Source organism: Brevibacterium sp. S111 (assembly GCF_004745075.1).
Classification (GTDB): domain Bacteria; phylum Actinomycetota; class Actinomycetes; order Actinomycetales; family Brevibacteriaceae; genus Brevibacterium.
Window position 1 is genome coordinate 57,672 of sequence record NZ_RHFH01000010.1, and the last position, 114,262, is coordinate 171,933.

Sequence of the window (114,262 nt, forward strand, 5' to 3'; positions counted from 1 at the left end):
GAAGTAGGTCTTGCTGGTCCTCTCCTCACCGGTGCGATCGGCCAGCGAATTCGCCACCGCCTTGGCGATGAGGGTCTTGCCGCAGCCCGGGGGCCCGTAGAGCAGAATGCCCTTGGGCGGTTTGAGACCGTGCTCGGTGTAGAGCTCGGGATGTTCGAAGGGCAGTTCGACGGCGTCCTTGATCTGTCCGATCTGGTCGGCCAGTCCCCCGATGTCCGAATAGGTGATGTCGGGGACCTCTTCGAGCAGCAGCGAGGACACCTCGGGCTTCTCGACGACCTGCAGCGCGTAGTGGGTGCGGGTGTCGACGACGACGGCATCGCCGACGCGCAGCCCCGAATCGATGAGGTCGGCGGCGAGGGTGAAGACCTGTTCGTCATCACCGGGAGCTCCGACGAGGATGCGCCGGTCATCGATGAATTCGCGGACGTTGACGACCGAACCCACCGGGGGGAACTCGCCGACGCCGATGACGACGAGGCCCTCGGACAGGAGGACATCGGCGCCGGGGCGCAGCCCGGCCGGATTCACTTCGGGGGCGACGGCCACGCGCATGCGGCGGCCGCTGACGATGACGTCGGCAGCCACACCCTTGTCGTCGAGGCCGATGAGGGTGCCCCAGTTGTTCGGCGGCTCGGTCAGACGACGAGCCTCCTCCTTGATCCGGTTGAGCTCGTCGCGGGCAGTGCGCAGGGTCTTCGACAAGGCCTCATTGCGTTTGCCCGCGGTGTAGAGCTGCTGGCGCAGGGACACGGTGTCCTCACGCAGCTTCTTCACCTCGGTCGTGGTCTCTGTCATCGATCCTCCTTCGGCCCAGTGGTCTCAGTGTTCGGCGGCTGTGTCGCGTCCGCGGCAGCCGCGTTCTCTTCGTCGCTGCGCAGGCGCTTACCGGCTTCGCGCATGACTCGGCGCAGCTTCTTCCCGTGTGCGGTGCGGGTGCCGATGGCCGCCTCGGTGACCTCGGGCTCCGTCCACGCGGCGACGTCCTCGGGGGCCGCAGCGGCTCCCTGCGGGCGTTTCTTCTTCTCCAGCGGAGCCACTCCGGCGGCCATCCTTCGGGCCATGATGAGGAAGCCGGTGTGGGCGATCATCCGGTGGTCGGGGCGCACGGCGAGGCCGTCGGCGTGCCAGCCGCGGACCATGGCTTCCATGGCTTCGGGTTCGGCGAAGTTCCCCGTGGCCCGCAGCGCTTCGGTGAAGCGGGAGAGCTGCGGGACCGTGGCCACATACGCGATGACGATTCCGCCGGGCGTCAGGGCTTCGCTGACGGCGTCGAGCGTGTTCCAGGGAGTGAGCATGTCGAGGACCACGCGGTCGACGCTGCCGGGCGCGAAGGTCTGCGGCAGCGCCTCGGAGAGGTCGCCGACGGTGACCGACCAGTTCTCGGGTGCCCCGTCGAAGAAGTCTGCGATATTGCCCGAGGCGATCGTGGCGAACTCCTCGCGCAGTTCGAAGGAGTGCACGCAACCGCGCGGTCCGACGGCACGCAGCAGGGCCATCGACAGTGCCCCGGAGCCGACCCCCGCCTCGACGACGGTGGCGCCGGGGAAGATGTCGCCGAGGGTGACGATGAGTCCCGAATCCTTCGGGTAGACGACCGCAGCGCCGCGGGGCATCGAGAGCACGAAGTCCTCATAGCGGGGACGGAAGACCTGGAACTCCACTCCCCCGGAATTCGACACGATGATGCCTTCGGTGCGCCCGATGATGTCGTCGTGGCTGATGAGTCCCTTGTTCGTGTGGAAGAGCTCGCCCGGGGCGAGCACGAAGGTGTGCATGCGCCCCTTGGGGTCGGTGAGCTGGACCTTTTCGCCGCGGCTGAGGGCACGCGGAGGTCGGGAACGGAGTGGCTGAGTCATGATGAGTCCACTCTACGCTGGTGAGGATTGCCTCACACAACCGGCTCAGGCTGCGAGAAGTTCGTCGAAGAATTCCTGCAGATCGATGACTCCGACCAGCGTGTTACCGTCCATGACGAGGCTGAACTGCGCCTTGGGGCGGTGGGTGAGCGATTCGAGCAGATGCGGGGCGGTGATGTCCTTGGGCACACCGATCCAGCCGACGAGGGGCCGGGCGACCTCACCGGCGGGCACGGCGTCGAGGGTCTCGGCGAGGCGGCCGGCTGCGGCGTGCCGATCGACGAGACCGTACGGCAGCCCGTTCTGGTCGAGGACGACGATGAGGGTGCGCTCCTTCGCGTTGCCGAGCGTGTTCGCGTAGTCGAGGGTGTCGGCGAGGTCGGCATCCCAGGTGGCCGCGATGGCCGGTTGGATGACCTGGGAGAGATCGTAGGTCTCCATCTTCCTGGCGCGTTTGGCGTGGGTCGCAGCATCCCCGGCGGAGAACCACAGCATGATCGCGATGAGCGACATCCAGGCCACGGTGAGCGGGTCGGGTCGATCGCCGGCCAGCAGCGGAGTGATGACCGACCAGCCGATGAATCCGACGGCGATGATGCGCCCGACCCAGCTGGCCACGATCGTGCCCAGGTACTGGGACCCGGTGATGCGCCACATGATCGCCTGCAGCGCCCAGCCGCCGTCGAGCGGAATGCCCGGCAGCAGGTTGATCGCTCCCAAGGCGACATTGGCGAAGGTGACCGCGATGAGCAGCAGCCACGGCACCGAGGTGGGACTCACGGCGCTCAGGCACCACCATCCCAGCAGCGCGAGGACGATGTTGACGATGGGGCCGACGATGGAGATGACGAAGCTCGTCATCGCGGCCTTGTCGCGCGGATTGTCCATCTGGGGTTCGAAGCGGGTGAAGCCGCCCCAGATGTTCAGCTCGATGGCGGCGACCTTCTGCCCGTAGAACTGACCGGCCACACCGTGGGCGAGTTCGTGGAGGAACACCGAGGCGAAGAGGAGCACCGCGTAGGCGAAGGCCACAAACCATGCGCCGATGCCCAGATCCGGCCGCACCTGGTTGAGCCAGGGGGTGAAGAGTATCGTGATGACGATGGCGGCGAGGAACCACGACCACGCCAGGATCACCGGTGCGCCGAGGACCGTGCCCAGACGCAGACCCGATGACGCACCGGGCTGGTGGTTTTTCGCGGCCATTGAAGGGATTCCTCCGGTCGATGTCGTGGTCAGCGGACCACTGAGGGTCGGTAACTCAGCCTAACAGCGACTCAGCGCTCACCGCTGGTCGCCACGTCGTGTCCGCCCAGGTCGTTACAGTGGTGATATGGCCGAGCTCACCAGTCTGTCGCCCTCCCGGGCCAACGACTTCATCCAGTGTCCCCTGAAGTTCCGCTTCCGCAGCATCGACAGGCTGCCGGAGCCGCCGTCTCAGGCGGCATTCCGCGGCACCGTTGTCCATTCGGTGCTCGAGAAGCTGTTCACCGCTCCCGCCGCAGAACGCACGGCCGAACTCGCCCAGTCGATGCTCATGCCCGCCTGGAGCGAACTCGTGGAGAAGGACCCGACCGTGCTCGAGATCTTCACCGCCGAAGCGGAGAAGGAGACGTTCTTCACATCTGCACGTCGCCTCATCGACTCCTATTTCGTCCTCGAGTATCCCGAGCACCTCGAACCCGAGGAGACGGAGAAGTTCGTCCGCACGAAGCTCGACAACGGACTCGAACTGCGCGGGTTCATCGACCGGGTCGATGTCGCCCCCGGCGGTGAGACCAGGTTGGTCGACTATAAGACCGGCAAGCAGCCGAAGCCGCAGTACGGACGGGAGGCGCGGTTCCAGATGGGCTTCTACGCCCTCGTCGTCTACCGACTCTCCGGAGATCTCGTCCACACTCTGCAGCTGATGTATCTCGGTTCGCGCAGCGTGCTGAAGTCGCATCCGACGATGAACGAGATCGAACAGACCGAATTCGAGATCGACGCCATCTGGAAGGACATCATCGCTTCGGCGGAGTCGGACCGGTGGCGGCCGAAGAAGTCTCCCCTGTGCAACTGGTGCTCCTTCAAACCGCTGTGCCCGGCCTGGGGCAACACCGCCCCGCCGACGCCGGAGATCACGAACATCGTCGGGGCCTAGGACGATTGGGGGAGTTCAGACCCGACTGTGGTGGCGCAGCCGACGCAGATCCTCGACGGTGCGGCCTTCGAGGCCGTCCCACAGGATCCGGCCCGGCCGCGCTTCCAGATCGATGAAATGCGGGATGCCCACGGCGATGGTTCCAGCCGCCTCCGCGCTGGCCAGACCGGGCTTCGAATCCTCGAGAGCGACACACTCTGCCGGGTCGAGGCCCAGCAGGGCCGCCCCGCGGAGGTAGGGCTCCGGGTCGGGTTTGCCCGCGGAGACTTCGTCACCGGAGATGAGTCCGGCGAAGCTGTCGGGCGGGCAGCTGGCGATGACCGCCTCGGCGAGCCGACGGTAGGACATTGTGACCATGACGCTGGGGATCCGCTCGGCCCTGAGCTCGGCGAGCAGCTCCAGTGCGCCGGGCCGGAACGGGACGGAGGTGCGGATCTGGTCGATCACCGCGCCCATGAGGGTGTCGACGATCTCGTTCACCGGTAGATCGAGACCGGCCTCCTGCATCATCGACGCCGAGGTGGTCAGTTCGTTGCCGACGAATTCGAGCCCCTGCTCTTCTGACCAGGGAAGCCCATGAGCGTTCATCAGTTCTGTTTCGGCTCGGATCCAGTACGGTTCCGTATCGACAAGGGTTCCGTCCATATCCCACAGGACAGCGGCGGGCTCGGCGGCGGCAGAATTCGTCATACGCCCAGCGTAGTCTTGAACCATGAGCTTTCTTCCATCCGGGTCCGGGGCACTCGTCTTCATCGCCTTCGAAGGTCAGGATGCCGATGCCTCCGAAGCCGCGAGTTCCCTGGCCAAGGATCTCGTCGAGGTCTGGCAGCTGAACGACTCGCAGATCCTCGACACCGACGGGTTCTACGAATTCCGCTTCTCCGAGCCGGAGATCCTCCGCGACGAGGAGGGAACCGCATCGATCGCCTGGCCGGGGATCGCGGTGCATCGCGGCCGCCTCGGCGAACTGCCGATCACCGTCATCCACGGTCACGAACCGGGACTGAAGTGGCGGGAGTTCCTCTCCCTCATCCTCGGTCAGATCGGTCGGGACGATTCGGTCGTCCTCCTCGGCGGGCTCCATGCGGAGGTGCCGCACACCCGACCGCTGCCGGTCGTGGCGAACACCGAGGACCGAACGCTGGCGGCCGAGATCGGCATCGATGCCAACGGCTATGAAGGTCCCATCGGCATCCTCGGCCTCCTCGCCGTGGCCTGCCGGTGGCGGAGTCTGCGCGCGATCAATCTGTGGGTCGGGGTGCCGGACTACCTTGCCGATTCTCCGTCGCCGAAGGCGGAACTGGCGCTGGCCAAGGCCGTCGAACACTATGCGGGCGTGGAGATCGATATCCATGTGCTCGAGGAGGAGAGCCGCGCATGGGAGCTGGGCGCCGATGAGCTCGTGTCGCTGAATCCGCAACTGGCCGAACTCGTCCGCGCTCTCGAGGAGGCTATCGACTCCGCCGATCTGCCTGAGGCCAGCGGAGACGCCATCGCGGCCGAGTTCGAACGCTATCTGCGCAAACGCGGCCGCGAGAAGTAGGGCGCAGAGTCAGTCGAGCAGACGGATGCCCAGCAGCGCATCGACGGCGTCGGCGACCCGGTCACCGCTGAGCGCAGCGGTGATCGAGGGCTCGGTGTCTGCGTAGTGTTCGGCCCATTCGTCGAGGATCCCGAGGGCACGGGGGCTGTCGAGGTCGTCGGTGAGCGCTTCGCGGAGCAGACCGATGATGTGTCCGCGCAGTCCTTCCCGGCATTCGGATTCGCACTTCGCCGCATGCCGCCACGCCTCCAGCCGTGCCGCTGCGGTCTCGAGCTGCTCTTCGGTGAAGCTCCAATCGCTGCGGTAGTGGTTGGACAGGATCACGGTGCGGATGACCATCGGGTCGACTCCGCGTTCGCGCAGCTGTGAGACGAGCACGAGGTTGCCCTTCGATTTGCTCATCTTCTCGCCGTCGAGTCCGACCATGCCGGTGTGCATGTAGGTCTTGGCCATCGGGGTGTCGCGCCAGGCTGCGGCGTGGGCCGCGCTCATCTCGTGGTGCGGGAAGATGAGGTCGTTCCCGCCGCCCTGCACGTCGACGGGCAGGCCCGCGTACTTGTCGACGATGACGGTGCATTCGACGTGCCAGCCGGGCCGGCCGCGGCCCAGTGCCCCGCCGTCCCACGACGGTTCGCCTTCACGCTCGGCGCGCCACAGCAGCGGGTCGATCGGGTTCTCTTTGCCCACGGTGTCCGGGTCACCGCCGCGTTCGGCCGAGAGCACGGCCATCGTCTTCTCGTCGTCATGGCTGACGGTGCCGAAAGGCGGGGTGATCGGGGTCGACACCCGGTAGTAGACGTCACCGTTGTCGAGCGTGTAGGCCGCGCCCTTGGCGACGAGGTCCTCCACGGCCGCGGTGATCTCGGGGACGGTTTCGACGACGCCGATGAAGCTCCGCGGCGGGATCACCCGCAGGGCCTCCATGTCCTCACGGTAGAGCTGGATCTGGGAGGAGGCGAGTTCGCGCCAGTCGACCCCGGTGGCGTCGGCCCTCTCCAGCAGCGGATCGTCGACGTCGGTGGTGTTCTGGACGTAGACGACGTCGAGTCCGGCATCACGCCAGATGCGGTTGAGCAGGTCGAAGGCCACATAGGTGGCCGCGTGACCGAGATGCGTCGCATCGTAGGGGGTGATGCCGCAGACGTAGAGACGAGCGGTCTGCTCGCGACCGCGCAGGCGGCGCGGGCTGCGGGAGCTCGTGTCGAAGACCGTGGGCACCTTCCCGGTGCTGGTCAGACGGGGCAGTTGTGGTTCGGGCCATGACTTCACGCAGACCAGCCTAACCGAGACGCAGGCGTTCGGCACTCCGATTCCCAGTGATGCTCGCAACCGGATGCCGGACTCAGATCGGCGGCCAGGGGATGACGGTGCGGTCCTCGGGGGCTTCGGGGAAGAACTCACCTGTGAGGAGAGTCTCGGCCCGCTCGCGCAGAGCCTGCACCTCCTGGGGCGAAAGACAGTCGCAGAGCGCGTCGTTGAGGACCGGGTCCATGTCGACGATCTCCTCGAGGGCGTCGATCTCCTCGGCTCGGAACGATGTGCGGGAGAAGCCCCACAGCACGGTGCGCAGCTTCTCATCGGCATGGAACGTCAGCCCGTTGTCGATGCCGAAGACGCCGATGTCGTGCGCATCGGTGCTCGGCAGGGTCGAACCGGTGATGACATGGCCGGCCTTTCGGTCAGCGTTGTTGGCGAGCAGGTCGAAGAAGGCGACGGCGCGCAGGCCCTCGTTGACCGCATGGGAGAGGACGAGGTCGCGGCCGTCCTCGGTGCGCAGCGCGAAGATCGGAGTGTGGTCGGCCGGGATCGCCTGCACCGCTGACAGGCTCACGGCCTCGTCATCATCGGTGGCTTCGACGTAGGCCTGCAGAGAGCCGCGACCGGCGGGCAGGTCCTCGCGCAGCACCGTCGGCGGGACGACGTCGAGTCCGAGGGCTGAGCTGAGCCGATAGGACGCGACTTCCCGCAGCGCCAGTGTCCCCGAGGGGAAGTCGAGCAGCGGGCGTTCCCCGGAGATCGGTTTGTACACGGCCTTGACCGCCCGGTCCGAGTGTTCGATCACGAGCAGGCGGGTGTCATTGCTGGCCCGCGGAATCGAGCCCATCTCCGTCCACTCCCCCGCGCTCAGAGCCTCGAGGAGAAAGCTGTTGTCCATCACTTCAGGCGCGCGGGATCCCGTTGGCGCGTGGGCACAGGTGGCCTTCGGGCTCGAGCGGGAGGGAGCAGAACGGGCAGTCGCCGCGTCCTGCGCCGACGACCTGTTCGCCGCGGCGGGAGAACTCCCGAGCGGCCGCCGCGTCGAGGACGACGCGCAGGACCTCGCGGTCGACTTCGTCGTCATCGGGGTCGGCGGACGTTCCGGCCTGGGCGTCCGCCTCGGTGAGTTCGAAGCATTCGACGACGAGTTCGTGTTTGACCGTGTCCCAGCCGAGGCTCATGGTGCCGACACGGAACTCCGGTTCGATGGGCACATTCAGTCCGGCGTTGTCGATGCGGTCGTCGAGGGCCGTCTGCGGCACTCGCGCGGCCGGGTCCTTGGTCATGACCATGTCGAGCAGCTCGGTGATCCGGTCGGCGAGGATCTCCACCTGTTCCTTCTCCACGACGACGGTCGTCAGCACGGTCCCGGACTTCGCCTGGAGGAGGAAGGTCCTCTCCCCCGGCAGTCCGATCGTGCCGACGACGAAACGGTCCGGTGTGGGGTGGTCGTAGAGAGCTGCCATGTCTTCAGCCTAGTTCAAACACTTACATGTGACTCCGGCCTGGGATACATTTGAGTCATGAGCACTGATCCTCGTGAGGCCCTGGACGCATTCCTCGAAGCAGTGAGAGAGCACTACGCTGCATCCGCACACCGAAACGGTGACCAAGACCCCCGAGTCGAAGCCGCTTATATGGCTTTGGCCGACGCCTTCGAAATCTACGAAGATGCGATCTACACCGCGTTCGACGAGGTGACCCCCTTCGAACTCTTCGATGACGTCGAAGATGCGAAGGACGATGAGGGATTCATCCTCGACGAAGAAGACGACGAGGACGACTGAGCTCCGTTCTCAGCGCTGTCAGCCGTCAGGAGATCTGGTCGAGCACCTCGGCGATCTCTTCGGCCAGCTCGACCTCGCCGCCGGTGACCTCGGCCAGCTGTGCCGGAGTCCTCGGTGAGACCAGCGAGCAGGCGATCCCGCGGTGCCGGTTGAAGGCCAGAGCGATATCGGTCGTCGACACGCCCAAGGCGGTCGCGGCTTTCCGCACTCCGGCGAGCACCCGATTCGATCGGTCATCGAGATAGGCACCCACATAGTCGCTGAGCTCACCGGCCAGCCGCGAATCCTGCGGTGTCGCCGAGCGATATTTGTCGGTGAGCACTCCGCGTCCCAGCCCGGCACCGGCGATGAGTGAGACTCCGGCATAGTCCGCGGCAGGGATGAGGTCGTCCTCGGCATCGCGATTGAGCAGAGAGTATTCGGCGACGGCGCAGGCGATGGGGATCCCTGCCCCGCGCATCTCCGCCAGCTGCCACCCGCTGTGGTGGGAGACGCCGACATAGCGGATCTTGCCCAGTGTGAGCAGCGTATCGATCGCCGAGGCGGTCTCGGCCCGATCGACGTCGGCATCGAAGACGTCGAGGACGAGGACGTCGAGATGACTGCGACCCGTCGTGTGCAGCAGGGCATCGACCTGGGACAGGATCCGGGCCCGCCCGAGTCCCACCTCGATATGGTCGGGCTCGCTCAGGGACACGCCCACCCGGGCCATGAGCAGCATCTCTTCGGGAAGTCTCAGCTGCCCGAGCACCGAGGCCGCGATTGTGGCAGAGCTGGGCAGCTCGAGGAGGTTCCCACCAGCATCCCTGTAGTCGTCGACGAGACGCTGAGCGGTCCGGTCATCGACCCGGTGGCCCCATTCGAAGGTCCCGAGACCCACATCGCTGACGTCCAGACCGGTGGTGCCGAGGCGTTGGTGCTTCATGCTTCTTGAGGTTACCCGATCCGGCGACTACCGTGGTTTCGTTCCCACCCCATATTCTCAAGGAGTCGTATGTACGACTGGCTGGTCGCTGCCGTGCTCGGAATCGTGCAGGCACTCACCGAGTTCCTCCCGATCTCGTCCTCGGCGCATGTGCGCATCGTCGGCGAACTCATGCTGCCGGGCGACGATCCCGGCGCCTTCTTCACCGCCATCATCCAGATCGGCACCGAGGCGGCCGTCGTCGTCTATTTCTGGCGCGACATCGTCACGATCATCTCGAAATGGTGCAAAGCTCTCGTCGGCAGGCACGATCGCAAGGACCCCGAGGTGCGGCTGGGCTGGCTCATCATCGTCGGTTCGATCCCCATCGTCGTCATCGGCCTGCTGTTCCAGGACCACATCGAAGGCGCGCTGCGCAGCCTGTGGATCACCGCGACGATGCTCATCGTCTTCGGCATCATCATCGGCATCACCGACTGGGCCGGGAAGCGGGAGCGCACGCTCGAAGACATGACCTGGGGTCAGGGCATCCTCTTCGGCTTCGCTCAGGCCCTGGCCGTCATCCCCGGCGTGTCGCGTTCGGGCGGCACGATCATGGCGGGTCGGTTCATGGGCTTCGACCGTCCCGCCGCCGCTCGGTATTCGTTCCTGCTCGCGATCCCCGCGGTTCTCGGCTCGGGATTCTATGGAGTCGCACAGACGCTCGGACGCGCCGATGACATGGTGCTCGGCTGGGGTCCGACGATGTTGGCGACCCTCATCTCCTTCGTCCTCGGCCTCTTCGTCATCCACTGGTTCCTCGGCTATGTGAAGACGAAGTCCTTCGCGATCTTCGTCTGGTACCGCGTGGCGTTGGGCATCGTGCTCTACGTTCTGCTCGGCACCGGCGTCCTCGCCGCTGTCTGAGCCGCCTGCCGGCTCCGGTCGCGGGCGGACCTCAGCCCCGACCTGAGCTTTCCGCTCCGCACGTTCCTGATCCCGGTATTCGAGTGAGAATGCCGGGATCAGCGCATTCCGCCCCCACCGACGGCCCCCGACTGCCCGAGACCGGCAGCGGTCACCGACATCGCGGCCAGCACCGGTCTCGTCCCCGAATAGTCGATGACGGTGAATGAGCCCGGCGCCACGCTCAGACGTTGGAAGTCATCGAGCGGCATGCCCAAGGCATCGGCGATGATCGATTTGATGATGTCTCCGTGGGAGACGATCATCCCCCACAGGGGCTTTTCCTTCGTCTCCGCGTCTCTGTCCGCCTCGGCGTCTCTGAGCTCGGCGACGAGCGCGTGGACACGGGCGACGGACCGGTCGGCCGCCTCGGCGATGGATTCCCCTCCCGGAAACCGGGCCAGCGAGGCGCGGTCGAGCACCGTCGCCCACAGTGGTTCGGATGCGAGCTCCTTGAGCCTGCGTCCCGTCCAGTCGCCGTAGTCGAGTTCGATGACGGCTTCGTCCTCGGCGGAGTGTTCGATCTCGGCCGCCTGCCGGGCGATCTCGGCGGTCTGCACGCAGCGGCGCAGGGGAGAATGGATGAGACGGGCGAAGCGACGGTTCGGCAGCAGTCGCAGGTTCGCTTCGAGCGCGCCCACGCCCTCGTCGGTCAGGGACACACCGGCGGCTCGTCCGGCCAGGATTCCGGAGACGTTGGCGCTGGAGAGGCCGTGCCGCAGAAGAACGATGACGGGCATGGCATCCACATTAGCCCAGATCGTCTAGGGTGGGCCTATGAAACGTCAGCGTCCACGTATGACTTACGAATTCCGCAAGGTTTCGTTCTCCAAGGATGTGCCGCGGTCGGTCAGCCTGCAGGAGCTCAACGACGAGGCGGAATACGGCAAATGGGAGCTCGCTCGGACTCGGATCTCCGTCGGCGGCGTCCGCACCGTCTGGCTGCGCCGCAAGATCATGCCGCTGACTCTGAGCAGCTGATCGTTTGCGGTCGTCTTCCCTCGTTCCCGTCCTCACCGCGGGACTCGTCACGATCGGCGCGGGTGCGGCCATGGCCCTGCAGGGTCGTGCGAACGGTCTGCTCGGTGAAGTGCTCGGGCATGCGGTCTTCGCCGCTCTCATCTCGTTCGTCGTCGGACTCCTCGTCGTCGGGACCACCCTGGCCGTCTCCGCGCGGTCCCGAACCGCGGCGGTGCGGCTGCTGGACATGCTGCGCGATCGCTCCCTGCCCGGCTGGGTGGTGCTGGGCGGGCTGAGCGGCGGGCTCGTCGTCATCGCTCAGGCCACGACGGTGCCGCTGATGGGCGTGGCGATGTTCACGATGGCCTTCGTCTCCGGGCAGGTCACCGGCGGGCTCATCGTCGACTCCACCGATCTTCCGCCGGCAGGTCGCCAACGGCTCAATGTGCTGCGCGTGCTCGGGGTGCTCATCGTCCTCGGCTCTCTGGTCGTCGGTGCCGGTGAGCGGCTGCAGACGGGCATCCCCCTGTGGGCGCCGCTGCTGCCGTTCGTCTCCGGCGCGCTGACGAGCGTGCAGCAGGCCTTCAACGGCCGCATCCGCGCCGCCACCGAATCCGCGGTCGTGGCCACCACGGTGAATTTCACCGTCGGCCTCGCGGCGCTCCTCCTCGGCACGGCGGCGCTCTTGGTCGCGGGCGTGCCGTGGGCCGGGTTCCCGACTGCACCGAGTCAGTGGTGGATCCTCCTCGGCGGGGCCTTCGGAGTCGTGTTCATCGCATTGACCACGGTGACCGTGGCTCGTCTGGGCGTGCTGCTGAGCCTGTTCGCGCTCTTCGGCAACCTTGTCGGTGCCCTGCTGCTCGATGTGCTGCTGCCGATCCCCGGTTCGGTGGTCAACGCGACGACGGTGCTCAGCGCCGCCGGTGTGCTCGCCGGGATCGCCGTCACCGTCATGCCTTCATCAGGAAGTCCCCGAGCACCCGGGTCCCGAACTTGAGCGCGGAGATCGGCACTCGCTCATCGACACCGTGGAACATCGCGGGGAAATCGAGGTCACCGCTCAGCTGCAGCGGGGCGAAACCGTAGCCGGTGATGCCGAGTTCGGCCATGGACTTGTTGTCCGTGCCTCCGGAGAGCGTGTACGGCAGCACCTTCGCCGTCGGGTCATCGGCGAGCAGGCTCGCCTCCATCTGCGCCACGAGCGGGGTGTCGAAGGGGGACTCGAGTGCTTCGCCTTCGTCCTCAGCGGAGATGTCGATCCCCTCCCCCGCCAGCTCCTTGATGGTCAGCATGACGTCTTCGTGCTGACCGGGCAGCGTGCGGCAGTCGACATAGCCCGTCGCCGTGCCGGGAATGACGTTGTGCTTGTAGCCGGCTTCGAGGAACGAGGGATTCGAGGTGTTCTGCAGGGTCGGGGCGACGAACTTCTCGACCGAACCGAGTTCGGCCAGCAGCTGCGGAATCGTCTCGGACCGGAATTCGATCCCGGTCAGGTCCGAGACCCCTTCGAGGAGCTTGCGGGTGGCCAGGGGGATCTCCTGCGGCCAGGGATGGCTGCCGATGCGCGAGATCGCCGCAGCCAGCCGGGTGACCGGGTTGTCGTCGTTGCGCTGGGAGCCGTGCCCGGCAGTGCCGTGGGCGATGAGGTTGAGCCAGGCCAGGCCCTTCTCTGCGGTCTGGATGAGGTACACGCGCTGCCCGCGGATGTCGACGGAGTAGCCGCCGACCTCGGAGATCGCCTCGGTCGCGCCGGAGAAGAGCTCGGGACGGTTGCGCACCATGTGGCGGGCACCGTAGTTCCCGCCGGCTTCCTCATCAGCGAAGAAGGCGATGATGAGATCTCGGCGGGGGCGCAGACCCTGAGTGAGCATGGCTCGAACGGAGGCGATGATCATCGCATCCATGTCCTTCATGTCGACCGCACCCCTGCCCCACAGCAGTCCGTCCTTGATGATGCCTTCGAAGGGGTCCACGCTCCAATCCTCGGCAGCAGCAGGCACGACATCGGTGTGGCCGTGCACGACGAGCGCCGGTGCGTTCGGGTCAGAGCCCGAGACCCGGGCGACGAGATTGGCCCGACCCGGTGAGGCTTCGACGATTTCGGACTTCAGGTCGACCTCGGCGAACCAGGAGGCGATGAGTTCGGCGGCAGGAAGCTCCGGGTTGGCTCTGTTGCCGCCCCAATTCTGGGTGTCGATGCGGATGAGCTGGCGGCACAGTTCGGTGACCTCCGCCTCGGCGGCGCTGAAATCAAACACGAGGGCTCCCGTCGGTGAAGGGCGGATCACGCGTCGGTGCTGTGATCCCGCGGACATCTTCCACCGTATCCCACCTGCGGCAGCTCGGACGGTCGATTCCTGGCCAGTTTCGGCGTGTCCGGACGGGAAGACGAAAATGGCCTCCGGATCGAAATCCGGAGGCCATCTCCTCGTTGTGCGCGAAGGGGGACTTGAACCCCCACGCCCGATAAGTTGGGCACTAGCACCTCAAGCTAGCGCGTCTACCAATTCCGCCACTCGCGCTGGCAACAGAGATAACTCTACATGCGCGAAACGGTGTCGCAAAATCGAAATCGGCATTTGTGACGCACTCCACTTCTTGGTTCATCCTTCGAGGTGTGCCACCTGCGTGAGCACGTGAGGTTTGCCCGATTTCGGGTCGAAGACCGCCGACCTCGAGGCCCCGTGACGCCGTCCGTCGGTGAGCGCATACCCGGCGGTTCCCGGCAACAGGATCGGCTTCGCGAAGGACACGTCCCAGCGGTAGGACTCCAGTCGCGGGTCCATCGCCGACAGTGCCCGGGAGGCCGTGTACATGCCGTGGGCGATCTGTCGCGAGAACCCGAAGCCCTTCGCCGCCAGACCATTGAGGTGGATGGGGTTGAAGTCGCCGGAGACCTGCGCGTAGCGCTGTCCGATGATCGGGTCCAGCCGCCACAGCGCGCTGGGCTGCGGGGCGGTGAACTCCGCATGCGGGACCTGGGCTCGCGCCCGGGCACCGGGCAGCTTCTTACCCTTGGCGAGATAGGTCGAGACCTCATCCATCACGGGACGGCCCTCGACCTGCGCGGTGACGTGGACCTCGATCGTCGTGCCCTTCGCGTGCTCGAACGGCCCGGCGAGTTCGACATGGAAGTCGACGACCTCGCCGAGGCGGGCCGGAGAGAGCACGTCCACCCGGTTGTGGATGTGGACCATCCCCAACATCGGCAGCGGCACTTCGGGATCGGACAGCAGCTGCATGCTCAGCGGGAAGCCGAGCACGTGCATGTAGCCGGGGTGGACGACGTCGTAGAGCCTCTGCTCCACGACATGGGCGAAACCGGCGTAGGCGACCGGTTCGAGCGGTACGCTGCGGTCGATCGACCGCTGCGGCAGCTCGGGGCTGGTCCGCGAGCCCACGGGCAGGGTCTTGAGCACTGCGCGGGCGTAGACGGGGAGCATCGAGTCCGCCATCATGCACCCACCATGTTCTGTCCGCACACGCGCAGGGTCTCACCGTTGATGCCGCGGGCGCCGGCCGAGGCGAGGAAGCTGATCGCCTCGGCGACGTCGACCGGCTGACCGCCCTGCTGAAGGCTGGAGAGCCGGCGGGCGACCTGACGGGTCAGCGTCGGCATCTTCGCGGTCATATCCGTTTCGATGAACCCGGGCGCGACCGCATTGATCGCCCCGCCACGGGAAGCGAAGTCCTGCGCCGAGGCGGCCGTGAGTCCGATGACACCGGCCTTCGAGGTCGCATAGTTCGTCTGTCCGCGGTTGCCGGCGATGCCCGAGGTCGAGGCCAGGGACACGACCTGGGCGCCCTCGGCGAAGAGGCCCTTCTCGGCGAGGTGGGCGTTGATCATCGTCTGCGCGGCGATGTTGACCGCGATGACCGAGTCCCATTTGCCGGCGTCCATGTTCGCGAGCATCTTGTCGCGGGTGATGCCCGCGTTGTGGACGAGGATGTCGACGGGAGCCGCGACCGCCTCGGCGATCTTCTCCGCCGCATCACCGGCGGTGATGTCGAGCTGGAGTGACTTGCCCCCGATCTCATTCGTCACCTGTGCCAGTGCCTGACCGGCCTGCGGCATGTCGACGCCGATGACATAGGCGCCGTCGCGGGCGAGATTGCGGGCGATCGCCGCACCGATGCCGCGAGCCGCCCCCGTGACCACGGCGGTGCGCCCGGCCAGCGGGCCCTTGGCCCCGGTGGACATGAACGTGGTGAAGTCGAGGCGCTCACCGCCCCCGGAGGACACGGTGAGGAACTGCCCGGACACATAGGCGGACTTGCCCGAGAGCAGGAACCACAGGGCCGCGGCCACCGAGGGTGCGGTGAGGTCGACGCCGTCGAGGAGGATGCCGTTGGCGGTGGCCCCGGCGCGCATCTCGTGGGCGACCGAACGGGTGAAGCCGGTGAGGCCCTGTGTGGTGGCGGCCTGTTCGGGTGTCTGGTTCGCTGGGTCCGAGGCAGTCGAGATCGTGATCACGCGACCGCAGGTCGTCAGCGATCGCAGGGCCGCACCGACCTCGAGGACGACAGGTGAGAGTTCGGCCGGAGACTGGGCATCGTCGAGCACGGCGATGATCGCCCGCAGCTTCTCACCGGTCTGCGCGTTCCGGCGCACCTCGAAGCCGTTCTCCAGCAGGAGATCGGCGAGGTTCTGTGCGCCGGCTCCGGTGCCGAGGACGAGGACCGGCTTGTTCGTGTAGCTGGCCGGGGTCGAGCCGAAGCGGTTGAGTTCGACCGGCTGCGGCAGTCCGAGGGTCTTCGCGACCTGCTTGAGCGGTCCGTTGACGAGGGAGAGATACGTGTCTTTCATACTGCCTCCACAATCGCGGTGAGTCCCTGACCGCCTGCGGCGCAGATCGACACCAGGGAACGCTTCTTTCCGGTGGTCTTCAGGTGCTTGGCGGTGCTGGCGATGATCCGTCCGCCGGTGGCAGCGAAGGGGTGACCGGCAGCCAGGCTCGAACCCAGCGGGTTGAGCTTGTCACGATCGATGGGGCCCAACGCCTTGTCGAGTCCGGCCTTCTCCGTGCAGAACTCCTCGGACTCCCAGGCCGCCAGGTGCGAAAGCACAGTCGAGGCGAAGGCTTCGTGGATCTCGAAGACATCGAAGTCATCGAACGTCAGTCCATTGCGAGCCAGCAGGCGCGGGACCGCATAGGCCGGAGCCATGAGCAGGCCCTCGGCGCCGTCGACGAAGTCGACTGCCGCGGCCTCGGCGTCGACGAGGCGTGCCAGCGGGGTGAAGCCGTGCTCGTCGGCCCAGTCCTCGCTGCCCAGCAGCACCGAGGAGGCGCCGTCGGTCAGCGGGGTCGAGTTGCCGGCGGTCATCGTCGCCTCGGTGGGCAGCTTCTTGCCGAAGACGGGGTTGAGCTTCGCCAGAGACTCCATGGTCGAGTCCGCGCGCATGTTCGTGTCGCGGCTGACCCCGAGATACGGAGTGGTGAGGTCGTCGAAGAACCCGTCGTTCCACGCGGCGGCGAGGTTCCGGTGCGAAGCCACGGCGAGTTCGTCCTGGGCCCGGCGCGTGATGGCCCATTCGGCGGTGGTCTTCGCCTGGTGCTCACCCATGCTCAGTCCGGTGCGCGGCTCGCCCGTACTCGGCGCCTGGGGCGCGAGATAGGCGGGGCGGATCTGCGAAGCGATCTTCGCCTTCTGCACCATCGTCTTCGCCCGGGTGAGCTCGAGCAGGATCTCGCGCATCGAATCGTTGATGACGATCGGGGCATCGGAGGCCGAGTCCACGCCCGAGGCGATGCCTGATTCGATCTGGCCGGCGTTGATCTTGTTGTTAAGGCTGACGACGGCTTCCAGGCCGGTGGCGCAGGCCTGGCCGAGGTCGAATGCCGGGGTCGTCGGGGCCAGCGCAGAACCGAGGACGGCCTCACGAGTGAGGTTGAAATCCTTCGAATGCTTGAGGACTGCGCCTCCGGCGACCTCTCCGATGTTCTCCCCGGCCAGCCCGAAGCGGGCGACGAGCCCGTCGATGGCCGAGGTGAGCATATCGAGGTTCGTGGCCTTCGCGTACTGCTTGTTCGAGCGCGCGAAGGGAATGCGATTGCCGCCGAGGATGACGGCGCGTTGAGTGGGAGCGGACATGTGCACCTCCGAATGGTTGATTTAGCTGTTACCGACAGTACCTGATACCGTCTGTTACATGAAATCGATCACAGACGGTCGCTCGACGAGGTGGCAGAAGCACCGCGATGAGCGCCGTCGCGAACTGCTGCGAGCGGTCCGTCTCGTCGTCGACGAGTACGGCGACGAACTGTCGATGGACCAGATCTCGGAACATTCGGGGACCACGAAATCCGTGCTCTACCGATACTTCACGGACCGGGCGGGCCTCCAGGCCGCGATGGGGGAATGGGCGATGGGTCTCATCGTCCGGTCTCTCGATGACGCGGCGGCCGCTTCGGTGCGGGTGGACGAATCCACCACCGGGTATGAGGCGTTGGCGGCGATGATCCGCGCCTTCGTCAACCTCGCCGGAGAATCGCCGAACATCTACCGGTTCTGCGACACCGCGGTGAATCGTTTCGCCCCGGAAGAGACCGGGGGCTTCTTCAATTCGATCGCCGCACTCTTGGCCGAACGCCTCGCCATCGACGGCGAACGAGCCCAGCTGTGGTCAGCGGGGGCGATCGGCTTCGTCCGTGCGGCGACCGAGACGTGGCTGTCCGACCCCGACCGGCCCGAAGAATTCACCACAACCATCACCGATTGGCTTTGGGCATCCCTGCCCGAACACCGAGGAGAAGAACTATGAAGCTGTCTCTTGACCCGCAGGCCATCAACACCGTGCTCGACGGGCAGTGGGCCGAGGCTCGCCAGCGCGGCCGCACCCTGGCCCAGGAGCCGACGATCTACGACGATCCGGCCGATGACCTCGAGACCGCTCGCGCGAAAACGCTCGACGGCGTCGCCATGATGGCCGAGACCGGACTGCCGATGACTGGCCTGCCCCCGGAGATGGGCGGAAAGAACGAACACGCCACCAACGTCTCCGGGTTCGAGGAGACGGTCACGGCGAATCCCAGCCTGCAGATCAAGGCCGGTGTCCAGTTCGGGCTCTTCGGCGGGGCGATCCTCCACCTCGGCGACGCCGAACAGCATGAGAAGTGGCTGCTCGATGCGCAGAGCGGTCGGCTGCTGGGCTCATTCGCCATGACCGAGATCGGACACGGCTCCGACGTCGCCAACGTCGCCACGACTGCCACCTACGATCCCGCGAGCGAAGAGTTCGTCATCGTCACTCCGTTCCGAGCCGCGACGAAGGAATACATCGGCAACGCCGCCCGCGATGCGCGCGCCGCCGTCGTCTTCGCCCAGCTCGTCACCCAGGGTGTCAACCATGGAGTGCACGCCTTCTTCGTGCCCGTGCGCGACGATGCCGGTGAACCGCTGCCGGGCATCTCACTCGAGGACGACGGCTACAAGGGCGGGCTCAAGGGAGTCGACAACGGCCGCATCGCCTTCGACTCCGTGCGGATCCCGCGGAAGAACCTCCTCAACCGCTACGGCGACGTCACCGCCGAGGGCACCTACTCCTCCCCCATCGAGTCGCCGGGGCGTCGTTTCTTCACGATGCTCGGCACCCTCGTCCAGGGTCGTGTCTCCCTCGACGGTGCCTCGATCGTCGCCTCCAAGCTCGCCCTCGACATCGCCGTGAGCTACGGACTCGAACGCAAGCAGTTCACCGCCGGCGACGACTTCGCCGAAACCACCCTCTTGGACTACGGAGAGCACCAGCGCCGTCTGATGCCGGCCCTGGCCGCCGTCTACGCCTCGTCGTTCGCCCACGACAAGCTGCTGACCTCGTTCGAAGAGGTCTTCTCCGGAGCCGATGACTCCGAGGAGAACCGCGCACTGCTCGAAACCCGCGCGGCCGCGTTCAAGGCGGACTCGACATGGATGGCACTCGACGTCATCCAGGAATGCCGCGAAGCCTGCGGCGGTGCCGGTTTCATGGCCGAGAACCGACTGGTGGGCCTACGGGCGGACCTCGACGTCTATGTCACCTTCGAAGGCGACAACACCGTGCTGCTGCAGCTGGTGGCCAAGCGCCTCCTCGGCGATTATGCGAAGGAATTCGCGCACCTCGACGTCGGCGGCGCTGCCCGCTACATCGGCACCCAGGCCGCCGAGCACACGCTCTACCGGACGGGCCTGGCCAATGCGGGACGAGCGATCTCCGATGCCTTCACCCCGAACCTCGGCGACAAGCGGATCCGTTCGGGACGCCTGCAGCGCACTCTGCTCGAGACCCGCCTCGAGGTCATGGTCGCCGGTGTCGCCCAGGCGCTGCGTCCGGCGACGAAGATGCCGGCAGACAAGGCCGCGGAGCTGTTCAACGTCCACCAGCACGAGCTCATCGAGATGGCGCGCGCCTATGTCGAGCTCGAGAAGTGGAAGGCCCTGGACGAGAAGATGAAGGAGCAGACCGATCCCGAGCAGGGGAAGGTCTTCCGTCGTCTGCGCGACACCTACGGTCTCGGACTCATCGAGAAGCACATGGCCTGGCATCTCATGTACGGTCGTCTGCCGATGTCGCGTGCCCGCCAGATCAACGAGACGATGGGGCGTCTGTGCGCGAAGCTCGCTGCCAATGCCCTCGATCTCGTCGAGGCATTCGGCTACGACGACATCCATCGTCGTGCGACGATCTCCACGGGAGTCGAAGCCGAACGCCAGGCCGAGGCCGCCGACTACTACCGTCGGGCCCGCGCTCGTGAGGACTTCCCCGTCGACGAGAAGCAGCTGCGCAAGGCCGCGAAGAAAGCCAAGCAGGCCGCGAAGTGATCACCGGTCTCTGATGCGCACGCTCATCGGAGTGTGCGCATCCGACCGGCAGCACAAAGCCCCCGCAGCGAACGGTCTGCGGGGGCTTTGTGCTGCCTGCTCTCAGCAGTGCTGCCTGCTTGCGGCGGTTCTGTCTGCTTGCGGAAGTTCCGTGAGCTTCAGGCAGCGAGGAACTCTGCGAGTGTCGCAGAGATCTGTTCGGTTTCGGTGAGGAACCCGTCGTGGCCGACGGCCGAGTCGATGACATCGTGTCTGACCCGGCCCGGCAGTGCCTCGGCGAGGATGCCCACCTGTTCGGGTGGGAACAGTCGGTCCGAGGACACGGAGACGACGAGGTTGTCCCGGCACGCATCGGCCAGTGCGGTGGCGAGGTCGGCCGAGCGGCCGTGGCGGACATCATGGTCGCGCAGCGCACGGGTGAGCACGATGTAGCTGTGCGGGTCGAACCGGGCGGTGAGCTTCTTCGCCTGATGGTCGAGGTACGAGGTGACCTCGTAGTAGTCCTCGGATCGTCTGCGACGGGAGAACCGTTCGTTGAGTTCGGCGTCGTTGCGGTAGGTCAGATGCGCGATCTGACGGGCCAGGCCGAGTCCCTGTCCCGGAAACCGACCGACGGCCGAATAGTCTCCGGAATAGTAGTCGGGGTCGAGTTCGATCGCCCGCTCCTGCATCATCGCCCAGGCGATCTGGTCGGCTTCGCAGAATGCGGGAGCGGCGAGGATCGCGCATTTGCGCACCTTCCGCTGGTCCAACAGCGCGAACTCCAGGGCTCGGGCGCCTCCCATGGATCCGCCGATCACGGCGGCCCAGGAGTCGATGCCGAGGATCTGTGCGAGGTTGTGCTCCAATCTGGCCATGTCCCGGATCGAAACCCGGGGGAACCGGGAGCCGTAGGCCAACCCGTCATCGAAGATCGACTGCGGACCGGTCGTGCCCGAACAGCCGCCGAGAGAATTCGCGCACACCACGAAGTAGTCGTTCGTGTCCACGGCCTCGCCGGGGCCGACGACACCCGCCCACCAGTCGGTGACGCGGGTGTCGCCGGTCAGAGCATGTTCGATGAGGATCGCATTGGACCGATCCGAGTTGAGAGTGCCGAAGGTCTCATAGGCGATCTCAACCGTACCGAACGTGTGTCCCGAATCCGTGCCGAAGCCCAGGATCCGTTCGACCGAAGTGCTCTGGGTGGTCATCTCAGGCCGCGGTCGACGCCTTCGCCGCTGCTGCTGCGAAGCCCTTGTCGAGGTCGCCGATGATGTCGTCGATGCCTTCGAGGCCCACGGACAGGCGCACCAGTGCGGGGTTGACTCCGGCCGCTTCCTGAGCCGCGTCGTCGAGCTGCGAGTGCGTGGTCGAGGCCGGGTGGATGACGAGGGAGCGGACGTCGCCGATGTTGGCCACGTGTGAGTGCAGTTCGAGGGCGTCGACGAAGGCCACAGCTGCGTCGTAGCCGCCGGCGATGTCGAAGGCCAACACGGATCCGACGCCGTTGGGCAGGTACTTCTTCGCCTTCTCGCTCCAGGGGCTCGAGGCGAGCCCGGCGTAGGCGACGCGGGTGACCTGGTCGTGACCTTCGAGGTAGGCGGCGACCTTCTCAGCGTTCTCGACGTGACGGGCGATGCGCAGGCTCAGCGTCTCCAGCCCCTGAGCGATGAGGAAGGCGTTGAACGGGCTGGCCGCCGGTCCGAGATCGCGCAGGCCCTGCACCCGGGCCTTGAGCCCGAAGGACACATTGGCGCCGAAGGGGCCGTCGGCTCCGAGGTCACGGGCGTAGACGAGACCGTTGTAGGACTCATCGGGTTCGTTGAAGCCGGGGAACTTCTCCGGCTGTGCGCCGTAGTCGAAGTTTCCGCTGTCGACGACGACACCGGCGATCGAGGTGCCGTGTCCGCCGAGGTACTTCGTGGCCGAATGGAGGACGACATCGGCGCCGTGTTCGATCGGACGCACGAGGTAGGGGCTGGCCAGCGTGTTGTCGGTGAACAGCGGCACACCGGCGGCGTGGGCGATATCGGCGACGGCGGTGATGTCGAGGACATCGGAGCGGGGGTTGGAGACGACCTCTGCAAAGAACAGCTTCGTGTTCTCCTGCACGGCGTTCTTCCACTCGTCGAGATCGTCGACGTCGACGAAGGTGGTGTCGATGCCGAGCTTGCGCAGGGTGACGTTGAAGAGGTTCTGCGTGCCGCCGTAGAGGCTGGAGCTGGCCACGATGTGATCACCGGCACCGGCGATGTTCGTGATCGCCAGCAGGGCTGCGGACTGTCCCGATGCGGTGAGCACGGCGTGCACCCCGCCTTCGAGGTCGGCGATGCGGTTCTCCACGACCTCGGTGGTCGGGTTCGTGATGCGGGTGTAGATCGGACCGAGCTCGGAGAGGGCGAAGCGGTTGGCCGCGGTCTCGTTGCTGTCGAAGACGAAGGAGGTCGTCTGGTGAATCGGCAGCGCACGCGATCCGGTGGCCGGGTCGGGTGTCTGTCCCGCGTGGATCTGACGGGTGTCGAATGACTGGCTCATGGTGTCTCTCCTCTGTGAGGGCGACGGCGGTGCCGGCGGTTGAGGTCGATGTGATGTTGTCTACTGTCATCGACTTTCTCGACGCACGTCCGCCTGTGTGTCATGTTGGTGTCATCACGTGTCATCTTTCGTCACAGATGACAGACTCCCGCCGGTCGCATTTCGACAGGCATTTGCTGTGCGCAGATCAGCCGGCCCCTGTCCTCAGCGGAAGTTCCGTGCCTTCGTCGGCAGCTGCACTTCGAGCGGGATGAGTTTGTGTGCGTAGAGGCTCACGACGTCTCCCCCGCGCTGGATGAGACCGGTGACGACGAGGACGTTGCGGGAGGTCGCGACCGCGCGGAAGCGTTTCATCAGTCCGGCCGTGGCGACGACATTGAGCATTCCGAATTCGTCTTCGAGGTTGATGAAGGTGATCCCCGAGGCGGTGGCAGGACGCTGCCGGTGGGTGACGATCGCGGCCACGGTCATCCGGGTCCCGTCCGCAGCGCGTGCGGCATCCGCGGTCGAGGAGTACCCGCGGGCGCGCAGCGTCTCCCGCAGGATCTGTGTGGGGTAGCCGTCGACGGTGATCCCGGTGGAGAAGAGCTCGGCCAAGGTCACATCGAAGGCGTCCATCGTCGGCAGCGCCGGTGCCGAGTCCACCGTCGCCGTCCCCGGCAGCAGCCCCGGGTGGGCACCGGCGACTCCCCCGGCCAGCCACAGCGCCTGCCTGCGGTCGAGGTCGAATCCGGCCAGGGCTCCGGCCGTGGCCAAGGACTCCAGGGCCTGCTTGCCGATTCCTGTGCGTTCGGCCAGGTCCGCCACCGAGGAGAAGGGAGCGGATTCGCGTTCGGCCACGATCACCTCGGCGAAGGTGCCGACATGTGCGACCGTGTCCAGTCCCAGACGGATCCCCAGCTCCCCCGCCGAGGCGGCCGCCTCGGTGCCGGTGCTCCCCGCGTCCCCGAGCCCGACCCGTTCGAGGTCGGTCGCCGCCTGCGAACAGCGGATGTCGACGGGCAGGATCGGCACCCCATGTCGGCGGGCATCGGCGATGAGCGACTGCGGTGAGTAGAAGCCCATCGGCTGGCTGCGCAGCAGTCCGGCAGTGAACGCCGCATGATGGTGATGCTTGAACCAGGCGGACTGGTAGACGAGGTTCGCGAAGCTGATCGCGTGCGATTCGGGGAACCCGTAGTTCGCGAAGGCGGCGATGGTCGCGAAGATCGCCTCGGCGGTATCTTCGTCGACCCCACGTTCCAGGGCGCCGAGGCGGAACTTCTCTGCGAGTTCGGCCATCCGCTTCTCCGACCGGCGTGAGCCCATGGCCTGCCGCAGGCGGTCGGCGTCGGCCCCGGTGAAGCCTCCGACATCGATGGCCATCTGCATGAGCTGCTCTTGGAACAGCGGCACTCCGCAGGTCTTGGCCAAGGACTTCTCGAGCAGCGGGTGGAGGTATTCGACCTCGTCGAGGCTCTGCCGCCTGCGGATGTATGGGTGAACGGAGCCGCCCTGGATCGGGCCCGGGCGGATGAGCGCGACCTGCACGGCCAGGTCGTAGAACGTCTTCGGTCGCAGCCGAGGCAGGGTCGCCAGCTGGGCCCGGGATTCGACCTGGAAGACCCCGACGGCATCGGCGCGGCACAGCATCTCGTAGACGGCGTCATCCGTGTCGTCGATCTCCGCCCGGTCGATGAGGACGCCGGTGTGGCGGTGGACGAGACCGACCATCTCGTGCAGGGCGGTGAGCATGCCCAGGCCGAGCAGATCGAACTTCACCAGTTCCATGGCCGCACAGTCGTCTTTGTCCCACTGCACCACGGTGCGGTGGCCCATCGTGGCCTTCTCGATCGGCACCACCTCGCCGATGGCACGGTCGGCGAGGATCATTCCGCCGGAGTGGATGCCCAGGTGCCGGGGTGAGCCGAGCAGGTCTCCGGCGACCCGGAGCACGGGCGCGGGCACCGACGAGTCTGCGGCATCGGGCAGGCTCGCCCACCGGTTGCTCGCCTTCGAGAACGCATCCTGCTGTCCGGGAGCGTAGCCGAGGCTGAAGGCCGCGTCCCGGATCGCCGATTTCGCTCGGTAGGTGATGACATTGGCGACCTGAGCGGCCCGATCTCGGCCGAAATGATCGTAGACGTATTGGATGACCTCCTCGCGGCGGCCCGATTCGATGTCGATGTCGATGTCCGGATACCCCTTGCGGTCCGGGGACAGGAACCGGTCGAAGAGCAGCTCGTGCTTGACCGCGTCGACGGCGGTGATGCCGAGGACGAAGCAGACCGCGGAGTTCGCCGCCGAGCCCCGCCCCTGGCAGAAGATCCCCATCTGACGGCAGAATTCGGTGATGTCGAAGACGATGAGGAAGTATCCGCAGAAACCCAGCTGTGCGATCATGTCCATCTCCCGATCCAGCTGCTCCCACGCTCTCGGGTTCTCGGCTCTGGTCCCGTAGCGGTGCCGGCCGCGGTCGGCGATGAGACCGCGCAGATAGGCCTCCCCGTCGCCCTCATCGGGCATCGGCGCCTTCGGCAGATCGGGACGGGCCGCAGACAGGACGAAGGAACATTCCCTCCCGATCCGCACCGCGTTCTCCAACGCCTGCCGGGGGAACCTCGCGGCCATCTCCTCTCCCGTGTGGATGCGGGCGCTCGCCGTCGCCGGCAGCCATCCGGTCAGTTCGTCCAAGGAGAGTCGTGCGCGCACCGAGGCTCTCACCTGCGCGGACTTCCAGCCGGCGCGGGTGGCGAAGTGGACGGCGTTGCTCGCCACGATCGGCAGATGCGTGCGCTTGGCCAGATCGCCGAGGTGGCGCAGCCTTTCGTCGTCATCCGGGGTTCCGTCCCGGCTGAGTTCGACGGCGACCCGATCGGGTCCGAAGAGCGCAGTGAGTTCGCGCAGAGCGCCGAGGCCCCCATCGTCATCGCCCAGGGCCTGTCGCAGCGGACCCTTGCGGCAGCCGGTGAGGATCATCCAGTCGCCGTCCATCGCCGCCAGCTCTTCGATGTCGAAGACGGGGCGGTTCTTCTCCCCGCGCAGATTCGCCTCGGTGATGGCCTGGGAGAGTCGGTGGTAGCCGTCGACGCTGCGAGCGAGGACGAGCAGGTGTTTCGCATCGGGATCGGTCTGGCCGGGGATCTTCTCTTCCAACCCGAGGGACAGTTCGGAGCCGAAGACAGTGTCCAGCCCCGCTTCGGCGGCGGCATGGGCGAAGCGGACCGCACCGTAGAGACCGTTGTGGTCGGTCAGCGCCAGAGAGGTCAGTCCGGCAGCGGCTCCGGCGGCGACGAGCTCTTCGGGTTCGGACGCCCCGTCGAGGAAGCTGAACTGGGAATGCACGTGCAGCTCCGCCCACTCCACGTTCGTCCGTCGCGGCGGCGGACCGCCGTTCGTCCCCCTCCCCATGCCGGCGCCTGTCGGTTCGTGGTAGCGGCCGCGCCCGTCCGAACCGCCTGGTCCGACGGAGACCTGGTAGCGGTCGGGGCGAGAGAACGCCGGCGCGTCGGAGCCGTCGGCATGTTTGTCAACACTGTGTTTGTCGGCACTGTGTTTGTCGGTTGCGCCGTCCGCTCCTCCCGTCCCCGGGGCGGCACGTGAGTCGGAGGCCTCGCGTACTCCGGGTGTGTCTTTGCCTTCGAGTCGGCGGGCGAGCTTCGACCAGGGGGTGCGCGGGTTCGAAAATCCCATCGCGGCCTCCTCTCATCCATGGTTTCTCATCAGTGACCGTGGTCCGGAACCTGATCAGCAGTAGCGTCCGGTCAGGTACCACTGGCCGTGTTCCTTGCTCAGCAGCAGAGCGCGCCCGGTATCGGTGACGACCTGCAGTCGGGTCCGGTACACGGCCCGTTCGGGATCCCACCACCCGGATTCGATGGGCCAGGAGCCCGAGTAGTCGGTGACGGCCTCGGTCTGCCCGGTGGGGAATCTGATCGTCGCCGGTGTGGCCTCCAGCCCCGAGGGGCGGGCTTCCACCGACGTCCCGTCGGCTGCGAGCACGTCGACGGCGAGGCGTTCGACGGTCGTCGGACGGGGCGCGTGCAGGGCACCGGGCCAGGGCGCAGAGGGGCTGCGCTCAGGGACGGCTGCCTGCTGCCACGGGGTCCACAGGTTCGTCTCGGCGGGGTCCCACCCGCCTTGGAGGCCGGGGACCAGGACGGCATCGGGCCCGAACAGTCCCTGCAGACGTTCGAGGGTATGGGTGATCTGCCCGGTGTTCTCGTCGAACAGGCTCCGCGTGGCACCGATCGGGGTGGTCAATTCGGCGGCGATGAGGCGCAACGCGATGATGCCGTCTTCGGAGAAGTCCTCGACGTCGGGGGCCGGATCGTCGACGGTGTCGGGCTCCTGCCGACTGTCGCCGCGCGGAGCTGCACCGCCGGCCAGCCAGCCTTCGGCCTGCCACCTCAGTCGGTCTGCGATCGAGTTCTCCTGCATGTCCTCAATCCGCCAGGTTCGGGATGAGGATCGACCGGCTGCGGCATCGAGTTCGATCGTGATCTGCGTGCAGACCAGCCCCTGCCTGCGCACCTTGGCCAGCAGATCTGCACCGAGCTGGCGGGCGAGGAATCCGAGGGTGTCGCTGCGGGTCGTCGGGGCATCGAGGTCGAGTTCGACTTCGAGCTGTTCGCCGCGGACGTGGTCGGCAAGCGGGACCGTTTCCCGACCGGAGGCCAGGTCGTGCACATGCCGGCCGAAGGCACCGAAGCGTGCGCTCACGTCTTCGGCCGCAAGGCGAGCGAAGTCGCCGAGGGTGCGCAGCCCCAACTGCAGGAAGACCTCGATCAGCCCGGTCGCCTCGGTGCCGGCGTATTCCAGGGTGGTGATCGGCTGGGCCGAGAGGAAGTCCACGGTCTGCCCGGGCTCGACCCGACGCGCTTGACCTGCGGCGAGGACGGCGGCGAAGACGGTGTCGGCGATTCCGGGGAAGAATTCCCATCCGGTGTCGTCGACGAGAGCGGAGACCAGGGTTTCGACAGCGCCGGCTTCGTCTGCGCAGCTGTGTCTGAGCGAATCGAGAGGGATCGCCAAGGTTCCCGGGCTGAGCAGAGTGAACCGGGCGACGAGGTCTTCGAGGGCGGCGACTCCGGCACTGAAGTGTCGGTTGTCTGCCTCTTCATCCCAGACGGCGACATGGGCTTCCGGGCAGCGGTATCCCACGGCACGCCTGTTGTTGCCGGCGGTGATTCCGGCCGCACGGGCGGGAGCATTGGCGGCGATGACCTTGCCTCCGTGGAGGACTGCGACCGGGCGGCCCGGTCCGATGCCGTGTTCGACCGCTGCGGCCACGGCCGGCCAGTCGGGCACCGTCAGGACGAGGGTGCGGCTGAACTCATCCGACATGGCTGATCACCTGCCGCAGCTGTGTGATCGTCGACCAGCGAGGATCGTCGGCGGTCTCCGCATCCCCTGTCCCTGTCTGGGTGGTGGACACTCCGGCAGCTGCATCGGAGGTTTCGGCGGGAACGTCGAGCGTCCCCGCGGGGACGCTCGTGGGAGTCCCGGACGGGCCGGGCAGCAAGAACCGATGGGCTCCCGTCTGTGAACGAGCACGGACGAGGCAGGACTGCAGACGCCCGCGACCGTGTTCGGCACCCGACCAGCGGGTATCGGTGATCTCGATCTGCTCCGTGCTGCCGGACAGGGGACGGAGACTGATGAGACTCATCCGTCGTTCACGGATCTTCGCCAGGAGCCGAGCCCGTTCCGAAGCACTCGGGGCGAAGCCGGGGTCGACGAGGATGATGTCGAAGGATTCGATGAGGATCGAAGCCACCCGCAGCCAGTCCTCACCGGGGGTCGCGAGGTTGACGAAATGGTCGAGGTCGACACCGAGGTCGGCAATCGAGGACACGGCCGGTTCGCCGAGTCCGATGCCGGCACACCACTTCTGTTCCCGGGTCGCCGCAGCGATCGTCGCCAAGCCGCAGCTCAACGACAGCTCACCGCTGACGGTGACGAGTTCACCACGCGGCAGACCACCGCGGCGAAACAGCGGAGAGAGCACAGGATCCACCGGATGGGGTGGGATCTGATCGAACAGAGCCGCAGCCGTGGAGATCCCCATCTCCCGGCTGAGCTGTTCGACGACCGGTGCTGCTGACATGACATCTATTATCGAACTGGTGTTCGAAATTGGCAAGATTCAGACACCAGCTCTGCGCTCCCGGGCGTGTCGCCATTCGGCTTCGAACATCCACGCGATGCAGAGGCCGAGGTCAAAGCCGTAGCCACCGCCGACAGTGCCGGGATCGGCCGCCTCAGTGGCCTTCCTGACCTCTGCAACGCGAACCGCTGTGTTGAACATCATCCGTCCCCTCTCCCGACTCTCCAGGGGAAGCAGCTGAGAGCCATCGGGCAGATAGAAGGCGAAGGCCGCGGGACCGCGCATCGCTCCGGCGAAGTCTGCTCCGGTGCGTTCGATGCGCAGCTGGTACTTGTGCACCACGGTGTGGTGTCTGCGGCAGAGCAGGATGAGGTTGTCCATATCGGTCGCCCCTCCCTGCGACCAGGGACGAATATGGTGGGCATCGCACCGTCTGCGGGCGCGGCAGCCGGGGAATTGACAGCAGACATCGCGCACGCTCAAGGCCATTCGCTGTCGCCTGCTCACCAGTCGCCGCGAGCGCCCGAGCATCAGAACATCGCCTCCGCCGTCCTTGACCACCCCGTTGATCAGCGCCTCACAGCTCAGGCGCTCCGCCGTCGCTGCGGTGATGCCGCCGAACCCTTCGATCCGACAGGTTGTGTCCGCTCGCCCTACAGGCGCCTCCGGTTCGGCCTGCGTCCCCGCGGGGACGCAGACTTCAGTTCCTGTCCTTGCCGGGATGCTGAGAAGAGGGGGCTCAAGTCCGGGGGCGGCTTCCACGGCAGCGCCGCTGCGGGTGATCACCTCGGCGGAGGCGTGGACGAGCAGCCGAGCACGATCGGCATCGACCGAACCCGCCGGCTCGGCGCGAGGGAAGGCATGGATGATCTCCATCAGGCACATCACTTGGGAGATCGGCTCATCAGGCGCCTCGTCCACCGCAGTGCCGTCCTCGGCCACAGATCGGAGCTCGTCGGAAGCGCCGTCGCGAACGGGACGCTCGAGAACCTGACGGGCGGCATCGAGCATCGTGGCGATCTCCGCGGCTTCGTCTTCCTCGAGGTCGATCGTGATCCGGGTCCGACCAGGCGCCACCTGACGCATGCTCACACTGTCTTGAGCCAGGAACAGCGGGAACGGTCCGTTGTCGATCTTGTCGGCCAGCTGCTGGTAGTTCTGGGAGATCCGGCTGATCTGGCTGCCCGTGGCAAGAGTGGCCAGGCGCAGCGCCTCATCGTCGCCGATCCGCTCGCCCAATCGGGTGACTTCCCGCACCTTGGAGAAGCTGATGTCCCCGTCTGCCAGGCTCCTCTTCACCTTCGGCATCTCTCGCAGCGCTGTCATCACACGGACGTATTCGCGTGCAGTGTGCATGCTCACCGATGCCACATGCATCACCCATTCGGCCAGAGTCCTCACTCCGACCCATTCCGCCCACAGCCCCCGCCGCTCAACCTCATCGATGAGGGCGATGACGCGAGCGTGACAGAAGGAGATGCACGAGATGTTGCGCCGGATATCGGTCACGATCTGTGCGCAGGTGAGGGTGCTGAGATCCACGTCGGCCGCGGCCCCTCCAAATTCCCCCGGGTCGACACTCAGCCCGTCGAGCTCTGCGGTCTCCACATCAATCGGCTTGTCGTCTCTCATGGTTCTGCCCTTCCGCGACCCTTCGGTCCTCCGGTTCGGCAATCCCCACGACCGCCAACCGTGCCATCACTCTAGAAGTCGGCACTGACACGAGAACTCAATCGAACGCAGACCGGCGACTTCGAACGCATTCCAGATTCGATTGAGTTTCGTTTCTGCAGGTGACCGCGCTGAATCACGCCGGCCCCGCGGATTGCCGAACTCTCAGCCCCGGTCATGTCAGCACCGACGGGTAGGGTGACTCCATGACCGAAGGCAGCAACGACAGCGCAGACGACGGCGGCCACGGCTCGGACACCGCACAGTCACAGACACCGACCCCGGTCGAAACGCGCACCCGTGAGGTGTCCACGCGTGACTCCTATGATGCGATCTCGCAGACCTACACGGACTGGATCGCTGATGAGCTCACTGCGAAACCGCATGATCGGGCCATCCTCGGGGCCTTCTCCGAGCTCGTCCTCGGTACCGGGTCGGCCGAAGTCCTCGACATCGGCTGCGGTCCCGGTCGCATCACCGCATTCCTCGCCGCGCTCGGGCTCACCCCACGCGGTCTCGACCTCTCCCCTGCCATGATCGGTCTCGCCCAGGGCCTCTATCCGACGCTCGGATTCGACATCGGGTCGGTGACCGCCCTGCCCTATGCCGATGAATCCTTCGCCGGCCTCGTCGCCTGGTACTCGACCATCCACGTCCCCGATGATGCGCTTGCGCTCGCCTTCGCCGAGGCGGCCCGTGTCCTCCGCCCGGGCGGTTGGTTCCAACTGGCGTTCCAGCTCGGTGACGGGGTCGATCACATCGCCGATCTCGCCGGTTTCCCTGTCGATCTCGATTTCCACCGCCGCTCGAACGATCAGGTCCTCGCCGCCCTCGAGCCGCACGGTTTCACTCCGGCCGTCCGTCTCGAACGCGAACCCGACCGAGTGGGCCGCTATCCGGAGGCGAGTCGGCAGGGATACCTGCTCGTCCGCAGGGCGGTGCGGTGACCATGGTCACCGCACCGGAAGAACGGCAGCGGCACACGTGCGATCGCGCTGTCGGACCAGCGGGCCACAGGGTGAGAAGATGAGAGGGATATGAATATCGACATCGTCTTCCACACTCCCGAGATCCCCGGCAACACCGGCAATGCCATCCGGCTCGCCGCGGTCACCGGGGCCCATCTTCATCTTGTCGAGCCCCTCGGCTTCGACCTCTCCGACGCAAAGCTGCGCCGAGCCGGTCTCGACTATCACGACCTCGCCCATGTCACCGTTCACCCATCGCTTGCCGACCTGTGGGGCCACCTCGGTGAGCGTCGAGTGATCGCGTTCAGCACGCACACGGACAATTCCTTCGCCGAGGTCGAGTACCGAGACGGTGATGTCCTCCTCTTCGGGCGGGAATCGACGGGCCTGCCCGACGAGGTCACCGACGACGAGCACGTCGACATGGCCGTCCGGATCCCGATGCTGCCGGCTCGCCGCTCGCTCAACCTGGCGAATTCGGCATCGATCGCCATCTACGAAGCCTGGCGCCAGCACGGCTACGCGGGGGCTTGAACCCGCGTAGACTTCTTCGCGGACGCTTTACCTGAAAGGACCACTATGACCGCCAAAGTGCTCACCGTCGCAGGATCCGACGTCTCCGGAGGAGCCGGACTCGAAGCCGACTTGAAGATGTTCGACGAATACGGTGCTTTCGGCACTGCCGTCGTCACCTGCATCGTCACTTTCGACCCCAACGACGCATTCGGCCACGTCCTCGAATTCATCGAACCCGAGGTCGTCAACCGCCAGCTCGAGTCGACGCTGGCCGTGCACGAATTCACCGCCATCAAGTCCGGAATGCTCGGCTCCGTCGACTCGGCTCTGGTCCTCGCCGAAGAGCTGAAGACCAACGAGCTGCCCTACGTCTTCGACCCTGTGCTCGTATGCAAGGGCGCGGGCACCATGGTCGATCTGAAGGATCTCTTCGTCGAGAACCTCGTGCCCTTGGCCACCGTCGTCACCCCGAACCTCGAGGAGGCCGCTACCCTGGCCGACGTCGACCCCATCGATTCTGTCGAGGGCATGATCGAGGCCGCGAAGATCATCCACGGCCAGGGTGCGAAGAACGTCGTCGTCAAAGGCGGAGCCCGCCTCGCCGGTGACGATGCCGTCGATATCCTCTTCGACGGTGAGTCCGTGACGACTCTGCGTTCGCGCAAGGTCAACAACAAGCTCGTCAACGGGGCAGGCTGCTCCTTCGCCTCCTCGATCGCGGCGGGCATCGCCACCGGTCTCGACATCAAGGACGCGGTTGTCTCCGCCAAGGAGAAGGTTGCTCACGGAATCGCGAACTGCCTCGACAACGCCACCGGCGTCGCTTCGCTCTACCACCCGGCGGCTCGAGTGAGCCCTTCGCCCGAAGTCTCCGTCGTCGTCGACTGAGCACTGCTCAGCCGGGTTGTGTCCCCGCGGGGACGCAACCTGCCTCGTCCCCGCGGGGACTTCATCCCTGACCCAGATGGTCTGCAGACAGCGAACTGCCCCGCACACCATGATCGGTGTGCGGGGCAGTTCGTATGAAGCTGAGCGGAACCGCTCGGGATCAGCGCTTGCCGAAGCCCTTGTAGCGGTCCTTGAACTTCTCCACGCGGCCGGCGGAGTCGAGGATGCGCTGCTTGCCCGTGTAGAACGGGTGCGATGCGCTCGAGATCTCGACGTCGATCACGGGGTAGGTGCTGCCGTCTTCCCACTCGATGGTCTTATCGCTCGTGGCGGTGGAGCGGGTGAGGAACTTGGTGCCGGAGGCCAGATCGTTGAACACGATCGGCGCGTATTCCGGGTGGATGTCCTTCTTCATATTCTTACCTCTGCTGAATTCTTTCAGGCGCCTGATATGGGTCCGACCCATCTGCCAGTGCCCGAATTCGTCTGCTGGACACGCCTCGAACCGTAGGAACCGGACACGAAGCGACAGCCCAGTCTAACCGATGGGTGAGAACAAAGCGATTCGACACTCATCTCCTACACTGTGGCCATGACCACGAAGGAACGACTCTCCACTCAGTTCACCCTCCGACCCGCGGCCACCGCGCCCGAGCTCATGGCCGGATCCACCTCCGAGGCGCTGCCGGCGATCACCGGTGACGTCGAGGTCTTCGCCATCGACCCGCAGATCGCAGACACCGCGGCGCTGCTTGACGCCACCGATCTGCCGCCGGCCACCTCCGCGAACTGCGTCCTCGTGGCGGGTTCACGGTCCGGGGAGGAGCGCATCGCGGCGTGCATGGTGCTCGCGAACACCCGAGCCGATGTCAACAAACGGGTGAAGAAACTCCTCGACGTGCGCAAAGCCTCGTTCCTCCCCTTGGAACGGGCGGTCGCCGAATCCGGGATGGAGTACGGCGGAATCGGCCCGATCGGCCTGCCGGAGAGCTACCGGGTGCTCATCGATTCCCGCGTCGCCGAAGCCGAGGAGCTCATCATCGGCTCCGGAATCCGCGGCTCGAAGCTGCTCCTGTCCGGTTCTGCGCTCGCGTCGCTGCCCGGCGCCGAGGTGGTCGAGGGGCTGGCCAACGACATCGACTGAGCGTGTCGCTCGGTCAGACCATCACCCCCGGGCCGGTTCCGCCGGATGAGCATCGGCAGTCGCCGGGTCAGTTGAGGCCCGCGCGGTCGATGACGAAGTCGATGAGCGGGGCATAGAGGTTCGGCACGACATCGTCATCGAGCGGGATGGTCGCCTCGATCTGCCCCTGTGCCTCGGCGACGAAGAGAGCCGGATCATTGCAGTCGGCGTAGCCGATGGTGCGCAGTCCCCGGCTCGAGGCGGCACCGGCCCAACCGTGGTCGGCGACGACGAGGTCAGGGGCCCCGGCACCGCGGGCGGCGAAGTCATCGAGGAGCGCGTGCATGGGTTCGGCCAGATGCGTGTGGGGACTGCCGCCGTGCTGGTGCCAGGTCCACACATCGTTGATCTGGCGGACGTCTCCGCCGATCTCCGGGACCGGGATGAAATGGTCACAGACATCGATGAGGGCACCGGCGGATTTCGCCGCCGCGGCGATCGCCATGTGCACGGGCAGCAGTCCTGCCGGATGGCCGGTGGCGAAGAGGATCCGGCCGCCCTCCCGACTGACGTGGCCGACCGCCTCGGCGAGCTTCTCCGTTGCGTCGATGCACGCCTGCGTGGAGATCGTATCCACGCCTTCGACGAAGGCGGGGTCGGGACGCAGCCCGGCACGTTCGACCATGAGCGCGAACACCGACTCATAGTCCCAGTCGCGGGTGAGTTCGACACCGAAGTCGAACTGCCTTTCCTGGTCAAGGAAACGGCGGATATGGGAGAGGTTGTTCTCCCTGGGGGTCGCGACTTCCCCGGTGATGCGACCGGTTTCAAGGGCTTGGGCCAGTCTGCTGCGGTCCACTGAAGATCCTTTCGGGTTCGGGTGCTGATGGGTCGGCCGTCGGTTCCTCTGGTCGCAGAGCTCAGTCGCTCTGCAGAGCGAAGCAGGTCACCGCCGAGGCGGCCGCGACGTTGAGCGAATCGACTCCCCCGCTCATGGGGATCATCACGGTCGAATCGCAGGCGGCGATCGTCGATCTCTTCAGACCCTCACCCTCGGTGCCGAAGACGACGGCGGTGCGTTCTGGGGCGGATGCGGCGAAGTCGCGCAGACCCACCGAATTCTCGTCGAGCGCCAGTGCCGCAACGTGGAAGCCCAGGTCCTGCAACGATCCGATTCCGGCGGGCCAGCGCTCGATGCGTGTCCACGGCACCTGGAACACCGTGCCCATGGACACGCGGATCGACCGACGGTAGAGCGGGTCGGCGCAGCGTGGAGTCACGAGTACGGCGTCGACGCCGAAGGCCGCAGCGGATCGGAAGATCGCGCCGACGTTCGTGTGGTCGACGATGTCCTCGATGACGACGAGGCGCCGGGCCCCGGCGACCACGGAGGCGACCTCGGGCAATGCGGGTCGGCCCATGGCGGACAGAGCGCCTCGGTGGAGGTGGAAGCCGGTGAGCGACTCCACGGCGGCGTCGGTGCCGATGAAGATCGGCACATCATCGGCGGCGATGAGATCCGCGAGGTCGAACAGCCACTTCGGACTCGTGAGGTAGGACCGGGCCCTCATGCCGGCGGCATGGGCCCGGCGGATGATCTTCGAGGACTCGGCGATGAAGAGACCCTCGGCAGGTTCCCGCACGCTGCGCAGCGCCACATCGGTCAGCTGCGTGTAGTCGTGCATCTCGGTAAGACCGCCCGCGGCCAGATCCGCCTCGTCGAAGAAACGCAGACGTGCGGCGGCGATGCCCAGCTCGGCGGCCCGGTCGATGACCTGCTGCCGGGTGAGAGGAGCCTTGGCCGGGGTGTTCACAGGGTGAGGATCCTCCAGATCGCAACGAGGCCGAGGGCGACGATGACCGTGCGCAGCAGCACCGGGGAGAAGCGACGGCCGACCCGAGCTCCGAAGTACCCGCCGATGAGCGAGCCGACGGCGATGCAGATGACGGCGATCCAGTTGATGCGGTCGTGGCCGACGATGATGTACGTGCTCGCCGAGACCGTGTTGACGACGAGGACGAGGACGTTCTTCAGACCGTTGAGGCGCTGCAGATCGTCGGGCAGCAGCAGACCGAGGAGCGCGATGAGGATGATGCCCTGCGCAGCGGCGAAGTACCCGCCGTAGATCGCGGTAAGGAAGACGACGAGGAGCACGGCCAGATACCGACCGGTCGAGAGCTGGTCCCCCGCCGAGGCGGCTCTGTGCTCGATCCCGGCTGCCTCGGCGCGGCGCAGCGACCGGCTCTTCAGGTACCGGGACAGGTACGGCTGTCCGACGACCATGATGAGTGCGACCACGAGGAGGACGGGCACGATCGTCTCGAACGCGTCCTCGGGCAGGTGCAGAAGCAGATACGCCCCGGTCAGTGAACCCAGCAGCGAGGCGGGAACGAAGCCGAGGATGCGTCTCCACTGACCGCGCAGCTCCTCACGGTAGCCGAAGGAGGAGGCGATGTTGCCGGGGATGAGGCCGACGGCGTTGCTCATCGTCGACACGACGGGCGCGACGCCGAAGGCCACGAGCGCGGGAAACGTGATCAGGGTGCCGGATCCGACGACGGCGTTGATGCCGCCGGCCGCGACTCCGGCCAGGACGATCAGGGCGATCTGCCACGGTTCGAGGCTGAGACTCTGCCACAGCTCCATGCTCAGCGGGCGGAACGAGCGTGGTAGCGCTGACCGTCGCGGGTGAGCTTGACGTCGATGCCGAAGGTCGCGGCGAGGTTATCGGCAGTCAGGGTCTCCTCGATCGGACCTGAGGCCAGATCGGTGCCTTCGGAGAGCAGCAGCACGTGGGTGATCCCCTCCGGGATCTCCTCGACGTGGTGAGTGACCATGATCGTGGCCGGCGCCCACTTCGACGACAGGATCTCCGAGAGCGCACCGAGCAGCTCTTCACGTCCGCCGAAGTCGAGCCCGGAGGCCGGTTCGTCGAGCAGCAGCAGCTCGGGATCGGTCATGAGCGCGCGAGCGATCTGCACCCGCTTGCGTTCGCCTTCGGACAGGGTGCCGAAGGTGCGTTCGGCCAGATGGGTGATGCGGAAGGCCGCAAGCAGGTCGTGGGCGCGATCGATGTCGTCGCGTTCGTACTCTTCGACCCAGCGTCCGGTGACGCCGTAGGCAGCGGTGAGCACGGTGTCGAGGACCGCTTCGGAGCCGGGGATGCGGTTGGCCAGCGCGGTCGAGGCATAGCCGATGCGCGGGCGCAGTTCGAACACGTCGACACGCCCGAGCTGCTCCTCGAGGATGCCGACCGTGCCCGTCGTCGGGTGCATACGTCCGGCGGCGAGTTCGAGCAGGGTCGTTTTGCCCGCGCCGTTGGGTCCGAGCACAGCCCAGTGCTCGCCCTCGGCGACGGTCAGCGAGAAATCGTCGAGGAGGAAATTCGACCCCCGGCGCACGGACACGGAATCCAAAGTCAGGACATCACTCATATCCTCAGACTCTATCGCAGGCGAGCCGTCTATTCTGGTTCGACATGGACCTGACGACCGACTCCCTGCTGCTGACCCTGGCGATCAATCACCGCCTGCGCTCGACCCTGCCCCCTGACGAGGTCACCTCCGCGTTTCTCGACGATGATCGTGATGTTCCTCTCATCGTCTCCGACGAGGTGTTCGGGACCTCCGCTCCGACGGGCCTGCTGCTCTTCATCGCCGAGGCGGCCGCCGCCGGAATCACGCACGCGCGGCTGGCGCTGCACCACCCATCGCTGCCGCACACGACTCCCCCGGTCGACCGGGATGCGCGCACGCAGGTCGGCCGCCACAGTGCCCCCGTCGTCCTCCACCGAGGTGATGAACAGGCGGCCATCGCGCTCATCGGGGCCGAGGCGAACGTCGAGATCATCGCCTGTCGGCCCACTCCCTTCCGACCGGTGACCGTCGGCACGTCCGCGGAGGCGCTGCGACGGCTGCGACTGCTCGTGATCGAGGGTCTCAACCTCATCGAGACCCTCGACGTCCCCGAGGAGTGGCGGCAGGGCCCGTGGCGGGATTGGCAGGAGGAACTGTCGACGATGCATCCGATCTCCCGGCTCATCCCCACCGAGGCCGATTCCCGGGCGATCTACGCAGCCCTCGACATCCATCACCGCTTAGCCGCTGTGCTCGCTCCGGCCACGGTGGCTCCGCCGCAGTTCGGGGCGCTGCTGTCTCAGCTGCATCCCGCGGCCGCCGACTACATCATGGCTGTGGCTACGATGAAGGGATGAACGAGACCGCAGAGGCCGCAGCCGCCCATCTCCCCGTCCGACTGCTCGTCATGGACGTCGACTCGACGTTCATCAACGAGGAGGTCATCGACCTCATCGCCGCTCACGCCGGGGTCGGCGACCAGGTCGCCGCAATCACCGAACGGGCGATGGCCGGTGAACTCGATTTCGCCGCGTCCCTGGCCGAGCGGGTCGCACTGCTGGCCGGACTGCCGGAGACCGTGCTCGACGAGGTGCGGGAGCAGATCACCCTCACCGAGGGGGCCCGTCAGCTCGTCGCCGCGGTCCATGACGCGGGAGGCCGGGTCGCCCTCGTGTCCGGAGGCTTCACCGCGATCATCGCACCTGTGGCCGCCGAGCTCGGCATCACCGATGTCTTCGCCAACGGGCTGGAGGTCGTCGAGGGCCATCTCACCGGTCGCACCAGCGGTCGCGTCATCGATCCGAGCGCGAAGGCAGAGATCTTCGAGGATCTGCTCGCCGCTGGTGAGTACGACCGTGCCGAGAGTGTGGCGATCGGCGACGGCGCCAATGACATCGGGATGATCGAGGCCGCGGGCGTCGGGGTGGCGTTCTGCGCGAAGCCGGCCCTCGTCGCCGCCGCCGATGTCTCGGTGTCGACCAGGAACCTGCGCGAGGTGCTCACGATCGTCAGCAGCCGCGCACACGACTGAAAACCGCCGACCGTCAGCTTCGGCATCAGACCCGGCAGAGACGGCCCCGTCGCAGGTGGCCCCGACACAGACGACTGAGGCCCTCCGAACGAATCGGAGGGCCTCAGGGATGTCACGATCAGATCATGCCGGAAACGTTTGCCGGCACGGATCACACGCCGTGGAAGACTCGGATCTGCGGTGCCGGGCAGGTCCCCGGCTCGACGTCCCAGCTTTCGAGGTCGAAGACCGCGATCGAGGAGGGACGGAACGGATCCGGGACTCCGCCGGCCGGGTTGAGGTAGCCGATCACCTCGGCGACGGTGGGCTGGTGTCCGACGATATAGGCGCACTGCGCGTCGGCGGGGATCGAATTGATCGCATCGATCCAATCCGCGACCTCACCGGCGTAGAGGGACTCGTCCTCACGCAGGCTCAGCACGCCCGGGGCGTCGAGCGAACCGCCGTGGGCCCGATTGACGGCTTCGACGACGGCTTGACCGGTCTGCACGGTGCGTCTGGCCGCCGAGGCGATGGCGACATCGGGTGACCATCGTTCGGCGATCTCTGCGCCGGCCTCGACCGCTTGGGCCAGACCTTTGGAGTCCAAGGACCGTTCGAAGTCCGTGGCACCTTGCGCCTCCGCCTTCGCATGGCGGGCGAGGATGAGCACTGGCATGAGCGGTCTCTCAGGCTCCGGTGGAGTGGAAGCCGCCGTCGACGTGGACCATTTCGCCGGTGGTGGCGGGGAACCAGTCCGAGAGCAGGGCGACGATGGCCTTGCCGGCGGGGGTGGTGTCCGTCTGATCCCAGCCCAGCGGTGCACGGTCGCCCCACATGTCTTCGAGGGTTCCGAAGCCGGGGATCGACGTGGCAGCGGTGGTCTTGAGCGGTCCGGCCGAGACGAGGTTGACGCGCACACCGTCGTCTCCAACGTACTTCGCGAGGTACCGGGCGGTGGATTCGAAGGCGGCCTTGGCCACGCCCATCCAGTCGTAGACGGGCCAGGAGATGGTCGCGTCGAAGGTGAGACCGACGACACCGGCGCCCTTGTTGAGCACGGGCTTGGCGGCCACGGTGATCGCCTTGAGCGAGTAGGCGGAGACGTGGATGGCAGCGGAGACCGACTCCCACGGGGTGTCGAGGAACACGCCGCCGAGAGCGTCCTTCGGTGCGAAGGCGATGGCGTGGACGATGCCGTCGATGTTGCCGCCGAGGCGCTCGGGCAGAGCCGCGAGGTCGTCGTCATTGGTGGCGTCGAGTTCGATGACCTTCGGGGTCTCGGGCAGACGCTCGGCGATGACCTGGGTGATCTTCATCTGCCGACCGAAGCTCGAGAGGATGACCTCGGCTCCCTGCTCCTGTGCGATGCGGGCGGCGGCGAAGGCGATCGAGGCCTCGGTGAGCACGCCGGTGACGAGGATGCGCTTTCCGTCAAGAATTCCCATGGTGGTCCTTTCTCAGAAGGGGTGATTGCGTGTGGGTGATGCCGCGTGGAGCGGGGTCTCTGTGCTGAAGTCTACGGGCTGTGAAGCGGCACGGCCGCATCGGAGGGAGTCCGGGATCAGTGGCCCATGCCGAGGCCGCCGTCGACGGGGATGACGGCACCGGAGATGTAGGCGGCCTCGTCGGAGGACACCCAGCGGACGACCTTCGCGACTTCGGCCGGTTCGGCGAAGCGCTTGGCCGGAATGGTCGAGAGGTACTCGGTGCGCTGCTTCTCGCTGAGCTCGTCGGTCATGTCCGTGCGGATGAAGCCGGGGGCGACGACGTTGGCGGTGATTCCGCGGGAGCCGAGCTCACGGGTGATGGAGCGGGCGAGGCCGACGAGTCCGGCCTTCGACGCCGAGTAGTTGGCCTGGCCGGGCACGCCGTAGAGGCCCGAGACCGAGGAGATGAGGACGATGCGGCCGCGCTTCGCGCGGATCATGCCGGTGATGGCGCGTTTGACGGTGCGGAACGCACCGGTGAGGTTCGTGTCGAGGACGGATTCGAATTCCTCGTCGTTCATCCGCATGAGCAGGTTGTCCGCGGTGATGCCGGCGTTGGCGACGACGACCTCGACGGGTCCGAGCTTGTCTTCGATCTCGGCGAACGCCCGGTCGATGGACTCGGTGTCGGTGACATCGGCGGACACGGCCAGGGCGCCTTCGGGGGCCTGTCCGTTCCGGGAGGTGACGGCCACATTGTCACCCTGAGCGATGAACTCCTCGGCGATGGTGCGGCCGATGCCGCGGTTGCCGCCGGTGACGAGGACTGTGCGTGGTTCTGACACGTTTGACTCCTGTTGATCGACTGTCTTCTTCAAACCTATCGTGGACAAACCTATCCTGTCCCCCGGCCCGTGGATACGTCTCTCACAAAGGACGAGTATCATCTTTAGCAGTCATCGATCGAAGAAGGATATGGTCAGGCACTCGCAGCAGATCACAACGGCAGATACCGCCCTTGATGACGATATGAGGTCTCGGATCATCAAGTATTCGATCACCATGGGCATCAGGACGGTCTGCTTCGTGGCCGCCTATTTCGCTTTCGTCGCCGACCTCCACGTCCTCATGTGGATCTGCGTGGCCGGTGCCGTGATTCTGCCCTATCCTGCCGTGATCTTCGCCAATGCCGGTCGCGAACGCACGAGTGACGACGCCTCGGCGCTGCTCGACCAGGCTCCGTTGGCGGAACTGCCTCCCGCGCGGGGAGAGACGATCAGCGAAGACGGCACGAACTCGGACTCCGAGGACACGGTGCCCGGTGAGACGGTCGATGACGCACACGAGACCATTCCGGGTGAGACCGTCGATGAGGGCAAGGACGAGGGTGAGCAGGCATGAGCGAGGAATTGCAGTGTTCGGCCAAGGGCTGCCGGGCGTCGGCGACGCGGGCGATCCTGTGGAACAATCCGCGTCTGCACGCTCCGGAGCGGAAGAAGACCTGGCTGGCCTGTGCCGACCATCTTGAGTACCTGCGCGACTTCCTCACCCTGCGCGACTTCTATCTCAGTGACGTATCCATCGACGACATTCCGGAGGACGCCGGTTGAGCCGCTATTCCTTCCTCTTCACCGCACGCTGGCTCAAATACATCGCCATGGCGATCATCGTCATCATCGCCTGCGTCTTCCTCGCCCTGTGGCAGAAGGACCGCCGCGACCAGCGGGAACAGGAGATCGCCACGATCACCGCGAACCACTCCGCCGACCCGGTGGCCCTCGAATCGGTGCTGCCGACCCCGGGGTCGACATTGGCGACCACCGAGGAGTGGACGCAGGTGGAGATGCGCGGGACGTTCTCCGACGACGGCACCGTCCTCGCCCGCAACCGCACCGTCGAGGACACTCCCGGCTTCTACGTCGTGACCCCGTTCGAACTCGATGATGGCACCAGGATCGCCGTGGTCAGGGGCTTCACCTCCGAGAAGGACTCCGTACCGGCGGCTCCACGCGGTGAGCAGACCGTCGTCGCGCACCTGCGGCCGGCACAGGACGGGGCCGATGACGACAACCCGCAGGGCATGATCAAAGCCATCGACCCGGCTCGCATCCCCGGAATGGACGACGCCTACTCCCATGTCTACGGCGAAGCCTCATCCGTCGGCACCGGCGGAGACGTGGAAGACGGGCTGACCCCGCTGCCGATGCCCGAACTCGATCCGGGCAACCACCTGTCCTATATGCTCCAGTGGTTCGCTTTCGGAATCATGATCATCATCGCTGTCGCGATCTCCGCTCGCAGGGAACGCAGAGCCGCCGCCGAGGCGGACGAACGTCGCGGTGACAGCAGCAGTGAATTCGTCGTCATCGACAAGGCCGCCCTCGACGCGGGGGCGAAGGTCAGCCAGCCGGGAAGCCGGTACGGACGCAACCGCTTCGCCTCCCCCGGAGTCCACGGTCAGGCAGAGGCCGAAGAGGACGCGATGTTCGAACAGCGGTTCCGTTCGGAGTGAACCGCCTCAGGCCAAGGTGACGAGGTCGAGGTAGGACTCGTTCCACAGGTCCTCGTCCCCGTCGGGCAGCAGAAGCACCCGGTCGGGATCGAGCGCGGAAACCGCTCCCTCATCGTGGGTCACGAGCACGATCGCGCCTTCGTAGCGGCGGATCGCCGAGAGGATCTCCTCCCTTGAAGCCGGATCGAGGTTGTTCGTCGGCTCATCGAGCAGCAGCACGTTCGCACTCGAGACGACGAGCGTGGCCAGAGCCAGACGCGTCTTCTCACCGCCGGAGAGCACACCGGCGGGCTTGTGGACATCGTCGCCGCTGAACAGGAACGACCCGAGCACATTGCGCACCGCGGTGTCATCGAGGTGCGGGGAGTTGCGCGCCATGTTCTCCAGCACGGTCCGGTCGAGATCGAGGGTCTCGTGCTCCTGCGCGTAGTAGCCGAGCTTGAGTCCGTGACCGGGCACGACCTCCCCCGAATCCGGCTCGTCGAGGCCGGCGAGCAGCCGCAGCAGAGTCGTCTTGCCGGCACCGTTGTAGCCGAGGACGACGACGCGGGTGCCCTTGTCGATGGCGAGGTCGACGCCGGTGAACACCTCGGTCGAACCGTAGATGCGCGACAGTCCTTCGGCGGTGAGCGGGACACGTCCGCAGTCGGCCGGAGCCGGGAAGCGCAGGTTCGCGACCTTCTCCGTGGCGCGTTCGTCCTCGAGCCCGGAGAGCAGACGTTCGGCGCGTTTGGCCATCTGCTGGGCGGCCACGGTCTTCGTCGCCTTGGCCATCATCTTGTTCGCCTGAGCGTTGAGCGCTGCTGCCTTCTTCTCCGCGTTCGCCCGCTCGCGCCGGCGGCGACGCTCATCGTCCTCACGCTGCTTGAGGTAGAGCCGGTAGCCCATCGCATAGATGTCGATGGTCTGCCGGGTCGCGTCGAGGAAGAACACCTTGTTGACGACTTCGTCGATGAGATCGAGATCGTGGCTGATGATGACGAGCCCACCGGAATAGGCCTTGAGGTGATCGCGCAGCCACAGCACGGACTCGGCGTCGAGGTGGTTCGTCGGTTCGTCGAGGATCATCGTGTCCGGAGCGGAGAACAGGATCCGGGCGAGTTCGACACGACGTCGCTGTCCGCCCGAGAGCGTACCGATCTCCTGGTTGATCAGCGTCTCGTCGAGACCGAGGTTCGCTGCGATTGCGAAGGCCTCGGATTCGGCGGCGTATCCGCCGGCGGCCATGAACTCGGCTTCGATGCGCGGATAGCGGTCGATGGCCTTCGTCGCCACCTTCTCATCGGGCGACGCCATCTGGCGTTCGGCCTTGCGCAGTCGCTTCACGAGAACGTCGAGCTCACGGGCCGAGAGGATGCGCTCCATCCCGGTGGCCGTGAGGTCACCGCTGCGCGGGTCCTGAGGCAGGTAGCCGACGGTGCCGGAGACCGACACGGACCCGGCGGAGGCCGGGTGTCTGCCCATGATCACCTTGGTCAGGGCCGTCTTGCCGGCGCCGTTGCGGCCGACGAGACCCACACGGTCTCCCTTGTCCACGCGGAACGAGACTTCGGACATGAGGGTGCGGGCGCCGACGGCGACTTCGAGGCCGGAGGCCTGAATCATTCTGTCTCCAAACTGCGGCCGATGAGTTCGGCCAGAAATTCCTGGGGGTGGATGTCGCGGGCCTGCGCCCGGGCGACGAGTTCGTCTGCAACGGAGGCGGGCACTCGGCAGGACACAACGGTCGTGGGCTCCTGTGACCCAGCGCCGGGTGCCGCTTCGGAGACCGGCGCCGAGGCGGATGCCGACCCCGAATCTGACCCCGGATCTGCCGCCGGTTCCGTCGTGAGCGCCGAATCTGTTGCGGGGGCCGTGCTTGACGACGGCGTCCCCGCGGGGACGTAACCGGGCCCCTCGGGGACCTTCGTGCCCTTCTGATAGGCCGTGGCCGCCGCCCTGGCACGGTCGTCGGCCGCCTCGTTCATCGCGTGGTTGTTGTGTCCCTTGACCCATTCGAATTCGACGTCGCGGCCCTTGAGCGCAGAGTCGAGGAGTTCGAGCAGGTCCCGGTTGAGGACCTCTTTGCCGTCGGCTTTCTTCCAGCCCTTGCGCTTCCAGCCCGGCATCCATTTGGTCAGGGCGTTGATGACGTACTGCGAGTCGCAGAAGATTTTGAGATCTTCGCCTGCCGCGGCGGTCGAGTTCAGCAGGTCAAGCACGGCCATGAGCTCACCGCGGTTGTTCGTCGCGTTCTTCCACCCGCCGGCATGCCAGGAGGTGTCGTCGATGTACCAGGCCCAGCCGGCAGGTCCGGGGTTGCCGAGTGCCGAGCCGTCGGCGGCAGCGATGATCGTCAAAGGTTCTCCTTGGAAAGTCAGGTTCCATTCTTTCACGCCGCGCCCGACCTCGACGTGCGCGGGTCGGTGATCTCCATGACCACGCCGGCGCCCGCGGTTCGGCAATCGGTGCGCTCACCGCCGGATCGGTTCGATCACACAGATCGCCGAGGTGGGGTTGCCCCTTTCGGGTGGCCCCACCTCGGCGATGTGATCGTCGGCGTCCCCGCGGGGACGCGTCCTTCGTCGACTCCGTCGACGGCGGCTTCAGATGTTGAAGCCGAGAGCGCGCATCTGTTCGCGACCGTCTTCGGTGATCTTCTCCGGACCCCATGGCGGCATCCAGACCCAGTTGATCCGGTAGGCCGGCACGATGCCCTCGAGCGACTGTGCGGTCTGATCCTCGATGACGTCGGTCAGCGGGCAGGCCGCCGAGGTCAGAGTCATCTCGATCACGGCGGTGCCGTCGTCTTCGACCGAGAGTCCGTAGACGAGGCCGAGGTCGACGATGTTGACACCGAGCTCGGGATCGACGACATCCATCATCGCTTCGCGCACTTCGTCGACGCTGGCATTCTGCGGAGCGTCTATGACTTCAGGCATGGTGATTCTCCTCACGAGCTGCTTGTGCTTGGTTGAGTGCGTCCTTGAACGCCATCCAGGCCAGGAGAGCGCATTTGATCCTGGCCGGGAACTTGGACACCCCCGTGAACGCCGCGGCGTCGCCGAGGATGGTCTCATCCGCTTCCATTGTCCCACGAGAATGCATGAGTTCGTGGAACGCCGATTCGATCTGCAGCATCTGATCGACCGAGGCGTCTGCGGCCAGTTCGGACAGCACCGAGGCCGATGCCATCGAGATCGAACAGCCGTCCCCGCTCCACCGCACGGCAATGCGACCGTCGTCGAGAAGCTCGATCTCGAGTTCGATCTCATCGCCGCAGGTCGGATTCACCTGGTGCGAACAGCCGTGGCGGCCGGTCGCCTCGTCGCGGAGCAGAGCGGTGTTGCCGGTCCGCGCCCGCGACTGGTCGAGGATGACCTGCTGGTAGAGCTGCTGCATCTGTGTGCTCATCGCGTCACTCCCCTTCTCACGCGACCCCGAAGAAGGGACGCACCTCGGCCAGAGCGGTCAGGAACCGCCGGCAGTCCTCGGCTGTGTTGTACAGGTAGGTGCTCGCCCGCGTCGAGGCGGTGACCCCGAACCGGCGGTGCAGCGGTTGCGCGCAGTGGTGTCCCACACGCACGGCCACACCTTGGGAGTCGAGGTACTGTCCGACGTCATGGGCGTGGACGCCGTCGACGTCGAATGCCACGGTCCCGATCCGTTCTGCGGCATCGCCGAGCACCCGGATTCCGGGGATCTCGGCGATTCCGTCAAGGAGGAGCCGGCCGAGTTCGCGCTCGTGGTCGAAGACGTCCTGCAGCCCCACCTCGGCGAGATAGCCGACGGCGGTGGCGAAGGCCGCAACCTCGGCCACCGGCTGGGTGCCGGCCTCGAAGCGCTGCGGGGCGGGCATGAACTCCGAATCCTCCATGGCCACCGTGGTGATCATCGAACCGCCGGTGAGCACCGGCGGCAGCGCGTCGAGCAGTTCGGACTTCCCCCACAGCACACCGAGCCCCGTGGGACCGAGAGCCTTATGAGCGGAGAAAGCCGCGAAGTCGACGTCGAGGACGGTGAAGTCCACGGGCATGTGCGGCACGGACTGGCAGGCGTCGAGCACAACATAGGCACCGACGGCGCGGGCCCGAGCCACGAGCATCTCGACCGGGTTGATCGTGCCGAGGACGTTGGAGACATGCGTGAACGCCAGCACCTTCGTCGTCTCGTCGACGATCGACTCGAGCTCGGAGAGGTCGAGCTCACCGGAGTCGGTCACCGGCAGCCACCGCAGCTGCGCCCCGGTCGATGCCGCCAGCTGCTGCCACGGCACGAGGTTCGCGTGGTGCTCCATCTCGGTGATGACGATCGAATCCTCGGGGCCGAGGGCGAATCGCTGCGCGGCCTCTCCCCCAAAGCCGCGGCTGGCCCGGTCGATGCCCATGGCCACGATGTTGAGCGCTTCGGTGGCGTTCTTCGTCCAGCACACCTGTTCCGGTGTGCCGCCGACGAGGCCGGCGACGGCGATGCGTCCGTTCTCGAAGGCGTCCGTGGCCTCGACGGCCAGAGAGTGTGCGCCCCGGTGGACCGCGGCGTTGCGCTGTGCGTAGTACTCGACGAAGGTGTCGATGACGCATTGCGGCTTCTGCGAGGTCGCCCCCGAGTCGAGATACGACAGCGGCGACTCCCCGACCCTCACATCGAGGATCGGGAAGTCGCCCCTCAGACGTGAGAACATCAGACGCCGGCGGTGAAGAAGCGGTCGTAGCCTTCGTTTTCGAGGCGTTCGGCCAGTTCCGGCCCGCCTTCCTCGGCCACCTTGCCCTCGATGATCACGTGGACGTGATCGGGCGTGATGTAGTTGAGGATGCGGGTGTAGTGGGTGATGAGCAGAACGCCGACATCGGTGACGCCCTTGACGCGGTTGACGCCTTCGGACACGATGCGCAGCGCGTCGACGTCGAGGCCGGAGTCGGTCTCGTCGAGGACGGCGAACTTCGGCTTGAGCATCTCCATCTGGAGGATCTCGTGACGCTTCTTCTCGCCGCCGGAGAAGCCTTCGTTGACATTGCGCGAGGCGAATGCGGGATCCACGCGCAGGTTCTCCATGGCCTGCTTGAGGTCCTTCGTCCAGTTGCGCAGCTTCGGCGCTTCACCGTCGATGGCGGTCTTGGCCGAGCGGAGGAAGTTCGTCACGGTCACACCGGGAACCTCGACGGGGTACTGCATGGCCAGGAACAGACCGGCCTTGGCACGCTCGTCCACGGCCATGTCGAGCACGTCTTCACCGTCGAGGGTGACCGAACCGGAGGTCACTTCGTACTTTGGGTGGCCGGCCAGAGCGTAGGCCAGCGTCGACTTCCCGGAGCCGTTGGGGCCCATGATGGCGTGGGTCTCGTTCGAGTTGATGACGAGGTTGATGCCATTGAGGATGGGCTTGAGCCCGGTCTCGGTGTTGACACCGACGTGGAGGTCTTCGATCTTGAGAGTGGACATAATGATCCTTTGTCTAGGTCGTGGTCAGTTGAGAATGGTGTTCGTGTCGACGAGGATGCGCCCGGCGATCTCCTTGCAGTCATAGACTGCGACGGGTTCGAAAGCCGGCGGATTCACCGGCTGACCCGTGTTGAGATCGAACTGGGATCCGTGCAGCCAGCACTCGATCGTGCAGTCCTCGACATCGCCCTCGGCCAGCGAGACCTCACCATGGGTGCACAGGTCGTCGATGGCGTGGATGGTGCCGTCGGAATCACGAGCGATGCAGACTTCGAACTCGCCGATCTCGATGCGCATGGTTTCGCCCGGCCCCACCTCGGCGGTGGAGGCCACGTCGATCATGGTCACAGAACGCTCCGGGACAGTTCTTCCTCGATGCGCTCGTTGAGCACATCCTCGATCTCGGGCACCTGGATCTTCTGGATGACTTCGTTGAAGAATCCGCGGACGACGAGTCGGCGGGCGACTTCCTCGGGGATGCCGCGGGACATGAGGTAGAACAGGTGCTCCTCATCGAAGCGTCCCGTCGACGAAGCGTGACCGGCACCGGCGATGTCACCGGTCTCGATCTCGAGGTTCGGCACGGAGTCGGCGCGGGCCCCATCGGAGAGGATGAGGTTCCGGTTGAGCTCGTAGGTGTCGATGTCGAGCGCCTCGGGGCGGATGAGCACATCGCCGATCCAGACGCTGCGTGCGTCCTTGCCCTGCAGGGCACCCTTGTAGTGGACGTTCGACGTCGCCTTCGGCGAGTTGTGGTCGATGTAGGTGCGGTGCTCGAGGTGCTGGCCGGCATCGGCGAAGTAGAGACCGAGCAGTTCGGCCTCTCCGCCGGGAGCCGAGTAGCGCACATTCGTGTTCAGACGCACGATATCGCCGCCGAGGGTGACGTGGATGTGCTTGAACTTCGCGTCCTTGCCCACGATCGCATCGTGCTGACCCATGTGCTGGGATCCGTCGTCCCACAGCTGCAGGGACACGAAGGTGACGTCTGCGCCGTCGCCGATCACGAGGGAGACGAGCTCCGAGTAGCGACTCAGGCCCTCGTGTTCGACGACGATGGTCGCCTTCGCGTTCGCGCCGATCGAGACGACGGTGTGCCCATGGGTGAGCTGGTCGCCCTGACCGTCGGCGTGGATGATCGCGGCGCCGTCGAGCTCCGTGTCCGCCGGCACCGAGTAGTGGGTGACGACGGGGGCGTGCTTGGCGGCGACGACGGAGGGGCGGTCCTCGGGTTCGAGGATGCCGAGCTCCTGGGCGGCCTCGAGCGAGATCTCCTCGACCGACAGGCCGGTCGGCAGATCCGCGTCGATGCGCAGACGCGCATCCGTGGCTTCATCGGTGAAGAAGTCGCTGAGCTTGCGCACCGGGGAGAAGCGCCATTCCTCTTCCCGCCCGGTCGGGACCGGGAAGTCGGCTGGGCTGAAGCTGCGGGTGCGATCGTCGCGCTTCGAGTCGGGGACGTGGACGTCGCCGCCGTGCGAATGCTCCGAGACTCCGAGTGGGTTGGTGGTATCTGTCACGTGAAAACTCCTTGTCAGGCAGGTCGGTGGTGGAAGCTGAAGGTCAGCCCACTGCACCTTCCATCTGCAGTTCGATGAGGCGGTTGAGCTCGAGGGCATACTCCATCGGCAGCTCACGTGCGATCGGCTCGACGAAGCCGCGCACGATCATCGCCATCGCTTCGGTCTCCTCCATGCCGCGGGACATGAGGTAGAAGAGCTGATCCTCACTGACCTTCGACACGGTCGCCTCGTGGCCGAGGGTGACGTCGTCTTCACGGATGTCGATGTAGGGGTACGTGTCCGAACGCGAGATGTTGTCGACGAGCAGGGCATCGCAGAGGACGTTGTTCGACGAACCTTCGGCGCCCGGGTGCACGTGGACGAGTCCGCGGTAGCCGGCACGTCCGCCGCTGCGGGCCACGGACTTCGACACGATCGACGAGTGCGTGTTCGGCGCGGCGTGGACCATCTTGGCACCGGTGTCCTGGTGCTGTCCCTCGCCCGCGAAGGCCACGGCCAGGGTCTCACCGCGAGCATGCTCGCCGGTCATCCACACACCGGGGTACTTCATGGTCACCTTCGAGCCGATATTGCCATCGACCCATTCCATCTGGGAGCCCTCTTCGGCGATCGCGCGCTGAGTGACGAGGTTGTAGACGTTGGTCGACCAGTTCTGGATCGTCGTGTAGCGGACGTGGGCGTCCTTCTTCACGATGATCTCGACGACAGCCGAGTGCAGGGAGTCCGTGTTGTAGATCGGGGCGGTGCAGCCCTCGACGTAGTGGACGTAGGAGCCCTCGTCGGCGATGATGAGCGTGCGCTCGAACTGGCCCATGTTCTCCGTGTTGATGCGGAAGTAGGCCTGCAGCGGGATCTCGACGTGGACGCCCTTGGGGACGTAGATGAAGGACCCGCCCGACCACACGGCGGTGTTCAGCGCGGCGAACTTGTTGTCGCCGGCCGGGATCACCGAACCGAAGTACTCTTCGAACAGTTCGGGGTGCTCACGCAGACCGGTGTCGGTGTCGAGGAAGATCACGCCCTGAGCTTCGAGCTCCTCGTTGATCTTGTGGTAGACGACCTCGGACTCGTACTGAGCGGCGACACCGGCGACGAGACGCTGCTTCTCCGCCTCGGGGATGCCCAGACGGTCGTAGGTGTTGCGGATGTCCTCGGGCAGGTCTTCCCAGGTCTGGGCCTGTCCCTCGGTCGAACGCACGAAGTACTTGATGTCGTCGAACGGCAGCGTCGACAGATCCGCACCCCAGTGGGGCAGCGGCTTCTTGTCGTAGAGGCGCAGAGCCTTGAGCCGACGCTTGAGCATCCACTCCGGTTCGTCCTTGAGCTTCGAGATGTTGCGGACGACGTCTTCGGAGAGCCCGCGCTCGGCGGTCAGTCCCTTATCGTCTTCGTCACGCCAACCGTATGCGTACTGCCCGAGGTCTTTGAGCTCGGGATTCGCATCGATGATCCGATTGCCTGTGTCAGTCATCGTGAACCTCCTTGAGGTCGATCATTGCTGTGGATGAGTGGTCTGGTCAGTTCCGAGGTCGGAATGTGGGTGGTGCACACGTGGTCGCCCTGAGCCAGCGAGGACAGCCGTCTGACGTCCACGCCGAGGTAGTCGGAGAACATCGCGAGCTCTGCTTCGCAGACTTCGGGGAACTCCGCGGCCACGGCCTGGATCGGGCAGTGCCCCTGGCACAGCTGCATCGCCTCGAGGGGGGTTCCGGCCGCAACCGGTGTCGCCGAGGCGGCGTACCCCTCCCGTGTCAGCGCAGCCGCCAACGCCCTGGAGCGTGAAGCCACCGTGGTCCCGCCGCGTTTGTCGAGTTCGGCACCGAGACGGTCCCGCAGCCGAGCCACGAGGTCTTCGGTGAAGTCCTCGACGGCCGACTTCCCGTGCCGGTCCTCCATGAACCGCAGGATGTTGACGGCCAACTCGTCATAGGAATGACTGACCGAGTCGTGCCCGGCCGTCGTGACCACGTAGTGTCGTGCCGGTCGTCCCCTGCCTGCCTGTTTGCCGGCGAGCTCGCGGACCTCGATGAGGCCCTCGCTCTCGAGCGCATCCAGGTGGCGACGGATCGCCGCCGGGGTCAGTTCCAGAGCTTTGGCCAAAGATGAAGCGGTGATCGGCCCTTCGTCGAGCACCGACTGGAAGACCTTCTGCCGGGTTCGGCGATCCTCCGTGTCGTTTGCAGCCATAATCCACCTCCTTGACTAACACAACAATATTGTTGCGTAATTTGTTTCGTAAAACTAGGTGAACCTAACCACCAGCCATTTCGACACCACTTTCGACACGTCGTAGAATGGTCTGGTGTCATCTTCGGCCCTGACCATTCGCGGTCTCCACTACTCCTACGGCGCGCACCGCGTCGTCGACGGCATCGACCTCACAGCAGAGACCGGGGCCGTCCTCGGAGTCCTCGGACCCAATGGCGCTGGCAAGTCGACGACCATCTCCCTGGCGGTGGGCACCCGACGCCCCGACGCCGGCACCGTCGAGATCTTCGGCCATGACCCGGTCCGCGACCACCTCACGACTTCTCAGCTGGCCGGTGTGATGCTCCAGGACGGCGGGTTGCCGATGAGTTCGAAACCGCTGCAGGTTCTTCGCCACCTCGCTTCTCTCTATGAGAACCCGCTGCCGGTGCAGGAACTGGCCGACCCCCTGGGTCTCAACGACTTCGCCGGGCGCACCATGCGCCGCCTCTCGGGCGGACAGAAGCAGCGAGTGGCCCTGGCCGCCGCCCTCATCGGCCGCCCGCAGCTGGTCTTCCTCGACGAACCCTGCGCGGGCCTCGATCCGCAGGCGCGGGAAGTCGTCCACACCTTCATCCGCGAGCTCGCCGACCGCGGCGTCGCGGTCGTCCTCACCACGCACGACCTCGTCGAGGCGGAGGAGCTCTCCGACGAAGTCGTCGTCATCGACCGCGGTCGCATCATCGCCCAAGGTGCCCCGGAGGAGCTGCGCAATGCCTCCGCCGCTGCCCGGTCGCTCACCATCGATCTCGACTCGCCCGTCTCGGACCGACTCATCGACCGGATCGCCGCCATCGCCCCCGCCTCGGCGCAGGGCTCGACCATCACCGTCGAGGGCGCGCCGGATTCGGCACGGATCGCAGCCGTCTGCACCGCCGTGGCCGAGGCGGATGTGCAGATCATCGACATCGGCATGCACTCTCAGTCGCTGGCCGATGTCTTCTTCGAGCTCACGGGGAGGCCGCTGCGATGAGGATGAAGCGCATCGTGTCGCAGACGAAGTTCGAGACCGTGTCCGTGCTGCGCAACGGCGAACAGCTGCTGCTGTCGCTGGTGTTCCCGCTCGGGCTGCTCATCTTCCTCTCCCAGACTCCCCTGCTGCGAGGCATCGGCATCATCGAGCCCACAGCCGATCCGCTGACGATCGCCCTGCCCGGTGCTCTGGGGCTGAGTCTGGCCTCGAGCGCCTTCACCGGACAGTCGATCGCGACCGCTTTCGACCGCCGATACGGAGTGCTCAGGCAGCTGGCCACGACCCCGCTGGGCACGAACGGGCTCGTCCTCGGCAAGCTCGGGGCAGTAATCGCCGTCGTGCTCATCCAATACGCGCTCGTCTTCGCCGTGGCATGCGCCCTCGGTTTCCGCGGGCCCGTCGACGTCTTCGCGCTCATCCTGGCCACGCTCTTCGGCACTGCAGCACTGCTCTCGCTCGGTCTGCTCATGGCCGGGACACTGCGGGCCGAGGCGACTCTGGCGGCGACGAACCTCATCTGGGTTCTCATGGCCGGCGTCGGTGGCCTCATCGTCGCGCATCCGGGAGAATGGGGCACGGTCGTGGGCTATCTGCCCTCCGGTGCACTCGGCGACGCCATGCGCGCGGCCATCGGCGACGGCGGCATCGACATCAAAGCAATCATCGTGCTCCTCGCTTGGGGGCTGGTGGGAACTCTTGCGGCACGCAGGTGGTTCCGATTCGAATGAGGAGTGAAGTGGTCACGAAGAAGATCCGCATCGCCGCTTGGGCCATGCTCATCGCCCAGGGCGGAATCATACTGAGCGGCGGCATCGTCCGCCTCACCGGTTCGGGGCTCGGCTGCTCGGACTGGCCGAAGTGCACCCCCGATTCGCTCGTGGCCACCAGCGAAATGGGCATTCACAGCTACATCGAATTCGGCAACCGACTCATCGCGGTTGCGCTGGCGATCCTCGGTGTGTGCATCGCGCTCCTGCTGTGGAAGCACCGCAAGAAGCGTCCCGATCTCTTCTGGCTCAACATCGGTCTGCTCGCCATCGTGCCGGTCCAGGCCGTCGTCGGCGGCATCACCGTGTGGACGAAGCTCAATCCCTGGGTGGTGGCCGGCCACTTCGTTCCCTCGGCGATCGCCGTCGGCGTCGCCGCGTACTTCGTCCGTCGCACCTACGACACCGGCGTGCGTCTGCCGACGCGGGCCGCTTCTCCCCTGCCGACGCTGAGCTGGATCATGCTCGGTCTCACCGCGATCATCGTCGTCTTCGGAGTGCTCACCACCGGCGCCGGACCGCACTCCGGATCGACGATGTCCACCCGCAACGGACTCGACAACATCTGGGTCACCCGGGCCCACGCGTTCCCCGTCTGGCTGCTCGTCATCACCACCGTCGTCGGGCTCGTCCTGGCGAAGCGGAAGGCTGAGACCGCAATGATCGCCCCGCTGAGCGTGCTCCTCATCGTCGAGCTCGCCCAGGGAGTCATCGGCTACGTGCAGTACTTCCTCGGCGTCCCCGAGCTGCTTGTGGCCCTGCACATGCTCGGACTCTCGGCGACGATTGCGGCGAGCGTCGCTGTCGTGGACAGCGCCCACCCGAGAAGCACCGAGGCCACCACCGACCGTTCCCTGTCTGCGATCCCCTGACCACGCCGGGACGGCGAAGGAGACCTCCTTCTCCAGGTCCCCGAACTCGCAGATCCCCTTCGCCGAGCGCTGACTCGGCTTCTTCGAACGCTGACCCGACGAATCCCTCGATGAGGTGTTCGGCCCCATCGTCAACGAGACCGCAGAACCGGTCTGAAACCACCTGGCTCGAGCAGGCCTCCGGCGGTGCAATCAGTGAGGTTTCGAAACCCGAGTGCTTGCCTTTCCTCTCGCGTCCTTCCTCTCGGACAGTTCAAGCCCTCCACCACATGCAGAAGGCTCGTCACCCGATCGGGTGACGAGCCTTCTGTGTATGTTCGGAGCGCCTTACCAGATGCCGGGGATGAGGGTGTCGACGAAGGGATCGATGGCCACTGCGAGGAACAGCAGCGAGAGGTAGGTGATCGAGCCGTGGAAGACCTTCATCGCCTTGAGCGAGGTTCCGTCCTTGCCCTTCTTGGCCCGCGAGACCAGCGAGTAGCACGACCACAGGAACCAGGCTCCGGCACCGACGGCGACGATCGTGTAGACCGGTCCCATCGGGGCCACGGGGATGAGCGCCAGCGAGCAGGCGATCATCGCCCACGTGTAGAGGATCATCTGGCGACCGACCGAGGTCGGCGGAACCTTCGACGGCAGCATCGGCACATCGACGGCATCGTAGTCGGCCTTGTACTTGATCGCCAGCGGCCAATAGTGCGGCGGCGTCCAGAAGAAGACGACGAAAAACAGCAGCACGGGCTCCCAGGCGAGGCTGCCCGTCACCGACGACCAGCCGATGAGCACGGGCATGCAGCCGGCCGCGCCTCCCCACACGATGTTCTGCGTGGTGCGGCGCTTGAGCACGAGGGTGTAGAAGACGGCATAGAGGAGGATCGCAGAGGCGGTCAGTCCCGCCGCAACCCAGTTCGTGAATCCGCCGAGCCAGAAGATCGAGCCGATGCCCAGCGCGAATGCGAAGATCAGCGCAGCGCGGGGACTGATCTCACCGGTGACGAGCGGACGGTCCTTCGTCCGCTCCATCTTCGCGTCGATATCACGATCGACGAAGCAGTTGAACACCGATGCCGAGGCGGCAGCCGCGGCTCCGCCGATGAGCGTGTTGATGACCAGCCAGACATTGGGCATTCCATGAGCGGCCAGGAACATCACAGGGGCGGTCGTGACGAGGAGCAGCTCGATGACACGCGGTTTGGTCAGCGCAATATAGGCGCTGATGATCGATCGCGGTCGGGTGGAGAGATTCTGCTCGTCGATGGCCCTCTGCAGAGGCCGTTCACTCTGCGCTTCCCGGTTCTGACGAAGTTTGCTCACGCCCACGATTCTACCTGCTGTCGAATATTTTGCCAGTCGCGACAGCGACCCGTGTCCGGCTGAATCAGAACCCCGTTGGGACCGTCCGCGGAGGGCCTCAGCGGCGGGTCGAGTCGCGGACGATGGAGACGAGGAAGGCAACCGCGGCGCAGACCGGCGCCAGCACGATGACCTCCACGACAAGAGCGGAGATGAGGTCGAGAGAAGCGGTCGCGGCCTCGGATCTCAGCACAGTGATCCCGACGCCAAGACCGAGCATCCCGCTCAGTCCCGAGTACACGAGCGCCGTGGTCCAGACCAGTCCGCCGTGTCGGGCGTTGAGCATGACGGTCAGGGCGGCGAGGAACGGTGTCAGCAGAAGCGCGGTCCCCAGCGCCCACAGTCCCAGCTCGCCGAGGTCGACGCGGCCGCGCAGCGGCTGACCGAGTGCCGAGGACACGGCGACGGTGGAGAGGATGAACAGGACCGGCAGTGCGAGTCCGATGCGCGAGATGAAACGGCGGGCGCTCACGGTGTGGGCGGCGACCTCGGCGAGGTCGGGCCGCAGACCCTGTGGCCACTTTCGAGAACGCTCCGAGTCGGCCGGAACCGCGACGTCGACCACCGGCTTCGCCCCTTCGCTCACCGTGCTCCCTCTTCTCTCGACCTTCACTCTTCGCCTACCGGCAGTGGTTGGATCGCCAACCACAGCTGTGCGCGAGACCACACTCTACCCGCCGGTAGCCGGAATGTCTCGCACCTCGGCGAAGACCTCGTGGAAGCCTGTGTGTGAACAGGGTCGGGCTATCCGAGGGCCGGCGCGGTAGAGTTTGAGTGCACGCTCTCAGACGAACGAAGGATCGCTCGAAGACATGACAACTCTGTCCTGGACTGAACTCGACAACCGCGCAGTCGACACTGCCCGCCTCCTCGCCGCCGATGCGGTCCAGAAGGCAGGGAACGGACACCCGGGCACCGCGATGAGCCTGGCTCCCATCGCCCACTACCTCTACCAGCAGGGGCTCACCCACGATCCGGCCGACCCGACGTGGGTCGGCCGTGACCGTTTCGTCCTCTCCTGCGGGCACAGTTCGCTGACTCAGTACATTCAGCTCTATCTGGCCGGTTTCGGTCTCGAACTCGACGACCTCAAGGCGCTGCGGACGTGGGGTTCGCTGACTCCGGGCCACCCGGAGGTCGGACACACCGCCGGCGTCGAGATCACCACCGGCCCGCTCGGTTCGGGGCTCGCCTCGGCGGTGGGTATGGCCATGGCGTCCCGTCGCGAACGCGGACTCTTCGACCCCGAAGCGGCACCCGGCACCTCACCGTTCGACCACTCGATCGTCGTGCTCGCCTCCGACGGTGACCTCGAAGAGGGCGTGTCCGGTGAAGCCTCGTCTCTGGCCGGCACGCAGGAGCTGTCGAACCTGCTGGTGATCTGGGATGACAACAGGATCTCCATCGAGGACGACACGGCCATCGCCTTCGGCGAGGACACCGCTGCCCGCTATGCCGCCTACGGCTGGCATGTCCAGCACGTCGACTTCACCTCCGGCGGGGACTACAACGAGGACATGGACGCCTTCCACGCCGCCGTCGAAGCCGCACGTGCCGACTCCCGCCCGTCATTCATCCGTCTCTCGACAATCATCGCCTGGCCGGCCCCGAACGCCCAGAACACCGGCGGTTCGCACGGAGCCGCTCTCGGTGAAGACGAGATTCGCGCGACCAAGGAGATCCTCGGCTTCGATCCGGAGGCGGAGTTCGCCGTCGCCGACGAGGTGCTGGCCCACACTCGTTCGGCTCTCGATCGCGGTCGGAAGGCACACCTGAAGTGGGATGAGTCCTTTGCTCAGTGGCGCAGCGCGAACCCGAAGCGCGCCGAACTCTTCGATCGCCTCTCCACACGTGAGCTTCCGGCCGGTCTCGATGCCGCCTTCCCGGTCTTCGAAGCCAGTGAGAAGGGCATCGCCACCCGTGCGGCCTCGGGTCAGGTCCTCAACGCGATCGCCGAGGTCATGCCTGAGCTGTGGGGCGGATCGGCGGATCTCGCCGGTTCGAACAACACGCTCATCAAGGGCGAGTCGAGCTTCCTGCCCGCCCACCGGTCGACCGGTGCCTTCAGCGGCAACGAATACGGACGCAACATCCACTTCGGCGTCCGTGAGTTCTCCGCCGGTCTCATCGGCAACGGCATCGCCCTGCACGGTGGAACCCGTCCTTACAACGGCACCTTCCTCGTCTTCAGCGACTACCAGCGTCCGGCCGTGCGTCTGGCCGCCCTCCAGCAGCTGCCGAACCTCTTCGTGTGGACCCATGATTCGATCGGTCTCGGCGAAGACGGGCCGACCCACCAGCCGATCGAGCACCTTTCGGCTCTGCGTGCCATTCCCGGCCTCGACGTCGTCCGGCCCGCGGATGCGAACGAGACCGCCGTCGTGTGGCGCAGGATCCTCGACCGCACCGATGGGCCCAGCGGCCTCGTCCTCACCCGTCAGGCCGTGCCGGTCCTCGACCGTGAGAAGTACGCCCCGGCCTCCGAGGCCGCCCGCGGCGGCTATGTGCTCACCGACACCGGAGACCAGCCCGAGGTCGCGATCCTCGCCAGCGGCTCCGAGGTCGCCATCGCCCTCGAAGCGGCTTCGGCCCTGGCCGAAGCCGGAACCGCGGCACGTGTGATCTCCATGCCCTGCCAGGAATGGTTCGATGCGCAGCCCGAGGACTACCGCAGCACGGTCCTGCCGCGCGGACTCAAGGCACGCGTGAGCATCGAAGCCGCTTCGGCGATGAGCTGGCACAAGTACCTCGGCGACGCCGGACGTGCCGTGTCGATCGAGCACTTCGGCGCCTCGGCGGACTACGCGACCCTGTACGAGAAGTTCGGCATCACTTCGGCGGCCGTCGTCGATGCCGCGAAGGAATCCATCAGCGCAGCGAAGGCGGAAGCATGAGTGAACGACTGCATGAGCTGAGCCAGGCGGGCGTGTCGATCTGGCTCGACGACCTGTCCCGCACACGGCTCGAGTCCGGCGATCTCGCCCGACTCATCGACGAGGCCTCGGTCACTGGGGTCACGACGAATCCGACGATCTTCGCGAACGCGATCTCCGCCTCGCAGGCCTATGATTCCGCGGTCGCCGAGCTCGGTGCGCAGGGGGCCGATGTCGATTCGGCCATCGAATCCCTGACCACAGCGGATGTCGCTGAGGCGGCCCGTCTGTTCCGGCCCGTCTTCGACTCCACCGACGGAGACGACGGTCGTGTGTCGATCGAGGTCGCTCCCCCGCTGGCCCACGATGCCGCGGGCACCGTCGAGTCCGCGAAGGCCCTGTGGCAGCGCGTGGGCGAACCGAACGCGATGATCAAGATCCCCGCCACCGAGGAGGGGCTGCGCGCGATCTCCGAGACGATCGCCGCGGGGATCAGCGTCAATGTCACCCTCGTGTTCTCTCTGTCGCGCTACCGCCACGTCGTCGAGGCCTTCCTCCAGGGCCTGGAGAAGGCGCGCGCGGCCGGACACGATCTGTCGACGATCCGGTCGGTCGCCTCGGTGTTCGTCTCCCGCGTCGACGCGGAGATCGATTCCCGCCTCGACGCCCTCGATGATCCGGCGGCGACGGAGCTCAAGGGCCGCGCCGGGATCGCGAACTGCGTGCTCGCCCACGAGATCCACTCGCAGCTGTTCACCTCCGAACGGTTCAAGGTCCTCGAACTCGCCGGAGCTCGTCCGCAGCGTCTGCTGTGGGCTTCGACGGGGGTGAAGAACCCCGACTATGCGGACACCATGTACGTCACCGGGCTCGTCGCCGCGAACACAGTGAACACGATGCCCGAACCGACGATGGAGGCCTTCGCCGACCATGGTGAAATCGCCGACGAGATCACGCCCGAGGACTACCGGGCCGCCGATGAGCTCTTCGACGCTCTGGCCCGCCTGGGGATCGACTATGCCGAGGTGATGACCGTGCTCGAAGAGCAGGGACTGGAGAAGTTCGACGTCAGTTGGGCCGAGCTGCAGGATACGATCCGTACGGCACTGGACCGGTCATGAGACTCGCACTCGAAGTTCCGGTCCAGGACGAGTTCGACGCCGAGTCGGCACGTCTCGTCGAAGCCGGCCTGGCTTCGGCTCTCAGCCGCCAGGACGCTTCGCACTTCGCCGGAGCGCAGGACGCCGCGGACCGTCTCGGCTGGGTCGATCTGCCCGACCGGGCCGAAGAGCTGCTCACCCGGGTCGAGACCCTGCACGCCGAACTCGTCGATCGGGGTCTGCGCACCATCAGCCTCGCCGGGATGGGCGGGTCCTCGCTCGCACCGGAGGTGATGACCGCGGTCGCGGGTGTCCGTCTCGAGGTCATCGATTCGACGGATCCGGATCAGGTCGCCGAGGCGATCGGCACCGATCTCGAACACACCGTCCTCATCGTCGCCTCCAAATCGGGGTCGACGGTGGAGACGGATTCCGTGCGCCGCAGCTTCGCCGCGGCTTTCGAGTCTGTGGGCATCGATCCGGCTTCCCGGATGATCGCGATCACCGATCCGGGCACCGAACTCGATCGACTCGCCAGCGACCTCGGGTTCCTCGCGACCTTCCACGCCGATCCGCAGGTCGGGGGCCGTTTCAGTGCGCTCTCGGCGTTCGGGCTCGTCCCCGCCGGTCTGGCCGGGGCAGATGTGCGATCCATCGTCGCCGAAGCGGCGGCCGCGGCCGCCGAATTGAGCACCGACGCGACCGACAATCCGGCTGTGGCCTTCGGCACGTGGCTGAGCATCGGCCATGCCCGGGCGACGGAGAAGCTCGTGCTTGCCGAGACCTCCCCGCGCCTGCGGGGACTGGCGGCCTGGGTCGAACAGCTCATCGCCGAATCGCTGGGCAAGGACGGACAGGGAATCCTGCCCGTCGTCGTCGATTCCCCCGACGACATCGGTTTCAGCGATGCTCGTGCGGATGCGCTGCTGTGCCTGCTCGGGCCCGCGGCGGATCCATCGGGCCTGGGTGCCCCCTCCGGTTTCGAAGCCACCGTCGACGGCAGCCTCGGCGAGCAGTTCCTGTTCTGGGAGTATGCGACGGCGATCGCAGGCTACAGCATCGGTGTCAATCCCTTCGACCAGCCCGATGTGGAGGCCGCGAAGGAACAGGCCCGACATCTGCTCGACGGACCGGACTCCGGCCGTGCCGAGGAGCCGGTCTTCCGTTCCGGGGACGTCGACGTGATCGAGGTCGTCGACGGCGCCACGGACCTTGTGGGTGCGTTGGAGGAGCTCTTCGCGCAGGTCGACGAATACGGTTACATCGGCATTCAGGCCTATCTCGATCGGATCGCCGACGCCGATGCGGCCACGCTGCGGTCGCTCGTCTCGACGCATGCCGGGGTGCAGACGACGTTCGGTTTCGGTCCCCGGTATCTCCATTCGACCGGTCAGTATCACAAGGGCGGACACCCCAACGGCGTGTTCCTTCAGATCACCGGCGAGGCACGCACCGACCTGCTGGTGCCCGGCCGCGCCTACGGCTTTGCACAGCTCCAGCGTGCACAGGCCGCAGGCGATGCGGCAGTGCTGCGGGACAGCGGCCGTCCGGTACTCAGGGTCCACCTGCTCGATCGTCGCCGTGGTCTGGCACAGCTGCGCGAGGCGATCGGCCGGATCAGCCCCCGCCACCACTTCGGCGTCGACTGACCATGTGACGGATGAGAAGGACCCCGACCGATGCGGTCGGGGTCCTTCTCTTTGTCATCTGCCCATCCGGGCGGAGTTCTCGGCTCGGGGCCGATCGTGCCTCAGGCGTTGAAGCGGGTGAGGATGCCCAGCAGGACGATGCAGGCGGCCCACACGATCGCCAAGAGCGTGGTGAAACGGTTGAGGTTGCGTTCGGCGACTCCCGACGAACCCAGCGAGGAGGACATTCCACCGCCGAACATGTCGGACATGCCACCGCCCTTGCCCTTGTGCATGAGGATCAGCAGGGTGAGGAAGATGCTCGTGAGGACGAGCAGCACGATGAGAATGATGTTGAGGATTTCCACGTCGGATTCAACCTATGTTTCGTTGAGAATGTCGTCGAGTGATGCGTTCGTCAGTCTACTTCGCGACCGCGGCCTTACACAAAGCGGCGAAGTCCGGGCCGCTGAGGCTGGCGCCTCCGACCAGGGCTCCGTCGACGTCTGCGTCGGCGACGATCTCGGCCACATTGTCGGCCTTGACCGATCCGCCGTAGAGGATGCGGGTCGACTCCGCCATGCCGTTGCCGTACTTCTCGGCCAATCGGGCCCGGATCGCCGCGGCCATCTCTGCCGCATCGGCGGCTGTGGCGGTCTCACCGGTGCCGATCGCCCACACGGGTTCGTAGGCGATGACGAGACCTTCGAGCGCGGAGGCGTCGAATCCGGCCAGCGACTCCTCGAGCTGGTCGAGGGTGAAGTCGACGTGGGTCTTCTCCTGCCGCTGCTGCAGCGACTCCCCCACGCACAGGATCGGCGTGAGTTCGGCCGACAGTGCCGCCCGGACCTTCGCGGCCACGACCTCATTGGTCTCATGGTTGTCCGCCCGACGTTCACTGTGCCCGATGACGACGTAGCTGCAGCCGAGCCGGGTGAGGAAGGTCGCCGCGATCTCACCGGTGTGAGCACCGGGAGCATGCTGGGACACATCTTGAGCACCGTACTTCAGCCACAGCTTGTCACCCTGGACGAGGGTCTGCACGGAGCGGATGTCGGTGAAGGGTGGGATCACGACGACTTCGCAGCGGCTCTCATCGAGCTTCGCGTCTTCGAGGGCCCAGGCGAGTTTCTGGACGCTGGAGATCGCTTCGAGGTGGTCGTGGTTCATCTTCCAGTTGCCTGCCAGCAGCAGGGTGCGGTCGCTCATGTTCGTCTTCTTCCTCATCCGAGTGCGTCGAGTCCGGGCAGGGTCTTGCCTTCGAGGTATTCGAGGCTGGCGCCGCCGCCGGTGGAGATGTGGCCGAAAGCGTCATCGGAGAATCCGAGGCTGCGTACGGCGGCTGCGGAGTCTCCGCCGCCGACGACGGTGAGTCTTTCGGCGGGATCGATGTCAGCGGATCGCGCCTCATCGGTCAGTGCAGTGGCCACGGCCTTGGTGCCGGCGGAGAACGCCTCGAATTCGAAGACTCCCATGGGACCGTTCCAGAACACGGTCGCCGAACTCGCGATGATCTGTGCATAGGTCCGTGCCGTCTTGGGACCGATATCGAGCCCGAGCGCCGAGGCGCCGGCCGGGGTGGATTCGAGTTCGGTGAACTCGCGCACCCAGTGCTCGGCGTCTGCGGAGAACTTCTCGGCCATGACGATGTCCTGGGGCAGGACGATCCGTGCCGCCCCGTCTCCGGCCGACGAACGCTCCAGGTAGGCCTTGACGTCGTCGATGCGGTCGGTCTCCACGAGGCTCGATCCGATGGGGTGGCCCATCGCGGCGAGGAAGGTGAAGACCATTCCCCCGCCGATGAGCAGATTGTCGGCACGGTCGAGGAGGTTGTCGATGACACCGAGTTTGTCCGAGACCTTCGAACCGCCGAGGACGACGGTGAAGGGCCGGGCCGGGTCGGTGAGCAGTCGGTCGCTGACTTCGACTTCCGCACGGACGAGAGACCCGGCGAAGTGCGGGAGCAGCTCGGCGACGTCGTACACGGAGGCCTGTTTGCGGTGGACGACCCCGAAGCCGTCGGAGACGAAGTCATCGGCCAGCCCGGCCAGCTGTGCGGCGAACTCGCGGCGTTCGGCTTCGTCCTTCGACGTCTCCCCCGGGTTGAAGCGCAGGTTCTCCAGCAGCAGGACCTCCCCGTCGCTCAGCGCGGCGGCCTTGGCCTTCGCCTCCTCACCGACGGTGTCAGCGGCGAAGGCGACGGGACGACCGATCGCCTCGGCGAGTTCGACCGCGATGGGAGCCAGCGAGTACTGCGGGTCCGGGGCGCCCTTCGGCCGGCCCAGGTGCGACATCACGATGACCTTGGCCCCCGCCTCGGCGAGGTCTGTGATCGTTGCCGCCGAGGCGGCGATGCGTCCGCGGTCGGTGATGGTGCCGTTGTCCATCGGCACGTTGAGATCGCTGCGGACGAGCACCGCGTGGCCGGCGAAGATGCCCGCATCGTCGAATGTCCTCATGAGTCCCTTTCGCTGAGAATGTAGCTGACCATGTCTTTGAGCCGGTTCGTGTAGCCCCACTCGTTGTCGTACCAGGCCACGACCTTGATCTGATCTCCCAGCACCATCGTGAGCTTGGAGTCCACGATCGCCGAGGCGGTGGTGCCGACGATATCGGTGGAGACGAGTTCGTCGGTGGAGTATTCGAGATAGGCGGAGTCCTCCGCCGCGGCGGCGAGGATTGCGTTGACCTCGTCGCGGTCGGCGCCGCGGGACGGAGTGAATGTGAAGTCGATGATCGATCCGGCAGGCACCGGCACACGCACGGCGAGTCCGTCGAGTCTGCCTTCGAGGTGGGGCATGACGCGGCCGACGGTGCGTGCCGCACCGGTCGTGGTGGGCACGATGTTGACCGCGGCGGCGCGGGCGCGGCGCAGGTCCCGGTGGGGCCCGTCGACGAGCATCTGGTCGCCGGTGTAGGCGTGGACGGTGTTGAGCAGCCCGGATTCGACGCCGAGCGCGTCGTCGAGGGCCTTGACGACGGTGGCCATGCAGTTCGTCGTGCATGAGGCGTTCGAGACCACGGAGTGCGTGTCCGGATCGAAGTCGGACTCGTTGACGCCCATGACGAAGGTTGCGTCGACATCTTTGCCGGGGGCGGAGAGCACGACCGTGGACACGGTTCCGCCGAGGTGGGCCTCGGCCTGATCCCGGCGAGTGAAGTGACCGGTGGATTCGACGACGAGTTCGACTCCGTGCCGCGGCCAGTCGATGGCGGCGGGGTCGGATTCGCTGAACACCGCAATCTCACGGCCGTCGACGGTCAGCGCATCAGCGCTGGCCTCGACAGCGTGGTCGAAGCGCGGCCACACGGAATCATGTGTCAGCAGGTGGGCCAGGGTGGCGGTGTCGGTGAGGTCGTTGACGGCGACGACTTCGAAGTCGGTGCCGGGTTCGAGGGACAGACGGAACAGGGCACGGCCGATACGGCCGAAGCCGTTGATGGCGATTCGTCTCATGCCTCGATCTTAGCGATCCTCGAGCATTTCCGGGGTCAGGCTGGCTTCGGTGCCGGGAATTCCCAGTTCTTCCGCATGCTTGTCCGCCGTCGACAGCAGTCGGCGGATGCGCCCGGCGACCGCGTCCTTCGTCATCGGCGGGTCGGCGAGCTGCCCGAGTTCCTCCAAGGAGGCCTGTTTGTGGGTGACACGCAGCTGCCCGGCATACCGGAGGTGTTCGGGGACCTCGTCTCCGAGGATCTCCAGGGCTCGTTCGACGCGGGCGCCGGCGGCAACCGCCGCGCGTGCCGAACGGCGCAGGTTCGCATCGTCGAAGTTCGCCAGACGATTCGCTGTGGCGCGGACCTCGCGACGCATCCGGCGCTCCTCCCACGCGAGCACCGCGCTGTGGGATCCCATCCGGGTGAGCAGGGCGGCGATATCGTCGCCGTCGCGGATGACGACCCGGTCGACTCCGCGGACTTCGCGGGCCTTCGCACTCAGGCCGAGTCGGCGGGCGGCTCCGACGAGCGCCAGTGCCGCTTCCGGGCCGGGACAGGTGACTTCGAGGGCGGAGGAACGTCCGGGTTCGGTCAGGGAGCCGTGGGCGAGGAAGGCACCGCGCCAGGCGGCCTCGGCATCGGCGACGGATCCGTTGACGATCGCCGAGGGCAGGCCGCGCACGGGTCGTCCCCGGTTGTCGACGAGACCGGTCTGGCGCGCCAGGGCTCCGCCGTCGCGGGTGACACGAAGCAGGTAGCGGTTGGAACGGCGGATTCCGGCGGCGTTGATGACGACGATATCGGCATGCTGGCCGTAGAGGTCCTTGACCTCGGCGCGCAGACGCTTCGCCGTTTGGGCGGTGTCGAGTTCGGCTTCGAGCACGATCGAGCCGTTGACGAGATGGAGGGCGGAGGAGAACCGGAAGATCGAGGACACCTCGGCTTTGCGGGCGGCGGTGCGGGTGATCCTCACTCGCGCCAATTCATCCTTGACCTGAGCGGTCAGTGCCATTGCTCGTCCTCCTGAACCAGATGTCCTACCACTGCTCGGCAACGCCGATCCCTGCGTCTACCAACATGTCACGGTAGCACGCTGCGAGTTTGAGACTGTCATGCTGTCCCTGCCTGCGTGAGCGCAGCGGACGTTGCCACAGTTTGGCGCCGAAGAGATCCTCTGCCTGCTGCGGCAGGTCGGGTTCGAGCTCGGTCGCCGCCTCGTCGACGAGGACATAGTCCAGCCTCAGCTCGGCTGCGTGCCGGTGCAGGGAGGCGAGGTGTTCGCCGAGGCTCAGGTCCTTCGTCTCCCCATCGGTCGAACTGAGATTGAGAGTGAGGGATTTCACCGCGTCGGAGGCCACGATCGCTTCGGCGAGCGAGGGGACGAGCAGATGCGGCATCACCGAGGTGTACCAGGATCCGGGGCCGAGGTTGAGCACATCGGCTTCGTGTACGACTTCGACGGTTTCGTATCGGGCCGGCGGTGCGGCGGGGTCGAGGCGCACGGTCTCGACATGGCCGAGGGTGGAGGCGAGCACGGATTGTCCGCGCACGACTTGGAACGATCCGGGGAACTTCACATCGGCTTCGATCGTCAGCGGTACCGAGGACATCGGCAGCACGCGACCGTGGGCGCGCAGCAGCCGGGCCATCCAGTCGAGTCCGGCGACATGGTCGCCGTGGATCTGCCACAGAGCGGCGATGAGCAGATTGCCCACGGCATGGCCCGAGAGTTCGCCGTCGGATTCGAAGCGGTGCTGGATGACGTCGCGCCAGGTCTGCCCCCAGGTGCCGTCATCGCACAGCGCGGCCAGCGCCATCCGCAGATCGCCGGGCGGCAGTCCCCCGAGCTCGTCGCGGAGGCGACCGGACGATCCCCCGTCATCGGCGACGGTGACCACAGCGGTGAGGTCCTCGGTGAGCAGGCGGAACGCCCGCAGGGCCGCATAGAGTCCGTGGCCGCCGCCGAAAGAGACGATGCTCGGACCGTCGTTCTGCGTCCCCGAGGTGATCACGGGCAGGTCTTCGGTCTCCATGTCATTCTCTTCCCAAGTCGCGGTGGCGCACGGTCACGGGAATGCCCGTCTGCGCGGACAGGAGCTTGCCGACGCGTTCGCTGATGGCCACGGACCGGTGTTTGCCTCCGGTGCAGCCGATGCCGATCATCGCGTAGCCGCGCCCTTCGCGGAGGTAGCCTTCGGCCACGGTCGACAGGGTTGCAGCATAGCGTTCGATGAACTCCTCGGCACCGTTCTGCTCGAGCACGAAGGACGCGACATCGGAGTCGAGCCCATTGTGTCCGCGCAGGTGGGGAATCCAATACGGGTTGGGCAGGAAGCGGACGTCGGCGATGTGGTCGGCGTCCTTGGGCAGCCCGTATTTGAAGCCGAAGCTCATCAAGGTCAGGCGCAGCGGCGGAGTGTCGTCGTCGCTGAAGCGTTTGCGCACCTCAGCGGAGAGCTGATGGACGTTGAGATCGGAGGTGTCGACGATGATGTCGGCACGGTGCTTGAGAGTCTCGAGTTGGGCACGCTCGGCTTCGATGCCGTCGAGGAGGGTCCCTTCGCCCTGCAGCGGGTGGGGACGCCTCGTCGATTCGAAACGGCGCACGAGGACTTCGTCCGAGGCTTCGAGGTAGAGGATGCGCAGTGACAGTCCCTGATCGACGAAGTCGCCGATCGTCTCCTGCAGCTCCGTGTACTTCGTCCGTCCCTTGGCGTCGATGACGATCGCGATCTTGGGCAGAGCACCGTCGGCGCGGGCGACGAGTTCGACCAGCGGACGCATCATCTGCGGCGGCAGATTGTCCACGACGTACCAGTCCATGTCTTCGAGCACATTGGCCACGGTCGTCCTGCCCGCCCCGGACATGCCGGTGACGAGAACGACCTCGATGGGATGGTCGGAACCGTTCGGTTCGGCCTGCGTACTCACACGTCCTCCTCTGTCGGTGCCCGATCGGTGCCCGGGCACGGGGTCTCTGGGCACTACTCTAGGGCAGTTTCGTCGTGCTCAGTCGGCCAGTGCCGCGACGATCTTGGCCGCGAGCGAGGGACCGATTCCCTTGACCTCGCAGATCTCCTCGGCGGTGGCGGCACGGACCTTCTTCACCGACCCGAAATGACGCAGCAGAGCGGTGCGTTTGGATTCTCCGAGTCCCGCGATGTCGTCGAGGACCGAGCTGGTCATCGCCTTCGCGCGCTTCGACCGGTGGTAGGAGATCGCGAAGCGGTGGGCTTCGTCGCGCAGCCGCTGCATGAGGAAGAGACCTTCGGAGTTGCGCGGGAGGATCACCGGGAACGGGTCCTCGGGCACCCAGATCTCTTCGAGTCGTTTGGCCAGACCGACCACGGAGATGTCGACGATCCCGAGGTCCGTCAGCGCCTTCGTGGCGGCAGCGACCTGTGGACCGGCACCGTCGACGACGAGGAGGCCCGGTCGGTAGCCGAAGCGTTCGTCGGGTTCGTCGGAGCCCATCTGTTCGAGGTAGCGGCTGAACCGGCGGGAGACGACATCGTACATCGAGGCCGTGTCGTCGGCGGCGGCTTCGCCGTGAATGGCGAAGTGTCGGTAATCGCGCTTCTTCGCCATTCCGTCTTCGAACACGACGAGGGAGGCCACGACGTTCGATCCCTGGGTGTGGGAGATGTCGATGCATTCGATCCGCAGCGGGGCTTCGGGCAGGCCGAGATGCTCTTGGATCTCTTTGAGCGCCTGACTGCGGGTGGTCAGGTCGGAGGAGCGTTTGAGTTTGTGCTGGACCAGCGCTTCCTTCGCGTTCTTGTCCACCGTCTCCAGCGCGGCCCTCTTCTCACCGCGTTCGGGCACACGGACCGTCACTCGCGCCCCCCGCTGCTGGCTCAGCCAGGCTTCGAGGGACTCCTGATCGGCCGGCAGGGTGTCGACGAGGATCTCCTTCGGGATCGCCTCGGCGTCGAGACCGGAATACGCCTGCCGCAGGTAGTCGGTGGTCAGTTCCGCCGGAGTGTGGTCATCGGAGCGTTCGATGATCCAGCCGCGTTGACCGCGGATCCGGCCCTGTCTCACATGGAATACCTGTACGGAGGCTTCGAGCTCCTCGGTGACGAGGGCGAAGATATCGCAGTCGGCGCTGACCGAGAGGACCACGGCGGACTTGTCGAGCACCTTCTGCAGGGCGGTGATCTCATCCCGCAGACGGGCGGCCCGTTCGTAATCGAGCTCCTCGGCGGCCTGTGCCATCTCCTTCTTGCGGTAGCTGATGAACCGCCCGGTGTTGCCGGACATGAAGTCGGTGATGCTGCGGGCGAGCTCCCGGTGCTCGTCCTTGCTGATGTGGTCGACGCAGGGGGCCGCGCATTTGTCGATGTAGCCGAGCAGGCAGGGACGGCCGCTGCGTTCTGCACGCCGGTAGACCCCGGGGGTGCAGGTGCGCATCGGGAAGGCCCTGAGCAGCAGGTCGAGGGTGTCCTTGATCGCCCACACCTGGGCGAAGGGACCGAAGTACTTCACGCCCTTGCGGCGTTTGCCGCGGGTGATGAAGGCTCGCGGCACCTCTTCGTTCATGGTGATCGCGAGGTAGGGGTAGGACTTGTCGTCGCGGAACATGACGTTGAACCGCGGATTGAACTCGTTGATCCACGTCCACTCGAGCTGCAGGGCTTCGACCTCGGTGTCGACGACGGTCCATTCCACGGAATTCGCGGTGTGGACCATCGTCGACGTCCGCGGATGCAGTGCGACGGGGTTCGCGAAGTACGAATTGAGGCGGTTGCGGAGGTTCTTCGCCTTCCCCACGTAGATCACTCGGCGGTCGGGGTCCCGGAATTTGTACACGCCGGCCGAGGTCGGGATCGACCCCGTGGCCGGACGGTAGCTGGATGGATCGGGCATTCGGATCAGGCGTCGAGCATCGGTTTGAGGAACCGTCCGGTGTGGGACGCGGCCACCTCGGCGACTTCCTCCGGAGTGCCGTCGGCGATGATCTGACCGCCGCCGCGACCGCCTTCGGGTCCGAGATCGATGACGTGGTCGGCGTTGCCGATCACATCGAGGTTGTGTTCGATGACGATGACCGTGTTGCCTTTGTCGACGAGCCCCTGGAGGACGAGCAGCAGCTTCGAGATGTCCTCGAAGTGCAGGCCCGTCGTCGGTTCGTCGAGCACGTAGACGGTCCGTCCGCGCGAGCGCTTCTGCAGTTCGGCGGCGAGTTTGACCCGCTGTGCCTCGCCACCGGACAGCGTCGTCGCCGGCTGACCGAGGCGGACATAGCCGAGCCCGACCTCGACGAGGGTCTTCAGGTGACGGGAGATCGCAGGGATCGCCGCGAAGAAGTCGTTGGCCTCTTCGATGGGCATGTCGAGGACTTCGGCGATGCTCTTGCCCTTGAACGTCACTTCGAGGGTCTCCCGGTTGTACCGGGCCCCTTGGCAGACTTCGCAGGGCACGTAGACGTCGGGCAGGAAGTTCATCTCGATCTTGATGGTGCCGTCGCCGCTGCAGTTCTCGCAGCGGCCGCCCTTGACGTTGAAGGAGAACCGTCCCGGCAGGTAGCCGCGGACCTTCGCCGACTCCGTTTCGGCGAACAGCCTGCGCACATGGTCGAACACGCCGGTGTAGGTGGCGGGGTTCGACCGTGGGGTCCGACCGATCGGCGACTGGTCGACGTGGACGACCTTGTCGAGGTTGTCCAGTCCGGTCACCCGTTTGTGGCGTCCGGGCACGCGAGAGGCGCCGTTGAGGACATTGGCCATCTGCGTGTAGAGGATCTCGTTGACCAGGGTCGACTTGCCCGAACCGGACACACCGGTGACGGCCGTGAGCACGCCGAGCGGGAAGGACACCGTGACATCGCGCAGGTTGTTCTCCACCGCCTTCTCGACGGTGACCATCCGCTCCCTGTCGACGGGGCGACGGGCTGCTGGGATCTGGATCTCGCGACGACCGGAGAGGTAGTCGCCGGTGATCGAGCCCGGGGCGTCCCTGAGCCCGGGCACGGGGCCCGAGTAGACGACCTCTCCCCCGTGCTCGCCGGCGCCGGGACCGATGTCGACGATCCAGTCGGCGGATTCGATGGTGTCCTCATCGTGTTCGACGACGATGAGGGTGTTGCCCAGCTCCTTGAGCTTGTTGAGCGTCTCGATGAGTCTGCGGTTGTCACGCTGGTGCAGACCGATCGAGGGCTCGTCGAGGACGTAGAGGACGCCGACGAGTCCCGAACCGATCTGCGTGGCCAAGCGGATGCGCTGGGCTTCGCCGCCGGACAGGGTGCCCGCGGCACGATTGAGGCTGAGGTAGTCGAGTCCGACGTCGAGAAGGAAGCCGAGTCGGGCGTTGATCTCCTTCATCACCTGAGCCGCCACCGCCGCATCCCGGTCGCTGAGTTCGAGTGAGCCGAGGAACTCCGCGGCTTCGTCGAGAGCGAGTTCGGAGACTTCGGCGATGGATCTGTCGCCGACCTTGACCGCGAGGATCTCGGGCTTGAGGCGGGTCCCCTGGCAGCTGGCGCAGGGGATCTCCCGCATATACGACTCGTAGCGCTCGCGCGACCAATCGGATTCGGTCTCTTCGTGTTTGCGCTGGATGTACTGGTAGACACCCTCGAAACCGGTCGAGTAGGTGCGTTCGCGGCCGAAGCGGTTCTTGTACTTGACGTGGACCTTGTAGTCCTTGCCGGTGAGGATCGCGGTCTTCGCGGTCTTCGGCAGCTTCTTCCACGGTGTCTTCATATCGAACCCGAGCTCGTCGCCGAGGCCCTTGAGCAGCCGGTTGAAGTACTTCGCGACCTGCTTGCCGCCGGACCAGGGGGCGATCGCTCCAGCACCGAGGCTGAGGTCCTCATCGGGCACGACGAGGTCCTCATCGACCTGCAGGCGCGTGCCGATGCCGTCACAGGTCGGGCAGGCGCCGAAGGGCGAGTTGAAGGAGAAGGACCGCGGCTCGATCTCGTCGACCGTCAGCGGGTGTTCGTTCGGGCACGACATGTGTTCGGAGAAGGTGCGGATCGTGCCTTCGTCGACGAGGTCGATGTCGATGCGGCCATCGGCCAGGCCGAGTGCGGTCTCAACCGAGTCGGTCAGACGCGGACGCATTCCGGGCTTCGCCACGAGGCGGTCGACGACGACGGAGATCGTGTGCTTGTACTGCTTCTCCAAGGCCGGAGGTTCACTCAGGGTGATCTGCTCGCCGTCGACGATGGCACGCGAGAAGCCCTTGGCCTGCAGTTCGGTGAAGAGGTCGACGAACTCGCCCTTGCGGGAGCGGACGACGGGGGCGAGGACGAGGAACTTCGTGCGCTCCTCGAGCTCGAGCAGCTGGTCGACGATCTGCTGCGGAGTCTGCTTCGTGATCACCTCACCGCAGACCGGACAGTGCGGGGTGCCGATGCGTGCCCACAGCAGGCGCAGGAAGTCGTAGACCTCCGTGATCGTGCCGACGGTCGAGCGCGGGTTGCGCGATGTCGACTTCTGGTCGATCGACACCGCCGGGGACAGCCCTTCGATGAAGTCGACATCGGGTTTGTCCATCTGACCGAGGAACATGCGGGCGTAGGAGGACAGGGATTCGACGTAGCGTCGCTGCCCCTCGGCGAAGATCGTGTCGAAGGCCAGGGACGACTTGCCGGATCCGGACAGTCCGGTGAAGACGACCATGGAGTCACGCGGCAGGGCGATCTCGACGTTCTTGAGATTGTGTGCCCGTGCGCCCTTGACCCACAGCGTGTCGAGATGGGAGACGCCGCTGACTTGCTCAACGTTATTGGTTTTCATCACCTGACCACTGTATTCCTCGGCACTGACATTGCTTCATTCTCGGCTCTTTGCACCGGCCGCGGCCGGGCCGTGGGGTTCATCTGACGGCGCCGATCTCGCCGACCGAGACGATGCGGAGAACGATGTCTCCGGCTTCGTCGCTGGCTTCCACGTCCACCTCGGCGTCGATGGCCCAGTCCCGGTTCCCTTCGGGGTCGGCCAGGATCTGGCGGACGTTCCAGGTGGAAGAACCGGGTTCGATGTCGATATATTCCCGACCGCGGGCCTTCTGGTCCGTGAGCAGGTCGCCGTAGACATCGTAGAAGTCCTCGATTGCGTCTTCCCAGGCACGGGCGTCGAAGCCGGATTCCGCGTCGAGGCGGCCGAGTTCGGTGTAGTCGGCACGTTCTGCGAGGAGCACCCGGTGGAACAGGGCGTTGCGGATCTCGGCGGTGAAGACCTTCGTGTTCTCGGAGAACCGACGATCCAACGCCGGCAGCTCATCGGCATGCTGAGTCGGATCGAGACCCTGCAGGGTCCGCCATTCGTCGAGCAGGGAGGAGTCCGTGCGGGCGATGGTCTCACCGAGCCATTCGATGATGTCGGCCAGCTCCTCGGTCCGGTTCTCCGCCGGCACGTTGTGCAGCAGCGCCCGGTAGACGTCGGTGAGGTACCGCAGCAGGCTGCCTTCGGCGCGGGCCAGGGAATAGTAGCCGACGAACTGTGTGAAGCCCATGGACTGTTCGATCATGTCGCGGACGACGGATTTCGGTTCGAAGCTGCCGCCGCGCAGCCACGGGTGGGTCTCGACGAAGTGGTCGAAGGCGGGTTCGAGCATCTCGGCCAGGGGTGCGGGTCCTTCGACCTCGTCGAGGATGGCCATCCGTTCGGCGTAGTCGACCCCTTCGGCTTTGAGTTCGGCCAGGGTGTCGCCCTTGATCCGGTCGAGTTGGCCCTTGAGGATCTGGAACGGCACCGAAGTGGTGGATTCGACGATGGAGACGATGTCGAGGGCGTAGGTGTCGTCGTCTTCGTCGAGGAGGTCGAGCGCGGCGAGGACGAACGGTGCCAGCGGCTGATTGAGCGCGAACTGGGGGCCGAGGTCCTGGGTGGCGGAGAGTTCGTTCCCTCTGATTTCGATGAGTCCGGCGTCGAGGAGGGAGCGTCCGATGCTGATCGCCGTGAGTTTGAGGTCGAGTCGGCGGTCCCGGGTCTCGTGCGTCTTGTCGATGAAGTCGCCGATCGTCGACACGTCGGAGCCGGGACGGGCCACGAGGTTGAGGATCGTCGAATGGTCGATCTTCATCCGCGGGCGCAGGGTCTCGGATTCGCCTTCGATGAGTTTGGTGAAGGTCTCCTCCGACCAGCCGACGAACCCGGCTGGGGCGGCCTTCTTCTTGATCTTCTTCTTTTTCTTCTTGTCGTCGTTCGCGGCCTTCGCTTCGGCTTTGAGATTGTCGATGACGTGTTCCGGGGCTTGGGCGACGACGTAGCCGCGGGTGTCGAATCCGGCGCGGCCGGCACGGCCGGCCAGCTGCTGGAATTCGCGGACGCTGAGTCTGCGCATCTTCCGGCCGTCGAATTTCGTCAGCCCAGTCAGCAGCACGGAGCGGATGGGCACATTGATGCCCACGCCAAGGGTGTCGGTGCCGGAGATGACGAGCAGCAGGCCTTTGAGCGCGAGCTGCTCGATGAGGCGCCGGTATTTCGGCAGCATGCCCGCGTGGTGGACGCCGACGCCGTGGAGGAGGAGTTTGCGCAGGCTCTGTCCGAAGCCCTTGCCGAAGGAGAAGCCTTTGATCGCCGCGGCGATCGCGGCTCTCTGGTCCTTCGTGGCGAGGTCGACCGAGAGGAGGTTCGTGGCGAGGTCGATCGCCCCGTTCTGGGAGTAGGAGACGACGTAGACCGGGGCTTTGTCGTTGCGGACGAGTCCGCGCAGGGTGTCCGAGAGCGTGTCCGTGGAGTATTCGTACTCAAGCGGCACGGGTCTCTCCGCCGAGGTTACCTCGGAGGAATCGCGTCCCGTCGTCTCCCGCATGGTTCTGCGGATGTCGGTGGTGTCGCCGAGGGTGGCGGACATGAGGACGAACTGGGCCTGCGGCATCTCGAGCAGCGGCACCTGCCAGGCCCAGCCGCGGGAGGGGTCGGCGACATAGTGGAATTCGTCCATGACGACCATGCCCGCGTCGAGCATCCCGCCTTCGCGCAGCGCCTGGTTGGCGAGGATCTCTGCCGTTGCGCAGATGACAGGGGCATCGCCGTTGACGGTCGAGTCCCCGGTGATCATGCCGACGTTCTCGGCTCCGAAAGCGGCGATGAGCGAGAAGAACTTCTCACTCACCAGGGCCTTGAGAGGAGCGGTGTAGTAGGCGCGGATCCCTCGGGTGTACGACTGGTAGAGGGCGAAGAGGGCCACGAGTGACTTGCCCGAACCGGTCGGGGTGGCCATGATCGTGTTGTCGCCGGCGAGGATGCTGAGGAACGCCTCATCCTGGGCCGGGTACGGTTCGACTCCGATCTCCGAGCAGTATTCGCCGAAGGACTCGTAGATCGTATCGTCGTCCGCGAATTCCGCGGGGATCTCCTGCAATCTGGCCACGCTGATGCACAGACCTTTCCGATTAGACTGGTTCCATCCTATTGCTCGACACCGAGGAGTCACACATGCCGGTCTTCGCCGTCACCTACAACTATGGTCCCGATACAGACACGCGGATGGAGCATCGCCCCGCGCACCGGCAATGGCAGGCGGAGTTGAATGAGGCCGGAACCATCCTCGCTTCGGGTCCTCTCGACGCTGATCCGCAGCCCGGCGGGCTGCTCGTCCTCAGCGCCGCCGACCGGGCGGAGGTCGAAACCCACCTCGCTCGGGACCCCTATGCGTCGCTCGGTGTGATCGAGTCGACACAGATTCGCGAGTGGACCCCGGTCTTCGGTCCTCTCGCTGCGGACTGAGCCGCGAAGCGCCCGCAGCCCGGCCGGCTGCGGACTCAGTTATGACACGGGCCGCAGCCGATCCTCGGGATCAGCTGCGGCCCGCGCTCTTCCCTGCCGCTCAGCGGCCTCCGAGTGCTGGGGCAGGCGTGGCGTGGATCATTCGGAGTTCGGTTCCTGAGCGGTGCCGGGCTTCTTCTGCGCCCGTCCCTCGCCGTCGCCGAGGCGGTCCGACCCGTCCCGCCCGGCAGAGTCCGGGGCCTGTGGGTCATCGACGTGGTGCTGTTCGTGTTCGACCTGACCGAAGTGGACTTCCTGGTGGCCGCGCTTCATCGCGATGAGGCTGGCGATGGTGGCCACGGCCATGCAGCCGATGATGACGGCCAGAGACACGCCGGTGGTGATGTCGGGAACCCATTCGAGTTTCTCTCCCCCATTGATGAACGGCAGGTTGTTCTCGTGTGCGGCGTGCAGGATGAGCTTGACGCCGATGAACGCGAGGATCGCGGCGATGCCGTACTTGAGGTAGATGAGTCGGTCGAGCAGCCCGCCGAGGAGGAAGTAGAGCTGGCGCAGACCCATGAGGGCGAAGAGGTTCGCCGTGAACACGATGAATGGACTCTGGGTGATGCCGAAGATCGCGGGGATCGAGTCGAGCGCGAACATGACATCGGTGGTGCCGATGGCGATGAAGACGAGCAGCATCGGGGTGAAGAACTTCTGCCCGTCGATCGTGGTCTTGAGTCTGTTGCCGTCGAAGTCGTCGGAGATGTTCACCCGACCCTTGAGCCATCTGACGAAGCGGTTGTCCTCATCGCTTTCGTCCTCGCTGCCGAACGCTTGGTTCCATGCCGTCCACAGCAGGAACACGCCGAAGAGGTAGAAGACGGAGATGAAGAGATTGATGACGACCGATCCGGCGAGGATGAACACGCCGCGGAAGACGAGCGCGATGATGATGCCGACCATCAGCACTTCCTGCTGATACTGCCTGGGCACCTTGAACCGGGTCATGATGATGACGAAGACGAAGAGGTTGTCGATACTCAGGCTGTATTCCGTGAGCCAGCCGGCCAGGAACTGTCCCGCGTGCTCTCCGTCGGCGAAGAAGTACATCGCCACGGCGAAGAGCAGGGCGAGTGAAACGTAGAAGCTCACCCAGAGGGTTGCTTCGCGCATCGAGGGGATGTGCGGCCGTTTGATCACCAGCAGGAGATCGGCCACGAGGATGAGGACGAGAACGATGAGTGAACCGGTCTCGAACCAGAAGGGCAATTCGGTTGTCATGGAAGCCTTTCGCTGTTGTCCGTGCGTGCCGTACACGGCTGGGCAAATCGAAAGTCTCTCCCGCGGCGCTGTTCAACCGCGTCCGAACCCGGATCGAAGAGATCGTGATGACGAGTTCGGAGCTTATGGGATACTCCCCTCCGGCGCTCCAGTCTACACTGGCGGCTCAGGCGTGCCCGGCCTCCTTCATCTGCCGCAGCTCCTGTTTGAGGTCGGAGAGTTCGTCGCGCAGGCGCGCGGCGAGTTCGAACTGCAGCTCGGCGGCGGCGGAATGCATCTGCGATGTCAGCGATTCGATGAGCTCGGTGAGGTCGGCCGCCGGCGGACGCAGCGAGCCGGGCTTGCCCGCGGCTTCGCGCTGTTCGTCGCTGAGCGTCGAATTGTAGCCGCGCCTGCCCTTGCCGTAGTCGAACTCGGTGAGCAGCTCGCGAGTGTCCTCGTCCTCGCGCTGCAGTCGTTCGGTGATGTCGGCGATCCGTTTGACCAGCGGGGTCGGGTCGATGCCGTGTTCCTCGTTGTAGGCGACCTGGATCGCCCGCCTGCGGTCGGTCTCATCGATGGCGGTGCGCATCGAGTCCGTGATCGTGTCCGCGTACATGTGCACCTGACCGTGCAGGTTGCGTGCCGCGCGGCCGATCGTCTGGATGAGCGAGGTCGAGGACCGGAGGAACCCTTCCTTGTCGGCGTCGAGGATCGCGACGAGGGAGACTTCGGGCAGGTCGAGTCCCTCACGCAGCAGGTTGATGCCGACGAGGACGTCGAACTCTCCGCCGCGCAGCTCTGTGAGCAGTTCCACACGTCGCAGCGTGTCGACATCGGAGTGGAGGTACTGGACGCGGACCTCGTGCTCGAGCAGGTAGTCGGTGAGGTCTTCGGCCATCTTCTTCGTCAGCGTGGTCACCAGCACACGTTCGTTCGCGTCGACCCTGGTCTTGATCTCGTCGAGCAGATCGTCGATCTGGCCCTTCGTCGGTTTGACCTTGATCTCCGGGTCGACGAGTCCGGTCGGTCGGATGATCTGCTGGACGTAGCCGTTGGCGTTGCCGAGTTCGAAGTTGCTGGGCGTGGCCGAGAGGTACACGGTCTGCCCGACGCGTTCGCGGAACTCGTCGAACTTCAGGGGCCGGTTGTCCATGGCGCTGGGCAGGCGGAAGCCGTGTTCGACGAGAGTGCGTTTGCGTGACATATCGCCTTCGTACATGCCGCCGATCTGCGGAACGGTGACATGAGATTCGTCGACGACGAGGAGGAAGTCCTCGGGGAAGTAGTCGAGCAGACAGTTCGGGGCCGATCCGGGAGCACGGCCGTCGATGTGCCGCGAATAGTTCTCGATGCCGGAGGTGAAGCCCATCGACTCCATCATCTCGAGGTCGTAGGTCGTCCGCATCTTCAGCCGCTGCGCTTCGAGGAGCTTGTTCTGCGACTCGAATTCGCTCAGCCGCTTCTGCAGCTCGTCTTCGATCCCGCTGATGGCCGTGGCCATCCGGCTCTCACCGGCGACGTAGTGGCTGGCGGGGAAGACGTGGATCGTATCCTCGTCGCGTACGATCTCCCCGGTCAGCGGGTGGAGGGTCTGCAGGGATTCGATCTCGTCACCGAAGAATTCGATGCGCAGCGCGAGCTCTTCGTACTGAGGGATGATCTCGACGGTGTCGCCGCGCACGCGGAAGGTGCCGCGGGTGAACGCCATATCGTTGCGGGCGTACTGCATGGACACGAACCGTTTGAGCAGTTCGTCGCGATCGCATTCGTCGCCCCGGTGCAGGGTGACCATGCGGTCGACGTATTCCTCGGGTGTGCCGAGGCCGTAGATGCATGAGACCGTCGAGACCACGACGACATCGCGTCGGGTCAGCAGCGAGTTCGTGGCCGAGTGCCGGAGCCGTTCGACTTCGTCGTTGATCGACGAGTCCTTCTCGATGAACGTGTCCGTCTGCGGCACATAGGCTTCGGGCTGGTAGTAGTCGTAGTAGGACACGAAGTACTCGACGGCGTTGTGCGGCAGCAGCTGCCGGAACTCGTTGGCCAGCTGTGCGGCCAGAGTCTTGTTCGGGGCCATGATCAGAGTCGGACGCTGCACCTGTTCGATGAGCCACGCGGTCGTCGCGGACTTGCCTGTGCCGGTGGCGCCGAGCAGCACGATGTCCCGCTCCCCCGCATCGAGCCGTTCGGAGATCTCCCTGATCGCCGTCGGCTGGTCGCCGGAGGGCGAGTACTCGGAGACGACCTCGAAGGGGGCCACTTCGCGAGTGACGTCGGGACGGTGACCGATCGCTGGCAGGGGGCGTTCTGAGCTCATAGTCCCACCCTAGTCCTCGCCCCTGACATTGGGCAGTCGGCTCCCGCTTCGGCCCGCATCAGTCGAAGCTGTCGGGGACCAGACGTCGACGCATGCTCAGGAAGTACGGTTCCTTCGACTCTGCGTAGGACCGAGTGATCTGAGAGTCTGTTCCGCCCTGCTCCTGCGCGAGTGCCATGAGCTCGCGTTTGACCCGGAGATACTCGTCCCGCGCCCCGGCATCGGCGCTGAGCAGATCCCGGAATGCGCGAGCGAAGCGGGCGCCCACGGAATCCGCGACCCGCACATGCAGGTTCACCGCCCGGCCGGGGTCCGTGTTCGCGTGGAACCACTTCGCCTCGCCTCCGGCCTCGCCCAGATGATCATGCATCTCCTCCCCCGGATACCCGAGTTCGGTCAGGCGGGGGGCCAGTTGCCGGGCTGCCGCGAGGTCGGGGACCAGCAGCTGCAGATCGATGACGTCTTTGGCGGGCAGGCCCGGCACCGAGGTGGAACCGATGTGCTCGATGGCGAATTCGGCGCCGGTGCCGTGCTCGAGCTTCGCGATGACGCGCCGCGCGTCACCGTCCCAATCCGCATCCTCCGGATCGCTGAGCCCGAGAGCGGCACGTGATGCCCGTCGTGCTCGGCGGAGGTTCTCGGCGAAGGGCCGGATCCGCGAGGAGATGAGCCGGGCCACCGTGTCCTCGGTCGTGGCGACCGGGCCGGTGTTGTCGATGCTGACGTCGCAGGCCCGTCTGCGCGTTTCGTCATCGGCTTGCCGGGTGATCCGTGCGGCGGCATCCTCGCGGTCCATTCCGCGGGCGTCGATGAGCCGCTGCAGGCGCACTTCAGCGGGAACATCGACGACGAGGTTGAGATGGTAGGCGGGTGTCATCGAGTTCTCGACGAGCAGCGGGACGTCGTGGACGACGATCGGCGCCTCGGCGTGCCGGGCGAAGTGTTCGGCGGTGCGGTCGCGGATCGCCGGGTGCATGAGGGCATTGAGCTTCGCCGTGTGTTCGGCATCGATGAAGGCCGCGGCCGCGAGGGCCGCACGGTCGAGGCCTCCCGAGCCATCGAGCACCTGCGGGCCGAAGGCCTCTGCGAGGAGTTCGAGCAGCGGCTGACCGGGTGCGACGACCTCGCGGGCGATCTGGTCGGCATCGACGAGCACGGCCCCGTGCGCGACGAGCATCCTCGACACTGTTGACTTGCCGGCACCGATTCCGCCGGTGAGACCGATTCTCAGCATGCGTTCATCCTACTGACCGAGCCGGTAGACCCGCACCCCCTCATCGGTGAAGACGGGATCTCCGACGGCAGTGTCGAGGAATGCCGCATACTCCTCCTGACTTCCGGGCAGCACCGGGGAGTCGCGGGCCAGCACGATGAAGTCGACTCCTGAGGCGCGCAGGTCGGCGATCGCCGAGTTCACATCCCGACTCGCAGGGTCCGGCATCGGCTCGCCGTCGAAGACGGAGCCGTGCAGCAGCGCATCGAGGCTGTCCTCGGGCGCCGAATAGGTGACCGGCGAGTCCGGGCTCGAACCGATGAAGTATCCGCCGGTCTCGCGATAGCGGAATCCGCTGACGGACTGCCAGACCATTGCCTCATCGGCGTGGGGCACGGCCCATGCCAGCGGGCGGGGGAAGGTCTTGACGACGGATCCGGCGGGGACCACCTCGGCGATCGAATCCTCATAGAAGTCGGGGACGGTCACTTCGTGGGCGGCCTGCGGGCCGGGGACGACGCACACGGCAGCGAGTGCGAGCAGCCCCGTGAGCAGCCGGGCGCGACGCTGCCTCAGGTGGGACAGTGCCCAGTCGAGACCGACGCCGAGGATCGCGAAGAGCGCGATCGTCGAATGCAGGACGAGGCGCATGGGCAGGATGTTGTTGAGCACCGGTACGGATTCGACGAGCGCGAACGGTCCGGTTTCGGTGAGCACTCCCCCGCCGAGGAGGATCGGCGATCCGAGCGAGAGGGCGAAGACGAGGACACCGGTGGCGGCCGCGATGCGCACCGGCAGGGTGCGGGTGGTCGTCCTCGATGAGGCGAGGACGATGATGAGTGCGGCCAGGAGCGCGGGAGCACCGACATAGGCACCGAGTTCGGCGGGATCGATGTCCATCACCCGTGGCAGCGGTGAGACACCGGAGCTCAGCCAGGCGGGCGCGGCCGGCAGGATCGGATCGAGCAGATCGGTGTTCCACACACCGTGCGGACGGATCGGCCCTTGCGGCGCATTGGGCCCGGCCATTGTCAGCAGCAGCGGAATCGCACACAGCAGCGCCACAGCGGCGGCGAGCAGCGAGCCGAGCCCCAGTCGCAGCCATGCACGGGCGGGGAACTGCCGGCGACCGAACGCGGCGAGGCAGACGAGGAAACAGACCGCTGCGAGGAACGTGCCGGCGAGGACTTCGGTCGAGACGTAGAACTGGAAGCCCAGCAGCAGTCCGAAGACGATGCCGATCGTCCACACGGATCTGTGACTGCGGTGGTGGCCGCCGGGGCCGAGCAGCGCAAGGATCGCCCATGCGGTCAGCGTCGGAGTGACGGCGAAGGCGAGGTTCGGGTGGCCGCCGAGCTGGGCGATGACGTAGCTGGAGAAGCCGACTCCGCCGGCGGCGATGAACGCGGGGAGGCGGCCCAGGAAGCGGCGGAAGAGCACCGCGGTGGCCAGGCTGTTGATGACGGGGAGGCACAGGATGAGCAGGTTGTAGCTGACAATCGGTCCGGCCACCCAGGTCAGTGGTGCGAGCAGAAGCGCAATACCGGCCAACGAGGTGTTCCAGGCACCGTTGACTCCCCCGCCGAGGGCGTTCATCGACTCCGTGTAGAGCAGTCCGCCGCTGCCGCCGGACCCGAAGCCGAGGGCGTCGGCGAGGACCTGTGACCCATGGCCGAGCCACCAGATGAACAGGGAGGAGTCGTCGTTGGAGCCGACGACCGAACCGCCTGGGTCTGCGGCGACGGATCCGAAGACGATGAGGCTGACCAGAGCCAGCAGCAGCGTGTACCACAGCCAAGGCCGCAGCCGCCGGTACAGCGGTGGGCGGATCACGGTCCGCGCAGATGCGGCCGCTGCTGCGGGGGCATACACAAAGGGCTCCCGATCTTCCGACCGGGAGCCCTTGTGGTGGCTGCTATCAGCTGCCTGCAAGCTTCTCACGCAGGGCTGCGAGAGCTTCGTCGCTGGCCAGCGTGCCTTCGTCGCTTGCCTCTTCCGAGGAGAACGAACCGGTGGCCGGAGCGGCTTCGGCAGAACCGACGGCATCGGCGGCGGAGGCCTCGGCGTCCGCAGCGATGGCCTTGGCGACCTGCTTCTTGTGCTCTTCCCAGCGTTCCTGAGCAGCGGCGTACTGCTGTTCCCAGGCCTCGCGCTGAGCCTCGTAGCCTTCGACCCACTCGTTGGTCTCGGGGTCGAAGCCCTCCGGGTACTTGTAGTTGCCGTCCTCGTCGTACTCCTGCGGCATGCCGTAGAGAGCGGGGTCGAGGAACTCTTCGGCCTCGGGGTCGACGCCCTCGTTGGCCTGCTTCAGCGACAGCGAGATGCGGCGACGTTCGAGGTCGATGTCGATGACCTTGACGTAGATGGTCTCGTCGACCGAGACGACCTGCTCAGGCAGATCCACGTGGCGCACGGCCAGCTCGGAGATGTGGACGAGGCCCTCGATGCCGTCTTCGACGCGCACGAATGCACCGAAGGGAACGAGCTTCGTGACCTTGCCCGGCACGATCTGTCCGATGACGTGGGTGCGGGCGAAGTGCTGCCAGGGATCTTCCTGGGTGGCCTTGAGCGAGAGCGATACGCGCTCACGGTCCATGTCGACGTCGAGAACCTCGACGGTGACCTCGTCACCCACGGTGACGACCTCACCCGGGTGATCGATGTGCTTCCAGGACAGCTCGGAGACGTGGACGAGTCCGTCGACACCACCGAGGTCGACGAACGCACCGAAGTTGACGATGGAGGACACGACACCAGGACGGACCTGGCCCTTCTGCAGGGTCTGCAGGAAGTCGTGGCGAACGGCGGACTGGGTCTGCTCGAGCCAGGCGCGACGCGACAGGACCACGTTGTTGCGGTTCTTGTCGAGCTCGATGATCTTGGCTTCGACCTGCTGGCCGATGTAGGGGGCGAGGTCGCGGACACGACGCATCTCGACCAGCGATGCGGGCAGGAAGCCGCGCAGTCCGATGTCGACGATCAGGCCGCCCTTGACGACCTCGATGACGGTGCCGGTGACAACGCCGTCGTCTTCCTTGATCTTCTCGATGTCGCCCCAGGCGCGCTCGTACTGAGCCCGCTTCTTCGAGAGCATGAGACGGCCCTCTTTGTCTTCCTTCTGAAGAACGAGGGCTTCGATCTCGTCCCCGACCTCGACGACTTCGCCGGGATCGACATCGTGCTTGATGGAAAGCTCACGTGCGAGGATGACGCCTTCCGTCTTGTATCCGATGTCAACGAGGACTTCGTCACGGTCGACCTTGACGACTTCGCCTTCGACGATGTCGCCATCGTTGAAGTACTTGATGGTCTCATCGACGGCGGCGAGAAAATCCTCAGCGGTTCCGATGTCGTTGACAGCGACCTGCTTCGGCTGCACCGATTCCGGCGTGGTGGTGGTCATATAGGTAGGGACTCCGATGGAATATTGGTCCAGATCCGGTACCCTGTCGGCAGGTCGTAAATTGTTGCCGGCGGATCCGCATCCGGTCTCGATTGCGAATTTGGACTTGCATGCACAGGCGCATACGGTTGTCAATGCTAGCACCAACACGGGCGTGAATGCACGCCGAGGATTCTATTTTTCAGCAGCCGAGGCGACGGAGGAACGATGAGCGAGGGAACTGACGGAGCCGAGGTCATCAGCGGCGGCTATCTGCCGATCGACGAAGAGGCGTCTGTCCGGGCCAATCGCAGCTACTGGGACAACTCCGCGGAGGAGTATCTGGCCGAACACGGCACCTTCCTCGGAGCTTCGGATTTCATCTGGTGTCCCGAGGGAATTCACGAATCCGACGTCCACCTCCTCGGCGCGGTGGACCGCAAACAGGTCCTCGAGGTCGGCTGCGGCGCGGGACAGTGTTCCCGATGGCTCGCCGAAGAGGGAGCCATCACCACCGGTGTCGACGTCTCGGCCGGAATGCTCGAGCAGGCTTCCCGTCTGCAGCGCGACCATCCGCTCAGCGCCGAGGCGACTCCCCCGACCTTCCTCCTCGCCGACGCCCGTCAGCTGCCCTTCGCGTCGAACAGCTTCGACGTCGCCTTCTCCTCCTACGGCGCACTCCCCTTCGTCAAGGACGCCGAAGTGGTGTTCGCCGAGGTGGCCCGCGTCGTCCGTCCGGGCGGGCAGTGGGTGTTCTCGACCACTCACCCGATGCGGTGGATGTTTCCCGACGTTCCCGGTGAGGCCGGTCTGACGGTGGAGTACTCGTACTTCGATCGCACCCCGTATGTCGAACTGTCCTCGTCCGGTCAGCCCGTTTACGCCGAGCACCATCGGACGATGAGCGACTGGGTGCAGCTGCTGGTGGGCGCCGGGTTCACGATCGACTCGGTGACCGAACCCGAATGGCCTGAGGAGAATCAGAAGGCTTGGGGCGGATGGTCGCCGCTGCGTGGCGCGCTCATGCCCGGCACCGTGATCTTCTCGACGACCCTGCACAAGGACTGACCCGCACGGGGGCTGCTGCACCCGCCCGGCCGGCCTCTGTCCTCACGCAGGCAGGCATTCCGGCTCGTTCAACACTGAGTCAGCTTTTCAATGCGAGGCCCGCGCGAAATCCTGACTCAGCGTTGAACGACGGCGTGGACCGGACCGATCCGACCGCTGCTCAGTGGGCCGCGTCGTGCCAGGACCGTCCGGTGCCGACGTTGACGTCGAGCGGGACATCGAGTTCGAAGGCCGAACCCATCTCTTCGGTGACGATCGCCGTCACCTCGTCGATCTCCCCCGGGTGGACGTCGACGATGATCTCGTCGTGGACCTGCAGAAGCATCGGCGACTGCAGCTCGTCGAGGCGGGAGGCGACCCTGAGCATGGCGATCTTCATGATGTCCGCGGCCGAACCCTGGATCGGAGCGTTGAGTGCGGCGCGTTCGGCCATGTCCCGCAGCTGCCGCCGGTCGCTGTGCAGGGCCGGCAGGTAGCGGCGACGGCCCATGATGGTCTCCGTGTAGCCGTTGGCGCGGGCCTGCTCGACGATCTCGTCGAGGTAGTCCTTGACGGCGCCGAAACGTTCGAAGTACTGCTCCATAAGCCCTTTGGCCTCGTCGACGCCGATCGCCAGCTGCCGGGAGAGCCCGTAGGCGGAGAGACCGTAGACGAGGCCGTAGGACATCGCCTTGACCTTCGAGCGCATCTGCGAGTCCACCTCGTCGATACCGACGTTGAAGACCTTCGACCCGACGTAGGAGTGCAGGTCCTCGCCGTCCTTGAACGCCTGGATGAGAGCGGCATCGCCGGACAGATGCGCCATGATGCGCATCTCGATCTGCGAGTAGTCGGCGGTCAGCAGGCAGCCGTCGGGCTCCGCGGGGTCGGCGATGAAGATCTCGCGGATGCGGCGACCGGATTCGGTGCGCACCGGGATGTTCTGCAGATTCGGGTCGAGAGAGGACAGTCGCCCGGTCGCCGCGACCGTCTGCTGGTAGGTCGTGTGGATGCGCCCATCATCGGCGACGGTCTTGAGCAGGCCGACGACGGTCTGTTTGAGCTTCGTCGAGTCCCGGTACGCCAAGAGATGCTGGAGGAAGGGATGCTCGGTCTTGACGAAGAGTTCGGCCAGCGCCTCGGCATCGGTCGTGTACCCGGTCTTCGTGCGCTTCGTCTTCGGCATGTCAAGCTCATCGAAGAGCACGGTCTGCAGCTGCTTCGGCGAACCCAGGTTGACCTCGTGGCCGATTGCGTCGTATGCCTCCTGCGCGCTCGCTTCGGCCTGCTTCGTGAACTCCTCGATGAGGTTGGACAGTCCGGCCTCGTCGACGGCGATTCCGGTCGCCTCCATCCGAGCCAGCACGGGCACGAGCGGCAGTTCGATGTCGCGATACACCTGAGTCATGTTCGCTTCGTCGACGGCGGCGGCGAGGACCTCGTGGACTTCGAGCAGGGCTGCGGCGCGCTGACCGTGAGTGGTCACCGTCGCATCCGTGTCGAGGTCGAGAGCGAGCTGTCCGGAGTCAGCTTCGGGTTCGCTGAGGTCAATGCCGGCACGTTCGGAGGCGATCTGTCCGAGTTCGTAGGATCGGGCATCGGGGACGAGGAGGTAGGCGGCCAGCGCCGTGTCTCCGCTGATGTCGGTGACGTTGAGTCCGATCGACGCGAAGGCTTTGATCTGGAGCTTCGCCGAGTGGAGGATGAGCGATCGGGCAGCCAGAGCCGTGCTGAGCCGGGCCGCAGTCGTCTCTCCCGCCTCGGCGAGGTCGACGACCCAGGCCTGCCCGGGTTCGGCGGAGACGGCGAGGATGCGGGCCTCTCCGTGACCGAGTTCGAAGCGCGCATCGGAATCGAGCGCGAGGACATCGTGGTCGGCGATATGACCGAGCAGCGCATCGATGTCGACGGTCTCGACGGTGGTCTCCCGTGCCGCTGCGGCGTCGGACTCAGTGCCGGCGGCCTCGGGGAAGATCGCTGCGAGGCGCTTGCCGAGGGCTTGGAATTCGAGCTGATCGAACAGGCTCGACAGTTCGCTCGGGTCCCCTTCTCCCCAGACGAGGTCGTCGAAGCGCAGACCGAGATCGACGTCGTCGAGGAGGCGGTTGAGTCGGTAGTTCCGCTCCACCTCGGCGATGTGATCGCGCAGCTTCTCACCGACCTTGCCGCCGATCTTCTCCGCATTCTCGAGCACACCAGGCAGGTCACCGTGTGCGGCGAGCCATTTGGCGGCTGTCTTGTCACCGACGCCGGGGACACCGGGCAGGTTGTCGGCCTTCTCGCCGACGAGCGCGGCCAGACCGCGATAGTTGGCCGGACTGACTCCGTACTTCTCCTCGACCGCGGCGGGCGTCATCCGATTGAGGTCGCTGACCCCGCGCTTCGGGTAGAGGATCGTCACGTCCTCGGAGGCGAGCTGGAAGGAGTCCTTGTCTCCGCTCATGACCTCGACGGCCGCTCCCGCCTCGGTGCCCATCCGGGTCATGGTGGCCAGAGCATCATCGGCTTCGAAGCCCTCTTTGACCACGACTCTGATGCCCATCGCGGTGACGATGTCCTTGATGAGGTCGATCTGCGGGTGGAACTCCGGCGGAGTCTTCGCCCGACCGGCCTTGTACTCGGGGTACTCCTCGAGTCGGAAGGTCTGTCGTCCCAGGTCGAAGGCCACGGCCACATGGCTCGGGGCTTCGTCGCGGAGGACGTTGATGAGCATGGAGATGAAGCCGTAGATGGCGTTCGTCGTCTGACCGGTGCTGGTGGAGAAGTTCTCGACCGGCAGGGCTTGGAATGCCCGGTAGGCCAGGGAGTGTCCGTCGATGAGCAGGAGGGATTCGTTTGAGTGACTCACATGGCATAGCCTAGCGTTCGAACCTGACTTGAAGGAGATCCGATGCTGCGTCCCAACGATTCCCTGACCTCACACACCACCGCCGAGGAGGTCACCGACCTGCTCGAGTCGCTGCGCGCTCCGGGCGCGGGAGGCGAGCTGTGCGAGAAGATGGGCATCGAGTTCACCGAGCTCGGTCACGATCATCTCACCGCCACGGCGCCGGTCGAGGGAAATCGGCAGCCAATGGGTCTCTTCCACGGCGGCGGACACGTGGTCCTCGCCGAGTCCTTGGCCTCGATGCATTCGTTCCTGCTCTCGGGCGGCAAGAGCGTCGTCGGCGTCGATCTCAACGCCACCCACCTGCGGGCCGCCCGCGATGGGTCGGTCACCGGCCGCGCCGAAGTGCTTCATCAGGGCCGCACGATCGTCTCCCATGAGGTGAAGATGACCGACGAGGCGGGGCGCCTGCTGTCGATCGTGCGGATCACGAACATGATCCTCAGGACAGAACCGAAGGGCTGAACGAGCGAACGACTTCGGAGCGCCGAAACGCAGGGGCCGGCGAATCCATGATGGATTCGCCGGCCCCTGTTCGGTGTCGGATTCGGGCGGTCGCTGCCCGGCGGTTCTACTTCTTCGTGCCGATCTGCTTGAGCACGGTCTCGGCCACCTCGCGCATCGTGAGACGACGGTCCATCGACGTCTTCTGGATCCAGCGGAAGGCTTCGGGTTCGCTCAGGCCCATCGAGGTCTGCAGCAGGCTCTTGGCGCGCTCGACGAGCTTGCGCGTCTCGAAGCGTTCGGTGAGATCGGAGATCTCGGATTCGAGCGAGCTGATCTCGGCGTGGCGCGAGAGCGCGATCTCCAGGGCCGGGATGAGGTCGGCCGAGGTGAACGGCTTGACGACATAGGCCATGGCACCGGCGTCACGGGCCCGTTCGACGAGCTCCTTCTGCGAGAAGGCAGTGAGCAGCACGACCGGGGCGATGCGGGCGCGGGCGATGCGCTCGGCCGCGGAGATCCCGTCGAGGATGGGCATCTTGATGTCCATGACGACGAGATCGGGGCGCAGCTCCTCGGCCAGGCGGATGGCGGATTCGCCGTCCGCGGCTTCACCGACGACGTCGTAGCCGACCTCGCGGAGCATTTCTACGATATCGAGACGGATCACGGCCTCGTCTTCGGCCACGACTACGCGGCGGACAGGCACGGACTCATCTGCAGTTGACTCTTCGCTGTTTGAAAGCACGAGACCAGTCTAGACCAGGCCGGTGAGGTCCATGCCAGCGGGCGGTGAAGTTTCTTCTGTGAGGGTGGCCACCACCGGTGACGGCGACCACCGGCGCATCCAGTCCGACGGCGGGAAAATGTGCAATCCGTGTGCTCGCGCAGTAGAATCGTCCCCGTCGCCGAGGCGGCCCCACGGGGCGGTCGGACGCGAGCCGGATTGGCGGAATCGGTAGACGCGGTGCACTCAAAATGCATTGTCGAAAGACGTGCGGGTTCGAGTCCCGCATCCGGTACGGACGAAGGCACTGTCGAATGCGAATTCGACAGTGCCTTCTTTCGTCTCAGTGCCTTCTCTCGTCCCCGAGGCAGTGCACACCGGCTGTGCGCACTTCCGGACCGCTGACCCGGATCCGCCTAACGGACCGCCTCGGTGCTGGGTGCATCGTCGTCGGCGTCCTCCGCGACCGGCACGTAGCCGTTGATGCGCTCAGCATCGTAGCGGTCGACGTCGAGGATGTCATGGCGTCTGGCCACGATGGCCGGGATGAGCGCCTGACCGGAGACGTTGAGTGCGGTGCGTCCCATGTCGACGATCGGCTCGATGGCCAGCAGCAGTCCCACGCCCTCGAGCGGCAGGCCCAGGGTCGAGAGGGTCAGTGTGAGCATCACGGTCGCACCGGTCGTGCCGGCGGTCGCGGCCGAACCGATGACGGCGACGAACACGATGAGCAGGTACTGGATGAGGGAGAGGTCGACCCCGAAGAACTGGGCGACGAACACGGCTGCGATGGCCGGGTAGATCGCGGCGCAGCCGTCCATCTTCGTCGTCGCGCCGAAGGGCACGGCGAAGGCGGCATAGGAGTGGGGCACACCGAAGTTGTCGGTCGCGACCTTCTGCGTCACGGGCATCGTACCGATCGAGGACCGCGAGACGAATCCCATCTGAGCGGCCGGCCAGACTCCGGAGAAGTACTGGCGCACAGACAGTCCGTTGGCGCGAGCCAGGGCCGGGTAGACGCCGAAGAAGACGAGTGCCAAGCCGATGTAGACGGCGACGACGAACCACAGCAGGGAGCCCATGGTCGACCAGCCGTAGGAGTTCACCGCGTTGCCGATGAGTCCGAGGGTGCCGATCGGAGCGATGCGCACGATCCACCACACGACCTTCTGCACCACGGCCAGGGCCGCCTCGATGAATTCGAGGAACGGTTCCGCGGCCTTGCCGACCTTGACGGCGGCGATGCCGATGGCGCCGGAGACGATGATGAGCTGGAGGATGTTGAAGTCGACCTGGGAGGCGAGGCCACCGGACTCATCGGGTGCGGTGGAGACCTCGAGCCCGAGGACGTTCTGCGGCACGAGTCCGGTGAGGAAGCCGACCCAGCTGCCCTGCGAGTCCGGGGCCGCAGCGTTGAGCGATGCGGCATCGGCATGGGCTCCGGGCTGGATGACGACGCCGAGGATGAGGCCGAGGACCACGGCGATGAGCGCGGTCAGGGCGAACCACAGCAGCGTCGACATCGCGAGCTTCGCGGCATTCGTGACCTTGCGCAGGTTGCCGATGCTCGCGATGATCGCGGTGATGACCAGCGGCACGACGGCCGCCTTGAGCAGGGTGACGTAGGACGAGCCGATGGTGTCCAGGGTCTGTCCCAGCCAGTTGTCCGCGCTCTCATTGAGCGGACCCCAGGACCGGGCGATGAGCCCGAGGACGACGCCGGCGATGAGTGCGATCGTCACCTGCACTCCGAAGGACTTGCTCCAAGCGGGCAGTCTCATTGATTTCCTCTCCTAGCTGGCCCTCCCCGCGAGGTGCCGAAGGGAGGAATGGCAACACGGAGAACAACTGTTGAGCAATCGAGGAAATTCCGCAAATCCCTGTGACACACATCGCAGACGACGAAGGCGGCGCCCGATCCGGTTGCGGATCGGACGCCGCCTGGTCGCGGAGGCTCCGAAGAGTCAGTGCCGGGGCGAGTGGTGGTCTCGCACGATCGGCATCTCGCGGGTGATCGGCGACTCGGACACCACCCCGTAGCCGGCCAGCGGGTCCTCTTCGGAGTCCGACGAGTCCTGGTAGGCGGCCGTGACGCCCTTGGCCGCATCACCGATGGTGTGGATGCGCAGAGCGTTCGTCGATCCCGGGATTCCCGGAGGAGACCCGGCCACGAGGATGCTCTGATCGCCTTCACGGGCGGTGCCGTCGGCGAGGAGGACCGCATCGACCTGGCGTGCCATCTGGTCGGTGTGGCGCACCGTCTTCACGAGGTAGGGGCGCACTCCCCAGGTCAGCGCCAGCTGGTGGCGGACCTGCGGGTCCGGGGTGAAGCCGAGGATCGGCCAGGCCGGGCGCAGACGCGACATCCGGCGCACCGAGTCACCGGTCTGCGAGAACGTGCACAGCAGATCGATATCGAGCTGCTGAGCAATCTGCACGGCAGCCGCGGTGACGGCTCCGCCCTTCGTGTGCGGATCGGTGCCCAGCGGGGGAATCCGCTCGAGCCCGTGCTCTTCGGTGGAGCCGATGATCCGGCTCATCGTGCGGATCGCCTCCACCCAGTGCGCACCCACCGACGTCTCTCCGGAGAGCATGAGCGCATCGGTGCCGTCGAGGACCGCGTTCGCGCAGTCGCTGGCCTCGGCGCGGGTCGGCCGCGGGGCGTCGATCATGGTCTCGAGCATCTGGGTGGCGACGATGACGGGCTTGGCCTGCTGGCGGGCGATCTCGACGGCGCGTTTCTGCACGATCGGCACCTGTTCCAGCGGCAGTTCGACGCCGAGGTCGCCGCGAGCGACCATGATCCCGTCGAAGGCGTCGATGATCTCATCGAGCTGCTCGACGGCCTGCGGCTTCTCGAGCTTCGCGATGACCGGCGCGGTGATTCCGACCTCGTCCATGACCGCACGCACATCATCCATATCCTCGGGGCTGCGGACGAAGGACAGGGCCACCCAGTCGAAGCCGAGATGCAGCCCCCATTTGAGGTCGTCGATGTCCTTCTCCGACAGGGCCGGAACAGACACGGGCACACCGGGGAGGTTGATGCCCTTGTGGTTGGAGATGGTGCCGCCGATCTCGACCTCGGTGACCACATCGGTGGCGGTGACCTCGGTGGCACGCAGGCGCAGACGCCCGTCGTCGATGAGCAGCGGGTCTCCCACGGAGACGTCTTCGGCCAGGGTCGGCAGCGTCGTGCTCACGAGTTCGGCGGTGCCGTCGACGTCGCGGCTGGTGATCGTGAAGGTGGCACCTTCGACGAGTTCCTCCTTGCCGTTGGCGAAGGTGCCGACCCGGATCTTCGGACCCTGCAGGTCGAGCAGCACCGCGACCGCCTTGCCGGTGTCGAGTGCGGCCTGGCGGACCCAGGCGAATTTCTCTTCGTGTTCGTCTCGTGTTCCGTGGCTGAGATTGAATCGGGCGACATCGACGCCTTCATCGACGAGCTCGCGGATCTCTTCATAGGAGTTCTGGTTCGGACCTAAAGTTGCGACTATCTTTGCACGCCTCATACGCTCCACCCTACCTAAAGTCTCAGCGGGCGGCTGTTGCCGCTCACCGCTGGTCACGAGCGGTGGACCGACGGCACTGCGCTGTGCCGCTCCACCGTCTCTTCTCACTGTCTGACATGGACTATCTTAGCATTTGAACTCCGCATCCGTGGGTCGCACGGGCGACTCCAGCCGTGTCGAACCGGTGAGGAAACGGTCGACCGCAGCGGCCGCGGCTCGCCCCTCGGCGATGGCCCAGACGATGAGCGACTGTCCCCGACCGGCATCGCCGGCGACGAAGACGCCCGGGACCGAGGCATAGTCCTCATCCCGTTCGAACGCTCCCCCGGCTCGGGTGCCGAGGTCGATGGAGTTCGTTTCCGGGCCGCTGAACCCGAGGGCCAGCAGCACGAGATCGGCATCGATGACATGTTCGGTGCCCGGCGTCGGCACGCGACGACCATCGGCGAACCGGGTCTCGGCGACTTCGATCCCTCGCACCCGCCCGGCCCCGTCGCCGACGAACCGGGTCGTCGATGCCAGATAGCGTCGGGTGCCGCCCTCTTCGTGAGAGGATTGGACCTCGAAGATCCGCGGCACCATCGGCCACGGCGAGTCTGCGCCCCGTTCCGTCGGCGGCTTCGCCCCGATCGCCAGAGTCGTCACCGAAGCGGCCCCCTGCCGCAACGCCGTGCCCAAGCAGTCGGCACCGGTGTCTCCGCCGCCGATGATGACGACGTTCTTTCCCGCCGCATCGAAGGGCAGTTCGGCAGCGGACCCGGCCTGCGACCGATTCGAGGGCACGAGGAAGTCCATGGCGAATTCGATGCCGTCGAGGTCGCGTCCGGTCAGCGGCATATCCCGAGCCACGGTGGCGCCGGTGGCGACGATGACGGCGTCGAAGCGGGCGCGCAGTTCGAAGAGTTCGATATCGCGGCCGATCTCGACTCCGGTTTCGAACCGGGTGCCTTCCGCCCGCATCTGGGACAGCCTGCGGTCGATGTGGTGCTTCTGAAGTTTGAAGTCGGGAATCCCATACCGCAGCAGCCCGCCGAGGCGGTCCTCCCGTTCGTAGACGACGACGGTGTGTCCGGCCCGGGTCAGCTGCTGGGCGGCGGCGAGTCCGGCCGGTCCGGAACCGATCACGGCAACGGTCTGCCCGGTGATCCGGTCGGGCACGACCGGGGTGATGAGCCCGGCGGCGAAGCCTTGGTCGACGATGGAGACTTCGACCTGTTTGATGGTCACCGCCGGCTGATTGATGCCGAGCACGCAGGCGCTCTCGCACGGGGCGGGGCAGACACGACCGGTGAATTCGGGGAAGTTGTTCGTCGCATGCAGCAGCTCGACCGCCCGCGGCAGCTCCCCGCGATACATCGCATCGTTGAACTCCGGGATGAGGTTGCCCAGAGGGCAGCCCTGATGGCAGAACGGGACACCGCAGTCCATGCAGCGGGAGGCCTGCCGGCGCAGCTGCGCGGGGTCACCCGACTCGTAGACCTCCGAGTAGTCCATGAGCCGGATGGGCACCGGCCTGCGGGCGGGCAGTTCGCGTTCGGTGAAGGTGAGGAATCCGTGCGGATCAGCCATGAGCGGCCTCCAGAATCGTCTGCCAGGTCTGATCGGAGTCAGCGGCTTCGCCGGTGCCCGCAAGCTCGTCCTGGAGTTCTTTGACCCGTGCATAGGCAGCGGGGATGATCTTCGTGAAGCGGGACAGGACGTCCTGCCCGCGGTGCAGCCCGGTGAGCAGCTCGTGCGCGAGCGGAGATCCCGTGGCCTCCACATGCGCGGCGAGCAGCCTTTCGAGCACCTCGGCATCGGTGACTCCGATTCCGGTGAATCGGAAGACCCCGGCCGCGCGCTCCTTCGGGTTGAGTCGGCTCGGGTTGAAGTCGAGGACGAAGGCGGTGCCTCCGGACATACCGGCCGCGAAGTTGCGGCCGATCGGTCCGAGGATGACGGCTGTGCCCCCGGTCATGTATTCCAGACCGTGGTCGCCGATGCCTTCGACGACGGCTTCGGCACCGGAGCTGCGCACGAGGAAGCGCTCCCCGACCTGGCCCGAGAGGAACAGCGACCCCTCGGTCGCCCCGTAGCCGATGACGTTGCCGGCGATGACGTTGTGTTCGGGCCGGTTCGGGTTCTCCGGGTGCGGGGCGAGGCTGATCGTCCCGCCGGACAGACCCTTGCCGACATAGTCGTTGGCCTCTCCGCGCAGAGCGATGCTCACTCCGTGCGGCAGGAACGCGCCGAGGGACTGTCCGGCGGTGCCGTGCAGGTTCACGCGCACGGTGCCCGCGGGCAGTCCGTTCCCGCCGTGGGCCATCGTCACCTTGTGCCCGAGCAGGGTGCCGACGGAGCGATCCGTGTTCCCGATGCTCGCGCTGAGCTCGATCGGGGTGCTCGCGCCGATCGAGGACTCGGCCTGCCGCAGCAGGTCGACGTCGAGCTCCCCGGTGAAGTCTCGCGGGGATCGGTTCCTGCTGGTGCGCACCCGGGCCGGTTCACCGTGGATGTCGGTGGGCACGGTCAGGATCGGGGCGAGGTCGAGGCCCAGCCCCGAGGCGGCCGCTCGCTCCTCGTCGATGCGCAGTCTCTCGACCGCTCCGATCGCTTCGTCGAGGCTGCGCAGCCCCAGTCGGGCGAGGTGGGCGCGGACCTCCTCGGCGATGAAGGTGAAGAAGTTGACGACGTGATCGGCCTGTCCGGCGAAGCGCTCACGCAGTTTCGGGTTCTGCGTGGCCACCCCTACGGGGCACGTGTCCTTGTGGCACACGCGCATCATGATGCACCCGGAGACGACGAGCGCGGTCGTCGCGAACCCGAATTCTTCGGCGCCGAGGAGGGCGGCGATGATGACATCGCGTCCGGTCTTGAGCTGTCCGTCGACTTGGACGCTGATGCGGTCGCGCAGTCCGTTGAGCACGAGCGTCTGCTGCGCTTCGGCCAATCCGAGCTCCCATGGGGTGCCCGCGTGTTTGAGCGAGTTGAGCGGGCTGGCTCCCGTACCGCCGTCGTGGCCGGAGATGAGCACGACATCGGCGCCGGCCTTCGCTGCGCCCGCGGCGACGGTGCCGACACCGATGCCGGAGACGAGTTTGACGTGGACTCGGGCGGACTTATTGGCTCGCCCGAGGTCGTGGATGAGCTGGGCGAGGTCCTCGATCGAGTAGATGTCGTGATGCGGCGGCGGGGAGATGAGTCCGACGCCGGCGGTGGCGTGTCTGGTCTTCGCGATCCACGGGTAGACCTTCTCCCCCGGCAGCTGACCGCCCTCACCGGGCTTCGCCCCCTGCGCCATCTTGATCTGGAGGTCATCGGCGGCCGAGAGGTAGTGGCTGGTGACCCCGAATCGACCGGAGGCGATCTGCTTGATCGCTGAGCGCCGCTGGGGGTCGAGCAGCCGTTCGGTGTCCTCTCCCCCTTCGCCGGTGTTCGACTTCCCGCCGATCCGGTTCATGGCGATCGCCAGCGTCTCGTGCGCTTCTGCCGACAGTGAGCCGTAGCTCATCGCTCCGGTCGAGAAGCGCTTCATGATCGCCTCGGCGGGTTCGACCTCGTCGATGTCGATGGGTCCGGATTCGACGGGAACGAAGTCGAAGAGTCCGCGCAGGGTCATCAGTTCCGCGGACTGCGTGTCGACGGCGTGGGTGTACTGCTTGAAGATGTCGAACCGTCCGGTGGCGGTGGAGTGCTGGAGCCGGAAGATGGTCTCCGGATCGAACAGGTGCCCCGGGCCCTCCCTGCGCCACTGGTACTCCCCGCCGACGAGCAGGTTCCTGTGGGCCGGACGCGGATGATCGTCGCGGTAGGCCTCGGCGTGCCGGGCAGAAGTCTCGGCCGCGATATCGGTCAGTGTCTTCCCACCCAACTGATGCGGCGTGGAGGTGAAGTGCTCCTCGATGAGGGAGGCGGCCAGTCCGAGGGCTTCGAAGGTCTGCGCCCCGTGGTAGGACTGGACCGTCGAGATGCCCATCTTCGACATGATCTTCAGCAGGCCCTTGTTGAGCGCGGTGAGCACGTTCGCCACGGCCGCCTCTTCGCTGATGCCCGGGATCCGACCGGCGCGGACGAGATCTTCGGCGGTCTCCATCACCAGGTAGGGGTTGACCGCGGAGGCACCGAAGGACACGAGCGCGGCCGCATGATGGACCTCGCGGACGTCTCCGGCTTCGACGACGATGCTCACCTGGGTGCGGGAGCGTTCCCGCACAAGATGGTGGTGCAGGGCCGAGGTCAGCAGCAGCGACGGGATCGGAGCATAGTCGGAGTTCGACTCTCGGTCGGTGAGGATGAGGAACACTACTCCGGCGGCCACCGCTGCGCTCGCCTCCTCGCACAGTGCCGCGATCCGGTCGGCCATCGCCTCGTCTCCGGCGGATACCGGGTACAGACCGGACAGTGTCACCGAGGCAGTGGTGACGTCCGCGCCGAGGTGGTCGACGTCCAGATGCGCGATCGCTGTGAGCTCGTCGTTGTCGATGACGGGGCGTTCCAGCAGGATGTGGGTCGAGTCCGGGCGGGTCGAGCACAGCAGGTTGCCTTCGCGGCCGATGCCCGCGGACATGCTGGTGACGATGTCTTCCCGGATCGAGTCCAAGGGCGGGTTCGTCACTTGGGCGAAATTCTGGTGGAAGTGGTCGAAGAGCAGGCGTGGGCGAGTGCTCAGGGCCGCGATCGCGGTGTCGCTGCCCATTGCTCCCAGCGGTTCGGCTCCGGTCTCGGCCATCGGAGCGATGAGCACCCGCAGCTCTTCTTCCGTGTAGCCGAAGGTCCGCTGCCGCCGGCGCACCGAGGACTGCGGATGGCTGACGTGGACGCGGGTGGGCAGTTCGGCCAGATGCGTCGAGCATTCGGACACCCAGTCTCGGTAGGGGTGTTCGGTCGCGAGCCGGTTCTTGATCTCCGTATCGGAGATGATCCGTCCGGCTTCGACGTCGACGAGGAACATCCGGCCCGGGGTCAGTCGGCCCCGCGCAGTGATCTCTGCTTCGGGCAGATCGACGACGCCGGCTTCGCTGGCCAGCACCACGGTGTCGTCGGTCATCGCGTACCGTGCCGGGCGCAGACCGTTGCGGTCGAGGACGGCTCCGGCGAGGCGACCGTCGGTGAAGGACACACAGGCCGGTCCGTCCCACGGCTCCATGAGCAGGGAGTGGTATTCGTAGAAGGCGCGGCGATCGTCGCCCAGTCCCGGGTTGTTCTCCCAGGCCTCGGGGATCATCATGAGCATCGCCTGCGGCAGGGACCGCCCTGCGGCGACCATGAGTTCGAGTACGGCGTTGAAGGACGCGGAGTCCGAGGCACCGGCCGGAATGATCGGCAGGATCCGTTCGAGCCCGCGTTCGGTGCCGGGCACCGGGGATTCGAGCAGTTCGCTCACGAGGGCCGCTTCGCGGGCCTGCATCCAGTTGCGGTTGCCGCGCACCGTGTTGATCTCACCGTTGTGGGCGATGGTGCCGAAGGGTTGGGCGAGCTGCCAGGAGGGGAAGGTGTTCGTCGAGAACCGGGAGTGGACGAGCGCAATGGCCGACTTCAGGCGCTGATCGCGCAGTTCGGTGTAGAAGGCGTCGAGCTGCCCGGTCGAGAGCATGCCTTTGATCGTCAGCGTCGTCGGCGACAGTGACGGGAAGTACAGGCCCGCGTTGTCGAGTCGTTTGCGCACGATATAGGCCCGGCGGGCCAGGTCGGAGGCATCGCGCAGCGGGTGTTCGGGGCTGCTGACGAAGAACACCTGGCGCATCGTCGGCATGGTTCGACGGGCGATCTGCCCGAGGACGGAGGGATCGACGGGCACGTCCCGGACAGCGAGCACCGCCAGGCCCTCTTCGGCGCCGATCGTGCGCAGCAGGTCCTCCTGGTCCCTCGCGGCCGGCTCGGCCGACACCGGAGTCTCGGTCGAGGCGTTGAGAGCGGCGGTGGTCCGGTTGAGGTCGGCGGAGTAGTCCTGGGCGAAGAAGCCGATGCCCATCGCGTACTCACCGGGTTCGGGCAGAGTGGTGCCGGCGGCGGCGAGTTCTTCGGCGAAGTAGTCGTGCGGGATCTGGATGGTGATGCCGGCGCCGTCACCGGTGCCTTCGTCGGAGCCGATGCCGCCGCGGTGCTCCAAGCGGCGCAGCGCGTCGAGAGCCTGGTCGATGACCTGATGATCGGGTCCGCCTCGGTAGCGGGCGATGAGGGCGAGTCCGCAGGCGTCGTGTTCGAGCGCGGGATCGTAGAGTCCGATTCGGCCCGGCGGTGCCGGGCGTTTCTGGGTCGCTGCCGTGCTGGGGTTCATATGCTGCCTTCTCGGTGTGTTCGACCTGTCGAAAAGACGGCGCTGTCCTCTGCGGCCTTGACGTGCGCGGAGGCATTCCCTCCGTGCCCGATTGTGAGATCGCTCTCACAGCCGGAGTTTCAATTTACACCGGGGGCGCAGGGATGGAAGAACGGAAAAAGGAACGAACTGCGAACCAATTCGTCTCAGTGCTCGGACGGACGGGGTGCGTTCTGGTCTCGTTTCGGGCCCGCTTCCCCGTGTGTTTCGGGGGCGGAGACGCCGCGGACGTCGGGCACGATCGAAATCGCCGAGGTGACTGCTCCGAAGAATCCGAAGCTGTGGCGGCCGCTGAGGTCGATGCCCGCTTCGTCGTCGGCGGCGTTGGTCCCCTCGGCTGCCGGGTTCGCTCCGGTGACGCCGTCAGCGGCGGCGTCGTCGTTCCTATCGGCTCTCGAGCGAGGCGCGGGGGTACGGTTCGACCGGTCAGCGAGGTCCGGGCCGGCGGCGTCTCCCGCTGCCCGATCCGAATGGGCCGACGGTGCAGCTGGCATCTGCTGGGGGTGTGTGAGAGGAGCAGACTGCCCGGCGTCGGCGATGTTGACCGCGTTGACCTCATAGGTGTGCTTGCCGCGGCGGTGTCTGCGCAGCAGAGTGCGCGACCCTCTGGTGTAGACGCCGGTCTCCTGAGTGCGGTGCCGCAGCCGGGAGACGATGAGCCAGACGAAGCCGACGAGCAGGGTCGCCGCAGCCGTCCAGACGGAGACGGGCAGGCCGAGCAGCAGCCGCGCGGTCTCTGCGGCGGGAGTGCCGATGCGCAGGGCTTCGAGCAGGATCCGACCGAGGCCGAACAGTACGAGGTAGAGCGCAAAAACCTGCCCGTAGCCGAGTCTCAGCCGTTTGGACACGACGATGAGGAGGATGCACGCGAGCAGGTTCCAGATCGATTCGACGACCACCGTGGACAGTTCGAGGCGTCCGTCGAACCATTCGCTGAAGGCGCCGGCGACATGGCCGAGGATGAGCCCGGGGGCGACGGAATCGAGCAGAGGCAGGAAGCGGATCCCTTGGAAGCGGGTGAGCACCCACACGGAGAGCAGCCCGAGGATCGTGGCACCCCAGAAGCTCAGCCCGCCGTCCCAGAGTTCGAGGAACTGCAGGGGCCGGTGGCCGGGACCGAAGTAGGTATCGGGTGCGGACAGCACATGGCCGATGCGTCCGCCGACGACGGCGGCGGGCACACCGATGACCGCGATCGCCCACAGATCGCCCTTGTGACCTCCGCGGGCACGCCACTGGATGCGCGTCATCCACAGTGCAAGTCCGAGTCCGAGGACGGTGAAGACGAGCCATGCCGTGGTGAAGCTCATGCACACCCTTCTGCGAGCTCGGCGGCGAGTCGGCCCAGTCCGGGCACGCCCTCGGAGTCGAGCGCGCGGACGAGGGCGGAGCCGACGATGACGCCGTCGGCGTATTCGGCGACTTCTGCGGCCTGATCGCGGTTCGACACGCCGAGTCCGACACAGACGCGTTCGGCGCCGGCTTCTTTGAGGCGAGCGACGAGATCGCGGGCGTGATTGTCGACTTCGGAGCGGACTCCGGTGACACCCATCGTGGACGCGGCGTAGACGAATCCGCGGCTGCCTGCCACGATGCGCGACAGTCGCTCGGGAGTCGAGGACGGGGCGGCGAGGAAGATCCGGTCGAGGTCGAACTCGCCGGAGGCCGCCAGCCAGTCGCCGGCCTCATCGGGGATGAGATCGGGGGTGATGATTCCGCCGCCGCCGGCTGCGTCGAGGTCGCGGGCGAAGTCGCGGACGCCGTATTGGAGGACGAGGTTCCAGTAGCTCATGACCACGGCGGTGCCACCGGCCTCGGCGATCGCCTCGACGGCGGTGAAGACGTCCTTCGTGCGCACGCCGGACTCCAGTGCCGTCTCGGCTGCGCGCTGGATGACGGGACCGTCCATTCCCGGGTCGGAGTACGGCATCCCGACCTCGACGATGTCGACGCCGTTGCGGACGAGTTCGACCATCGAGTCGATCGAGCCTTCGACGCTGGGGAAGCCGACGGGCAGGTAGGCGATGAGTGCGGCTTTGCGGCCGGACTCCTCGACGGAAGCAAGAGTCGTGCCTGTGCGTGGACCGGAGTGCGTCATACCTGCACCGCCCCTTCATCGATGTAGTCGAACCATTTCGCGGCCGTGGTCATGTCCTTGTCGCCGCGGCCGGAGAGATTGACGAGCAGGACCGCTTCCGGCCCGAGTTCCTCACCGACGCGCATCGCGCCGGCCAGAGCGTGAGCGGATTCGATCGCCGGGATGATGCCCTCGGTGCGTGAGAGCAGCCGCATGGCCTCCATTGCTTCGTCGTCGACGACCGGCTCGTAGGTCACGCGCCCGGTGTCGTGCAGATGTGAGTGTTCGGGTCCGACCGAGGGGTAATCGAGGCCCGCCGACACCGAGTGCGAAGCCTGGGTCTGGCCGTCGGAGTCCTGGAGGATGTAGGTCGCCGAACCGTGGAGGACGCCGGGTCGACCGCCGGAGAAGCGTGCGGCGTGATGACCGGTGTCGACGCCTTCGCCGCCGGCTTCGAAGCCGTAGATCTTCACATCGGCGTCGCCGAGGAACGCGGCGAAGAGCCCCATCGCGTTCGACCCGCCGCCCACGCAGGCGCACACGGCGTCGGGCAGACGCCCGGCCGCATCGACGATCTGGTCGCGGGCTTCGATGCCGATGACGTTCTGGAAGGAGCGGACCATCGCGGGAAACGGATGGGGACCCGCGACGGTGCCGATGACGTAGTGGGTCACGTCCACATTGGCCACCCAGTCGCGCATGGCCTCGTTCATCGCGTCTTTGAGCGTGCGGGTGCCGTTGGTCACGGCGTTGACCGTGGCTCCGAGCAGGCGCATGCGCGCGACATTGAGCGCCTGCCGCTGGGTGTCTTCCTCACCCATGTAGACCTCGCACTCCATATCGAGCAGGGCCGCAGCGGTCGCGGTCGCGACACCGTGCTGTCCGGCACCGGTTTCGGCGATGAGGCGGGTCTTGCCCATGCGCTTGGCCAGCAGGGCCTGAGCCAGGGCATTGTTGATCTTGTGGCTGCCCGTATGGTTGAGGTCCTCACGTTTGAGGAACACGCGGGCTCCTCCGCAGTGCTGAGCGAACCGCGTGGCCTCGGTCAGCAGCGAAGGACGGCCGATGTAGTTGCGCTGCAGGTCGAGGAGTTCGTCGGTGAAGGCCCGGTCGACTTGGGATTTGCGCCAGGTCTCTTCGATCTCATCAAGCGCCGGGATCAGCGCTTCGGGGATGAACCTGCCTCCGAACGCGCCGAAATACGGTCCGGTCTCCTCGCTCACATCGGTCATTGCGGTCCTTCTCGATCTCCTCGTGGTCGCGTCCGGATGAGGCCGAGCCTCGGCCGGACGCCGGCCGGATGGGTGCGGTGTTCGCCCATCGTCGGCCACCTCGAGCGGCCGACGCGGGCAGGGTTCAGGATGCGGACAGTTCGCGGCGTTCGCGGCCGATGGCAGCGTATTCCTCGACCGCGGCCTGCGGACGCCCCCCGGTGACGAGAGCTTCGCCGACGAGCACGACGTCGGCGCCGGCATCGGCGTACTTCGCGACCTCGCGACCGCCGGCGACACCGGATTCGGCGACGAGCGTGCAGCCGGCGGGAACGAATTCGGCCAGCGGGGCGAATCGATCCGTGTCGACGCTGAGATCCTTGAGGTTGCGGGTGTTGACGCCGATGAGATCGGCCCCGAGCTCGGCGGCGATCTCGAGTTCCTCGCGGTTGTGGGTCTCGACGAGGACGGTCATGCCCAGTTCGGTGGCCAGGGCGTGGAACTCGCGCAGCTGGGCCGGGTCGAGGGCGGCCACGATGAGCAGCACGAGGTCGGCTCCGTGGGCCCGGGCCTCATAGAACTGATATTCGTCGACCATGAAGTCCTTGCGCAGGACCGGGATGTCGACGGCAGCACGCACGGAGTCGAGGTCGGCGAGGCTGCCGTTGAATCTGCGGGATTCGGTGAGCACGCTGATGGCGTGGGCTCCCCCGGCAGCGTAGAGCCCGGCCAATGTGCCGGGGTCCGGGATGTGGGCGAGGTCGCCGCGCGAGGGCGATTTCCTCTTGACCTCGGCGATGACTCCGAAGTCTGCGTCGAGGTCGAAGCGACGGACGGGATCCGCCGCCTCGGCGCGCGCGATGATCTCGGTGCGCGGAACCTCGTTCCGGCGTGCCTGAAGATCTTCATGCACGCCGGCGACGATGTCGTTGAGGACCGTCATTTGCTCTTCGGCTTGTTGCCCAGACCGACGGCGCGCAGGATGAGCCCGACGATGATGCCGAGGGCGACGACGCCGATGGCGACGTAGGTGATCGTGGGGTTGTGGATGGTGAAGCCCACACAGCCGATGGTCACGCCGATGAGCATGATGACGACGCCGGTCCATCCCGCCACCGAGTTGCCGTGGCCGGGGTCGGCGATCGTTGCGTAGTCGATCGTGGACTTGTCGAGATCTGTGGCCTCGTTGCGGGCGAGGGACTGCGACATGGTGCTCCTTATTGTGACTGCGTGGCACGCGCGTGGAAACTTTCCTCCATTGTGTCACGCTTCTTCTGCGGACCGGGCACCGACCCGGTCACAAGGTCATTTCGAATCCGGGTCGTCCTCGACGTCCTCGCCTCGGGAGAGGGCGTCCCAGGTGGCGGCCGAGTCGAATTCTTCGCCGTCGGCTTCGGCGGTGCGGGCGTAGCGGTTCGAGTTCGTCCACCGCGCCGAGGCGGTCGCCACCCAGATGATGCCGATGATGCCGATGCCTGCTGCCACGGCGGCGATGATCGGCCAGGAGGTCGCCCCCGGTCTGGAAGCGGCGCTGAGTGCGGTGATTCCGTAGCCGATTCCGGCAACCGCGGCGAGCCCGAGGACGACGAAGCGCCCGAGGCGACCGAGCATCGCTGCGAGGAGACCGCAGACGGCGATGATCGCCACACAGGCGGTGGCTACGGGCGAGGCCTGCGCACTCGAGTCATCGGTGGCCGTGGCCACACCGGCCGGGCCGAGAGTGTCTCCCCCGACTCCGGCCTGCCAGGCCGAGATCGTCAACGCCCACAGGGCGGCGGCGATGACGAGGACGATGAGGACTCCGCGTGACTTCGACAACTTGGGATCACTCCTGGCTTTCGGCCGTGCCGGACCCGGCGTTCGCTGTCGCAGACAGCGCGTTCGCAGCGGCGGCGGCACGCAGCACGGCTGCGGCTTTGTTCTCGGATTCCTGATATTCGGTTTCGGGCACAGAGTCGGCGACGATTCCGCCGCCGGCGTAGACGCTCATCGTGCCGTCGCGCAGGACTCCGGTGCGGATGGCGATGGCGAGATCGAGGTCACCGGTGAAGGACATATAGCCGACGACGCCGCCGTAGATGCCGCGCCCGACGGGTTCGAGTTCGTCGATGATCTGCAGGGCACGCGGCTTCGGCGCACCCGAGAGAGTGCCGGCGGGGAAAGTCGCGCGCAGCACGTCCACGGCGGTCGTGTCCGGCTGGAGTTCGCCGCGCACGGTCGAGGAGATGTGCATGATGTGGCTGTAGCGGACGATGTCCATGAAGTCGCTGACGTCGATGGTCCCGGCCCGGCACACCTTCGCCAGGTCGTTGCGTGCGAGGTCGACGAGCATGAGGTGCTCGGCGCGTTCCTTCTCATCGGCCAGCAGCTCACGGGCCAGACCGTCGTCGGCTTCGGGCGTCGCCCCGCGGGGACGCGAACCGGCGATCGGATGGGTGACGACCTCGCCGGAACGGACGGTGACGAGGGCTTCGGGTGAGGAGCCGATGATGCTCACCGGGGCTCCCGCGTCGTCGTGGAGGTTGAGCAGGTACATGAACGGGCTCGGGTTCGAGTGCCGCAGCATCCGGTACACGCTCAGCGGATCGGCCGCACACGGCGTATCGAAGCGCTGTCCGACGACGACCTGGAAGATCTCCCCCTCGACGATCTTCCGCTTCGCCTGTTCCACTCCGTCGAGGTAGACCTGCCGGGGGGTGCGCAGGGTCACCTCGGGGTCGGGCCTGCGGACGTCGATGATGTCGGCCGGGCTGGGGGCGCGGAGGCGGTCGAGCATCGATTCGATCCGCTCGACTCCGCTCGCGTGCGCCTCGTCGATGCCGGTGTCGGCGCCGTTGACGTTGAAGACGTTGGCTACGAGGGTGACCATGCCCGAATAGTGGTCGTAGACGGCGATGTCGCCCGGGATCATCAGCTGCACGGTCGGCAGGTGGTGTTCGTTGGGGCGCGGGGGTCCGAGACGTTCGAAGCGGCGGATGATGTCCCAGCCGAAGTAGCCGACGAAGCTCGAGACCATCGGCGGCAGGTCCGACTCCCCGGCATCGACGTCGAGCAGTTCGAGAGCGGCGGTGACCGCCTCGAGCACATCGCCGTCGGTGGGGATGCCCACCGGCGGGGTGCCGGTCCAGCGGAAGCCGTCCTCGGTGGACAGGAGCGTGGCCACGGGCGCCGATCCGATGAAGGAGTAGCGGGCCCAGGAGCCTGCGACGGCGGATTCGAACAGGAAGCTGCCGGGACCACCGTCGGTGAGTTTGCGATAGAGGCTCAACGGGGTTTCGGAGTCGGCGAGCACCTGCGTGTGCACGGGCACGAGCCGGTGTTCGGCTCCCAGGGAGCGGAACTCCTCGAGGCTGGGGCGGATCGGCAGCTGCTGCGGATCCGGCATGCGGTCGCTCGACACGTGTTCAGTCGGCACTGATCGTCCTTCCGGTGAAGCAGGTCGGTGTGTTCGTGTGACAGGCGGGTCCGGTCTGGTCGACGAGGAGGAGCAGGGCATCGGCGTCGCAGTCGAGGCTGAGTGAGCGCACATGCTGCACATGTCCGGAGGTCTCCCCCTTCACCCAGTACTCCCGGCGGGACCGTGACCAGTAGGTGGCGCGCCCGGTCGCCAATGTGCGCGAGACGGCCTCGACGTCCATCCAGGCGAGCATGAGCACCTCCCGGCTCGTGGCCTCCTGGACGATGACGGGCACGAGACCGGCGGAGTCCGGGCGGATGAGTTCGCGCCAGTTCTCCGGGGTGGCGTCGATGTCCCTGCTCATCGGACCTCGATCCCCTCTGCCCGCAGCGCGTCCTTGACCTCGGCAATGCTCAGGGTCCCGAAGTGGAAGACGCTGGCGGCCAGCAGCGCATCGGCTCCGGCGGCCACGGCCGGGGCGAAGTGTTCGACCCGACCGGCCCCGCCGGAGGCGATGAGCGGCACATCGACGGCCGCTCGGGCGGCGGCGATGAGTTCGAGGTCGAAGCCCTCCCGGGTGCCGTCGGCATCGATGGAGTTGAGCAGGATCTCACCGACCCCGCGTTCGGCGGCCTCACGGATCCAGTCGATCGCGCAGCGGCCGGTGCCTTCACGGCCGCCGCGGGTGGTGACTTCGAAGCCCGAGGCCGTGCTCGTTCCCTGCGTGCGGCGGGCGTCGAGGGAGAGCACGAGGACCTGGTTGCCGAAGTGCCGTGAGATCTCACTGATGAGTTCCGGGTGCGCGACGGCCGAGGTGTTGACAGAGACTTTGTCGGCACCGTCGCGCAGGAGCCGGTCGACGTCATGGACGCTGCGCACTCCCCCGCCGACGGTGAGCGGGATGAAGACCTCTTCGGCGCAGGCGCGCACGACGTCGTGGACGGTCTCGCGGTCGCCGCTGCTGGCCGTGACGTCGAGGAAGGTGAGTTCGTCGGCCCCGGAGATCCCATAGCGTTTGGCCAGCTCCACGGGGTCCCCGGCATCCTTGAGGTCGGCGAACTTCACGCCCTTGACGACGCGACCGCCGTCGACGTCCAGACAGGGGATGACTCTGACAGCTACCACGCAGACCTCCTAGATTCCCAGGCCCCGATAGCGATCCATCCTGCGGGCCAGTCGGCGGCCCGATGGTTCGCGCATGAGCGAGATGAGTTCGAATTCGAGTGTCGCACCGACCCGAGAGACGAAGTCGAGCGGTTCGTCGCTGGCATCGGGATGCTCGGCGATGATCCGGTCGACGACACCGGTGGCTTGGAGCATGGGCGCGTGCACACCCTGGCTCTGCGCCATCTCTGCGGCTCTCTCCGTCGTCCGATGCACGATCGCCGAGGCGCCCTCGGGCGGCAGGGGTGAGAGCCACCCGTGCTCGGCGCTGAGCACCCGGTCGGTCGGGATCAGCGCGAGTGCTCCGCCCCCGGATCCCTCACCGAGGATGAGCGATACCGAGGGGGCATCGAGGTTGGCGAGGTCAGCGAGGCTGCGGGCGATCTCGCCGGCGATGCCGCCCTCTTCGGCGTCCTTCGACAGGGCCGCGCCCGGGGTGTCGATGACCGTCACGAGCGGCAGGTGCAGCTCTGCGGCCAGACGCATTCCACGGCGGGCCTCACGCAGCGCGGCCGGTCCCAGAGGGGCCCGGGAATCCTGCCGGAACCGGTCCTGTCCGAGCACGATGCACGGGGCGGAGCCGAACTTCGCCAGCGCCAGCAGCAGTCCCGGGTCCTTCTCGCCTTCGCCGGTGCCGTTGAGCGGCAGCACGGTGTTCGCGGCGGTACGCAGCAGGTCGCGGACACCGGGGCGTTCGGGACGGCGGGAACTCGTGATCGCCGCCCAGGCGTCGGAGTTCGGGTCGACCGTCGCCGGTGCGGTGTCCGGGTCGGCCACACGGGCCGGGATCTCCTTGGCTCCCATGAGCACGTCGAGGACTCGGGAGACCGTGCCGGCGATGCGTTCGGGACCGATGACTGCGTCGACGATGCCCATCTTGTGGAGGTTCTCACCCGTCTGCACGTTGTCCGGGAACTTCTCCCCGTAGATGGCTTCGAACACGCGGGGGCCGAGGAAGCCGATGAGTGAACCGGGTTCGGCCACCGTCACGTGGCCCAGCGAACCCCAGGAGGCGAAGACTCCGCCGGTGGTCGGGTGGCGCAGGTAGACGAGGTAGGGCAGACCGGCCCTGCGGTGAGCGACCACGGCGTTCGTGATCTTCACCATCGACAGGAACGCGATGGTGCCTTCCTGCATCCGCGTCCCACCGGAGGCCGGTCCTGCCAGCAGCGGCAGCCCTTCGAGGGTGGCGCGTTCGATGGCGTCGACGAGGCGCTCGGCGGCGGCCACGCCGATCGATCCGGCGAGGAAGCGGAACTCTCCGGCGATGACGGCGACCCGTCTGCCCTCGATGGTGCCCTCACCGGTGATGATCGCTTCGTCGACTCCGGACTTCTCGGCCGCGGCAGCGAGCTCGGCGGCGTACTCCTCGGAGACCCCGCCGGCCGGGCTGATCGGGGTGGTGTCCCAAGAGCGGAAGGATCCCTCGTCGAGGACGATGTCGACGAGTTCGTGTGCGTTCAATCGTGGCATTCGCGCACCCCTCAGTTTCCGCCGGCGAGCCACGCCGCGATCGACTCGGCGTCTTCGTCCAACAGCGGCGGAGCATCGTGGGCGGTGCGGGTCGTCTCGACCTCGCTGGAACCCTCGGCGTCGAAGAAGCGCAGCGGCGGTCCGGGCAGATCGATGTCGCCGAGCACCGGGTGATCGACGGAGACCTTGAGACCCTGGCTCAGTGCCTGATCCCACTGGTAGACCTCGGGCAGGGTGCGCACGGTGCCCGAGGGGATTCCCGCCTCGGTGAGCTTCGCCAGCAGATCTTCGGCGTCGAAGGCTGAGAACCGGTCTTCGATGAGCTCGATGAGTGCGGGACGGTTGGCCACGCGGGAGGCGTTGTCGGCCAGCCCCTCGGTGGCGGGGTCGATGTCGAAGGCCGCGCAGAACTTCTGCCACAGGTTCTCGTTGCCCACGGAGATCTGCACTGCACCGTCACGGCAGGTGAACAGTCCGTACGGAGAGAGTGAGGGATGGTGGTTGCCGCCGGGCTGCGGTTCCTGTCCGGCCACCGTCGCCCGGGTGCCCTGGAAGGCGTGGACGCCGACCATGCCGGCGATGAGCGAGGTGCGCACCACCTTGCCCTTGCCGGTGCGTTCGCGTTCCAGAAGTGCCGCGAGCACGCCGTAGGAGCCGTAGATTCCGGCGAGCAGGTCGGCGATCGGCACGCCCACCCGCTGCATGTCGTCGGATCCTGAGCCGGTCAGCGACATGAGGCCGGCCTCGCCCTGGGCGATCTGGTCGTAGCCGGCGCGGGAGGCTTCGGGGCCGTCGTGGCCGAACCCGGTGATCGAGAGGATGACCAAGCGCGGGTTGATCTCCATGCACCGGGCGGTGGAGAATCCGAGCCGGTCGAGGACGCCGGAGCGGAAGTTCTCGATGAGCACGTCAGCGCGGGCGATGAGCCCGGTGAGAGTGTCCTTGCCCGTTTCGGATTTGAGGTCGAGGGCGATCGACTCCTTGTTGCGGTTGCAGGAGAAGAAGTAGGTGGCCTGCGGGTTGTCCTCGGGCCCGACGAAAGGAGGCCCCCAGGAGCGGGAGTCGTCTCCCCTTCCCGGGTTCTCGACCTTGATGACCCGCGCACCGAGGTCGCCGAACATCATTCCGGCATGCGGTCCTGCCAGGGCGCGCGAGAGATCGACGACGGTATAGCCGGTCAGCGGCCCCGTCGCGGTCTCCGGTGTCTCATTCGCCATTCCTATTCCTCCTTGAAGTGGGTGCTTCTGCTGATGAGCATACGCAATCGTGCGACCTCCGCATGGGCGCGGGGTCCATCGGCATGCTGGATCGCCATCACCGCGCAGGTGGTGCCGTCGCTGAGATCGAGCAGCGGCCAGGGGTCGTCGCCTTCGGGTGAGAACGCCACCCCGAGGATCTGTCCCCAGTCGAAGCGGTGGGTGCGCACCATGTTCTTGACCACGAGCCCCTTCTCGGTGGGGCGGGCCTGGATGTCCGCGATGCGCAGCAGGGCGAGGCCGAAGAGGACGCCGAGCAGGTTCATCCACACCATGTCGAGCACGGTCCAGGGCTCCCAGTCCACGACGAGCAGCGCCACGGACAGGATCAGGAATCCGAGCGTGACGGCGATGGCGCCGACGATGCCGATGATGCGCACCTGTCGGGGCCGGAAGACGGCCAGATCAGATTCGGCAGGCGCCAATGTTCGTCACCAGAATCGCGCGGGCACCGACACCGTAGAGTCGGTCCATCACGTTGTTGACTTCCTTCGCCTCGACCATGACGCGCACGGCGACCCATCCGGTCTCCTGCAGCGGTGAGACGGTCGGGGATTCGAGACCGGGGGTCAGCGAGATCGCCTCGGGCACGAGACGCTGTTCGATGTTGTAGTCGACGAGCACGTACTGGCGGGCGACCATGACGGATTCGAGGCGGCGTTTGAGCACCCCGATGCGGTCTTCGGCCCCGGCACGCTGGATGAGCACGCCTTCGGATTCGAGCAGCGGCTCGCCGAAGGTCTCGAGCCCGGCAGCACGCAGCGTCGAGCCGGTTTCGACGACATCGGCGACGGCGTCGGCGACGCCGAGCTGGATCGAGACTTCGATCGCGCCGTCGAGCTGCACGGTCGTCGCGTCGATGCCGCGCTCGGCCAGGTCGGCGGAGACGAGGTTCGGGAAGCTCGTGGCGATGCGTGCCCCTCGCAGCTCCTCCGGGGAGGTGAAGCTGCCGACGGCGCCGGCGTAGAAGAAGCGGGAGGCACCGAACCCGAGGCCGAGCACTTCCTGGGCCTCGGCCTTCGATTCCAGCAGCAGGTCACGGCCGGTGATGCCGGCGTCGAGGATGCCGGAGCCGACGTAGACGGCGATGTCGCGTGGACGCAGGTAGAAGAGTTCGACCCCGTTGACTTCATCTTGATGGACCAGCGTCTTGGTTCCGCGTCGAGTGGAGTATCCGGCCTCGCTGAGCATTTCGGAGGCGGCTTCGGACAGTGCGCCCTTGTTGGGCACGGCTACACGCAGCATGGGGTCCCTTTGGAGTTCGATGTGGTCGGAGTGGAGTTCGCAGGAGCGTCTCAGAGGTGGGCGTTGACGTCGTCGAGGGTGAGTCCCTTGGCGATCATCATCACCTGCACGTGGTAGAGCAGCTGCGAGATCTCCTCGGCGAGCTCGTCCTCGGATTCGTATTCGGCGGCCATCCACACCTCGGCGGCCTCTTCCACGACCTTCTTGCCGATCGCATGGACTCCGGCGTCGAGTTCGGCCACGGTCTTCGAATCGGCTGGACGATCGTGGGATTTCTGCAGGAGTTCGGCGTAGAGAGAGTCAAAGGTCTTCACCCGTCCAGCCTAATGCATCGTCTCGGGGTGAAGCATGCGGGGTCTCACGTTGCGAACCGCACCGGCGGGCGCTGCCGGCGATGTCCTGGCTGCGGGCCCAAGCAGGCGCTGTCTGCGATGACCAGCCTGCGGGCGCCTGCACACCGTCGCAGCGAACTCCCGATCGCAGTTCAGGCTTCGGGGTCGCGGCCGATGTCGGTGGCCGAGCGGTGCGGTGCCGAGATCGTCTGCCTCGAGCGTTTCGACCAGTCGATGAGGCCGAGGATGACCATGATGAGGAAGACGAGGTAGACGGCTCCGGAGAACACGAGCCCTCCGGCCACTGCCAGGGGGATGCCCACAAGGTCGACGGCCAGCCACACGAACCAGAACTCGACGATCGCCCGCCCCTGTGCGTACATCGCGACAACCGAGCCGATGAAGATGTAGGCGTCGGGGTACGGATTCCATGACCAACCGCCCTGAGCGAGCACCCAGCCGAAGACACCGGTGCCGATGAGCAGGCCGGCCACGAGCAGTCCGCGCTCCTTCCAGCTCGCCCACCTGACAATGACCTCGCCGGAGGCCTCTTTCGACTTCTTCCATTGCGTCCAGCCCCAGACGGCGGCGACGATGATGACGACCTGCCGGGAGGCGTTGCCTCCGAGTCCGGCGGAGATGCTCGCGGAGAACAGCAGGATCGACCCGAGGATCTGCACCGGCCAGGACAGGATGTTGCGTCGCAGAGCGAGCACGACCGTGGCCAGTGCGCAGATGTTGCCGAACAGATCGGAGTAGGGCACGGGTTTGCCCAGCAACTCGAATGCGGGGGTGTTCAACCAGTCGAACAGGTCCATCGGCGGCTCTCCTGAGAGGGTGGGCCCGGGGTGGGCGGCCCGGTGCGGTCAGTGGGTGTGGGCTTCGGCCAGGGTGCGCAGTTCGCTGATCGCCGCGGCGGCATCCTCGGCTCCGTAGACGGCGGAACCGGCGACGAGGACGTCGGCGCCGGCGTCGACGACACGGTCGATCGTCGACGCGGACACTCCCCCGTCGACCTGCAGACGGATCTCCAGGCCGGAGGCCGAGATCGCCTGCCGGGTGCGGCGGATCTTCGGCAGGCAGAGATCGAGGAACTTCTGTCCGCCGAATCCGGGTTCGACGGTCATGATGAGGATCTGGTCGAACTCGCCGAGGAGGTCGATGAACGGTTCGATCGGGGTCGCCGGTTTGAGCGCGAGGCTCGCTTTGGCACCGAGCTTGCGCAGCTCACGGGCCAGGCGCACGGGTGCGGCGGCCGCCTCGGCGTGGAAGGTCACCGAGGCACAGCCGATCTCCGCGTACACGGGAGCGTTGCGGTCGGCATCGGCGATCATCAGGTGGGCGTCGAGCGGGATCGGGGAGATCGCGCGGATGCGTTCGACGACGGGCGGGCCGAAGGTGAGGTTCGGCACGAAATGGTTGTCCATCACGTCGATATGGGCCATGTCCGCGGTGCTGATCTTGTCGAGCTCACCGCGCAGGTCGGAGAAGTCCGAGGACAGGATGCTCGGGTTGATGTCGATTGCCATGGGTCATTTCGCCTTTCGCAGGAGAGCGAGGAACATTCCATCGGTGTTGTGCACATGGGGCCACAGCTGAGCGCAGCGGCCCTCACCTCGGGAGACCGAAGCGAACGACTGCGCCTGTGTGCCGGTGATCGCCTCGAGCACGGACGGAGCATCGAGGAACTCGACGTCGTCGGTGCCGGACTTCGCTCGTCGGCGCAGGACCTCGTCGACGATGAGCACGGTTTCGGCGAAGTGCGGTGAGCACGTCGAATACGCCACCACACCCCCGGGCGCGCAGGCGTCGAGGGCGGCGCCGAGCAGCTCGGACTGCAGACCGGACAGGGCGGTGATGTCCGAGGGCTGTCTGCGATAGCGGGCTTCGGGCCGCCGGCGCAGGGCGCCGAGACCGGAGCAGGGCACGTCGACGAGCACTTTGGAGTAGGGTCCGCGCACCCGGCGGCCGTCGCGGACTTCGACGCTGACGTTGTCGAGGGCCTGAGTCGAGTCCCGGACGAGTTCGGCGCGGTGGTCGCTGGAGTCGAAGGCTTCGAGCCGGACCGATTCTGCGGCGGCCGCGGCACCGAGGACCGCGGCCTTGCCTCCGGGCCCGGCACACAGGTCGGCCCAGGGACCCGCAGGAGCATCGACCTCGGCCAGGGCGAGAGCGACGAGGGCCGATCCTTCGTCCTGGACGCGCGCCCGTCCATCGGCCACGGCCCGGACATCGCGGGGCACAGCGGTGTCCATGGTCACGCCGATCGGTGACAGCTCGGTCGCGTCGCCGGGCAGCTCGCAGCGGTCGATGAGTCCGGGCAGAGCGCTGAGTCCGACCCTGGCGGGAGCGTTGTCGGCGATGAGCAGAGCTTCGAGCTCGTCGGCATCGCATTCGTGGCCTTTGAGTGCTTGGGTCAGTGCCCGCACGATCCATTCGGGGTGGGAGTGTTCGATCGCCAGTCGTGTGGTCTCGGAGACGTTCGCGGTGACCCGCGCGAGCCATTCGTCGTGATCGGCTTCGGAGATGCGGCGCAGCACCGCATTGACGAATCCCGCGGTCTTGGCCGCCGAGCGCTTGACGACGGCGACGGTCTCGGACAGGGCCGCATGGTCGGGGACTCGCATCGACAGCAGCTGGTGGGCGCCCAGACGCATCGCGGCCAGGGGTTCGGGGTCGATCTCGTCGATGGCGCGGGAGGCGGCGATCGTGATGACCGCGTCGTAGAACTTCTGCCGCCGCAGCGCCCCGTAGGTCAGTTCGGTGGTGAAGGCGGCGTCCTGGGCGTTGAGATGGGTGCGGGCGAGTTTCGCGGGCAGGAGCAGGTTCGCATAGGCGTCCTTCGTCGCGACGTCGAGCAGGACCTCCCAGGCGATCCGCCGCGGCAGGTTCTTGCCGATGCGTTCGTCCTGCGGCGCTTCGCGGCCCGGGCGGCCCCGGTCGCCTCTGCGATTGCCGCCTCGGCGGTCGCTTCCGCGGCCCCGGTCGTCGCTGCGGCGGTTGCCGCCTCGGCGGTCGCTTCCGCGGCCCCGGTCGTTGCCTCGACGTCCGCCCGGGACGCCGCTGTTGCCTGAAGTCTCGGCCATGGCTCTTATGCTTCCTGCTCGGTGTGCGGATCGAAGGTGATGTCGCCGTGACCGCGCAGGAAGTCACCGGCGTCCATGCGGGGCTTGCCGAAGGGTTGGATCCCGGCGACCGTGACCCAGCCGTCCCCGCAGCGCAGAATCGGGGTCCTGTTCCAACTCGTCAGGGTTCCGACCGGTGCGGCTGCCATGGCCTCCTCGGTGGTTTCCGGGGCGAGGGCGAGGCCGAAGAGCTTGGTGCGTTTGCCGTTCAGTTCCACCCAGGGGCCCGGTGCCGGGCTGG

At 66.2% G+C, this 114,262-nt stretch carries 103 protein-coding genes, 2 tRNA genes and 1 pseudogene (2 of these 106 only partly in view); 27 read left to right on the forward strand and 79 right to left on the reverse strand.

Going from position 1 to position 114,262, the window contains the following annotated elements:
* The 3 genes in view from arc to EB836_RS12515 are tightly spaced (at most 45 nt apart) and all read right to left on the reverse strand, a layout consistent with a single transcriptional unit that may run on beyond the window.
* Positions 1-798: the start of a proteasome ATPase gene (gene arc, locus EB836_RS12505; RefSeq protein ID WP_135540884.1), read on the reverse strand. It extends 855 nt beyond the left edge of the window; only the first 798 of its 1,653 coding nucleotides appear in the window; the start codon lies at positions 796-798; the stop codon falls past the left edge of the window.
* Positions 795-1,859: a tRNA (adenine-N1)-methyltransferase gene (locus EB836_RS12510; RefSeq protein WP_135540886.1), complete on the reverse strand. Its 1,065-nt coding sequence runs from the start codon at positions 1,857-1,859 to the stop codon at positions 795-797. The genes arc and EB836_RS12510 overlap by 4 nt, the downstream gene beginning before the upstream one ends.
* Before the next feature lie 45 nt (positions 1,860-1,904).
* Positions 1,905-3,065: a site-2 protease family protein gene (locus tag EB836_RS12515; protein ID WP_135540888.1), complete on the reverse strand. Its 1,161-nt coding sequence runs from the start codon at positions 3,063-3,065 to the stop codon at positions 1,905-1,907.
* A gap of 127 nt (positions 3,066-3,192) precedes the next feature.
* Between EB836_RS12515 and EB836_RS12520 the strand changes: the two genes are divergently transcribed.
* Positions 3,193-4,002: a PD-(D/E)XK nuclease family protein gene (locus tag EB836_RS12520; protein ID WP_135540890.1), complete on the forward strand. Its 810-nt coding sequence runs from the start codon at positions 3,193-3,195 to the stop codon at positions 4,000-4,002.
* A gap of 15 nt (positions 4,003-4,017) precedes the next feature.
* Here the strand turns inward: EB836_RS12520 and EB836_RS12525 are convergent, their stop codons facing one another.
* Complete coding sequence (locus EB836_RS12525) at positions 4,018-4,692, reverse strand: HAD family phosphatase (protein ID WP_135540892.1); 675 nt, start codon at positions 4,690-4,692, stop codon at positions 4,018-4,020.
* Positions 4,693-4,714: 22 nt separating this feature from the next.
* Between EB836_RS12525 and EB836_RS12530 the strand changes: the two genes are divergently transcribed.
* Entirely contained in the window at positions 4,715-5,545 is an 831-nt protein-coding gene (locus EB836_RS12530) for a PAC2 family protein (protein ID WP_135540894.1), read from the forward strand.
* A 9-nt stretch (positions 5,546-5,554) separates the two neighbouring features.
* Here the strand turns inward: EB836_RS12530 and mshC are convergent, their stop codons facing one another.
* The 3 genes from mshC to EB836_RS12545 all read right to left on the reverse strand — a co-directional run bounded on the left by mshC (position 5,555) and on the right by EB836_RS12545 (position 8,268).
* Positions 5,555-6,814 carry a cysteine--1-D-myo-inosityl 2-amino-2-deoxy-alpha-D-glucopyranoside ligase gene (gene mshC / locus EB836_RS12535; protein ID WP_135540896.1) on the reverse strand — a complete coding sequence of 420 codons (1,260 nt, stop codon included), beginning with the start codon at positions 6,812-6,814 and terminating at the stop codon, positions 5,555-5,557.
* 73 nt (positions 6,815-6,887) lie between these two features.
* The gene (locus EB836_RS12540) at positions 6,888-7,700 is read right to left on the reverse strand and encodes an SCO1664 family protein (protein ID WP_135540898.1); all 813 of its coding nucleotides are present in this window, start codon (positions 7,698-7,700) and stop codon (positions 6,888-6,890) included.
* Between the two features lie 4 nt (positions 7,701-7,704).
* Entirely contained in the window at positions 7,705-8,268 is a 564-nt protein-coding gene (locus tag EB836_RS12545; protein WP_135540899.1) for a DUF3090 domain-containing protein, read from the reverse strand.
* A gap of 57 nt (positions 8,269-8,325) precedes the next feature.
* Here EB836_RS12545 and EB836_RS12550 point away from each other — a divergent pair, with 57 nt between their 5' ends.
* Positions 8,326-8,589, forward strand: coding sequence for a hypothetical protein (locus tag EB836_RS12550; protein ID WP_135540901.1), 264 nt, complete (start codon positions 8,326-8,328; stop codon positions 8,587-8,589).
* A 25-nt stretch (positions 8,590-8,614) separates the two neighbouring features.
* Here EB836_RS12550 and EB836_RS12555 read toward each other — a convergent pair whose 3' ends face one another.
* The gene (locus EB836_RS12555) at positions 8,615-9,514 is read right to left on the reverse strand and encodes an aldo/keto reductase (RefSeq protein ID WP_135540903.1); all 900 of its coding nucleotides are present in this window, start codon (positions 9,512-9,514) and stop codon (positions 8,615-8,617) included.
* 69 nt (positions 9,515-9,583) lie between these two features.
* On the opposite strand from EB836_RS12555, the gene EB836_RS12560 reads away from it, so the two are divergent.
* Positions 9,584-10,420 carry an undecaprenyl-diphosphate phosphatase gene (locus tag EB836_RS12560; protein WP_135540905.1) on the forward strand — a complete coding sequence of 279 codons (837 nt, stop codon included), beginning with the start codon at positions 9,584-9,586 and terminating at the stop codon, positions 10,418-10,420.
* Positions 10,421-10,518: 98 nt separating this feature from the next.
* Here EB836_RS12560 and EB836_RS12565 read toward each other — a convergent pair whose 3' ends face one another.
* The gene (locus EB836_RS12565; protein WP_135540907.1) at positions 10,519-11,199 is read right to left on the reverse strand and encodes a histidine phosphatase family protein; all 681 of its coding nucleotides are present in this window, start codon (positions 11,197-11,199) and stop codon (positions 10,519-10,521) included.
* Between the two features lie 58 nt (positions 11,200-11,257).
* Here EB836_RS12565 and EB836_RS12570 point away from each other — a divergent pair, with 58 nt between their 5' ends.
* Entirely contained in the window at positions 11,258-11,440 is a 183-nt protein-coding gene (locus tag EB836_RS12570; RefSeq protein ID WP_135540909.1) for a DUF5703 family protein, read from the forward strand.
* Positions 11,441-11,444: 4 nt separating this feature from the next.
* Entirely contained in the window at positions 11,445-12,416 is a 972-nt protein-coding gene (locus EB836_RS12575; protein WP_135540911.1) for a DMT family transporter, read from the forward strand.
* Here the strand turns inward: EB836_RS12575 and EB836_RS12580 are convergent.
* The 5 genes from EB836_RS12580 to EB836_RS12600 form a co-directional block, all read right to left on the reverse strand.
* Positions 12,370-13,677: a M20/M25/M40 family metallo-hydrolase gene (locus EB836_RS12580; RefSeq protein ID WP_240689949.1), complete on the reverse strand. Its 1,308-nt coding sequence runs from the start codon at positions 13,675-13,677 to the stop codon at positions 12,370-12,372. The two genes, EB836_RS12575 and EB836_RS12580, sit on opposite strands and share 47 nt — an antisense overlap.
* A gap of 176 nt (positions 13,678-13,853) precedes the next feature.
* Positions 13,854-13,941 (reverse strand) — tRNA-Leu (locus EB836_RS12585).
* An 81-nt stretch (positions 13,942-14,022) separates the two neighbouring features.
* A complete protein-coding gene (locus tag EB836_RS12590; protein WP_135540915.1) occupies positions 14,023-14,877 on the reverse strand; it encodes a MaoC/PaaZ C-terminal domain-containing protein in 855 nt (284 codons plus the stop codon).
* Positions 14,874-16,226: a 3-oxoacyl-ACP reductase gene (locus EB836_RS12595; protein WP_135540917.1), complete on the reverse strand. Its 1,353-nt coding sequence runs from the start codon at positions 16,224-16,226 to the stop codon at positions 14,874-14,876. The genes EB836_RS12590 and EB836_RS12595 overlap by 4 nt, the downstream gene beginning before the upstream one ends.
* Positions 16,223-17,512 (reverse strand): acetyl-CoA C-acetyltransferase, encoded by a 1,290-nt coding sequence (locus tag EB836_RS12600; protein WP_135540919.1) that lies wholly within the window; start codon positions 17,510-17,512, stop codon positions 16,223-16,225. Before EB836_RS12600 ends, EB836_RS12595 begins: the two co-directional genes overlap by 4 nt.
* Before the next feature lie 58 nt (positions 17,513-17,570).
* Here EB836_RS12600 and EB836_RS12605 point away from each other — a divergent pair, with 58 nt between their 5' ends.
* Together EB836_RS12605 and EB836_RS12610 are read left to right on the forward strand one after the other, a co-directional pair.
* On the forward strand, positions 17,571-18,182 hold the full coding sequence (locus tag EB836_RS12605) for a TetR family transcriptional regulator (RefSeq protein ID WP_135540921.1): 612 nt from the start codon (positions 17,571-17,573) through the stop codon (positions 18,180-18,182).
* The gene (locus tag EB836_RS12610; protein ID WP_135540923.1) at positions 18,179-20,215 is read left to right on the forward strand and encodes an acyl-CoA dehydrogenase; all 2,037 of its coding nucleotides are present in this window, start codon (positions 18,179-18,181) and stop codon (positions 20,213-20,215) included. The genes EB836_RS12605 and EB836_RS12610 overlap by 4 nt, the downstream gene beginning before the upstream one ends.
* Positions 20,216-20,373: 158 nt before the next feature.
* Here the strand turns inward: EB836_RS12610 and EB836_RS12615 are convergent, their stop codons facing one another.
* The 6 genes from EB836_RS12615 to EB836_RS12640 all read right to left on the reverse strand — a co-directional run bounded on the left by EB836_RS12615 (position 20,374) and on the right by EB836_RS12640 (position 30,452).
* Positions 20,374-21,408, reverse strand: coding sequence for a homoserine O-acetyltransferase (locus EB836_RS12615; protein WP_135540925.1), 1,035 nt, complete (start codon positions 21,406-21,408; stop codon positions 20,374-20,376).
* A gap of 1 nt (position 21,409) precedes the next feature.
* Positions 21,410-22,732 (reverse strand): PLP-dependent transferase, encoded by a 1,323-nt coding sequence (locus EB836_RS12620; protein WP_135540927.1) that lies wholly within the window; start codon positions 22,730-22,732, stop codon positions 21,410-21,412.
* A gap of 204 nt (positions 22,733-22,936) precedes the next feature.
* On the reverse strand, positions 22,937-26,404 hold the full coding sequence (locus EB836_RS12625; protein ID WP_135540929.1) for an error-prone DNA polymerase: 3,468 nt from the start codon (positions 26,402-26,404) through the stop codon (positions 22,937-22,939).
* A gap of 54 nt (positions 26,405-26,458) precedes the next feature.
* Positions 26,459-28,057 carry a DNA polymerase Y family protein gene (locus tag EB836_RS12630; RefSeq protein WP_135540931.1) on the reverse strand — a complete coding sequence of 533 codons (1,599 nt, stop codon included), beginning with the start codon at positions 28,055-28,057 and terminating at the stop codon, positions 26,459-26,461.
* The gene (locus tag EB836_RS12635) at positions 28,047-28,820 is read right to left on the reverse strand and encodes a DNA recombination/repair protein RecA (RefSeq protein WP_240689951.1); all 774 of its coding nucleotides are present in this window, start codon (positions 28,818-28,820) and stop codon (positions 28,047-28,049) included. The genes EB836_RS12630 and EB836_RS12635 overlap by 11 nt, the downstream gene beginning before the upstream one ends.
* Before the next feature lie 39 nt (positions 28,821-28,859).
* Positions 28,860-30,452, reverse strand: a complete 1,593-nt coding sequence (locus tag EB836_RS12640; protein ID WP_135540933.1) for an HNH endonuclease signature motif containing protein — start codon at positions 30,450-30,452, stop codon at positions 28,860-28,862.
* A 245-nt stretch (positions 30,453-30,697) separates the two neighbouring features.
* Between EB836_RS12640 and EB836_RS12645 the strand changes: the two genes are divergently transcribed.
* The 3 genes from EB836_RS12645 (at position 30,698) to EB836_RS12655 (ending at position 32,863) form a co-directional block, all read left to right on the forward strand.
* Positions 30,698-31,438, forward strand: a complete 741-nt coding sequence (locus tag EB836_RS12645; RefSeq protein WP_135540935.1) for a class I SAM-dependent methyltransferase — start codon at positions 30,698-30,700, stop codon at positions 31,436-31,438.
* Positions 31,439-31,528: 90 nt separating this feature from the next.
* Complete coding sequence (locus EB836_RS12650) at positions 31,529-31,993, forward strand: tRNA (cytidine(34)-2'-O)-methyltransferase (protein ID WP_135540937.1); 465 nt, start codon at positions 31,529-31,531, stop codon at positions 31,991-31,993.
* Positions 31,994-32,038: 45 nt separating this feature from the next.
* Entirely contained in the window at positions 32,039-32,863 is an 825-nt protein-coding gene (locus tag EB836_RS12655; protein ID WP_135540939.1) for a PfkB family carbohydrate kinase, read from the forward strand.
* 160 nt (positions 32,864-33,023) lie between these two features.
* Here the strand turns inward: EB836_RS12655 and EB836_RS12660 are convergent, their stop codons facing one another.
* Positions 33,024-33,278, reverse strand: coding sequence for a type B 50S ribosomal protein L31 (locus tag EB836_RS12660; RefSeq protein WP_135540941.1), 255 nt, complete (start codon positions 33,276-33,278; stop codon positions 33,024-33,026).
* Between the two features lie 177 nt (positions 33,279-33,455).
* Between EB836_RS12660 and EB836_RS12665 the strand changes: the two genes are divergently transcribed.
* On the forward strand, positions 33,456-34,007 hold the full coding sequence (locus EB836_RS12665) for a YbaK/EbsC family protein (protein ID WP_135540943.1): 552 nt from the start codon (positions 33,456-33,458) through the stop codon (positions 34,005-34,007).
* Positions 34,008-34,074: 67 nt separating this feature from the next.
* Here EB836_RS12665 and EB836_RS12670 read toward each other — a convergent pair whose 3' ends face one another.
* The 4 genes from EB836_RS12670 to EB836_RS12685 form a co-directional block, all read right to left on the reverse strand.
* A complete protein-coding gene (locus EB836_RS12670; RefSeq protein WP_135540945.1) occupies positions 34,075-34,845 on the reverse strand; it encodes a phosphatase in 771 nt (256 codons plus the stop codon).
* Positions 34,846-34,906: 61 nt separating this feature from the next.
* Complete coding sequence (locus tag EB836_RS12675) at positions 34,907-35,800, reverse strand: RNA methyltransferase (RefSeq protein ID WP_135540947.1); 894 nt, start codon at positions 35,798-35,800, stop codon at positions 34,907-34,909.
* Positions 35,797-36,633, reverse strand: coding sequence for a sulfite exporter TauE/SafE family protein (locus EB836_RS12680; RefSeq protein WP_135540948.1), 837 nt, complete (start codon positions 36,631-36,633; stop codon positions 35,797-35,799). Before EB836_RS12680 ends, EB836_RS12675 begins: the two co-directional genes overlap by 4 nt.
* Positions 36,634-36,635: 2 nt before the next feature.
* A complete protein-coding gene (locus tag EB836_RS12685) occupies positions 36,636-37,421 on the reverse strand; it encodes an ABC transporter ATP-binding protein (RefSeq protein WP_135540950.1) in 786 nt (261 codons plus the stop codon).
* 44 nt (positions 37,422-37,465) lie between these two features.
* Here EB836_RS12685 and EB836_RS12690 point away from each other — a divergent pair, with 44 nt between their 5' ends.
* Both EB836_RS12690 and serB read left to right on the forward strand, forming a co-directional pair.
* Positions 37,466-38,200: a hypothetical protein gene (locus EB836_RS12690; RefSeq protein ID WP_135540952.1), complete on the forward strand. Its 735-nt coding sequence runs from the start codon at positions 37,466-37,468 to the stop codon at positions 38,198-38,200.
* On the forward strand, positions 38,197-38,874 hold the full coding sequence (gene serB / locus EB836_RS12695; RefSeq protein ID WP_135540954.1) for a phosphoserine phosphatase SerB: 678 nt from the start codon (positions 38,197-38,199) through the stop codon (positions 38,872-38,874). Before EB836_RS12690 ends, serB begins: the two co-directional genes overlap by 4 nt.
* Before the next feature lie 151 nt (positions 38,875-39,025).
* On the opposite strand, the gene EB836_RS12700 is transcribed toward serB, so the two are convergent.
* The 3 genes from EB836_RS12700 to EB836_RS12710 form a co-directional block, all read right to left on the reverse strand.
* Positions 39,026-39,532 carry a histidine phosphatase family protein gene (locus EB836_RS12700; protein ID WP_135540955.1) on the reverse strand — a complete coding sequence of 169 codons (507 nt, stop codon included), beginning with the start codon at positions 39,530-39,532 and terminating at the stop codon, positions 39,026-39,028.
* Between the two features lie 10 nt (positions 39,533-39,542).
* Positions 39,543-40,301 (reverse strand): enoyl-ACP reductase FabI, encoded by a 759-nt coding sequence (gene fabI / locus EB836_RS12705; protein WP_135540957.1) that lies wholly within the window; start codon positions 40,299-40,301, stop codon positions 39,543-39,545.
* A gap of 116 nt (positions 40,302-40,417) precedes the next feature.
* Positions 40,418-41,128 carry a beta-ketoacyl-ACP reductase gene (locus EB836_RS12710; RefSeq protein WP_135540959.1) on the reverse strand — a complete coding sequence of 237 codons (711 nt, stop codon included), beginning with the start codon at positions 41,126-41,128 and terminating at the stop codon, positions 40,418-40,420.
* A 130-nt stretch (positions 41,129-41,258) separates the two neighbouring features.
* On the opposite strand from EB836_RS12710, the gene EB836_RS12715 reads away from it, so the two are divergent.
* The 3 genes from EB836_RS12715 to EB836_RS12725 are packed head-to-tail and all read left to right on the forward strand — an operon-like array spanning position 41,259 to position 42,795.
* Positions 41,259-41,684, forward strand: a complete 426-nt coding sequence (locus EB836_RS12715; RefSeq protein WP_135540961.1) for a DUF3099 domain-containing protein — start codon at positions 41,259-41,261, stop codon at positions 41,682-41,684.
* Complete coding sequence (locus EB836_RS12720; protein ID WP_135540963.1) at positions 41,681-41,893, forward strand: hypothetical protein; 213 nt, start codon at positions 41,681-41,683, stop codon at positions 41,891-41,893. Before EB836_RS12715 ends, EB836_RS12720 begins: the two co-directional genes overlap by 4 nt.
* Positions 41,890-42,795: an SURF1 family protein gene (locus tag EB836_RS12725; protein ID WP_135540965.1), complete on the forward strand. Its 906-nt coding sequence runs from the start codon at positions 41,890-41,892 to the stop codon at positions 42,793-42,795. Before EB836_RS12720 ends, EB836_RS12725 begins: the two co-directional genes overlap by 4 nt.
* 6 nt (positions 42,796-42,801) lie before the next feature.
* On the opposite strand, the gene EB836_RS12730 is transcribed toward EB836_RS12725, so the two are convergent.
* From EB836_RS12730 to EB836_RS12775, 10 genes and pseudogenes are all read right to left on the reverse strand, one after another.
* Positions 42,802-44,400: an ABC-F family ATP-binding cassette domain-containing protein gene (locus EB836_RS12730; RefSeq protein WP_135540967.1), complete on the reverse strand. Its 1,599-nt coding sequence runs from the start codon at positions 44,398-44,400 to the stop codon at positions 42,802-42,804.
* A 278-nt stretch (positions 44,401-44,678) separates the two neighbouring features.
* A pseudogene (locus EB836_RS18505) lies at positions 44,679-45,134 on the reverse strand (ribonuclease H); the annotation flags it as partial.
* Between the two features lie 246 nt (positions 45,135-45,380).
* Positions 45,381-45,716: a metal-sulfur cluster assembly factor gene (locus EB836_RS12740; RefSeq protein ID WP_025778421.1), complete on the reverse strand. Its 336-nt coding sequence runs from the start codon at positions 45,714-45,716 to the stop codon at positions 45,381-45,383.
* Positions 45,709-46,188 carry a Fe-S cluster assembly sulfur transfer protein SufU gene (gene sufU / locus EB836_RS12745; RefSeq protein ID WP_167854452.1) on the reverse strand — a complete coding sequence of 160 codons (480 nt, stop codon included), beginning with the start codon at positions 46,186-46,188 and terminating at the stop codon, positions 45,709-45,711. Before sufU ends, EB836_RS12740 begins: the two co-directional genes overlap by 8 nt.
* Before the next feature lie 16 nt (positions 46,189-46,204).
* Entirely contained in the window at positions 46,205-47,455 is a 1,251-nt protein-coding gene (locus EB836_RS12750) for a SufS family cysteine desulfurase (RefSeq protein ID WP_135540971.1), read from the reverse strand.
* Positions 47,455-48,213, reverse strand: coding sequence for a Fe-S cluster assembly ATPase SufC (sufC, locus tag EB836_RS12755; RefSeq protein WP_135540973.1), 759 nt, complete (start codon positions 48,211-48,213; stop codon positions 47,455-47,457). Before sufC ends, EB836_RS12750 begins: the two co-directional genes overlap by 1 nt.
* 24 nt (positions 48,214-48,237) lie before the next feature.
* Positions 48,238-48,555, reverse strand: a complete 318-nt coding sequence (locus EB836_RS12760) for a non-heme iron oxygenase ferredoxin subunit (protein WP_167854455.1) — start codon at positions 48,553-48,555, stop codon at positions 48,238-48,240.
* Positions 48,556-48,557: 2 nt separating this feature from the next.
* Positions 48,558-49,733: a Fe-S cluster assembly protein SufD gene (gene sufD, locus EB836_RS12765; protein ID WP_135540977.1), complete on the reverse strand. Its 1,176-nt coding sequence runs from the start codon at positions 49,731-49,733 to the stop codon at positions 48,558-48,560.
* A 43-nt stretch (positions 49,734-49,776) separates the two neighbouring features.
* Positions 49,777-51,207 carry a Fe-S cluster assembly protein SufB gene (gene sufB / locus EB836_RS12770; RefSeq protein WP_135540978.1) on the reverse strand — a complete coding sequence of 477 codons (1,431 nt, stop codon included), beginning with the start codon at positions 51,205-51,207 and terminating at the stop codon, positions 49,777-49,779.
* Positions 51,204-51,923, reverse strand: coding sequence for a helix-turn-helix domain-containing protein (locus EB836_RS12775; RefSeq protein ID WP_135540980.1), 720 nt, complete (start codon positions 51,921-51,923; stop codon positions 51,204-51,206). Before EB836_RS12775 ends, sufB begins: the two co-directional genes overlap by 4 nt.
* 115 nt (positions 51,924-52,038) lie before the next feature.
* Between EB836_RS12775 and EB836_RS12780 the strand changes: the two genes are divergently transcribed.
* From EB836_RS12780 to EB836_RS12790, 3 genes are read left to right on the forward strand one after another with little or no spacing between them, the layout of a single operon-like run.
* On the forward strand, positions 52,039-52,956 hold the full coding sequence (locus tag EB836_RS12780) for an ABC transporter ATP-binding protein (protein ID WP_135540982.1): 918 nt from the start codon (positions 52,039-52,041) through the stop codon (positions 52,954-52,956).
* Positions 52,953-53,684 (forward strand): ABC transporter permease, encoded by a 732-nt coding sequence (locus EB836_RS12785; RefSeq protein ID WP_135540984.1) that lies wholly within the window; start codon positions 52,953-52,955, stop codon positions 53,682-53,684. The genes EB836_RS12780 and EB836_RS12785 overlap by 4 nt, the downstream gene beginning before the upstream one ends.
* Before the next feature lie 8 nt (positions 53,685-53,692).
* Complete coding sequence (locus EB836_RS12790; protein ID WP_135540986.1) at positions 53,693-54,595, forward strand: COX15/CtaA family protein; 903 nt, start codon at positions 53,693-53,695, stop codon at positions 54,593-54,595.
* A gap of 327 nt (positions 54,596-54,922) precedes the next feature.
* Here EB836_RS12790 and EB836_RS12795 read toward each other — a convergent pair whose 3' ends face one another.
* Together EB836_RS12795 and EB836_RS12800 are read right to left on the reverse strand one after the other, a co-directional pair.
* Positions 54,923-55,909: a heme o synthase gene (locus EB836_RS12795; RefSeq protein WP_135540988.1), complete on the reverse strand. Its 987-nt coding sequence runs from the start codon at positions 55,907-55,909 to the stop codon at positions 54,923-54,925.
* A 97-nt stretch (positions 55,910-56,006) separates the two neighbouring features.
* Entirely contained in the window at positions 56,007-56,534 is a 528-nt protein-coding gene (locus EB836_RS12800; RefSeq protein WP_135540990.1) for a hypothetical protein, read from the reverse strand.
* 226 nt (positions 56,535-56,760) lie between these two features.
* Here EB836_RS12800 and tkt point away from each other — a divergent pair, with 226 nt between their 5' ends.
* Genes tkt through EB836_RS12815 form a run of 3 tightly spaced genes read left to right on the forward strand, consistent with a single transcriptional unit; the run spans position 56,761 to position 61,570 of the window.
* Complete coding sequence (tkt, locus tag EB836_RS12805) at positions 56,761-58,842, forward strand: transketolase (RefSeq protein ID WP_135540992.1); 2,082 nt, start codon at positions 56,761-56,763, stop codon at positions 58,840-58,842.
* Positions 58,839-59,942 carry a transaldolase gene (gene tal / locus EB836_RS12810; protein ID WP_135540994.1) on the forward strand — a complete coding sequence of 368 codons (1,104 nt, stop codon included), beginning with the start codon at positions 58,839-58,841 and terminating at the stop codon, positions 59,940-59,942. The genes tkt and tal overlap by 4 nt, the downstream gene beginning before the upstream one ends.
* Positions 59,939-61,570 (forward strand): glucose-6-phosphate isomerase, encoded by a 1,632-nt coding sequence (locus EB836_RS12815; RefSeq protein WP_135540996.1) that lies wholly within the window; start codon positions 59,939-59,941, stop codon positions 61,568-61,570. Before tal ends, EB836_RS12815 begins: the two co-directional genes overlap by 4 nt.
* A gap of 101 nt (positions 61,571-61,671) precedes the next feature.
* On the opposite strand, the gene secG is transcribed toward EB836_RS12815, so the two are convergent.
* The 10 genes from secG to EB836_RS12865 form a co-directional block, all read right to left on the reverse strand.
* Positions 61,672-61,917 carry a preprotein translocase subunit SecG gene (gene secG / locus EB836_RS12820; protein ID WP_135540998.1) on the reverse strand — a complete coding sequence of 82 codons (246 nt, stop codon included), beginning with the start codon at positions 61,915-61,917 and terminating at the stop codon, positions 61,672-61,674.
* A gap of 55 nt (positions 61,918-61,972) precedes the next feature.
* On the reverse strand, positions 61,973-62,758 hold the full coding sequence (tpiA, locus tag EB836_RS12825; protein ID WP_205683365.1) for a triose-phosphate isomerase: 786 nt from the start codon (positions 62,756-62,758) through the stop codon (positions 61,973-61,975).
* A 14-nt stretch (positions 62,759-62,772) separates the two neighbouring features.
* Positions 62,773-64,008: a phosphoglycerate kinase gene (locus EB836_RS12830; RefSeq protein WP_135541002.1), complete on the reverse strand. Its 1,236-nt coding sequence runs from the start codon at positions 64,006-64,008 to the stop codon at positions 62,773-62,775.
* Positions 64,005-65,006: a type I glyceraldehyde-3-phosphate dehydrogenase gene (gene gap / locus EB836_RS12835; RefSeq protein WP_135541004.1), complete on the reverse strand. Its 1,002-nt coding sequence runs from the start codon at positions 65,004-65,006 to the stop codon at positions 64,005-64,007. Before gap ends, EB836_RS12830 begins: the two co-directional genes overlap by 4 nt.
* A gap of 9 nt (positions 65,007-65,015) precedes the next feature.
* Entirely contained in the window at positions 65,016-65,999 is a 984-nt protein-coding gene (gene whiA, locus EB836_RS12840; RefSeq protein ID WP_135541006.1) for a DNA-binding protein WhiA, read from the reverse strand.
* A 25-nt stretch (positions 66,000-66,024) separates the two neighbouring features.
* On the reverse strand, positions 66,025-67,020 hold the full coding sequence (gene yvcK / locus EB836_RS12845; protein ID WP_135541007.1) for a uridine diphosphate-N-acetylglucosamine-binding protein YvcK: 996 nt from the start codon (positions 67,018-67,020) through the stop codon (positions 66,025-66,027).
* Position 67,021: 1 nt separating this feature from the next.
* Positions 67,022-67,918 (reverse strand): RNase adapter RapZ, encoded by an 897-nt coding sequence (gene rapZ / locus EB836_RS12850; protein WP_135541009.1) that lies wholly within the window; start codon positions 67,916-67,918, stop codon positions 67,022-67,024.
* A gap of 78 nt (positions 67,919-67,996) precedes the next feature.
* A complete protein-coding gene (uvrC, locus tag EB836_RS12855) occupies positions 67,997-69,856 on the reverse strand; it encodes an excinuclease ABC subunit UvrC (protein WP_135541011.1) in 1,860 nt (619 codons plus the stop codon).
* Positions 69,857-69,861: 5 nt separating this feature from the next.
* On the reverse strand, positions 69,862-72,732 hold the full coding sequence (uvrA, locus tag EB836_RS12860; RefSeq protein WP_135541132.1) for an excinuclease ABC subunit UvrA: 2,871 nt from the start codon (positions 72,730-72,732) through the stop codon (positions 69,862-69,864).
* A gap of 79 nt (positions 72,733-72,811) precedes the next feature.
* Positions 72,812-75,313 carry a DUF3516 domain-containing protein gene (locus EB836_RS12865; RefSeq protein ID WP_135541013.1) on the reverse strand — a complete coding sequence of 834 codons (2,502 nt, stop codon included), beginning with the start codon at positions 75,311-75,313 and terminating at the stop codon, positions 72,812-72,814.
* 65 nt (positions 75,314-75,378) lie between these two features.
* Here EB836_RS12865 and EB836_RS12870 point away from each other — a divergent pair, with 65 nt between their 5' ends.
* Positions 75,379-75,669: a YciI family protein gene (locus EB836_RS12870; protein WP_135541015.1), complete on the forward strand. Its 291-nt coding sequence runs from the start codon at positions 75,379-75,381 to the stop codon at positions 75,667-75,669.
* 138 nt (positions 75,670-75,807) lie between these two features.
* On the opposite strand, the gene EB836_RS12875 is transcribed toward EB836_RS12870, so the two are convergent.
* The 5 genes from EB836_RS12875 to rpsA all read right to left on the reverse strand — a co-directional run bounded on the left by EB836_RS12875 (position 75,808) and on the right by rpsA (position 83,850).
* Positions 75,808-76,935: a TerC family protein gene (locus EB836_RS12875; protein WP_135541017.1), complete on the reverse strand. Its 1,128-nt coding sequence runs from the start codon at positions 76,933-76,935 to the stop codon at positions 75,808-75,810.
* Positions 76,936-77,101: 166 nt separating this feature from the next.
* Positions 77,102-79,234: an excinuclease ABC subunit UvrB gene (gene uvrB / locus EB836_RS12880; protein ID WP_135541019.1), complete on the reverse strand. Its 2,133-nt coding sequence runs from the start codon at positions 79,232-79,234 to the stop codon at positions 77,102-77,104.
* 58 nt (positions 79,235-79,292) lie between these two features.
* A complete protein-coding gene (coaE, locus tag EB836_RS12885) occupies positions 79,293-80,468 on the reverse strand; it encodes a dephospho-CoA kinase (RefSeq protein WP_135541021.1) in 1,176 nt (391 codons plus the stop codon).
* Positions 80,469-80,477: 9 nt separating this feature from the next.
* On the reverse strand, positions 80,478-82,319 hold the full coding sequence (locus tag EB836_RS12890; RefSeq protein WP_240689953.1) for a hypothetical protein: 1,842 nt from the start codon (positions 82,317-82,319) through the stop codon (positions 80,478-80,480).
* Between the two features lie 46 nt (positions 82,320-82,365).
* On the reverse strand, positions 82,366-83,850 hold the full coding sequence (rpsA, locus tag EB836_RS12895) for a 30S ribosomal protein S1 (protein WP_135541023.1): 1,485 nt from the start codon (positions 83,848-83,850) through the stop codon (positions 82,366-82,368).
* 207 nt (positions 83,851-84,057) lie between these two features.
* Between rpsA and EB836_RS12900 the strand changes: the two genes are divergently transcribed.
* Positions 84,058-84,897 (forward strand): class I SAM-dependent methyltransferase, encoded by an 840-nt coding sequence (locus tag EB836_RS12900; protein ID WP_135541025.1) that lies wholly within the window; start codon positions 84,058-84,060, stop codon positions 84,895-84,897.
* A gap of 160 nt (positions 84,898-85,057) precedes the next feature.
* Here the strand turns inward: EB836_RS12900 and polA are convergent, their stop codons facing one another.
* Positions 85,058-87,724, reverse strand: a complete 2,667-nt coding sequence (gene polA, locus EB836_RS12905; RefSeq protein ID WP_135541027.1) for a DNA polymerase I — start codon at positions 87,722-87,724, stop codon at positions 85,058-85,060.
* A 42-nt stretch (positions 87,725-87,766) separates the two neighbouring features.
* On the opposite strand from polA, the gene EB836_RS12910 reads away from it, so the two are divergent.
* On the forward strand, positions 87,767-88,228 hold the full coding sequence (locus tag EB836_RS12910; protein WP_135541029.1) for a PaaI family thioesterase: 462 nt from the start codon (positions 87,767-87,769) through the stop codon (positions 88,226-88,228).
* A 106-nt stretch (positions 88,229-88,334) separates the two neighbouring features.
* Here the strand turns inward: EB836_RS12910 and EB836_RS12915 are convergent, their stop codons facing one another.
* Positions 88,335-88,916 (reverse strand): response regulator, encoded by a 582-nt coding sequence (locus EB836_RS12915; protein ID WP_101544335.1) that lies wholly within the window; start codon positions 88,914-88,916, stop codon positions 88,335-88,337.
* 231 nt (positions 88,917-89,147) lie between these two features.
* Here EB836_RS12915 and EB836_RS12920 point away from each other — a divergent pair.
* Positions 89,148-89,229 (forward strand) — tRNA-Leu (locus EB836_RS12920).
* A 121-nt stretch (positions 89,230-89,350) separates the two neighbouring features.
* On the opposite strand, the gene EB836_RS12925 is transcribed toward EB836_RS12920, so the two are convergent.
* The 22 genes from EB836_RS12925 to EB836_RS13030 form a co-directional block, all read right to left on the reverse strand.
* Entirely contained in the window at positions 89,351-90,715 is a 1,365-nt protein-coding gene (locus EB836_RS12925) for a dicarboxylate/amino acid:cation symporter (protein WP_135541031.1), read from the reverse strand.
* A 183-nt stretch (positions 90,716-90,898) separates the two neighbouring features.
* The gene (gene pyk / locus EB836_RS12930; protein ID WP_135541033.1) at positions 90,899-92,446 is read right to left on the reverse strand and encodes a pyruvate kinase; all 1,548 of its coding nucleotides are present in this window, start codon (positions 92,444-92,446) and stop codon (positions 90,899-90,901) included.
* 126 nt (positions 92,447-92,572) lie between these two features.
* Positions 92,573-94,015 carry a glutamate synthase subunit beta gene (locus tag EB836_RS12935; protein WP_135541035.1) on the reverse strand — a complete coding sequence of 481 codons (1,443 nt, stop codon included), beginning with the start codon at positions 94,013-94,015 and terminating at the stop codon, positions 92,573-92,575.
* Entirely contained in the window at positions 94,008-98,702 is a 4,695-nt protein-coding gene (gene gltB, locus EB836_RS12940) for a glutamate synthase large subunit (RefSeq protein WP_135541037.1), read from the reverse strand. Before gltB ends, EB836_RS12935 begins: the two co-directional genes overlap by 8 nt.
* A 185-nt stretch (positions 98,703-98,887) precedes the next feature.
* Positions 98,888-100,051: a prolipoprotein diacylglyceryl transferase gene (locus tag EB836_RS12945; protein WP_135541039.1), complete on the reverse strand. Its 1,164-nt coding sequence runs from the start codon at positions 100,049-100,051 to the stop codon at positions 98,888-98,890.
* A complete protein-coding gene (gene trpA / locus EB836_RS12950; RefSeq protein WP_135541041.1) occupies positions 100,048-100,839 on the reverse strand; it encodes a tryptophan synthase subunit alpha in 792 nt (263 codons plus the stop codon). Before trpA ends, EB836_RS12945 begins: the two co-directional genes overlap by 4 nt.
* Complete coding sequence (gene trpB / locus EB836_RS12955) at positions 100,836-102,050, reverse strand: tryptophan synthase subunit beta (RefSeq protein ID WP_135541043.1); 1,215 nt, start codon at positions 102,048-102,050, stop codon at positions 100,836-100,838. Before trpB ends, trpA begins: the two co-directional genes overlap by 4 nt.
* Before the next feature lie 124 nt (positions 102,051-102,174).
* Positions 102,175-102,972 carry an indole-3-glycerol phosphate synthase TrpC gene (gene trpC, locus EB836_RS12960; protein WP_135541045.1) on the reverse strand — a complete coding sequence of 266 codons (798 nt, stop codon included), beginning with the start codon at positions 102,970-102,972 and terminating at the stop codon, positions 102,175-102,177.
* Entirely contained in the window at positions 102,969-103,238 is a 270-nt protein-coding gene (locus tag EB836_RS12965) for an HGxxPAAW family protein (RefSeq protein ID WP_135541047.1), read from the reverse strand. Before EB836_RS12965 ends, trpC begins: the two co-directional genes overlap by 4 nt.
* Positions 103,239-103,334: 96 nt before the next feature.
* Positions 103,335-103,847, reverse strand: a complete 513-nt coding sequence (locus tag EB836_RS12970; protein ID WP_135541049.1) for a Trp biosynthesis-associated membrane protein — start codon at positions 103,845-103,847, stop codon at positions 103,335-103,337.
* Positions 103,848-103,854: 7 nt separating this feature from the next.
* A complete protein-coding gene (trpE, locus tag EB836_RS12975) occupies positions 103,855-105,444 on the reverse strand; it encodes an anthranilate synthase component I (RefSeq protein WP_346763091.1) in 1,590 nt (529 codons plus the stop codon).
* Positions 105,434-105,790, reverse strand: coding sequence for a phosphoribosyl-AMP cyclohydrolase (gene hisI, locus EB836_RS12980; protein ID WP_135541051.1), 357 nt, complete (start codon positions 105,788-105,790; stop codon positions 105,434-105,436). The genes trpE and hisI overlap by 11 nt, the downstream gene beginning before the upstream one ends.
* Positions 105,787-106,551 (reverse strand): imidazole glycerol phosphate synthase subunit HisF, encoded by a 765-nt coding sequence (gene hisF / locus EB836_RS12985; protein ID WP_135541053.1) that lies wholly within the window; start codon positions 106,549-106,551, stop codon positions 105,787-105,789. Before hisF ends, hisI begins: the two co-directional genes overlap by 4 nt.
* A 9-nt stretch (positions 106,552-106,560) precedes the next feature.
* Complete coding sequence (locus EB836_RS12990) at positions 106,561-108,063, reverse strand: carboxyl transferase domain-containing protein (protein ID WP_135541055.1); 1,503 nt, start codon at positions 108,061-108,063, stop codon at positions 106,561-106,563.
* An 11-nt stretch (positions 108,064-108,074) separates the two neighbouring features.
* Positions 108,075-109,280 (reverse strand): CaiB/BaiF CoA-transferase family protein, encoded by a 1,206-nt coding sequence (locus tag EB836_RS12995; RefSeq protein ID WP_135541057.1) that lies wholly within the window; start codon positions 109,278-109,280, stop codon positions 108,075-108,077.
* Positions 109,281-109,282: 2 nt separating this feature from the next.
* Positions 109,283-109,744: a PH domain-containing protein gene (locus EB836_RS13000; protein ID WP_135541059.1), complete on the reverse strand. Its 462-nt coding sequence runs from the start codon at positions 109,742-109,744 to the stop codon at positions 109,283-109,285.
* A complete protein-coding gene (gene hisG / locus EB836_RS13005) occupies positions 109,725-110,564 on the reverse strand; it encodes an ATP phosphoribosyltransferase (protein ID WP_135541060.1) in 840 nt (279 codons plus the stop codon). Before hisG ends, EB836_RS13000 begins: the two co-directional genes overlap by 20 nt.
* Before the next feature lie 50 nt (positions 110,565-110,614).
* The gene (locus tag EB836_RS13010) at positions 110,615-110,878 is read right to left on the reverse strand and encodes a phosphoribosyl-ATP diphosphatase (protein WP_135541062.1); all 264 of its coding nucleotides are present in this window, start codon (positions 110,876-110,878) and stop codon (positions 110,615-110,617) included.
* A gap of 170 nt (positions 110,879-111,048) precedes the next feature.
* Entirely contained in the window at positions 111,049-111,714 is a 666-nt protein-coding gene (locus tag EB836_RS13015; RefSeq protein WP_135541064.1) for a nicotinamide mononucleotide transporter family protein, read from the reverse strand.
* Between the two features lie 48 nt (positions 111,715-111,762).
* Positions 111,763-112,425, reverse strand: coding sequence for a ribulose-phosphate 3-epimerase (rpe, locus tag EB836_RS13020; protein ID WP_135541066.1), 663 nt, complete (start codon positions 112,423-112,425; stop codon positions 111,763-111,765).
* 3 nt (positions 112,426-112,428) lie between these two features.
* Positions 112,429-113,982: a transcription antitermination factor NusB gene (locus EB836_RS13025; RefSeq protein ID WP_135541068.1), complete on the reverse strand. Its 1,554-nt coding sequence runs from the start codon at positions 113,980-113,982 to the stop codon at positions 112,429-112,431.
* 5 nt (positions 113,983-113,987) lie between these two features.
* A protein-coding gene (locus tag EB836_RS13030) for a methionyl-tRNA formyltransferase (protein ID WP_135541069.1) crosses the window boundary here: on the reverse strand, positions 113,988-114,262 show its end. It continues 670 nt past the right edge of the window; 275 of the gene's 945 nt are visible here — the last part of the coding sequence; its start codon lies off the right edge, out of view; the stop codon is at positions 113,988-113,990.

What these genes read in the sequence shown, in the direction of transcription:
- whiA (WP_135541006.1), bottom strand. Translation starts at nt 65,999, where the DNA reads ATGGCACTGACCGCTCAGGTCAAGGATGAATTGGCGCGAGTGAGGATC.
- EB836_RS12720 (WP_135540963.1), top strand. Translation starts at nt 41,681, where the DNA reads ATGAGCGAGGAATTGCAGTGTTCGGCCAAGGGCTGCCGGGCGTCGGCG.
- trpC (WP_135541045.1), bottom strand. Translation starts at nt 102,972, where the DNA reads ATGACGGTCCTCAACGACATCGTCGCCGGCGTGCATGAAGATCTTCAG.
- EB836_RS12550 (WP_135540901.1), top strand. Translation starts at nt 8,326, where the DNA reads ATGAGCACTGATCCTCGTGAGGCCCTGGACGCATTCCTCGAAGCAGTG.
- trpB (WP_135541043.1), bottom strand. Translation starts at nt 102,050, where the DNA reads ATGACCGATGTGAGCGAGGAGACCGGACCGTATTTCGGCGCGTTCGGA.
- sufC (WP_135540973.1), bottom strand. Translation starts at nt 48,213, where the DNA reads ATGTCCACTCTCAAGATCGAAGACCTCCACGTCGGTGTCAACACCGAG.
- EB836_RS13025 (WP_135541068.1), bottom strand. Translation starts at nt 113,982, where the DNA reads ATGGCCGAGACTTCAGGCAACAGCGGCGTCCCGGGCGGACGTCGAGGC.
- EB836_RS12615 (WP_135540925.1), bottom strand. Translation starts at nt 21,408, where the DNA reads ATGACCACCCAGAGCACTTCGGTCGAACGGATCCTGGGCTTCGGCACG.
- EB836_RS12565 (WP_135540907.1), bottom strand. Translation starts at nt 11,199, where the DNA reads ATGCCCGTCATCGTTCTTCTGCGGCACGGCCTCTCCAGCGCCAACGTC.
- EB836_RS12715 (WP_135540961.1), top strand. Translation starts at nt 41,259, where the DNA reads ATGGTCAGGCACTCGCAGCAGATCACAACGGCAGATACCGCCCTTGAT.
- rpsA (WP_135541023.1), bottom strand. Translation starts at nt 83,850, where the DNA reads ATGACCACCACCACGCCGGAATCGGTGCAGCCGAAGCAGGTCGCTGTC.
- EB836_RS13015 (WP_135541064.1), bottom strand. Translation starts at nt 111,714, where the DNA reads ATGGACCTGTTCGACTGGTTGAACACCCCCGCATTCGAGTTGCTGGGC.
- EB836_RS12680 (WP_135540948.1), bottom strand. Translation starts at nt 36,633, where the DNA reads ATGGAGCTGTGGCAGAGTCTCAGCCTCGAACCGTGGCAGATCGCCCTG.
- gap (WP_135541004.1), bottom strand. Translation starts at nt 65,006, where the DNA reads ATGAGACGAATCGCCATCAACGGCTTCGGCCGTATCGGCCGTGCCCTG.
- yvcK (WP_135541007.1), bottom strand. Translation starts at nt 67,020, where the DNA reads ATGGAGACCGAAGACCTGCCCGTGATCACCTCGGGGACGCAGAACGAC.
- EB836_RS12595 (WP_135540917.1), bottom strand. Translation starts at nt 16,226, where the DNA reads ATGAAAGACACGTATCTCTCCCTCGTCAACGGACCGCTCAAGCAGGTC.
- EB836_RS12660 (WP_135540941.1), bottom strand. Translation starts at nt 33,278, where the DNA reads ATGAAGAAGGACATCCACCCGGAATACGCGCCGATCGTGTTCAACGAT.
- EB836_RS12620 (WP_135540927.1), bottom strand. Translation starts at nt 22,732, where the DNA reads ATGAGCCAGTCATTCGACACCCGTCAGATCCACGCGGGACAGACACCC.
- EB836_RS12910 (WP_135541029.1), top strand. Translation starts at nt 87,767, where the DNA reads ATGCTGCGTCCCAACGATTCCCTGACCTCACACACCACCGCCGAGGAG.
- EB836_RS12965 (WP_135541047.1), bottom strand. Translation starts at nt 103,238, where the DNA reads ATGTCGCAGTCCCTCGCCCGCAACGAGGCCACAGATCTCGACAAGTCC.
- EB836_RS12600 (WP_135540919.1), bottom strand. Translation starts at nt 17,512, where the DNA reads ATGTCCGCTCCCACTCAACGCGCCGTCATCCTCGGCGGCAATCGCATT.
- sufB (WP_135540978.1), bottom strand. Translation starts at nt 51,207, where the DNA reads ATGACTGACACAGGCAATCGGATCATCGATGCGAATCCCGAGCTCAAA.
- EB836_RS12610 (WP_135540923.1), top strand. Translation starts at nt 18,179, where the DNA reads ATGAAGCTGTCTCTTGACCCGCAGGCCATCAACACCGTGCTCGACGGG.
- sufU (WP_167854452.1), bottom strand. Translation starts at nt 46,188, where the DNA reads ATGAGCACACAGATGCAGCAGCTCTACCAGCAGGTCATCCTCGACCAG.
- hisI (WP_135541051.1), bottom strand. Translation starts at nt 105,790, where the DNA reads ATGAGCAGGGACATCGACGCCACCCCGGAGAACTGGCGCGAACTCATC.
- EB836_RS12775 (WP_135540980.1), bottom strand. Translation starts at nt 51,923, where the DNA reads ATGGCTGCAAACGACACGGAGGATCGCCGAACCCGGCAGAAGGTCTTC.
- tpiA (WP_205683365.1), bottom strand. Translation starts at nt 62,758, where the DNA reads ATGAGCGACCGCACCCTGCTGCTGGCAGGCAACTGGAAGATGAACCAC.
- EB836_RS12750 (WP_135540971.1), bottom strand. Translation starts at nt 47,455, where the DNA reads ATGTTCTCACGTCTGAGGGGCGACTTCCCGATCCTCGATGTGAGGGTC.
- fabI (WP_135540957.1), bottom strand. Translation starts at nt 40,301, where the DNA reads ATGGGAATTCTTGACGGAAAGCGCATCCTCGTCACCGGCGTGCTCACC.
- EB836_RS12525 (WP_135540892.1), bottom strand. Translation starts at nt 4,692, where the DNA reads ATGACGAATTCTGCCGCCGCCGAGCCCGCCGCTGTCCTGTGGGATATG.
- EB836_RS12700 (WP_135540955.1), bottom strand. Translation starts at nt 39,532, where the DNA reads ATGCCAGTGCTCATCCTCGCCCGCCATGCGAAGGCGGAGGCGCAAGGT.
- EB836_RS12830 (WP_135541002.1), bottom strand. Translation starts at nt 64,008, where the DNA reads ATGAGGACATTCGACGATGCGGGCATCTTCGCCGGCCACGCGGTGCTC.
- EB836_RS12685 (WP_135540950.1), bottom strand. Translation starts at nt 37,421, where the DNA reads ATGAGTGATGTCCTGACTTTGGATTCCGTGTCCGTGCGCCGGGGGTCG.
- EB836_RS12925 (WP_135541031.1), bottom strand. Translation starts at nt 90,715, where the DNA reads ATGAGACTGCCCGCTTGGAGCAAGTCCTTCGGAGTGCAGGTGACGATC.
- EB836_RS12945 (WP_135541039.1), bottom strand. Translation starts at nt 100,051, where the DNA reads ATGAGCTTCACCACGGCATGGCTCGTCTTCACCGTCCTCGGACTCGGA.
- EB836_RS12650 (WP_135540937.1), top strand. Translation starts at nt 31,529, where the DNA reads ATGAATATCGACATCGTCTTCCACACTCCCGAGATCCCCGGCAACACC.
- EB836_RS12515 (WP_135540888.1), bottom strand. Translation starts at nt 3,065, where the DNA reads ATGGCCGCGAAAAACCACCAGCCCGGTGCGTCATCGGGTCTGCGTCTG.
- EB836_RS12900 (WP_135541025.1), top strand. Translation starts at nt 84,058, where the DNA reads ATGAGCGAGGGAACTGACGGAGCCGAGGTCATCAGCGGCGGCTATCTG.
- EB836_RS12740 (WP_025778421.1), bottom strand. Translation starts at nt 45,716, where the DNA reads ATGCCTGAAGTCATAGACGCTCCGCAGAATGCCAGCGTCGACGAAGTG.
- rpe (WP_135541066.1), bottom strand. Translation starts at nt 112,425, where the DNA reads ATGGCAATCGACATCAACCCGAGCATCCTGTCCTCGGACTTCTCCGAC.
- EB836_RS12630 (WP_135540931.1), bottom strand. Translation starts at nt 28,057, where the DNA reads ATGTCGGATGAGTTCAGCCGCACCCTCGTCCTGACGGTGCCCGACTGG.
- EB836_RS12540 (WP_135540898.1), bottom strand. Translation starts at nt 7,700, where the DNA reads ATGGACAACAGCTTTCTCCTCGAGGCTCTGAGCGCGGGGGAGTGGACG.
- EB836_RS12655 (WP_135540939.1), top strand. Translation starts at nt 32,039, where the DNA reads ATGACCGCCAAAGTGCTCACCGTCGCAGGATCCGACGTCTCCGGAGGA.
- serB (WP_135540954.1), top strand. Translation starts at nt 38,197, where the DNA reads ATGAACGAGACCGCAGAGGCCGCAGCCGCCCATCTCCCCGTCCGACTG.
- gltB (WP_135541037.1), bottom strand. Translation starts at nt 98,702, where the DNA reads ATGAACCCCAGCACGGCAGCGACCCAGAAACGCCCGGCACCGCCGGGC.
- hisG (WP_135541060.1), bottom strand. Translation starts at nt 110,564, where the DNA reads ATGCTGCGTGTAGCCGTGCCCAACAAGGGCGCACTGTCCGAAGCCGCC.
- EB836_RS12555 (WP_135540903.1), bottom strand. Translation starts at nt 9,514, where the DNA reads ATGAAGCACCAACGCCTCGGCACCACCGGTCTGGACGTCAGCGATGTG.
- EB836_RS12530 (WP_135540894.1), top strand. Translation starts at nt 4,715, where the DNA reads ATGAGCTTTCTTCCATCCGGGTCCGGGGCACTCGTCTTCATCGCCTTC.
- uvrC (WP_135541011.1), bottom strand. Translation starts at nt 69,856, where the DNA reads ATGCCCGATCCATCCAGCTACCGTCCGGCCACGGGGTCGATCCCGACC.
- EB836_RS12590 (WP_135540915.1), bottom strand. Translation starts at nt 14,877, where the DNA reads ATGATGGCGGACTCGATGCTCCCCGTCTACGCCCGCGCAGTGCTCAAG.
- EB836_RS12760 (WP_167854455.1), bottom strand. Translation starts at nt 48,555, where the DNA reads ATGATCGACGTGGCCTCCACCGCCGAGGTGGGGCCGGGCGAAACCATG.
- tal (WP_135540994.1), top strand. Translation starts at nt 58,839, where the DNA reads ATGAGTGAACGACTGCATGAGCTGAGCCAGGCGGGCGTGTCGATCTGG.
- EB836_RS12870 (WP_135541015.1), top strand. Translation starts at nt 75,379, where the DNA reads ATGCCGGTCTTCGCCGTCACCTACAACTATGGTCCCGATACAGACACG.
- EB836_RS12570 (WP_135540909.1), top strand. Translation starts at nt 11,258, where the DNA reads ATGACTTACGAATTCCGCAAGGTTTCGTTCTCCAAGGATGTGCCGCGG.
- EB836_RS12510 (WP_135540886.1), bottom strand. Translation starts at nt 1,859, where the DNA reads ATGACTCAGCCACTCCGTTCCCGACCTCCGCGTGCCCTCAGCCGCGGC.
- EB836_RS12690 (WP_135540952.1), top strand. Translation starts at nt 37,466, where the DNA reads ATGGACCTGACGACCGACTCCCTGCTGCTGACCCTGGCGATCAATCAC.
- EB836_RS12605 (WP_135540921.1), top strand. Translation starts at nt 17,571, where the DNA reads ATGAAATCGATCACAGACGGTCGCTCGACGAGGTGGCAGAAGCACCGC.
- EB836_RS12645 (WP_135540935.1), top strand. Translation starts at nt 30,698, where the DNA reads ATGACCGAAGGCAGCAACGACAGCGCAGACGACGGCGGCCACGGCTCG.
- EB836_RS12560 (WP_135540905.1), top strand. Translation starts at nt 9,584, where the DNA reads ATGTACGACTGGCTGGTCGCTGCCGTGCTCGGAATCGTGCAGGCACTC.
- EB836_RS12730 (WP_135540967.1), bottom strand. Translation starts at nt 44,400, where the DNA reads ATGATTCAGGCCTCCGGCCTCGAAGTCGCCGTCGGCGCCCGCACCCTC.
- pyk (WP_135541033.1), bottom strand. Translation starts at nt 92,446, where the DNA reads ATGAGGCGTGCAAAGATAGTCGCAACTTTAGGTCCGAACCAGAACTCC.
- EB836_RS12995 (WP_135541057.1), bottom strand. Translation starts at nt 109,280, where the DNA reads ATGGCGAATGAGACACCGGAGACCGCGACGGGGCCGCTGACCGGCTAT.
- trpA (WP_135541041.1), bottom strand. Translation starts at nt 100,839, where the DNA reads ATGACGCACTCCGGTCCACGCACAGGCACGACTCTTGCTTCCGTCGAG.
- EB836_RS12640 (WP_135540933.1), bottom strand. Translation starts at nt 30,452, where the DNA reads ATGAGAGACGACAAGCCGATTGATGTGGAGACCGCAGAGCTCGACGGG.
- EB836_RS12625 (WP_135540929.1), bottom strand. Translation starts at nt 26,404, where the DNA reads ATGGGATTTTCGAACCCGCGCACCCCCTGGTCGAAGCTCGCCCGCCGA.
- EB836_RS12990 (WP_135541055.1), bottom strand. Translation starts at nt 108,063, where the DNA reads ATGCCACGATTGAACGCACACGAACTCGTCGACATCGTCCTCGACGAG.
- uvrA (WP_135541132.1), bottom strand. Translation starts at nt 72,732, where the DNA reads ATGAAAACCAATAACGTTGAGCAAGTCAGCGGCGTCTCCCATCTCGAC.
- EB836_RS12785 (WP_135540984.1), top strand. Translation starts at nt 52,953, where the DNA reads ATGAGGATGAAGCGCATCGTGTCGCAGACGAAGTTCGAGACCGTGTCC.
- EB836_RS12520 (WP_135540890.1), top strand. Translation starts at nt 3,193, where the DNA reads ATGGCCGAGCTCACCAGTCTGTCGCCCTCCCGGGCCAACGACTTCATC.
- EB836_RS12635 (WP_240689951.1), bottom strand. Translation starts at nt 28,820, where the DNA reads ATGTCAGCAGCACCGGTCGTCGAACAGCTCAGCCGGGAGATGGGGATC.
- coaE (WP_135541021.1), bottom strand. Translation starts at nt 80,468, where the DNA reads ATGCTGAGAATCGGTCTCACCGGCGGAATCGGTGCCGGCAAGTCAACA.
- EB836_RS12665 (WP_135540943.1), top strand. Translation starts at nt 33,456, where the DNA reads ATGACCACGAAGGAACGACTCTCCACTCAGTTCACCCTCCGACCCGCG.
- tkt (WP_135540992.1), top strand. Translation starts at nt 56,761, where the DNA reads ATGACAACTCTGTCCTGGACTGAACTCGACAACCGCGCAGTCGACACT.
- EB836_RS12545 (WP_135540899.1), bottom strand. Translation starts at nt 8,268, where the DNA reads ATGGCAGCTCTCTACGACCACCCCACACCGGACCGTTTCGTCGTCGGC.
- EB836_RS12875 (WP_135541017.1), bottom strand. Translation starts at nt 76,935, where the DNA reads ATGACAACCGAATTGCCCTTCTGGTTCGAGACCGGTTCACTCATCGTT.
- EB836_RS12815 (WP_135540996.1), top strand. Translation starts at nt 59,939, where the DNA reads ATGAGACTCGCACTCGAAGTTCCGGTCCAGGACGAGTTCGACGCCGAG.
- EB836_RS12935 (WP_135541035.1), bottom strand. Translation starts at nt 94,015, where the DNA reads ATGGCTGATCCGCACGGATTCCTCACCTTCACCGAACGCGAACTGCCC.
- uvrB (WP_135541019.1), bottom strand. Translation starts at nt 79,234, where the DNA reads ATGAGCTCAGAACGCCCCCTGCCAGCGATCGGTCACCGTCCCGACGTC.